At 67.2% G+C, this 114758-nt stretch carries 99 protein-coding genes (1 of these 99 running past the window's edge); 57 read left to right on the top strand and 42 right to left on the bottom strand.

The genetic code is table 11. The annotated features are described in order from the left end of the window. The 10 genes from PIJ50_RS10760 to PIJ50_RS10715 form a co-directional block, all read left to right on the top strand. A protein-coding gene (locus tag PIJ50_RS10760; RefSeq protein ID WP_271975161.1) for a GntR family transcriptional regulator crosses the window boundary here: on the top strand, positions 1–666 show its 3' portion. The gene continues 33 nt to the left of window position 1, outside the view; only the last 666 of its 699 coding nucleotides appear in the window; its start codon lies beyond the left edge, outside the window; the stop codon is at positions 664–666. A 302-nt stretch (positions 667–968) separates the two neighbouring features. Further along, positions 969–1292, top strand: a complete 324-nt coding sequence (locus tag PIJ50_RS10755; protein ID WP_271975159.1) for a DUF4147 domain-containing protein — start codon at positions 969–971, stop codon at positions 1290–1292. After that, entirely contained in the window at positions 1264–2184 is a 921-nt protein-coding gene (locus PIJ50_RS10750) for an ABC transporter ATP-binding protein (protein ID WP_271975157.1), read from the top strand. Before PIJ50_RS10755 ends, PIJ50_RS10750 begins: the two co-directional genes overlap by 29 nt. A 587-nt stretch (positions 2185–2771) precedes the next feature. Next, the gene (locus PIJ50_RS10745; protein WP_271975155.1) at positions 2772–4391 is read left to right on the top strand and encodes an ABC transporter ATP-binding protein; all 1620 of its coding nucleotides are present in this window, start codon (positions 2772–2774) and stop codon (positions 4389–4391) included. A 139-nt stretch (positions 4392–4530) separates the two neighbouring features. Beyond that, entirely contained in the window at positions 4531–5004 is a 474-nt protein-coding gene (locus PIJ50_RS10740; RefSeq protein ID WP_271975154.1) for a MarR family winged helix-turn-helix transcriptional regulator, read from the top strand. A 27-nt stretch (positions 5005–5031) separates the two neighbouring features. Continuing rightward, positions 5032–6363 carry an NAD(P)/FAD-dependent oxidoreductase gene (locus PIJ50_RS10735; protein WP_271975152.1) on the top strand — a complete coding sequence of 444 codons (1332 nt, stop codon included), beginning with the start codon at positions 5032–5034 and terminating at the stop codon, positions 6361–6363. 24 nt (positions 6364–6387) lie between these two features. After that, a complete protein-coding gene (locus PIJ50_RS10730) occupies positions 6388–8043 on the top strand; it encodes a peptide ABC transporter substrate-binding protein (protein ID WP_271975151.1) in 1656 nt (551 codons plus the stop codon). Positions 8044–8067: 24 nt separating this feature from the next. Continuing rightward, positions 8068–9018 carry an ABC transporter permease gene (locus PIJ50_RS10725; RefSeq protein ID WP_271975149.1) on the top strand — a complete coding sequence of 317 codons (951 nt, stop codon included), beginning with the start codon at positions 8068–8070 and terminating at the stop codon, positions 9016–9018. A 12-nt stretch (positions 9019–9030) separates the two neighbouring features. Continuing rightward, positions 9031–9909 (top strand): ABC transporter permease, encoded by an 879-nt coding sequence (locus PIJ50_RS10720; RefSeq protein ID WP_271975148.1) that lies wholly within the window; start codon positions 9031–9033, stop codon positions 9907–9909. Positions 9910–9935: 26 nt separating this feature from the next. Next, positions 9936–11288 carry an NAD(P)/FAD-dependent oxidoreductase gene (locus PIJ50_RS10715; protein ID WP_271975147.1) on the top strand — a complete coding sequence of 451 codons (1353 nt, stop codon included), beginning with the start codon at positions 9936–9938 and terminating at the stop codon, positions 11286–11288. A 616-nt stretch (positions 11289–11904) separates the two neighbouring features. On the opposite strand, the gene PIJ50_RS10710 is transcribed toward PIJ50_RS10715, so the two are convergent. The 6 genes from PIJ50_RS10710 to PIJ50_RS10685 form a co-directional block, all read right to left on the bottom strand. Beyond that, positions 11905–12501, bottom strand: coding sequence for a histidine phosphatase family protein (locus tag PIJ50_RS10710; protein WP_271975146.1), 597 nt, complete (start codon positions 12499–12501; stop codon positions 11905–11907). Then, a complete protein-coding gene (locus PIJ50_RS10705) occupies positions 12498–13520 on the bottom strand; it encodes an ABC transporter ATP-binding protein (protein WP_271975145.1) in 1023 nt (340 codons plus the stop codon). The genes PIJ50_RS10710 and PIJ50_RS10705 overlap by 4 nt, the downstream gene beginning before the upstream one ends. Next, on the bottom strand, positions 13517–15193 hold the full coding sequence (locus PIJ50_RS10700) for an ABC transporter permease (protein ID WP_271975143.1): 1677 nt from the start codon (positions 15191–15193) through the stop codon (positions 13517–13519). The genes PIJ50_RS10705 and PIJ50_RS10700 overlap by 4 nt, the downstream gene beginning before the upstream one ends. Then, positions 15190–16287 (bottom strand): ABC transporter substrate-binding protein, encoded by a 1098-nt coding sequence (locus tag PIJ50_RS10695; RefSeq protein ID WP_271975141.1) that lies wholly within the window; start codon positions 16285–16287, stop codon positions 15190–15192. The genes PIJ50_RS10700 and PIJ50_RS10695 overlap by 4 nt, the downstream gene beginning before the upstream one ends. A 71-nt stretch (positions 16288–16358) precedes the next feature. Then, positions 16359–17210, bottom strand: coding sequence for a MurR/RpiR family transcriptional regulator (locus tag PIJ50_RS10690; protein ID WP_271975140.1), 852 nt, complete (start codon positions 17208–17210; stop codon positions 16359–16361). 1433 nt (positions 17211–18643) lie between these two features. Next, on the bottom strand, positions 18644–19105 hold the full coding sequence (locus PIJ50_RS10685) for a MarR family winged helix-turn-helix transcriptional regulator (RefSeq protein WP_271975139.1): 462 nt from the start codon (positions 19103–19105) through the stop codon (positions 18644–18646). A 55-nt stretch (positions 19106–19160) separates the two neighbouring features. Between PIJ50_RS10685 and PIJ50_RS10680 the strand changes: the two genes are divergently transcribed. After that, a complete protein-coding gene (locus tag PIJ50_RS10680) occupies positions 19161–19580 on the top strand; it encodes a cupin domain-containing protein (protein WP_271975138.1) in 420 nt (139 codons plus the stop codon). Positions 19581–20637: 1057 nt separating this feature from the next. Here PIJ50_RS10680 and PIJ50_RS10675 read toward each other — a convergent pair. Together PIJ50_RS10675 and PIJ50_RS10670 are read right to left on the bottom strand one after the other, a co-directional pair. Next, positions 20638–21405 (bottom strand): DeoR/GlpR family DNA-binding transcription regulator, encoded by a 768-nt coding sequence (locus PIJ50_RS10675; protein ID WP_271975137.1) that lies wholly within the window; start codon positions 21403–21405, stop codon positions 20638–20640. A gap of 90 nt (positions 21406–21495) precedes the next feature. Beyond that, positions 21496–23112: an FAD-dependent oxidoreductase gene (locus PIJ50_RS10670; RefSeq protein WP_271975135.1), complete on the bottom strand. Its 1617-nt coding sequence runs from the start codon at positions 23110–23112 to the stop codon at positions 21496–21498. Between the two features lie 390 nt (positions 23113–23502). Here PIJ50_RS10670 and PIJ50_RS10665 point away from each other — a divergent pair, with 390 nt between their 5' ends. After that, positions 23503–24222 carry an MIP/aquaporin family protein gene (locus tag PIJ50_RS10665; RefSeq protein WP_271975134.1) on the top strand — a complete coding sequence of 240 codons (720 nt, stop codon included), beginning with the start codon at positions 23503–23505 and terminating at the stop codon, positions 24220–24222. Between the two features lie 54 nt (positions 24223–24276). Then, positions 24277–25767: a glycerol kinase GlpK gene (gene glpK, locus PIJ50_RS10660; protein ID WP_271975132.1), complete on the top strand. Its 1491-nt coding sequence runs from the start codon at positions 24277–24279 to the stop codon at positions 25765–25767. 290 nt (positions 25768–26057) lie between these two features. On the opposite strand, the gene PIJ50_RS10655 is transcribed toward glpK, so the two are convergent. The 4 genes from PIJ50_RS10655 to PIJ50_RS10640 are packed head-to-tail and all read right to left on the bottom strand — an operon-like array spanning position 26058 to position 29789. Next, entirely contained in the window at positions 26058–26831 is a 774-nt protein-coding gene (locus PIJ50_RS10655; protein WP_271975130.1) for an ABC transporter permease, read from the bottom strand. Beyond that, complete coding sequence (locus tag PIJ50_RS10650; RefSeq protein ID WP_271975128.1) at positions 26818–27651, bottom strand: ABC transporter ATP-binding protein; 834 nt, start codon at positions 27649–27651, stop codon at positions 26818–26820. Before PIJ50_RS10650 ends, PIJ50_RS10655 begins: the two co-directional genes overlap by 14 nt. Positions 27652–27663: 12 nt before the next feature. After that, positions 27664–28665 (bottom strand): ABC transporter substrate-binding protein, encoded by a 1002-nt coding sequence (locus PIJ50_RS10645; RefSeq protein ID WP_271975126.1) that lies wholly within the window; start codon positions 28663–28665, stop codon positions 27664–27666. Positions 28666–28706: 41 nt separating this feature from the next. After that, positions 28707–29789, bottom strand: a complete 1083-nt coding sequence (locus PIJ50_RS10640; RefSeq protein ID WP_271975124.1) for a 4-oxalomesaconate tautomerase — start codon at positions 29787–29789, stop codon at positions 28707–28709. 111 nt (positions 29790–29900) lie between these two features. Here PIJ50_RS10640 and PIJ50_RS10635 point away from each other — a divergent pair, with 111 nt between their 5' ends. From PIJ50_RS10635 to PIJ50_RS10595, 9 genes are all read left to right on the top strand, one after another. Continuing rightward, complete coding sequence (locus tag PIJ50_RS10635) at positions 29901–30815, top strand: LysR family transcriptional regulator (RefSeq protein ID WP_271975122.1); 915 nt, start codon at positions 29901–29903, stop codon at positions 30813–30815. 454 nt (positions 30816–31269) lie between these two features. After that, entirely contained in the window at positions 31270–32001 is a 732-nt protein-coding gene (locus tag PIJ50_RS10630) for an SDR family NAD(P)-dependent oxidoreductase (protein ID WP_271975121.1), read from the top strand. 223 nt (positions 32002–32224) lie between these two features. Then, a complete protein-coding gene (locus PIJ50_RS10625) occupies positions 32225–33595 on the top strand; it encodes an aspartate aminotransferase family protein (protein WP_271975120.1) in 1371 nt (456 codons plus the stop codon). Continuing rightward, positions 33592–34959 carry an aminotransferase family protein gene (locus tag PIJ50_RS10620; protein ID WP_271975118.1) on the top strand — a complete coding sequence of 456 codons (1368 nt, stop codon included), beginning with the start codon at positions 33592–33594 and terminating at the stop codon, positions 34957–34959. The genes PIJ50_RS10625 and PIJ50_RS10620 overlap by 4 nt, the downstream gene beginning before the upstream one ends. Positions 34960–35152: 193 nt before the next feature. Beyond that, a complete protein-coding gene (locus tag PIJ50_RS10615; protein WP_271975117.1) occupies positions 35153–36688 on the top strand; it encodes an ABC transporter substrate-binding protein in 1536 nt (511 codons plus the stop codon). Beyond that, positions 36688–37641 carry an ABC transporter permease gene (locus tag PIJ50_RS10610; RefSeq protein WP_271975116.1) on the top strand — a complete coding sequence of 318 codons (954 nt, stop codon included), beginning with the start codon at positions 36688–36690 and terminating at the stop codon, positions 37639–37641. Before PIJ50_RS10615 ends, PIJ50_RS10610 begins: the two co-directional genes overlap by 1 nt. Next, positions 37638–39551 (top strand): dipeptide/oligopeptide/nickel ABC transporter permease/ATP-binding protein, encoded by a 1914-nt coding sequence (locus PIJ50_RS10605; protein WP_271975114.1) that lies wholly within the window; start codon positions 37638–37640, stop codon positions 39549–39551. The genes PIJ50_RS10610 and PIJ50_RS10605 overlap by 4 nt, the downstream gene beginning before the upstream one ends. Beyond that, positions 39548–40510: an ABC transporter ATP-binding protein gene (locus PIJ50_RS10600; protein WP_271975112.1), complete on the top strand. Its 963-nt coding sequence runs from the start codon at positions 39548–39550 to the stop codon at positions 40508–40510. The genes PIJ50_RS10605 and PIJ50_RS10600 overlap by 4 nt, the downstream gene beginning before the upstream one ends. 9 nt (positions 40511–40519) lie before the next feature. Next, positions 40520–41329: a creatininase family protein gene (locus PIJ50_RS10595; RefSeq protein ID WP_271975110.1), complete on the top strand. Its 810-nt coding sequence runs from the start codon at positions 40520–40522 to the stop codon at positions 41327–41329. 6 nt (positions 41330–41335) lie between these two features. On the opposite strand, the gene PIJ50_RS10590 is transcribed toward PIJ50_RS10595, so the two are convergent. Then, on the bottom strand, positions 41336–42253 hold the full coding sequence (locus PIJ50_RS10590) for a LysR family transcriptional regulator (protein WP_271975108.1): 918 nt from the start codon (positions 42251–42253) through the stop codon (positions 41336–41338). A 118-nt stretch (positions 42254–42371) separates the two neighbouring features. On the opposite strand from PIJ50_RS10590, the gene PIJ50_RS10585 reads away from it, so the two are divergent. The 11 genes from PIJ50_RS10585 to PIJ50_RS10535 all read left to right on the top strand — a co-directional run bounded on the left by PIJ50_RS10585 (position 42372) and on the right by PIJ50_RS10535 (position 53744). Further along, complete coding sequence (locus tag PIJ50_RS10585; protein ID WP_271975106.1) at positions 42372–43304, top strand: 2-hydroxyacid dehydrogenase; 933 nt, start codon at positions 42372–42374, stop codon at positions 43302–43304. Positions 43305–43343: 39 nt separating this feature from the next. Continuing rightward, positions 43344–44384, top strand: coding sequence for an ABC transporter substrate-binding protein (locus PIJ50_RS10580; protein WP_271975104.1), 1041 nt, complete (start codon positions 43344–43346; stop codon positions 44382–44384). Positions 44385–44390: 6 nt separating this feature from the next. Then, positions 44391–45458, top strand: coding sequence for an ABC transporter ATP-binding protein (locus tag PIJ50_RS10575; RefSeq protein ID WP_271975102.1), 1068 nt, complete (start codon positions 44391–44393; stop codon positions 45456–45458). Continuing rightward, positions 45455–46327 (top strand): ABC transporter permease, encoded by an 873-nt coding sequence (locus tag PIJ50_RS10570; protein WP_271975100.1) that lies wholly within the window; start codon positions 45455–45457, stop codon positions 46325–46327. The genes PIJ50_RS10575 and PIJ50_RS10570 overlap by 4 nt, the downstream gene beginning before the upstream one ends. Next, a complete protein-coding gene (locus tag PIJ50_RS10565; protein WP_271975098.1) occupies positions 46324–47115 on the top strand; it encodes an ABC transporter permease in 792 nt (263 codons plus the stop codon). The genes PIJ50_RS10570 and PIJ50_RS10565 overlap by 4 nt, the downstream gene beginning before the upstream one ends. A gap of 9 nt (positions 47116–47124) precedes the next feature. Continuing rightward, positions 47125–47793 carry an RraA family protein gene (locus tag PIJ50_RS10560; RefSeq protein WP_271975096.1) on the top strand — a complete coding sequence of 223 codons (669 nt, stop codon included), beginning with the start codon at positions 47125–47127 and terminating at the stop codon, positions 47791–47793. A gap of 25 nt (positions 47794–47818) precedes the next feature. After that, positions 47819–49489, top strand: a complete 1671-nt coding sequence (ggt, locus tag PIJ50_RS10555) for a gamma-glutamyltransferase (RefSeq protein ID WP_271975094.1) — start codon at positions 47819–47821, stop codon at positions 49487–49489. Between the two features lie 209 nt (positions 49490–49698). Further along, positions 49699–50739 (top strand): ABC transporter substrate-binding protein, encoded by a 1041-nt coding sequence (locus PIJ50_RS10550; RefSeq protein WP_271975092.1) that lies wholly within the window; start codon positions 49699–49701, stop codon positions 50737–50739. A 12-nt stretch (positions 50740–50751) separates the two neighbouring features. Beyond that, positions 50752–51810 carry an ABC transporter ATP-binding protein gene (locus tag PIJ50_RS10545; RefSeq protein ID WP_271975090.1) on the top strand — a complete coding sequence of 353 codons (1059 nt, stop codon included), beginning with the start codon at positions 50752–50754 and terminating at the stop codon, positions 51808–51810. Next, on the top strand, positions 51807–52964 hold the full coding sequence (locus tag PIJ50_RS10540) for an ABC transporter permease (RefSeq protein ID WP_271975088.1): 1158 nt from the start codon (positions 51807–51809) through the stop codon (positions 52962–52964). Before PIJ50_RS10545 ends, PIJ50_RS10540 begins: the two co-directional genes overlap by 4 nt. Next, on the top strand, positions 52965–53744 hold the full coding sequence (locus tag PIJ50_RS10535) for an ABC transporter permease (protein ID WP_271975087.1): 780 nt from the start codon (positions 52965–52967) through the stop codon (positions 53742–53744). On the opposite strand, the gene PIJ50_RS10530 is transcribed toward PIJ50_RS10535, so the two are convergent. Further along, the gene (locus PIJ50_RS10530) at positions 53698–54462 is read right to left on the bottom strand and encodes a pyridoxamine 5'-phosphate oxidase family protein (protein WP_271975085.1); all 765 of its coding nucleotides are present in this window, start codon (positions 54460–54462) and stop codon (positions 53698–53700) included. The two genes, PIJ50_RS10535 and PIJ50_RS10530, sit on opposite strands and share 47 nt — an antisense overlap. 71 nt (positions 54463–54533) lie before the next feature. On the opposite strand from PIJ50_RS10530, the gene pdxR reads away from it, so the two are divergent. Continuing rightward, positions 54534–55955, top strand: coding sequence for a MocR-like pyridoxine biosynthesis transcription factor PdxR (gene pdxR / locus PIJ50_RS10525; protein WP_271975083.1), 1422 nt, complete (start codon positions 54534–54536; stop codon positions 55953–55955). Positions 55956–56425: 470 nt separating this feature from the next. On the opposite strand, the gene PIJ50_RS10520 is transcribed toward pdxR, so the two are convergent. The 9 genes from PIJ50_RS10520 to PIJ50_RS10480 form a co-directional block, all read right to left on the bottom strand. Continuing rightward, complete coding sequence (locus PIJ50_RS10520) at positions 56426–57025, bottom strand: nitroreductase family protein (protein WP_271975081.1); 600 nt, start codon at positions 57023–57025, stop codon at positions 56426–56428. 51 nt (positions 57026–57076) lie between these two features. After that, complete coding sequence (locus tag PIJ50_RS10515) at positions 57077–57655, bottom strand: YceI family protein (protein WP_271975079.1); 579 nt, start codon at positions 57653–57655, stop codon at positions 57077–57079. A gap of 33 nt (positions 57656–57688) precedes the next feature. Continuing rightward, complete coding sequence (locus tag PIJ50_RS10510; RefSeq protein ID WP_271975077.1) at positions 57689–58843, bottom strand: cytochrome b/b6 domain-containing protein; 1155 nt, start codon at positions 58841–58843, stop codon at positions 57689–57691. 337 nt (positions 58844–59180) lie between these two features. Then, positions 59181–60098, bottom strand: a complete 918-nt coding sequence (locus PIJ50_RS10505) for a VOC family protein (RefSeq protein WP_271975075.1) — start codon at positions 60096–60098, stop codon at positions 59181–59183. 405 nt (positions 60099–60503) lie between these two features. Then, positions 60504–61634 carry a glycerol dehydrogenase gene (locus tag PIJ50_RS10500; protein ID WP_271975073.1) on the bottom strand — a complete coding sequence of 377 codons (1131 nt, stop codon included), beginning with the start codon at positions 61632–61634 and terminating at the stop codon, positions 60504–60506. A 12-nt stretch (positions 61635–61646) separates the two neighbouring features. Further along, on the bottom strand, positions 61647–62426 hold the full coding sequence (locus PIJ50_RS10495; protein ID WP_271975071.1) for an SDR family NAD(P)-dependent oxidoreductase: 780 nt from the start codon (positions 62424–62426) through the stop codon (positions 61647–61649). A gap of 19 nt (positions 62427–62445) precedes the next feature. Then, positions 62446–63978, bottom strand: coding sequence for a GMC family oxidoreductase (locus PIJ50_RS10490; protein WP_271975069.1), 1533 nt, complete (start codon positions 63976–63978; stop codon positions 62446–62448). 53 nt (positions 63979–64031) lie between these two features. Further along, entirely contained in the window at positions 64032–65564 is a 1533-nt protein-coding gene (locus tag PIJ50_RS10485) for a D-arabinonate dehydratase (RefSeq protein ID WP_271975067.1), read from the bottom strand. Next, positions 65564–66238, bottom strand: a complete 675-nt coding sequence (locus PIJ50_RS10480; RefSeq protein WP_271975066.1) for a GntR family transcriptional regulator — start codon at positions 66236–66238, stop codon at positions 65564–65566. Before PIJ50_RS10480 ends, PIJ50_RS10485 begins: the two co-directional genes overlap by 1 nt. A 202-nt stretch (positions 66239–66440) precedes the next feature. Here PIJ50_RS10480 and gbd point away from each other — a divergent pair, with 202 nt between their 5' ends. The 8 genes from gbd to PIJ50_RS10440 all read left to right on the top strand — a co-directional run bounded on the left by gbd (position 66441) and on the right by PIJ50_RS10440 (position 74493). Then, a complete protein-coding gene (gene gbd / locus PIJ50_RS10475) occupies positions 66441–67550 on the top strand; it encodes a 4-hydroxybutyrate dehydrogenase (RefSeq protein ID WP_271975064.1) in 1110 nt (369 codons plus the stop codon). Between the two features lie 78 nt (positions 67551–67628). Beyond that, on the top strand, positions 67629–68672 hold the full coding sequence (locus PIJ50_RS10470; RefSeq protein ID WP_271975063.1) for a sugar ABC transporter substrate-binding protein: 1044 nt from the start codon (positions 67629–67631) through the stop codon (positions 68670–68672). Positions 68673–68737: 65 nt separating this feature from the next. Next, positions 68738–70258 (top strand): sugar ABC transporter ATP-binding protein, encoded by a 1521-nt coding sequence (locus PIJ50_RS10465; RefSeq protein ID WP_271975061.1) that lies wholly within the window; start codon positions 68738–68740, stop codon positions 70256–70258. Next, positions 70255–71229, top strand: a complete 975-nt coding sequence (locus PIJ50_RS10460) for an ABC transporter permease (RefSeq protein ID WP_271975060.1) — start codon at positions 70255–70257, stop codon at positions 71227–71229. Before PIJ50_RS10465 ends, PIJ50_RS10460 begins: the two co-directional genes overlap by 4 nt. Continuing rightward, positions 71226–72209, top strand: a complete 984-nt coding sequence (locus tag PIJ50_RS10455) for an ABC transporter permease (protein WP_271975059.1) — start codon at positions 71226–71228, stop codon at positions 72207–72209. The genes PIJ50_RS10460 and PIJ50_RS10455 overlap by 4 nt, the downstream gene beginning before the upstream one ends. Positions 72210–72220: 11 nt before the next feature. Then, positions 72221–73237 carry an aldo/keto reductase gene (locus PIJ50_RS10450; protein WP_271975058.1) on the top strand — a complete coding sequence of 339 codons (1017 nt, stop codon included), beginning with the start codon at positions 72221–72223 and terminating at the stop codon, positions 73235–73237. Between the two features lies 1 nt (position 73238). Further along, entirely contained in the window at positions 73239–73658 is a 420-nt protein-coding gene (locus PIJ50_RS10445) for an RbsD/FucU family protein (protein WP_271975057.1), read from the top strand. Between the two features lie 4 nt (positions 73659–73662). Continuing rightward, positions 73663–74493 carry an amidohydrolase family protein gene (locus PIJ50_RS10440; RefSeq protein ID WP_271975055.1) on the top strand — a complete coding sequence of 277 codons (831 nt, stop codon included), beginning with the start codon at positions 73663–73665 and terminating at the stop codon, positions 74491–74493. A gap of 262 nt (positions 74494–74755) precedes the next feature. On the opposite strand, the gene PIJ50_RS10435 is transcribed toward PIJ50_RS10440, so the two are convergent. After that, a complete protein-coding gene (locus PIJ50_RS10435) occupies positions 74756–76255 on the bottom strand; it encodes a CoA-acylating methylmalonate-semialdehyde dehydrogenase (RefSeq protein WP_271975053.1) in 1500 nt (499 codons plus the stop codon). Between the two features lie 14 nt (positions 76256–76269). Continuing rightward, entirely contained in the window at positions 76270–77592 is a 1323-nt protein-coding gene (gene aptA / locus PIJ50_RS10430) for an omega-aminotransferase AptA (protein ID WP_271975051.1), read from the bottom strand. 134 nt (positions 77593–77726) lie between these two features. Between aptA and PIJ50_RS10425 the strand changes: the two genes are divergently transcribed. From PIJ50_RS10425 to PIJ50_RS10415, 3 genes are all read left to right on the top strand, one after another. Next, positions 77727–78284 (top strand): cupin domain-containing protein, encoded by a 558-nt coding sequence (locus PIJ50_RS10425; protein ID WP_271975050.1) that lies wholly within the window; start codon positions 77727–77729, stop codon positions 78282–78284. Between the two features lie 87 nt (positions 78285–78371). After that, entirely contained in the window at positions 78372–79265 is an 894-nt protein-coding gene (locus PIJ50_RS10420) for an SDR family oxidoreductase (protein ID WP_271975049.1), read from the top strand. 616 nt (positions 79266–79881) lie between these two features. After that, a complete protein-coding gene (locus PIJ50_RS10415) occupies positions 79882–80817 on the top strand; it encodes an NAD(P)-dependent oxidoreductase (protein ID WP_271975047.1) in 936 nt (311 codons plus the stop codon). 508 nt (positions 80818–81325) lie between these two features. Here PIJ50_RS10415 and PIJ50_RS10410 read toward each other — a convergent pair. From PIJ50_RS10410 to PIJ50_RS10355, 12 genes are all read right to left on the bottom strand, one after another. After that, a complete protein-coding gene (locus PIJ50_RS10410; RefSeq protein ID WP_271975045.1) occupies positions 81326–82414 on the bottom strand; it encodes a nickel/cobalt efflux transporter in 1089 nt (362 codons plus the stop codon). 95 nt (positions 82415–82509) lie between these two features. Next, positions 82510–82779, bottom strand: a complete 270-nt coding sequence (locus PIJ50_RS10405) for a metal-sensing transcriptional repressor (RefSeq protein ID WP_271975043.1) — start codon at positions 82777–82779, stop codon at positions 82510–82512. A 240-nt stretch (positions 82780–83019) separates the two neighbouring features. Then, entirely contained in the window at positions 83020–84093 is a 1074-nt protein-coding gene (locus PIJ50_RS10400) for a bifunctional transcriptional activator/DNA repair enzyme AdaA (protein WP_271975041.1), read from the bottom strand. A gap of 74 nt (positions 84094–84167) precedes the next feature. Further along, positions 84168–84914: a transglycosylase SLT domain-containing protein gene (locus PIJ50_RS10395; protein WP_271975039.1), complete on the bottom strand. Its 747-nt coding sequence runs from the start codon at positions 84912–84914 to the stop codon at positions 84168–84170. Between the two features lie 245 nt (positions 84915–85159). Next, the gene (cobA, locus tag PIJ50_RS10390; protein ID WP_271975038.1) at positions 85160–85945 is read right to left on the bottom strand and encodes a uroporphyrinogen-III C-methyltransferase; all 786 of its coding nucleotides are present in this window, start codon (positions 85943–85945) and stop codon (positions 85160–85162) included. Between the two features lie 10 nt (positions 85946–85955). After that, positions 85956–86795: a formate/nitrite transporter family protein gene (locus PIJ50_RS10385; RefSeq protein ID WP_271975036.1), complete on the bottom strand. Its 840-nt coding sequence runs from the start codon at positions 86793–86795 to the stop codon at positions 85956–85958. A gap of 29 nt (positions 86796–86824) precedes the next feature. Continuing rightward, a complete protein-coding gene (gene cynS, locus PIJ50_RS10380; RefSeq protein ID WP_271975034.1) occupies positions 86825–87289 on the bottom strand; it encodes a cyanase in 465 nt (154 codons plus the stop codon). Positions 87290–87301: 12 nt separating this feature from the next. Next, complete coding sequence (gene nirD, locus PIJ50_RS10375; RefSeq protein ID WP_271975032.1) at positions 87302–87619, bottom strand: nitrite reductase small subunit NirD; 318 nt, start codon at positions 87617–87619, stop codon at positions 87302–87304. Further along, a complete protein-coding gene (gene nirB, locus PIJ50_RS10370) occupies positions 87616–90093 on the bottom strand; it encodes a nitrite reductase large subunit NirB (protein ID WP_271975030.1) in 2478 nt (825 codons plus the stop codon). Before nirB ends, nirD begins: the two co-directional genes overlap by 4 nt. A 253-nt stretch (positions 90094–90346) precedes the next feature. After that, complete coding sequence (locus PIJ50_RS10365) at positions 90347–91522, bottom strand: ABC transporter substrate-binding protein (protein WP_271975028.1); 1176 nt, start codon at positions 91520–91522, stop codon at positions 90347–90349. Further along, the gene (locus PIJ50_RS10360) at positions 91519–92103 is read right to left on the bottom strand and encodes an ANTAR domain-containing response regulator (RefSeq protein WP_271975026.1); all 585 of its coding nucleotides are present in this window, start codon (positions 92101–92103) and stop codon (positions 91519–91521) included. Before PIJ50_RS10360 ends, PIJ50_RS10365 begins: the two co-directional genes overlap by 4 nt. A 341-nt stretch (positions 92104–92444) precedes the next feature. Continuing rightward, positions 92445–93407: a LysR family transcriptional regulator gene (locus tag PIJ50_RS10355; protein WP_271975024.1), complete on the bottom strand. Its 963-nt coding sequence runs from the start codon at positions 93405–93407 to the stop codon at positions 92445–92447. A 108-nt stretch (positions 93408–93515) separates the two neighbouring features. On the opposite strand from PIJ50_RS10355, the gene PIJ50_RS10350 reads away from it, so the two are divergent. The 5 genes from PIJ50_RS10350 to PIJ50_RS10330 all read left to right on the top strand — a co-directional run bounded on the left by PIJ50_RS10350 (position 93516) and on the right by PIJ50_RS10330 (position 99606). After that, entirely contained in the window at positions 93516–94820 is a 1305-nt protein-coding gene (locus tag PIJ50_RS10350; protein ID WP_271975022.1) for an MFS transporter, read from the top strand. After that, on the top strand, positions 94817–95986 hold the full coding sequence (locus tag PIJ50_RS10345; RefSeq protein WP_271975020.1) for a M20 aminoacylase family protein: 1170 nt from the start codon (positions 94817–94819) through the stop codon (positions 95984–95986). The genes PIJ50_RS10350 and PIJ50_RS10345 overlap by 4 nt, the downstream gene beginning before the upstream one ends. A 60-nt stretch (positions 95987–96046) precedes the next feature. Next, the gene (locus tag PIJ50_RS10340) at positions 96047–96937 is read left to right on the top strand and encodes a LysR family transcriptional regulator (RefSeq protein WP_271975018.1); all 891 of its coding nucleotides are present in this window, start codon (positions 96047–96049) and stop codon (positions 96935–96937) included. 78 nt (positions 96938–97015) lie between these two features. Next, positions 97016–98479, top strand: a complete 1464-nt coding sequence (gene aspA / locus PIJ50_RS10335; RefSeq protein ID WP_271975016.1) for an aspartate ammonia-lyase — start codon at positions 97016–97018, stop codon at positions 98477–98479. Between the two features lie 617 nt (positions 98480–99096). Continuing rightward, complete coding sequence (locus PIJ50_RS10330) at positions 99097–99606, top strand: CYTH domain-containing protein (RefSeq protein ID WP_271975014.1); 510 nt, start codon at positions 99097–99099, stop codon at positions 99604–99606. Between the two features lie 6 nt (positions 99607–99612). Here the strand turns inward: PIJ50_RS10330 and PIJ50_RS10325 are convergent, their stop codons facing one another. After that, positions 99613–100206 carry a TetR/AcrR family transcriptional regulator gene (locus PIJ50_RS10325; RefSeq protein WP_271975013.1) on the bottom strand — a complete coding sequence of 198 codons (594 nt, stop codon included), beginning with the start codon at positions 100204–100206 and terminating at the stop codon, positions 99613–99615. Positions 100207–100313: 107 nt separating this feature from the next. On the opposite strand from PIJ50_RS10325, the gene PIJ50_RS10320 reads away from it, so the two are divergent. Further along, on the top strand, positions 100314–100706 hold the full coding sequence (locus tag PIJ50_RS10320; protein WP_271975011.1) for a RidA family protein: 393 nt from the start codon (positions 100314–100316) through the stop codon (positions 100704–100706). Positions 100707–101141: 435 nt separating this feature from the next. On the opposite strand, the gene PIJ50_RS10315 is transcribed toward PIJ50_RS10320, so the two are convergent. Then, positions 101142–102143 (bottom strand): IS30 family transposase, encoded by a 1002-nt coding sequence (locus PIJ50_RS10315; RefSeq protein ID WP_271975010.1) that lies wholly within the window; start codon positions 102141–102143, stop codon positions 101142–101144. Between the two features lie 397 nt (positions 102144–102540). Here PIJ50_RS10315 and PIJ50_RS10310 point away from each other — a divergent pair, with 397 nt between their 5' ends. Together PIJ50_RS10310 and PIJ50_RS10305 are read left to right on the top strand one after the other, a co-directional pair. Continuing rightward, entirely contained in the window at positions 102541–103872 is a 1332-nt protein-coding gene (locus PIJ50_RS10310; RefSeq protein WP_271975008.1) for a hypothetical protein, read from the top strand. A 67-nt stretch (positions 103873–103939) separates the two neighbouring features. Beyond that, positions 103940–106042, top strand: coding sequence for an NEL-type E3 ubiquitin ligase domain-containing protein (locus PIJ50_RS10305; RefSeq protein ID WP_271975006.1), 2103 nt, complete (start codon positions 103940–103942; stop codon positions 106040–106042). Positions 106043–106233: 191 nt separating this feature from the next. Here PIJ50_RS10305 and PIJ50_RS10300 read toward each other — a convergent pair whose 3' ends face one another. Beyond that, positions 106234–106824, bottom strand: a complete 591-nt coding sequence (locus PIJ50_RS10300; protein WP_271975003.1) for a histidine phosphatase family protein — start codon at positions 106822–106824, stop codon at positions 106234–106236. A 386-nt stretch (positions 106825–107210) separates the two neighbouring features. Between PIJ50_RS10300 and PIJ50_RS10295 the strand changes: the two genes are divergently transcribed. The 3 genes from PIJ50_RS10295 to PIJ50_RS10285 all read left to right on the top strand — a co-directional run bounded on the left by PIJ50_RS10295 (position 107211) and on the right by PIJ50_RS10285 (position 111638). Next, positions 107211–108557 carry a family 16 glycosylhydrolase gene (locus PIJ50_RS10295; protein WP_271975001.1) on the top strand — a complete coding sequence of 449 codons (1347 nt, stop codon included), beginning with the start codon at positions 107211–107213 and terminating at the stop codon, positions 108555–108557. Between the two features lie 67 nt (positions 108558–108624). Continuing rightward, on the top strand, positions 108625–110352 hold the full coding sequence (locus PIJ50_RS10290; RefSeq protein ID WP_271974999.1) for a type I secretion system permease/ATPase: 1728 nt from the start codon (positions 108625–108627) through the stop codon (positions 110350–110352). Continuing rightward, complete coding sequence (locus PIJ50_RS10285) at positions 110349–111638, top strand: HlyD family type I secretion periplasmic adaptor subunit (RefSeq protein WP_271974997.1); 1290 nt, start codon at positions 110349–110351, stop codon at positions 111636–111638. The genes PIJ50_RS10290 and PIJ50_RS10285 overlap by 4 nt, the downstream gene beginning before the upstream one ends. On the opposite strand, the gene PIJ50_RS10280 is transcribed toward PIJ50_RS10285, so the two are convergent. Both PIJ50_RS10280 and PIJ50_RS10275 read right to left on the bottom strand, forming a co-directional pair. Continuing rightward, positions 111608–113014 (bottom strand): FAD-binding oxidoreductase, encoded by a 1407-nt coding sequence (locus PIJ50_RS10280; protein ID WP_271974995.1) that lies wholly within the window; start codon positions 113012–113014, stop codon positions 111608–111610. The two genes, PIJ50_RS10285 and PIJ50_RS10280, sit on opposite strands and share 31 nt — an antisense overlap. Positions 113015–113030: 16 nt before the next feature. After that, positions 113031–114353 carry an MFS transporter gene (locus PIJ50_RS10275; protein WP_271974994.1) on the bottom strand — a complete coding sequence of 441 codons (1323 nt, stop codon included), beginning with the start codon at positions 114351–114353 and terminating at the stop codon, positions 113031–113033. Between the two features lie 136 nt (positions 114354–114489). On the opposite strand from PIJ50_RS10275, the gene PIJ50_RS10270 reads away from it, so the two are divergent. Beyond that, entirely contained in the window at positions 114490–114684 is a 195-nt protein-coding gene (locus tag PIJ50_RS10270) for a hypothetical protein (protein ID WP_271974992.1), read from the top strand. The last annotated feature ends 74 nt before the right edge of the window (positions 114685–114758 follow it).

The following is a 114758-nucleotide window of genomic DNA, read 5'->3' as shown; positions in this document are numbered from 1 at the left end:
GTCCACAAGCGGAGTGCCGAAGTTCAGGCGGCCGAGGCGCTGCGCGACGGGATCAAGTCCGGGAGCATACCTCTGGGCGCCCGGCTGACCGAGATCAACGCCGCCGAACAAATGGGCGTATCACGCGCCACGATCCGGACGGCACTTCACCAGTTGGTTCAGGAGGGTCTTGTCGTTCAGGTTCCCTACACCGGCTGGACGGTCATGACGTTGAGCGCCCAGGACGCGTGGGAACTTTACACCTTGCGCGCGAGCCTCGAAGCCCTCGCGGCCCGTCTCGTGGCGGAACGTATCCGGGCGGGCGACACCACAACCGGAACGCTTGTGCTGTCCGCGTTCGAGTCGTTGAAGTCGGCCTGTCTGCGCCGTGTGAAACAAGAGATCGCGATGGCCGATCTCGAGTTGCACAAGGCGATCATCGATCTTGCAGGCCATCGGCGGCTGCAGGATCAGTACTCGAGAATCGAGCACCAGATCATGATCTACATCCGGTCCAGTGACGATCTCGTGGGTAAGCCCGAGGAGATTGTCGTCCAGCACGCCGCCCTTATCGACGCGATCCGGCGAGGCGATGCAGAGGGCGCCGAGAAGGCGGCCGCGACACATAACGAAAGCGAAGGGGCCGTCCTTGTTGAGGCCCTGAAGGCGAAGCAGTCAACTCACTGACCGCGCAGTGACCAGCCAAGGTTCAGGATGATCACGCTTCGGCGGGAGCGGGACGCTGCCCTGAAGGCGCAAAGCATGGCTGCCGTTCCGAGAGCTTTCCTCTCCTGAACTACGGCCGTCCAATACATCATGCCATAGATTGTCAGACAATCGATTGACATATGCATCAACTTTGTCCTAAGACGGTTCCAGCGCTCGACCGCGCCCGCCACTGCTCAGGAAGACAGCCGCACCGCATCTCCCTTTCCGCTCCGGAAAGGGCCGGAGGCGCTGACCCTTCCGGCCAGAATGAGGACTTGTGAGTGAAGAAGATCAGGAACGCCGACGAGATCCTCCAAAGCGGCGACCGCGAGGCGCGCCGCGTCGTGCTGGAGATCACGGACAGGACGCTGCAGCGCCTCGACAGCTATGAACGGATCCGGGGTCTGATGCGGCTGGAAGGCGACATCCTCCACATCGGCACCCGGTCGTGGGATCTGTCGACCAAGCGCAACATCTACCTTTTCGGCGCCGGCAAGGCCTGCAACCACATGGCGATGGCCGTGGATCACGTTCTGGGCGACCGGCTGACCCAGGGCATCGCCATCGTGAAGGTCCATGAGGACGGCGACCGCTTCGGCAGGTAAGCACTATTCGGCCGTGAAGGCGGTGGACGGCGTCAGCTTCCACATCGCCGAAGGGGAAACGCTGTGCCTTGTGGGCGAAAGCGGTTGCGGCAAGTCCACCGTCGGCCGGACCATCATGAAGCTGGTGGAACCCACCGCCGGCCGGATCGAGGCGATGGGCACGGATGTCACCGACCTGTCCCCCGCCCGGATGCGCCCCCACCGCCAGCGGATGCAGATGGTGTTCCAGGACCCGTATTCCTCGCTCAACCCGCGCATGACGGCGGCGCGCATCGTGGCCGAACCCTTGGAGATTCACGGCATGTCGGCCCCCGCGCGCGAGGCGCGGCTGGCGGAGCTGTTCGACATGGTCGGCCTGCCGCGATCGGCGACGGGGAAATATGCGCATGAATTTTCAGGCGGGCAGCGGCAGCATCTGGCCATCGCCCGTGCGCTGGCCCCCGACCCGCGCCTGCTGATCTGCGACGAGGCGGTGTCTGCGCTGGACGTCTCCATCCAGGCGCAGATCCTGAACCTGCTGATCGACCTGCAGCGCGATCTGGGGCTGGCCTACCTGTTCATCACGCACGACCTGTCGGTGGTAGACTACATGGCCGACCGCGTGGCCGTGATGTATCTGGGCCGCATCGTGGAGATCGGGCCGAGGGAGGCGATCTTTACCCGCCCTCAACATCCCTACACCCAAGCGCTCGTATCCGCCGCGCCCCTGCCAGACCCGGACGCCGACCGGTCCACCCGCATCATGCTGAAAGGAGAGGTGCCAAGCCCCATCAGCCCGCCCGCCGGCTGTCATTTCCGGACGCGATGCCCCAAGGCTATGGCCGTTTGCTCTGAGGTCTACCCGGTGTGGAAGGAGAGTGGGCAGAGTAGAGCGGCGTGTCATCTGGTCTGAATCGATCCTGCCCATGACAGAGCGGGTTCTGATGGTCAAAGCGCGCTGAGGCCGACCGGATGCGGGCGTAGATGATGCATCGGTAGGCCCCGCTCAACCGCAATCAACCTTGACCCTGTCCCTCAGGGGCAAAAACGCCCCTCGTCATCGGCAGGACCGGGCAGTGGCGGCTCGGCGCGAACGGCCCGGATGTTCTTTCACCTCCGCGGCTCGATGATGAGGCACGGGCTTCTTGAGGATCAGAACCTTGTCACCCGGCATGTCGAACTTGGGAGGAATGGAAACGGCCTGACCCTTGTTGTGCCGGACCAACGTGGGATCACAGGCTCGCGGTCGAGGAGGCGGGCAAGGGTCTGGCCCAAGAGGCGGGTGCGAGCACGCGCAAGCCTTTCGAAAGGCAGTTGGCCTCGGCCTGTGACGCAATGCCGTCATCCGTTCAACGCTTTCCTTGAAGCCTTCGGCGGCCGCGCTGCTCAAAGAAGAAGCAGGGGACCCGTTCGGCGCGGGTGCCGCCCTCAAAGCCATTGGCGGCGGACCCGTCGCACCCGACCCTGTTCCGAACATGAGGAGAAGATGAGGAGCGTGTGATGCCGAACCCACCCCCGCCCGAGGTCGTCCTGTCGATGAAGGGGCTGTCCATCGTCCTGCCCGGCCTGCGGGACCGGCCACATGCGGTGCGGGACGTGTCCCTTGACCTGCGCATGGGCGAAATCCTGTGCATCATCGGCGAGTCCGGATCGGGCAAATCGGTCACGGCCAGCGCCATCATGGGTCTGCTGCCCGACGCGATGCGGGTGGAAGGCGGGCAGGTCCTGTTCCGCGGCACCGATCTTCTGACCCTGCCCGAGGCGCGGATGCGCACGCTGCGCGGCAAGTCCGTGTCGATCATCTTTCAGGATCCGCTGTCCGCGCTGAACCCGCTGATGACCATCGGCGCCCAGATCCGCGAAGTGCTGGACGCCCACCACATCGGCACGATCGAAGGCCGCGCCGCGCGGGTGGTGGAGATGCTGACCGAGGTGGGCCTTCCCGATCCGCCCGCGATCCAGCACCAGTATCCCTTCCGCCTGTCGGGGGGGCAACGGCAGCGGGTGATGATCGCCATGGCGCTGGCGCTGGACCCCGACATCCTGATCGCGGACGAACCGACCACCGCGCTTGACGTCACCACGCAGGCGCAGATCCTGTCCCTGATCCGCGCCATCCAGCGTCGCAAGGGGATGAGCGTGCTGTTCATCACCCATGATTTCGGCGTCGTGGCCGACATCGCGGACCGGGTGGTGGTCATGGAAAAAGGGCTGGTGGTGGAGCAGGGGGACGCGGCGCAGGTTCTGCGTGCCCCCGCCCACGCCTATACGCGAAAGCTGATCGCCGCGGTTCCGGGATTGCGCGACGCGGACCGGCCGCGCGACACGGAAAAGCCGGTGGTGCTGGAGGTGCGCAACCTGTGCAAGACCTACCGCACCCGGTCGGGCTTCCTCAGCCGTGTGCGCGAGGTGCGGGCGGTGGATGACATCAGCTTCACCCTGCGCAAGGGGGAAACGCTGGGCATCGTGGGCGAAAGCGGGTCGGGCAAATCGTCGATGGGAAAGGTGCTGATGAAGCTGATCCCGGCCGATGGCGGGGAAATCCGGTTTCAGGGCGAGAACACCGTCGCGCTGACCGAGGATGCGTTCCGCCCGCTGCGGCCGCGCATCCAGATGATCTTTCAGGATCCCTACGCCTCGCTCAACCCCCGGTTCACGGTGGGGCAGGCGCTGACGGTGGGGCCAGTCGCGCATGCGCGGCTGACGCGGACCGCGGCGCGGCGCAAGGCGCAGGAGGTGCTGGGGATGGTCGGGCTCGACGCGTCGGCGTTCGATCGGTATCCGCACGAATTTTCCGGCGGACAGCGGCAGCGGGTCGGGATCGCCCGCGCGCTGATGTTCGACCCGGAGGTGATCGTCGCGGATGAGGCGGTGTCCGCCTTGGACGTGTCGATCCAAGCGCAGGTGCTGGACCTTCTGAACGACATCCAGCGCCGCACCCGGCTGGCGATGGTGTTCATCACCCATGACCTGCGTGTGGCCAGCCAGATCTGCGACGACGTGCTGGTGATGCATCGGGGCCGGATGGTGGAATACGGCCCGCCGTCGCAGATCTTCCGCGCGCCGCGCCACGCCTACACCCGCAGCCTGGTGGACGCGATCCCCGGCCGCGCCGCCTGAACGCGCATCGGGGGCGCGGGAGTGCAACTTTTGCGGGCATTGGTTGCAAAAGACAACCTTTTTGTCCTGTCACAGAAGTTTCACCTTCGCCCCCGACCCCATCCCCCGCATCCTTGGACGCAGGACGGCGGAGGGACGAATGACCCAGGAACGCGATCATCCGGACAATGTCGACGGGCTGCTGGAAGGCACGCTCAGCTGGTACATCCGCTCGCTCGACTCGCTCGTATCGCGCGATCTGGACCGGAGGATGGCGCGGCTTCCGGTGGCGCGCGGCAAGGGCAAGATCACCGCTTTGCTGCTGGTCGACGATCATCCGGGCATCCGCCCCTCGGCCATTGCCACCGTGCTGATGCGCGACCGGCCCACCACCGGCCGCATCGTGGAACGGCTGGTGGAGGCGGGGCTGATCCGGCGGCAGGTGGCGGGCGACGACCAGCGCGCCCAGTCCCTGACCGTGACGGAGCAGGGCCGCACCGTTGCCGCCCAGGTGCGCGCCATCATCCGCGAGCAGGAACGCGACTTCTTCGCCCATATCCCCGCCGATGAACGGCGGCAGTTTCACCGCATCCTCAAGCAATCCTACCACGTCCTGCGGGCGGGGCTGACCTGATGCCATCTTTCACGGAGTTCTTCTGACATGCCCGGCCCCTTCGTCACCCCCGTTCATGGCGATCACGATCTTCCGACCCACGTCGACGTCGTCGTCATCGGCGGCGGGATCATCGGCTGTTCGGCCGCGCTGGAACTGGCCGATCGCGGCCTGCGCGTGGCCTTGTGCGAAAAGGGCGGCATCGGGCATGAACAAAGCAGCCGCAACTGGGGCTGGGTGCGCCTGTCCCGCCGCGACCCGCGCGAAATCCCCCTGATGATCGAGGCGCTGCGCATCTGGCCGACGCTGGCCGAACGTACAGGCCGCGATCTTGGATACACCCGCGCCGGGATTGCCTTCGCCTGCGCCGACGGGGCGAGCTATGCCCAGCACGAACGCTGGCTGGAAAACCTGCGCGACCACCAGATCGACGCGCACATGATCTCGGCCCAGACGTTCGCCGACATGAACCCGGGCGGCCGGATGCAGGTGAAGGGCGCGCTGTTCAGCCGGATCGACGGGCGGGCAGAGCCCCAGAAGGCCGCCCCCGCCATCGCCGAGGGGGCGCGGGACCGCGGCGTCCACATCCTGACCGAATGCGCCGTGCGGGGGATCGAGACGGCGGCGGGCGCCGTCAGCGGCGTCGTGACGGAACGCGGCCCCATCGCCTGTTCGCAGGTGGTGCTGGCGGGCGGGGCTTGGGCGGGCCTGTTTGCGCGCAATACGGGGCTGACCCTGCCACAACTGAAGGTCGTGAACTCTGTCCTTCGCACGAAATCGCTGGAAGGCGGGCCCGAGCATGCGATCTGGTCCGAGGGCTTTTCCATCCGCAAGCGGCAGGACGGCGGCTACACCGTCGCCGACGGGTTCCGCAACGTGGTGGAGATCGTGCCCGACAGCTTCCGCTTCCTGCGTCCGTTTCTGCCCGCCCTGCGCACGCAGCGCAAATCGCTGAAGCTGCGCCTGTCGGGGCGCTTCTACGACGAAGCGCGGATTCCGAACCGCTGGAAGCTGGATGAGGCGAGCCCCTTCGAATACTGCCGCGTGCTGGACCCCAAGCCTTCCTTCGCCATGCAGGATGAAGCGCTGGCCAACCTGCGCCGCGCCTTCCCCGTGTTCGAGAAGGCTGAAATCGCCCAGCGTTGGGCCGGCGCCATCGACGTGACCCCCGACGCCGTACCCGTCATCTCCAAGGTGGAGCGCATTCCGGGCTTCCACATCGCGGCGGGCTTTTCCGGCCACGGTTTCGGCATCGGGCCGGGGGCGGGGCGGCTGGTGGCCGATCTTGTCACAAACGCCACGCCCGTCGTCGATCCGACTCCCTTCCGCCTGTCGCGCTTTTCCGACGGATCGCGCGTGGAGATCATGAGCGGCTACTGACACCAACCAAGAGGGAGACTGACCATGACCGAGCACCATGACCGCCCCCTGAACCCCGCCCGCCGGCGGACTCTGATGCTTCTGGGCGCTGCCGGCGGCGCCATGATGGCGCCGTCCGTCCTGGGTCGCAGCGCGGCGTTCGCCCAAGGCGCGCCTTCCGGGCAGATCATCCTCGGCTTTTCCCAGGAGCCGACGGTCTTCAACCCGCTGATGCCGCATATCGAGGTGGATGACGGCATCTACTACGCGATCTTCGATCCCCTGTTCGATTTCGATCCGGACGGTCAACTGTTCCCCATCCTCGTGACGGAGGTGCCGACGGTCGCGAATGGCGGCATCTCGGAGGATGGGCTGACCTGGCGCATCCGGCTGAAAGAAGGGGTGACCTGGCATGATGGCACGCCCTTCACCGCCGCCGACGTGAAGTTCACCTTCGAGCTGCCGGTGAATCCCGACTTCCGGTCGTTCCGCACCACCGGATACGCGCTGATGCGCGACATCACCGTTGTTTCCCCCACCGAACTGACCTGGACGATGACGAAGCCCTTCGCGCCGCTGGCCGGGGTGCTGGCCTCCACCTTCATCGTGCCGGCCCATCCCTTCGAGGGGCAGGATCCCAATGCGGCGCCCTTCAACAACGCGCCCATCGGCACCGGACCCTTCAAGTGGGGGGAGCGGATGGCCGGCGACCACATCCTGCTGACGGCCAATGCCAACTATCACGGCGAAGGACCGCATCTGGAGCGGCTGATCATCCGCTACATCCCCGACCTGAACGTGATGTACACCCAGTTCAAGGCCGGCGACATCGACGTGATCGGCCTGCAATACATCACCCCCGACCACCTGACCGAGGCCGAGGGCTTGCCCGGCGTCGCGACCGAGGTCGCGGGCACGGGATCGTTCGAATCCTTCGCGCTGAACATGCAGCGCCCCCAGTTCAAGGACCTTGCGGTGCGGCAGGCGCTTTACGCGGCGCTCGACAAGACGTCCATCATCGACGCGCTGTATTACGGGGTGCCCACACCGACGGAAACCTACATGCCGCAGCAATCGGCCTTCTTCAACCCGGACCTGCCCCCGCACGCGTTCAGCATCGAAAAGGCGAACCAGCTTCTGGACGACGCGGGCTGGGCGCGCGGGGCGGGCGGCATCCGGGAAAAGGACGGCGTGCGGCTGGCCTTCACCAACTCCACCACCGCCGGAAACCACCTGCGCGAACAGGCGCAGCAGTTCATCCAGCAGACCTTTGCCGAGATCGGGGTCGAGATGACGATCTCCAACCTGCCGCCGGCGGTGATGTGGGGCGATTACTGGATGAACAGCGAATTCGACACGGTCGTGGTGGGCATGAACCAGTTGTCGGGCGCCGATCCCGACACCACGAACTATCACCGCTCAAGCGCGTCGCCCGCGCTTGGCGGGGCGGGACAGAACACGCTGGCCTATCAGAACCCGCGCGTGGACGAATTGCTGGACGCAGGTGCCGCCAGCTTCGACCCCGACCAGCGGCGCGAAATCTATCGTGAGCTGCAGGCCGTGATCCGCGACGACCTGCCCTTCCTGCCCATGTTCCAATACGCCGTGGTGAAGGGCTGGAAAGAGGAGGTGACCGGCCCCGCACCCAATGTGAACAACCGCATCGACAGCTGGAACGTGCGCGACTGGCGCCGGGGCTAAGGCGCATCAAGGAAAGGCCGACACATGCTGCGCTATCTCCTTTCCCGACTGGGGCAGAGCGCGATCCTGCTGCTGATCGTGTCCTGCGTCGGGTTCTGTGTCCTCAGCCTTGCGCCCGGGGGGCCACTGTCGCAATTCGCCCTCAGCCCCGGCATGACGCAGGAACAGCTGACCCGCATCGCGGACCAGATGGGCCTGAACCGCCCGCTGCCCGTGCAATACATGGACTGGCTGTCGCATCTGCTGCGCGGCGACTGGGGCGTGTCCTATCGCGACGGCCAGCCGGTGCTGGCCATCATCCAGCGCCACCTGTTCGCCACGTTGCTGCTGATGGGAACGTCCACGGCCATCGCGATCGTGCTGGGATCGGCCATCGGCATCGCCAGCGCCGTGCGGCGTGGCGGGATCTTCGACCACACCATGACGGTGATGTCGATGGTGGCCCTGTCCATTCCGACCTTCTGGTTCGGGCTGGTCGCAATCTACGTCTTCTCGCTCAACCTCGGCTGGTTGCCGTCGGGGGGGATGTATGCGGTCGGCAACGGGTCGCTGGCCGATTATCTTCATCACCTGATCATGCCCGCGCTGGTGCTGGCCCTTGTCGATGTCGCGATCTGGAGCCGGTACATGCGCACATCGACCCTGAACGTCGTGCACCAGGATTTCGTGCGCACCGCCCGGGCCAAGGGGCTGACGCGCCGCCGGGTGCTGATGAAGCACATCCTCGGGAATTCTCTGGTTCCCATGATCACGCTGGCGGGGCTGCAACTGCCCGTCATCCTGGGCGGCGCGCTGGTCACGGAAACGGTGTTCACCTGGCCCGGCATGGGGCGGCTCTTCCTCGATAGCCTTGGCTATTCCGACTATCCGGTGGTGATGGGGCTTCTCATGGCCTCGGCGCTCCTGGTGGTGGTGGGCAGCCTTGCCGCCGACCTGATCGTGGCGCTGATCGACCCGCGCATCCGGCTGAACTGAAGGAGACCGGCAATGACCCTTTCGGCAACCGTTCCCGCCCGACGCCGCCGCACCGCCCCGCGCGCGTTGCGGCGGTTCTTCGGGCACAAGCTGGCGCTTCTGGGGCTGGGGATCGTCCTGTTCCTGACGATCGCCTGCGTCGTGGGCCCCTATCTTCTGCCTTACGACGAACTTTACATCGACCTGCGCGCGCGGTTCGCCCCGCCAGGCACGGGGGCGCACATCCTGGGCACGGATCCCCTGGGCCGGGATATCGCCGCCCGCCTGTTCCAGGCGGGGCAGGTGTCCATGGCCATCGGCTTTGCGGTCATGATCATCGCCACGGCTCTCGGCTCCGTCATCGGGGTGCTGTCGGGCTATTATGGCGGCTATGTGGCGGCCATCCTGATGCGGATCGTGGACGCCTTTCTGTCCTTCCCCTCGGTGTTCCTGCTTCTGGCGCTGGCGGCCTTCCTGAAGCCTGGCCCCGCGATGATCGCCCTGATCATCGCCGCCACCAGCTGGATGGAGGTCGCCCGCATCGTGGAGGCCGAGGTGAAGTCCCTCAAGAACCGCGATTTCGTGCAGGCGGCGCAGATGCTGGGCCTGTCCGGCCGCTGGATCATGTTCCGCGAATTGCTGCCCAACGCGATCGGGCCGATCATCGTGGCCGCCACCCTGATCGTGGCCCGCGCCATCCTGCTGGAGGCGTATATCAGCTTCCTTGGCTATGGCATCCAGCCGCCGGTGCCCAGCTGGGGCAACATGCTGAACGGGGCGCAGCAATATCTGGGGCAGGCGCCCTGGCTGGCCATCGTTCCGGGGATCGCGATCACCCTGGCCGTGACGGGCTTCAACTTCATCGGCGACGGGCTGCGCGACGCGTTCGACAGCCGCAGCGGCGGACGCTGAACCGCCCCTTATCCAAGGAGTTCCTCATGCCCGGACCCACACCCGACATCGTGCAAAGCGACCCTGTTCTTCCCGCCGCGGTGGATGTCGTTGTCATCGGCGCCGGAATCGCCGGCCTGTCCGCCGCGCTGGAGCTGGCCGAACGGGGACTGCGCGTGGCGGTCTGCGAAAAAGGCCTTGTCGGGGCCGAACAGTCCAGCCGCAACTGGGGCTGGGTGCGCACCACCCACCGCGACCCGCGCGAGATGCCGCTGATGGTGGAATCCGTGCGCCTGTGGAAGGATCTGGATTGCCGCACGGGCGGGCAGACCGGCTACCGGCAATGCGGCGTGACCTTCATGGCCGCCACCCCGGACCGGCTGGCGGCCGAGGAGGCGTGGCTCGACCTGCTGCACGACTACCAGATCCCGGCGCGGATCGTGGGGCCTGACGAGGTTGCACCGGGATATCGCGGCATGGCGCTGAACGTCGCGGGCGGGGTCTTCAACCCCGAGGATGGTCGGGCCGAGCCGCAGAAGGCCAATGCGGCCATCGCCCGTGCGATCCAGACGCTTGGCGGCACCGTGCACCAGAACTGCGCCATCCGCACGGTGGAACGGCAGGCGGGGCGCGTCGCCGCCGTGATCACGGAGCACGGGCGCATCGCCTGTTCGCAGGTGCTGGTGGCGGGAGGGATCTGGTCGCGACTGTTTCTGGGGAACCTCGGCATCCAGTTGCCGCAGCTGCGCACCCGCAACAGCGTGCTGCGCACCTCTCCGGTCGAAGGGGGGCCGGAGGGGTCGATCCGCACGCCGGACTTCACCCTGCGCCGCCGGGCGGACGGGGGCTACACCATCGCCTCCGGTCAGGTGGGGCGGTTCGTGTTTACGCCGGACAGCGTCCGCCTGCTGCGGGCCTTCCTGCCAGCAATCCGCAACGAATGGCGCGGCCTCAGCCCCGATCTGGGTGCGGGATTTCTGGACGGTCTGCGGACGCGCCGCCGCTGGACGGCGGACGAGGTGACGCCGTTCGAAAGGTGCCGCATCATGGACCCGGCCCCGGACCGAAAGGCGGTGGAGGCTACGTTCCGCAAGGTGCAAGACGCCTGGCCCGATCTGCGCGCCGCCCGGATCGAGCAGGCCTGGGCCGGCATCATCGACGTGACGCCGGACGTGATCCCCGTGATCTCTGACACGGAAAGCGTGAAGAATGGGATCCCGGGCCTCTTCGTCTCCACCGGTTTTTCGGGCCATGGTTTCGGTCTGGGTCCCGGGGCGGGGCGGCTGGCGGCGGACCTGATGACGGGACGTGCGCCTGTGGTGGATCCCACGCCGTTCAGGCTGGGGCGTTTCACCGACGGCACGCGGATCACCCCGATCCCCGGTCTGACGCGGCGGTGAAAAGAAATCCGTCCAGCAGAAGACAACGCGCGGAGGTGAGTTTTGATCCGATCAAGATCCCGCACCATCCGTTGCCATCAGCGCGGCACGGGTGGAGTTCGAGCAACGCGGCAGCCGTTTGATATTCTGTGGCCCGCTTTTGTCTGGAACGTTGGGGACGCGGTTTCAGCCTGTCAACGCAACTTGGGCCGCCTACGACCCTCGGGCGATCGTGTGCGAAGGCGACATTGGGCCACCTTCAACCAAGATACTGATCAAGAGGACATGGTTGTTCGGAAAGGCTTGCTGCAGTGTGTCGCGTCCTCATCCAGGACCGGTCACATCCAAACCTTGAGCGGCAGCTGCCGCCACCGGGGCAGCCCCGCGACTGTTGGCTTGGCTTGGCTTCTTCTGGCACGGTCGAAGTCTGAGCAAGGAGAGCCAGCTACCCGCATACTCCTGAAGGTGACGCAAAGCGGGCCCGGGGTTCTGCCGTGACAGCGACAGGGGCAGTCCCCTTCCGTGCCCCCCCTGCAGCCTGAGTGGATACCGCGTCCGCAGGGCGGCGGACATAGCCGAGAACCCAAAGCCCATCGTCGCTTCAGGTGGCTGCAGCACGAAAGCCGGCCCCTTTCCCCTAATCCGGCGCGTCGAGGTCGGGGGCTGCCGCGACGTTGAACGCCTCCAGCCGCGCGTGGCCTTGCGGATAGGCAAGGATCGTCACGCTGGCGGGCCCGACGGGGATGATCCGTGACGGCGACAGATCCAGCGCCGCGTCCAGCAACGCGCGGATCACGCCGCCATGGCAGACGAGGAGCGCGGTCTTGTCGGCCTGCTCCAGCACGATGTGCAGCGCGGTCTGGACGCGGGCGCGGAAGTCCGCCCAAAGATCCCCGCCCTCGGGTGCAAAGGATCCCGCGCGCCAGTCGATGTAATGCTGCGGTGTTTCCTGCTGCACCGAGGCGATCGTCCGCCCCTCCCAGACCCCGAGCCTTTGCTCGCGCAAAAGCGGTTCGCACCGTGCATCCGGGAAACCCAGAAGCGCCGCCGTTTCCCGCGCCCGCATCAGGTCGGAGGTCGCGACGACATCCGGTTTCATGCCGCGGATCATCCCCGCTAAGGCCCGGGCCTGATCGCGCCCGCGGTCGTTCAGGGGGATATCGGTCTGCCCTTGCAGGCGGCGGTCGGCGTTCCATTCGGTCTGGCCGTGGCGGACAAGGAGTATGCGTTTCAACGGATCGGGTTTCCTTCAATGTCGAAGATCGCGCCGGGCGCGTCCGGCAGGGCGAAGTGCAGGTCGCGGGTCAGCGGGGTTCCTGCGGGGGCGACGCAGGTGATGCGGTGACCGCCGACGGCGCCCGTCACCAGAAGCTGGCCGGCCATGGGGATCGCCTCCATCAGTTCGGCAGAGAGGCTTCGGGGGCCGGTGGCAAGGGTCAGATCCTCGGCGCGCACCATGGCGTGACCCGTCGCGCCGCGCAGCGCGGCGTCGGGCAGACGGGCAAGCCAAGCGCCATCGCGGATCGGGATCAGGTTCGCGGGCGGCGTGCCCACAAAGCGCGCGACGAAGGCTGTCGCGGGTTTCGCCAGCAGGTCCAGCGGCGACGCGAACTGCTCCACCCGGCCGCGGTTCATCACGGCGACATGGGTGGCAAGGGTCATCGCCTCTATCTGGTCGTGGGTGACATAAACCGCCGTGGCCCCCGTCGTCTTGTGCAGACGAGACAGTTCGTGCCGCATCTCCACCCGCAGGGTCGCGTCGAGGTTCGAGAGCGGCTCGTCGAACAGCAGGAACTTCGGGCGCGGGGCGATCATCCGCGCCAGGGCCACGCGTTGCTGCTGGCCACCCGAGATCTCTCCGGGATAGCGGTGGGCAAGGTCGGCGATGCCCATCATCTTCAGCGCCTCGGCCACGCGGCCCGCGCGGTTCGGGGTTCCGGCGACCTTCAGCGGCCAGTCCACGTTTCCCGCCACCGTCATGTGCGGCCACAGGGCATAGGACTGGAACACCAGCCCCGCATCGCGTTTGTCGGGTGGCGTGATGCGCGCCCCGTCCGCCACCACGGTGTCGCCGAAGCGGATGGTGCCGGAGGTCGGCGTCTCCAGCCCCGCCAGCATCCGCAGCATCGTGCTCTTGCCGCAGCCGGAGGGGCCGAGCAGCACCAGAAACCCGCCTTCCGGCACCGACAGCGTCACGTCGTCGACGGCGGGCGGGCCGTTGAAGGTCTTGGTCAGCTTGGTCAGAGAGATCATCGGGTCCTCCGGGCGATCAGCGTGGCCGCGACGGACAGCACGAGGATCAGGATCGTGACGGCGTTGGCGAACTGGTGGAACCCATCCGAGGCGTAGCGATAGGACAGCACCGACAGCACGGGCGTCGAGGGAGTGTAGAGCAGAACGACGATGGCAAGATCGCCGATGACGCTGACAAAGGTTAGAAGGCCGCCCGCGATCATGCCGCGCCGCGCCAGCGGCAGGGTGATCGCGCCAAGGCGGCGGAAGAACCCCGCGCCGGTCATCCGCGCCGCCTCCTCCACATCGCCGGAGATCTGCGCGACGGTGGCCCGCCCCGTCTGCACCGCAAAGGGCAGGGTGGCCGCCGTCAGGGCAAGGCCCAGCAGCAGGGGCGTTCCGTAAAGCGCCGGGAACGGCCCTATGGGCGCGCCGTAAAGTGCGATATAGGCCGCCCCGAAGGCGATCCCCGGCAGCAGCATCGGCAGGAAGCCGAGCTGCGCTGTGAGTTCCGTCAGCACCGGGATCCGCCGGCCGTTCAGCGCGACGGCGGCCAGCAGGCCGATCACGGTGGCCGTCAGCGCCACGCAGGCGCCAAGGCCAAGGGTCATCCACAGCGCGGTCATCAGCTGCGGGTTGCGGAACACGCCCGCCTGGCCACGCGCAAAAGCCGGGTCCGCCGCGCCCACCCAGAAATGCAGCGTCCAGTCCGAAAACAGGGCCGAGGACATCGGCGCGAAGCTGGCGGAAACCAGCAGCACGATCGGCAGCACCGTCGTCACGAAGCAGATCGCCAGCGCCAGCGCACACAGCGGGATGCGCGCGGCCCCCAAGGCCTGCGGCTTGTTGCGCGTGCCTTTGCCGGTGATCGTGGCGAAACTGCGCCGCCCCGACAGGATGCGGTTGCCCGCGCCCAGAAACAGGGCCGAGACGAGGATCAGCAGAAAGGCGAGGATGTAGCCCCGCTCGGTCTGGCCGATCTCGATCATGCCGAAGAGGCGGGTCGACAGGGTCTGCATCCGCACCGGCAGGCCCAGCAGCGCGGGGGCGGCGAAGTTCGATACCGCGCCCGCAAAGGCCAGCGAGCCGCCCGCCAGCATCGCGGGCATCACCACGGGCAGGATGATCCCGAACAGGATACGGCGGCGCGAGGCTCCGCTCATCTGCGCGGCTTCCACCAGATCGCCGTTCACCGAGGACAGGGAGGCCGAGATCACCGTGAAGGCCAAGGCATAATAATGCGCGATCAGCACGAGGGTCGTCGGGACCAGCCCCCAGGCCAGCCAGTCCGGCACGCCCAGCCCCAGCCCCTCCAGCAGCCCCGTGCTGCCCCCGGCGCGGGAGTTGCGGAAGAGCGTCCCCCAAGCCAGCGCGGTGGCAAAGCTGGGGATCATGAAGGGCAGGGTGGCCATGAACCCGATGGAGCGGCGGAACGGCACGTCCGTCATCGTGACCAGCCAGGCAAGGAACCCACCGATCAGCACGCAGCCGAAGGCGACGCCCGTTCCCAGCAGCAGCGTCGTGCCGAGCGGTTTCCAGAACAGGTTGCGCGACAGGCGGCTGTTCAGAACCTCGGCCCAGGCGGGGCTGCCGAAGGTGTCGATGGCGATGGTCGCCAAGGGCGCGGCCACCAGCACGATGAGGATCGAAAGAACGGCGCAGGTCAGCCCCGCGCCGGGAATGGATCTCATCATTGCAGGGTCAGGATCAGATCGGCGACCTCGGCCCGGATTTCGGCCGTCTTGGCCGCGTCGATGGTCCAGCCGTTGAACTCCGCCAGCGGAATCGCGTCGGGATGCGGTGCGATGTCGGTGCGTGTCGCCCAATCCCCGGCGACATAGAAGGGCGCGAAGGCCGGACCACCGGTGTCGCTGTCGTCACCCATCATGAAATCCATGGCCAGACGTGCGGCGGCCGGATGGGCGGAGTTCGGGTTCACGGCCAGCAGCGCGGGGAAGACGATGCCGTTGGCGGGGGCGACCTCGTTGGCGACCTGCAGCGCCCAGCCCTCATCCTCGTTGTCGCGGCGGTCGGAATAACTGGTGAAGCCGATGGGCGCCGCCTCCTGCCCCTTGGCGCCGATGGCCGCGTTCACGTCGTCGGTCGAGCCGACAAGGACCAGATCGTTGGCGAACAGATCCTCGATGAAGCGTTGGCCCGCTTGCGTGCTCTCGGGCAGCGGCTCGCCGAACTCGGTGGCATAGGCGGCGGCCATCTCATCGTCGCGCAGCATGATCTCCGTCATCAGGTCCAGATAGTCGCCGCGCTGCAGGGGATCCACCATGATGACCTTGCCCGCCCATTCGGGGCGCGTCAGGTCCCACAGGCTGTCGACAGGCGCGCCCTCGGGATAGGACTCCTCGTTGTACATCAGGACCTTGGTGGACAGGCGCTGCGCCAGAAGCGGCTGTTTCAGCGCCTCCGGCACAAGCTCCGCCACGCGCGGCGGGACGTAGGGCGCGATATGGCCCGCGGCCAGCAGATCGCCCAGCACCACCGGCGCGTCCGAGATGTAGACGACGTCGGCGCCGGCGATGCCGGCCTCCGCCTCGGACCGGATCCGCGCGATCTGCTCGGTCGAGGACATGTCGAAGGTCACCATGTCGATGTCGGGATAGGCCGCTTCAAACGCGGCCTCCACCCGGGCGATGCGGCTGGTGAAGGCGTAGACGGTGACGCTTCCCTCCGCCTCGGCCAAGGGGCGCAGGCTGGAAGCGTCCAGTGTGTCCAGGTCCTGCGCAAAGGCCGGTGTGGCAAGCAGGGCGATAAGGGGCAGGGCGGCGCGCATGGGGAATCCCTCTGGATGACGATCTTGCGGTCCTTGTAAGTCCATCATGCAAAGATATTGTGACATGCAAGCTAGCTTGCAGAACTGAAGTCGTCGATCAGCCGTCCCAACCTGTCCAGCGGATCAAGCGCCGCGTCACCCCGGCGTGCGCCGATCGCAAGGATCAGTGCGTTGCACAGCACCATCGGCACGGTCAGGGTCTGGAAGCCGTCTGCGGCGCCCGTGCGTGGTGCGGCCAGCAGCATCTGAGGCGCCGGTTGCAGGGCGGGGCCGATGGTGTCGGACACTGCCAGCGTCACGGCGCCCACCTCCTGCGCCAAGCGCATCAGGGGGGCGTAGCCGCGCGGGCGGCGGCGGAAGGCGAACAGGATCAGCGCATCGCCCTGCCCGATCGTCAGCGCCTGCTCGGCCAGATCGCGGGGGCTTCCGGACAGCAGATGCGTTTCCACCCCCATTCGGCGCAGGCGGCGGTCCATCATCGCCGCAAGAACCGAGGCGTTGCCTTCGGCGAACATAAAGATGCGGCGGGCGTCCAGATGTGCGGCGGCGCTCTCGATCGCGTTGTCGTCGATATGATCGGCGATCTGCGACAGGGCCAGCGTCTCGTCCGCGATCAGGCGCGAAAGGAAACTGCCTGCACTGTCCTCGATGGTCACCGAAAGCCGGCCCGCAGGTTCCGAGCGATGAAGGTAATCGCGCCGCAGCGCATCGCGGAACAGGGCATAGCTGTCAAAGCCCAGCTTGCGCGCAAGGCGCGAGGTCGTCGCCTCATGCGCGCCAACGCGGGCGGCGAATTCGGCCGCCGTTTCCAGTGCCACATCGCGCGGCTGGCGCAGCAGTTCCGACACCAGCCGCTGCTCGGTCTGGGTGAGCGCGGCCGAACTGGCCTGGATCCGTGCAATGATGCCCTGCATCTCCTTCATCCCACGCTCCTTCTGCTGTGTCCTCGCTATATCTTCGCCACGTCACAGCTTGCAATGCGATCATGCTGGTTGTCTGCGATGTCGCACGCCCTCGTTCAGGAGTTCCAAGTTGCCGTTCGGCAAGAGGCGTGGACGCATTATGAGAACAAGGATGATCCGATCCCGACCGGTGGGGACAGAGCCGCCACGCCTCCGGCTTGCAAGGTGGCCGGACAATTCGTTGCCTTGGCCGGAGGCGATCAGTTCCTGTTTGCGCCGGTGAGGTGATAGATCATAGACTTGGTGAAAACCCGGAGCCAAAGACGGCGATTTCCCGTCATTTGGACATTTGCAAGTCTTGGCGTGTCGCTCAGGGTTCTGTGACTACGACGTCGGACTGTTTCGCTTCTTCGGTGATCAGCATCGTAGCGCTGCAGTCGCGGCAAAGCCCAAGGAGCATCGAGTCCCCGGATCCGCCTGCGGCCGGGTGATCGACCACGACGAAGTCGGATTTGGACAGCGCTGCGCGGGCGGGGCCGAGCGCCGGTTGCTCCTGAAGGGATGGGGCGCATCCGCCGTCGAGGATCCCCGTCTTTGCGCTGCTATGTTGCTCCAGCAAGGACTCAAGCCGCAGCTTCGGGCTACCGGCGCATGTACTTCGGGTCCGGCGGGGGGATTCGATGGGCCGCGCGCGCCGCAGGCTGCCGGTCAGGACCAGAGGGTTCGGGGAGATGTGGGCAGTGCGCGGCAGGCTGTAGGCTGAATCCCCGTAAAGGACGTTCCCTTCCAACTGGCGATACTGTCCGGCCAGCACACGTGCCGAGGCGCTTTTCCTCGATCCCGGCGGGCCGGAGATGATCGCGAACGCCCCTGCCGGTATGTCAACGGTGATGGCGTTGCCCCGCCACCCGACTTTGGACTTGCACCGGCACGGCCCGGCTGCGCGGCTGGATGGACCGCAGGGCGCTTTGGCTGGAGAAGAGACGGACAGGCCGTACGGGTTATGGACCACGCGCACCACCGGCCCCAGATGCCGATCAACTCGCGCAGGGGCAGCGCTATGATCGAAAGGATCACACGTGCCGCCGCCTAGGCCGCGCCCCCCAAGGTCGCGATTCCGGGCGTGACTGTCCTAGTCACCCGATCCAGGCCAGCGCTTCGGACGCGAAACTTCTCGGCAACGCGATTGCGCACGACAGACGAGGTGTGGGTGGCGGAAGCCGAGGCATGCGGCACAACATCGGACCTCCGCCAAGCCCTCCGCACTGACAACACGACCACTCGTTAACAGCGGCAACATACCCTTTTTGCGGAAAACGTAAAGTAGCTTTACAATCTTTAGGCGATGTCCCGGTCACCTGAATGCTGTGGCAAGACATGCGGATCACCGTCCGCCGGCCCCGGCGGGACAGGTGACGGGGATGTCATCAATCCAGATCGACGCGTCTTCGGCCTCAGGGCGAAAGATGATCGGATGCCATCTCCCGGAGGACGTCCACGAAGACAGCGAACCGTTCTTCGCCAACCCGATGCGACCATTCCCGTTCCAGCCCTTTCAGGCATGCAAACATCGTCTCCGCGATCTGGTGGCCTTTCGGGGTAAGGTAGATCAGGCGACGGGTTTCCCCCTCCGGCGCCCACCGGATGAGGTAATCCGCCTCCTCCAGCTGCGCGAGGAGGTAGTTGAGCGCTTGGCGCGTGATGCGCTTCTCCCGCGCCAGATCCGAAGGCCGGATGCCGTTTGGCAGCGGATAGGCGAAGATCGCGAAATGCTGTTCCTGAAAGGCGGCAAAGCCCGCCTCGTGGATCGACCGCAGCATCCGCGCCCGCACATCCTGCGAAGCCATGCGCATGAGGGCGGCAAAGGACGGGGGAATGAAGGGCGCATCCTCCGCCGGGAGTGCAATCGTTGACATGGCCGTGCAAGCCCCCTTACCTGTGTGCGACCAGGTTCACACAAGAGGGCGAGGCATGGAAGCGATCGCGGACGACATCGTGAAGATCGGCGATCTGGAGCTTCACTTCCGGCTGGAGGAACCGGGCGCCACCGTATTCGAGTTCGTGGTGCCCGCCCAAGCCCGCGTGCCCGCCCCCCATTATCATGCGGAGGCGGACGAGCTGATCTATGGGCTGTCGGGCCGCCTGACCGTCACGATGGCCGGACAAAAGACGGAAATCGGCCCGGGCGAGGCCATCTTCATCCCGCGCGGCACCGTGCATCACCACGAAAACCATCACGCGGAAACTGCGCGGGTTCTCACCTCGATCACGCCGGGCACGATCAGGCGCGCGTATTTCGAGGAACTTGCAGAGGTGGTTAACGCGCACGGCCGGCCCGACGCCGAGAAGGTGAAAGCCATCATGGCCCGCCATGGCCTGATCGGCGCCTGACGGCGCGGAGGCTGGGCGTTGGTTCAAGCACGTCTTGAAGGCCTGCTTCGCCTCGCTTGCGCGAAATCCTGACCGGCCGCCACAGGACAGTCCGCCGAGCAAGAGGGGGCGGTTCGGCGGACTGGATGCCGCCGCGCTTCTGAAGGCTCAGGTGGAAGCGGGACAAGCCCCTTCAGGCACGGTTGCGAGGTGCCCGACAGCAGATTTATCGTCCCCGATGAAGAAGCCAAACGACCGGCGCAAGCGAAGGGCGGCCCTGCAAGCCTCGTCGGCGCGGATCAACGTCATTCCGCCCCCTTCGATCGGACTGCCGCGTCGGAACATAAGGCGTGTGCCTGTGTCTGAAAGCGCCGCTGCTCAGAGGACCGGGGTTGCTTCCGCATGGCCTCCAAGGTCTTGGCAGCCTTCCCGCCATGATGCGACGCTGCATCTTCCGCAGATAATGGATGACCTCTGGTCACCATGGATCGCCAGCCCTCTCCGGGAAGCTGTCCAACGACATGTTCGTCCTCTAAGGAGGGGGTGCAGACATATTTCGACCGCACCTCTGCTTCGTCACTTTCCGCCGGTCGGCAGCGTGGGAACGCTGAGGGGGCGAATGCTCCCGCCTATCCCCGGTGGGGTTCGGTGGTGATGGAAGGTCCGTCGCAAAGGAAGGTTTGCGGCGGCATATGAATGAACGCAGTCTCGCACCGATACGGGACATTGATCCTCGTAAGGCGGGAGGCATGGATCAGGACAGGCGCGCCGGCCGTCCGCGCGACGAAGCGGCTGGCCCTACGATCCCCTTGATCCGGCCTTCGCAGTCACCCTGACGGATCAGATCTTCGCTGAACGCGCGTGAGTAGCCTCAGGATGCGGCAAGCCTGCGGTTCACCAAAATTCGGCCCGGTGCGGATCGCTTTGTTCTCCCGCGCCGGCCCGGCAGATCTGGCAAAGCGGTCCGGCGGTGGCGGCGGAACGGCGGACATCGGCAAGGTCGACCCCGCTTGGGCCCCCGGCCCTGTCCAGCCCATCCCCAGCCTCTTGCGGCTGCCCTTGGTCCCGTTGTCGCCATTCACGGCACCGCCACATGCACTGAGACGTTCGCCTTCTCCAGAAGCTCTTCGTAAGGCTTGGGCGGCACCTTGTCGATGAAAAGCCCGTCGATGTCGTCGAGGTGTCCGAGTTTCACCATCGCGCGGCGGCCGAACTTCGTGTGGTCGGTCGCAAGGAAGGTGGTGCGGGAATTGGCGATGATGGCCTGCGCCACCTGCACCTCGCGATAGTCGAAATCCAGAAGCGTGCCATCCTCGTCGATGCCGGAGATTCCGATGATCCCGAAATCCACCTTAAACTGGTTGATGAAGCCCAACGTCGCCTCGCCCACCACGGCCAGATCGCGCACGCGCACCTGACCGCCCGCGATGGTGATCTCGAAATCCTCACGCTCGGCCAGAAGAGTCACGACGTTGATGTTGTTGGTCACCACCCGCAGGTCCTTTCGGGACAGAAGCGCGCGCGCGATGGCCTCGGCAGTGGTGCCGATGTTCAGGAACAACGAGGCGCCGTCCGGGATGTGGGCCGCCACCAGCTCACCGATCCGCGCCTTTTCGGCGGCCATTTCCCCTTGCCGCAGCGCGTGGTCGCGGTTGCGGGTGTTGGTCATCAGGCTTGCCCCGCCATGATAGCGGTGCAGAATCCCCATGTCGCACAACAGCTTGATATCGCGGCGAATGGTCTGCGGTGTCACGTCCAGCCGCAGGGCCATGTCCTCGATCCCGATGAAGCCTTCGAAGCGGGCGATCTCGGTGATCTGGTTCTGGCGTTGGGAAAGCGTTGGCATGGCGACCTTCGGCTGAAACGTGGCTTTGTCGATTGGAAGCCAGAGCACCGATCTGTCAAGGGCCCCCGCCTTCGCAGGCGGGGGCGTTCGTTACAGCGCGACCTGCGTCCTCTCGGCCGCGTGGCCGATCTCGGCGGCCTTGCGGGCCGCGTCCCAGCCGGCGGGGCCTTCCATCAGGTCCGCCACCCGGCCGATCGCCCCATGGGCGGCCTGGCTGTCCACATGGGTCAGCGTCATGCGCCGGCAGAGCACATCCGCCACGCGCTGCGCAGCCTCGTGGCGGATGGCATAGATCACCTCCGCCTCGATGTAAGGAAGCCCTTCGGCCAGACGGGCCGACAGACCCATGTCGCGGGCGATACTGGCCACCACCGGGGCGCGGTCGCCGTAGGAGCGGTTCAGGTGGTGCGCCACGTCCTGCGGCAGGCCGAAATCGCGCGCCAGATCCGCGGCGCCTTCGGGCCGGTAGCCATCGGCGCCCAGCAGCTTCATGTCATGGGTCCGGCAGGGCTTCACGCCGGCAAAGCCGCCGGTGGCCACGACACGGTCCACCGCCTCCTCCGCCATCAGGCGATAGGTGGTCCACTTGCCGCCCGAGATGGTGACGAGGCCCGACCCATCCTCGATGATGACGTGGTCGCGGGCCAGTTCCGCCGTGTCCTTGGCGTCGGGGTTGAAGACCAGCGGTCGGATGCCCGACCACGCCGCCTTCACATCCGCGCGGCCCACGTCCACGTCGAAATACCGCTTCACGTAGTCCAGAAGATACAGGATGTCCGCCTCGGCCACCGTTGGGTGATCGACCACCTCGCATGAGGTGTCGGTGGTGCCGACCAGCGCATGCCCCTGCCAGGGCAGGATGAAGACGACGCGCCCGTCATCGGTCTGCGGGATCAGAAGCCCTTGGTTTGGCGGCACGAATGATCCGTCCAGCAGGATGTGGACGCCCGAACTGCCCTTCAGGATCGGTTTCGCGTCGGCGTGGTCCATCCGCCGGATCGCGTCCGCGAAGGGACCCGTCGCGTTGATCACCTTTGTCGCGTGAATGTCGAATCGGTTATCGGACAGCACGTCATGGACATGCGCGCCCACCAGACGGCCCTGCGCGTCATGGATCAGGCCGGTCACGGCCACGTGGTTGGCGACCACCGCGCCTTCGCGTTCGGCGGTCATGGCCAGCGTCACGGCCATGCGGTTGTCCACGAACTGCCCGTCATAATATTGCACGCAGGCCTTCAGCCCCTTGGACTTCAGCATCGGGAACCGTGCCTTGGCCTTCTTCGCGCTGAGGATGTTGGAGTGGCCGATGTTCATCTTGCCCGACAGCATGTCGTAAAGCTTCAGCCCGGCATACAGATACGGCACCTGCCACCAGTTGTAGACGGGGGTGATCATGGCCAGCGGATGCGACAGGTGCGGGGCGTTCTTCAGCAGCGCGCCCCGTTCGTGCAGTGCGTGGCGCACCAGATCGTACTGCCCCTTGTCGAGCTTCTTCACCGCCGCCTCGAGGTAGCGCACGCCGCCATGGACAAGCTTGGTGGACCGGCTCGACGTGCCCTCGGCGAAGTCGTAACGTTCCACCAGCGCGACCTTCAGCCCGCGCGAGGCCGCGTCAACCGCGATGCCGCAGCCCGTCGCCCCGCCACCGATGACCAGAAGATCGAAGGTTTCTCCGGTCCGGAGCCTGGCGAGTGTCTCAGTGCGCATTCGAAACCTCGTACCATTGTGCAGGATGTCGCGGGAAGTTCTGTCCTGAAGCAGATATGCCGATGCTCGGATTTTTTCAAGTGAATATGCCCGGGGCCTCCCCAAGATCGGCGATCCTTTGAAAGCTTCCGTCGGGCGGTCGAATGATCCATGTTTCCTGCTGCACTTCCAAGGGTAACGGATGAAGGGCGGCCGTGTCGCGCCGCTGTCCTTCGCGTCCCGGCGGTCCGGTGTGCTCCCAATCCGGCCCGACTCCGGCGTACACATGTTCGGTTCCGAACATTTTCTTCTTGCCGGAATGCCGGTTCGAATTTACCCCTGTTCGTCAGGAGGCGGGCGGAGGCGGAGGATGGCGCCGTTCGGCCTTGCGTAACGGTACTCGGGGGGGGCATGAATTTTTTTCTGAGTGAACTTGTCGGCACGGCGATCCTGACGCTGTTCGGCTGCGGTGTCGTGGCCAACGTCCTGCTCGTGAAATCCAAGGGGTTTAATGGCGGCTGGGTCGTCATCACCCTGGGCTGGGGCTTTGCGGTGACCTTCGGGATCTATGCCGTGGGGCAATATTCCGGGGCGCACCTGAACCCCGCGCTGACCCTTGCCTTCGCCGCCGTGGGCGCGTTCGACTGGCACCTCGTGCCCGTCTATATCGCGGGCCAGATCATCGGCGGGATCATCGGCGGCATCCTGACCTATCTCGTCTATCTGCCGCACTGGGCCGCGACCGAGGATGCCGACGCCAAGCTGGGCGTCTTCGGCACCCAGCCCGCCATCCGCCACACGCCGTCGAACTTCCTGTCCGAATTCCTCGGCACCGCCGTGCTGACCTTCGGCCTCATGGCGATCGGCGCGAACCAGTTCGTGGACGGGATCAACCCGCTGATCGTCGGCTTCTTCATCACGGCCATCGGGCTGTCGCTGGGCGGGCCCACGGGATACGCGATCAACCCGGCCCGCGATCTTGGCCCCCGCATCGCGCACGCGCTGATGCCGATCAAGGGCAAGCGCGACACGGACTGGGGTTACGCCTGGGTGCCGATCGTCGCGCCGATCTTCGGCGCGCTTGCGGGCGCCTTCCTGTATAAAGCACTCGTCACGCCGGTTGCCGGCTGATCTTCAAGGGCACGCGATCGCCGCACCAGCGCGCGTGCGGAGAAGGAACATGACATGACCAAACAATACATTCTCGCCATTGACCAGGGCACCACCAGTTCGCGGGCGATCCTGTTCGACAAGGACGGCCGGATCGTCCAGACCACCCAGAAGGAGTTCACCCAGATCTTCCCGAAGCCGGGCTGGGTCGAACACAACGCGATGGAGATCTGGTCCTCGGTCCAGTCGGTGGTGGCCGAACTCCTTTCCAACGTCGCCGTGCCGGCGGACGAGATCGCCTGCATCGGCATCACGAACCAGCGCGAAACAACCGTGGTCTGGGACAAGCGCACCGGCCGGCCCGTCTACAACGCCATTGTCTGGCAGTCGCGTCAGACGCTGGGTGTCTGCAAGGACCTGAAGGCGAAGGGGCTGGACGATACCTTCCGCGACAAGACCGGCCTGCTGATCGACGCCTACTTCTCGGGCACCAAGGTCAAGTGGATCCTGGACAACGTCCCGGGCGCGCGCGAGAAGGCCGATGCGGGCGATCTCCTCTTCGGGACGATCGACAGCTGGCTCGTGTGGAAGCTGACGGGCGGCGAGGTGCATGTCACCGACTACACCAACGCCTCGCGCACGCTGATGTACAACATCTACGACCTGAAATGGGATGAGGAGCTTCTGGAGCATCTGACCGTCCCCGCATCCATGCTGCCCGAGGTGCGCCCGTCGTCCGAGGTCTATGGCACGACGCATGCCGACGCATTCCAAGGCATCCAGCTGCCGATCGCCGGCATGGCGGGCGACCAGCAGGCGGCGCAGTTCGGCCAGCTCTGCTTCGAAAAGGGCATGGCGAAGAACACCTACGGCACCGGCTGCTTCATGCTGATGACCACGGGGGAGCCGGTGCGCTCGAAGAACGGCCTGCTGACCACCATCGCCTGGGGGATCGACGGCCGGGTCGAATATGCGCTGGAAGGGTCCATCTTCGTGGCCGGCTCCGCGATCCAGTGGCTGCGCGACGGGCTGCGGATGTTCCGGCAGGCGCACCAGTCCGAAGCCTATGCCAGCAAGGTGGAGGACAGCGACGGCGTCTACGTCGTTCCGGCCTTCGTGGGCCTTGGCGCGCCCTACTGGGATTCCGAGGTGCAGGGCGCGGTCTTCGGCCTGTCGCGCGGCACCACGAAGGAACACTTCATCCGCGCAACGCTGGAATCGCTCTGCTACCAGACCAAGGACGTGCTGTCGGCGATGGAGGCGGATTCCGGCATCGAACTAGCGAAGCTGCGCGTCGATGGCGGCGCGGTGGCCAACGACCTCCTCTTGCAGATGCAGGCTGACATCCTCGGCAAGGAGGTGGAGCGCCCCACCGTGATCGAGACCACGGCCTTGGGCGCGGCCTATCTCGCCGGCCTCGCCGTGGGCTTCTGGTCCTCCAAGGAGGAGCTGGTCGAGAAGGCGGCCGTCGACAAGGTGTTCGAGCCGAAGATGGACGCGGAAAAATCGGCCAAGCTTTATGAGGGATGGCAGAAGGCGGTGAAGGCCACCATGGCCTTCAAGTAAGGCCGGGGGATCGGCCACGCGCGGCCGGCAGCCGGCATGCGGCCGCCCCAAATTTATACGATTTGGGGCGCTGTGTGGATCACGCCGTGACCTGGCTCGGCGGCCAGCCGCTCCGTCGTCTTGGCGGCCGAGGCGGCGAGGGTGCCACGTCGGCGTGGCCTTGTGCGCATCGCACCCGAGGCTGCGAATGAGATCGTCATCCGATCCACGCGTGCGGTGTGAGGGCCCGGCCAGCCATCTTCCGCGTAAAACGAATGCCGCCCACCGGCGGCATTCGGCACCGTCGCAGGTTACGCGGGCTTCTCTGCCGCGTTTGGCCGCCACTTGATCAGCTTGTTTTCGACCACGTCCAGCACCGAGTCCATGATCAGCACGAAGATGGCCAGGATTATGATCCCGGCGAACACGCCGACCGCATCGAAGTTGCCCTCGGCCTGCGCGATCAGGTAGCCGAGACCGGCCGAGGAGCCGAGATATTCCCCGATGATCGCCCCCACCACGGCAAAACCGACCGAGGTGCGCAGCGAGGACAGGATCCAGCTGGCCGCCGCCGGGAAGTAGACATGGCGCAGCAGTTCCGACCGCCGGGCGCCCAGCACGCGGGCATTGGCCAGCACGACGGGGTTGACCTCGCGCACGCCCTGCATCGCGTTGAAGAAGGTCACGAAGAACACCAGCGTGACGGCCAGCGCCACCTTCGACCACAGGCCCAGGCCCAGCCACAGCACGAAGATCGGGGCCAGCACCACGCGCGGGATGGCGTTCAGCGCCTTGATGAACGGGTCCATGATGCGGGCGGCGTTTCGGCTCAGCCCCAGCCAGACGCCGGCGGCGACGCCGAAGGCCGTGCCGATGACATAGCCCAGAACCGTTTCCGACAGGGTGATGCCGACATGGCGGTAGAAGGAGGTGTCGGTCACCCATCGGATGATCTGGCCGCCGATCTCGAAGGGCGGGGGGAAGAAGAACCGGTCGATGAGGCCGGAGCTGACGCCCATCTGCCAGCCGCCGATGATGACGACCAGGATCACAAGCTGAACGAGACGAACACTATTTGCGTGCATAGCTTTTCTCCACCTCGCCGCGCAGCGACGCCCAGATGTTCTTGTAGAGTTCGAGGAAGCGCGGATCGAGCTTGATCTCCGCCACGTCGCGCGGACGTTCCAGATCGACGGGGAAGCTGTCGATCACCCGGCTGCGGGGACCGGAAGCCAAAACCACCACGCGGTCGCCCAACGCGATGGCCTCTTCCAGGTCATGGGTGATCATGACCACGGCGCGACGGTCTTCCTGCCATAGGCGCAGCAGCTCGTTCTGCATCAGGTGACGCGTGTGGATGTCCAGCGCCGAGAACGGCTCGTCCATCAGGATCACCTTCGGCCCGGTGATCAGCGCCTGCGCCATCTGCACCCGCTTGCGCTGGCCGCCCGACAACTGGTGGGGATAGCGGTCCTCGAACCCCTTCAGGCCCACCTTGGCCAGCCAATCCATGGAAAGGGCGCGGCGCTCGGCCTTGCCCATGCCGCGGAACATCAGGCCCAGTTCCACATTCTCGATCGACGTCTTCCAGGGAAGAAGGGCGTCCTGCTGGAACAGGTATCCGATGTCGCCGCCGACATTCGCCACCTGCTTTCCGTCGATGGAGACGGTTCCCTTAGCGGGTTTCAGAAGGCCCGCGATCGCGTTCAGGATCGTGCTCTTGCCGCAGCCGGTGGGTCCGACGATGGCAAGGAACTCCCCGTCGGCGACGGTCAGGTTGACTTCATCCACCGCCACGAATTCGCCGAACGCCATGCGGACGTCCTGAAGCGCCACCATCGGCTTTGCGGAGGATTGCGGGGAAGGGTGGTAATGATCCACCGGTTTCAATGCGGCCACGGCCATGTCCTCCCCTCCTCAGTTCGTCGCGTCGGCGGGAACGGCTTCGACGAAGGCGTTCGTGTAGGTCCGGGACAGGTCGATGTCCGCGCGGCCCACCGACTCGTTGAACGTCTTCAATACCTTCAGCGGTGTCTCGATGTCGGTTGTGTTGAACACGCCATCGGCCGAGAAGATGGCCATCGCATTTTTGACCGCCAGCGTGTAGGTGTCCGCGTCGCCCGAGATGTATTCGGGCGGAAGCGTCGCCACGATCTCCTCGGGGGTGTGCTCGCTCATCCATTTCAGGGCGCGCACGGTGGCGTTCGTGACCTTCTGGATCGTTTCGGGGTTCTCGTCGATGAAGTCCTGCGTGGCATACAGGACCGAGGTCGGGTAGATCCCACCATAGACGTCCGTGGCCCCTTCGTCGCTGCGCGCGTCGATCAGGATCTTGCCCACGCCCTTGGCCTCGATGAAGGTGGCGGCGGGGTCGTAGTTCACCAGAAGGTCGATCTTGCCCTGTTCCAGCGCGGCCACGGCGGCCGAACCCGACCCTACCCCGATGATGGAGATGTCGTCCGCCGTCATGCCGTGCTGCTGCAGGTAGTAGCGGATGAAGAAGTCCGAAGACGATCCCGGCGCGGTGATCCCGACCTTGGCGCCCTGGATGCTTTCGGGATTGGCCGGATCGAAGGTGGTGTCATTGCCGCCCGCCAGAACCAAGCCGGAGTTTCGGGCCAGTTCCACGAAGCCCACCACGTGCTTGTTCTGGGCCTGCATCTGGATCGTGTGGTCATAGAAGCCCACGGCGATGTCCGTCGATCCGGCCACCAGCGCCTGCAGGGTCTTGGACCCGCCGGACGCGAAGTTGTCCACCGTCACGTCCAGGCCCTCGTCCTCATAGAAGCCGAGGCCCTGCGCCACCGGGAACGGCAGGTTGTTCAGGTTGTAGGACCCGACGCTCATCCGGACGTCCTGCGCCAGCGCCGGTGCGGCCAGCGCGGTGGATGCGGCCAAAGCCATCAAAAGGTGTTTCATGTGATAGTCCTCCCTGGATGGCACCCCTCCCGGTGCCGGTTTCACGCCGCGATCTTTGCAGCCTTTGGCGGCTTGGCGTAGACCAAACCCTCGAACAGTCGTCGTGCGGTTCGCAGAACCCCGGCGATCGTCTTGCCGTCGCGTTCGTCCAGCTTGATGTCCAGACCGCCGCCGGGATGTTCGATACGCAGGACGGCGGGAATGGCGCGCGGGCCGATCAGCGCGGCCGCCACCGTTCCGGGCGAAATGGCGGCCGTGGCGATGCCCACCGCCCCGGTCGTGGCCAGGGACGGATGGCATTCGCGCGGCATGAAATACCGCACGTTCAGATCCCCACCCTTGCGCGCGTGCGATATGAGAACGGGCTTCGGCGTCACCTGCTGGCTGACATCGTCCATCCCCATCAGAAGGCCTGCCTTCAGGCGGATCGTCTCGATCCGCTGCAAGAGGGCGGCGTCCGCGTTCAGGCTGGCGGCGGATTCGTAACCCGTTATGCCCAGGGCCTCGGCATGCATCAGGACCATCGGCATGGCGCAGTCGATGCAGGTCACCTCCACCCCGTCGATATGGTCCAGAGGCGCGCCGGTCGGGAACAGCTTGCCCGTGCGCGCGCCCGCCGCGTCCAGAAAAGTCAGCGCGATGGGCGCGGCCTGGCCCGGAACGCCGTCGATCGACGCGTCCCCCAGATAGCAGACCTTGCCGCCGGGGGTGTCCAGTTCCGCCTCGATGATTTTGCCGGTGTTGACGTTGTGGATGCGCACCAGCGTCGTTTCCTCCCCGGCCCTTACGAGCCCCGCTTCCAGCGCGAAGGGGGCGACAGCCGCCAGCATGTTGCCGCAATTGGGAGAGGTGTCGACGATCTGCTGGTCGATCCTGACCTGCGCGAACAGGTAATCCACATCCGCGTTGGGCACGGTGGGCGGGCTGATGATCGCGACCTTGCTGGTCACCGGATTGCCGCCCCCGATCCCGTCGATCTGCAACGGGTGTCCCGATCCCATCACCGACAGCAGGATCTGGTCGCGCAGGGCCGTGTCATTCGGAAGGTCGCTGGCCAGAAAGAACGGACCCTTCGATGTGCCGCCCCGCATGAGGACACAGGGGATCGACTGAAGATCGTTCATATTGCACACCCTTTCAGACTGATGCATCTATGCGATCAAAATGATCTTCTCTTGTGTATGGTGGGAGGATGCTGATTTGTTAAATGCCAATATCGGAAAGATTATTGCGTCGTGAACATCAATTGCGAGATGCTGGACCTGCGCGCCTTCCTGAGCGTCGTGGATCTTCAGGGCTTTCACCGGGCGGCCGAAGCGCTCAACCTGTCGCAATCGGCGCTGAGCCGGCGGATCCAGAAGCTGGAGGCCGCCGTCGGCATGCCGCTTCTGGAACGCACCACCCGCAACGTGGCGCTGACCGCCATCGGGAGCGAGCTGATCCCTCTGATCCGACGCATGCTGGAGGAGTTCGACTCCTCGCTTTTCGCCGTGCGCGAGTTGGGGCGCCAAAGCGGGGCGCTTGTCACCATCGCCTGCATCCCCACGGCCGCGTTCTATTTCCTGCCCAAGGTGATCAAGGAATTTGCCAAGGTCTACCCGAACATCCGCTTCCGCATCCTTGACCTGACGGCGGTGGACGGCCTGCAGGCCGTCGCGCGCGGAGAGGTGGAGTTCGGGATCAACATCATGCACGGCTCGGACCCGGCGCTGGAGTTTTCGCATCTGGCCGATGACCCCTTCGTGCTGGCCACCCTGAAGGACCATCCCCTGGCCCGGAGGAAGAAGGTGGAGTGGGGGGATCTGAGCGATTACCCCCTGATCACCGTCCACCGCTCCAGCGGGAACCGGACCCTGCTGGACACGGCGCTGGCCCAGCACAACGTCAGCCTGCACTGGACGTATGAGGTGACGCACCTGTCGACCTCTCTGGGACTGGTGGAGCAGGGGTTGGGCATCTCGGTCCTCCCGCGCCTTGCGACGCCGTCGGGGGACCATCCGTTTCTTGTGACCCGTCCCTTGGGCACGCCCGAGATTTCCCGCCCCATCGGCGTCATCCGCCGCCGGAACACGCGGCTGTCCCCCGCCGCCGGTCGGTTTCTTGAGATGTTGCTGGGCACATGGGCCGATGGAGGAGAGCCGGGGGCGTGAAGGCTTGGCGCGGTTCCTGCACAGGCCCTTGCCGTTGACCAAAGGGCAGCGTCGCCGGTGCGAGGCATGAGGTAGCATGGCGCACGACGGCCCCCCGCTGTTCCTGAACAGGTCGTCGTGCACGGACCAAGAGGTGGCGTCGCAGGTGCGACGCACGAGTGGCGCGTAAAGGATCAGACGCCGCTCTTGAACAGGGCAGCGTTCGCGGACCACGCGACACCGTTGCCGGTGCGGGGCATGAGGTGGGATGGCGTGCAACGGTGCGGAGGCCGGGTCATCCTGCAAACCGCTGCGCGTGGGGCAACACGCTGCCACCATAGGCTTCGGGACCAAGATGCTCTCCCTTCAAAATTGCTGATGGCGGCCATCGAAAAGATTTGGTTGCGGGCGGACCCCTGGCCCGTATCCTGCCACGGACCCGACGGAACGCCGCGGGACCTACGGGAGACTCCCCATGACCAAATACTGCCTTCTGACCGGTGCAAGCCGCGGGATCGGCCACGCCACCGTGAAGGTTCTGCAGCGCGAAGGGTGGCGCGTGCTGACGGTGTCGCGCCAGCCGTTCTCGGACGAATGCCGCTGGCCGGGGGCCCGGGAAAGCCACATTCAGGCGGATCTGGCGGACCTGTCGGCGATCCCCGCGCTGGCCGCGGATGTGCGCTCGCGCCTGCAGGATGGAGAGCTGGCGGCGCTGGTCAACAACGCCGGCATCTCGCCCAAGGTGCGGGATGGGGAGCGGATGGGCGTTGCTGACACCGACCCGGCCACCTGGATGCAGGTGCTGAACGTGAACCTCGTCTCCACCGCCCTTCTGGTGCGCGAACTGCTGCCGGAGCTGACAAAGGCGAAGGCGTCGATCGTGAACGTCACCTCGATTGCGGGCTCGCGGGTGCATCCGTTCGCGGGCGTCGCCTATGCGGCCTCGAAGGCCGGCCTTGCGGCGCTGACGCGCGAACTGGCGCATGAGTTCGGCCCCCTCGGCATCCGGTCGAACGCGATCTCTCCGGGAGAAATCGCGACATCGATCCTGTCGCCGGGCACCGACGGCCTTGTGCAGCGGGAGGTGCCGCTGCAACGGCTGGGCACCACGGACGAGGTGGCGAAGACCATCCATTTCCTGTGCACCGACGCCTCCAGCTACATCAACGGGGCGGAGATCCATATCAACGGCGGCCAGCACGTCTGACCTTGCGGCCGTCAAAGGGTGTCGCCGACGCGACCGGTTTTCCGAACCGCTGAATTTCCCGGCAATCCTCGGCCGGCGCAGGCGAACGGTTGCTTCGCCCGCCCCGGTGGGCGCCGCGATCCGAATGCCCGTGGCCGCCATCTTGCCAAGCCTGCGCAACATATGCGTGTCTTTCCCATGACGGCCGGCGAACCGGTCGCACATCAACCAACAGGACCCTTCGATGACCCTCCTTCCCAACTCGCTTCAAGGGCGCGACATCCGCTATCTCCTCCACCCCGTGACCAACGCGCGCGCGCATGAAAAGACCGGCCCGCTGGTCATCGCCCGCGGCGAGGGCATCTACGTTTACGACGACGCGGGCAAGGACTACATCGAAGGGCTGGCGGGGCTGTGGAGCGTGGGCCTCGGGTTTTCGGAAAAACGGCTGGTGGACGCGGCGAAGAAGCAGCTGGACGTGCTGCCCTACATGCACCTGTTCGCCAGCAAGGGGCAGGAGCCGTCGATCCTTCTGGCCGAAAAACTGGTGCAGATGACGCCCGAAGGGCTGGACCGCGTGCACTTCACGAACTCCGGTTCTGAGGCCAACGACACCGTCATCAAGATGGTCTGGTTCTACAACAACGCCATCGGCCGGCCCGAGAAGAAGAAGTTCATCGGCCGCATCAAGGGCTATCACGGGATCACCATCGGCGCGGGGTCGCTGACGGGCATTCCGGCCAACCACAAGGGGTTCGATCTGCCGCTGGACTTCGTCCGCCACGTATCCACCCCCCACTTCTGGCGCTTCGGGCAGGAGGGGGAGACGGAGGAGCAGTTTTCCGACCGTCTGGCCACCGAGCTGGAGGAGACGATCCTGGCCGAGGGCCCCGAAACCGTCGCGGCCTTCATCGGAGAGCCGCTGATGGGCGCTGGCGGCGTGATCGTCCCGCCAAAGGGGTATTGGGAGAAGATCCAGGCCGTTTGCCGCAAATACGACATCCTGATCGTCGCGGACGAGGTCATCAACGGCTTCGGGCGCACGGGCAGGATGTTCGCCTGCGAGACCTATGGCATCCGGCCGGACGTGCTGGTGCTGTCGAAGCAGATCACGTCCTCCTACCAGCCGCTGGCGGCGATCGTGTTCTCGGACAAGATCTATCAGGGCATTGCCGACGGGTCGGCGACGCTGGGCACCTTCGGGCACGGCTACACCACCTCGGGCCATCCGGTCGCGACGGCGGTGGGGCTGGAGAACCTGAAGATCATCGAGGAGCGCGACCTCGTGTCGAACGCCGTCGCGATGGGTGAGATCCTGCGCGCGGGGCTGAGCAAATATGCCGACCACCCGCTGGTGGGCGAAGTGCGCGGCGAAGGCCTGATCGCGGCGGTGGAGTTCGTGTCCGACAAGGTGACCAAGGCCGGGTTCGACACGCCCGGCAAGGCGGCGCAGGCCGTCGCCATGGCCTGCCAGAACAACGGGTTGATCGTGCGTGGCATCGGCGAGGCCGTCTGCTTCTGCCCGCCCATGATCATCACCGAGGCCGGGGTGCACGAACTGCTCCGCCGCTTCGACCTGGCCATGGCGCAGGCGTTCGAGGAGCAGGTCGCATGAACGTCGCCAACGACCTGAGCCATGTCATCGCCGCCGACAAGGCGCATGTCTGGCACCACCTGACCCAGCACAAACCCTTCGAGACCGCTGATCCCCGCATCATCGTCGAAGGGAAGGGGATGAACGTCTGGGACACCACCGGCCGGAAGTTCCTTGATGCGGTGTCGGGCGGGGTGTGGACCGTCAACGTGGGCTATGGCCGGACCAGCATCGCCGACGCGGTACGGGACCAGCTGGTGAAGATGAACTACTTCGCCGGGGCCGCGGGGTCGGTTCCCGCCGCGATGTTTGCGGAAAAGCTGCTGACGAAGATGCCAGGGATGAGCCGGGTCTACTACTCCAACTCCGGCTCGGAAGCGAACGAGAAGGTGTTCAAGATGGTGCGCCAGATCTCGGCGCAGCGCCGGGGCGGCCTCAAGTCGAAGATCCTGTTCCGCGAGCGGGATTACCACGGCACCACCATTGGCACGCTGGCGGCCAGCGGCCAGCCCGAACGGGCGGCAATGTATGGCCCGCTGCCCGAAGGCTTCGTGCAGGTGCCGCATTGCCTTGAATACCGCAAGCAGTGGGACGTGGCCGACTACGGCCGCCGCGCCGCCGACGCGATCGAGGAGGTGATCCTGCGCGAGGGCCCCGACACGATCGGCCTGCTGTGCCTGGAGCCGGTGACCGCCGGCGGCGGCGTGATCGTTCCGCCCGAAGGCTACTGGGCGCGGGTGCAGGAGATCTGCACGCGATACGACATCCTTCTGCACATCGACGAGGTCGTCTGCGGAGTCGGGCGCACCGGCGAATGGTTCGGCTATCAGAACTTCGGGATCCGGCCCGATTTCGTGACGATGGCCAAGGGCGTGGCCTCGGGCTATGCCGCTATTTCCTGCACCGTCACGACCGAGGCGGTGTTCGACATGTTCAAGGACGCCAACGATCCCATGGCGCATTTTCGCGACATCTCCACCTTCGGGGGCTGCACGGCGGGCCCGGCGGCGGCGCTGGAGAACATGCGCATCATCGAGGATGAGGATCTTCTGGAAAACACCCGCCGGATGGGCGCGCGGCTGCAGTCGAACCTTCTGGCGCTGCAGGACAGGCACGCCGTGATCGGCGACGTGCGGGGCATCGGCCTGTTCCAGGGGGCCGAGCTGGTAAAGGACCGCACGACGAAGGAGCCTGTGGACGAACGGCTTGTCGTTCGCGTGGTGGCCGAATGCGCGGCCGAAGGCGTCATCATCGGCATGACCAACCGGTCGCTGCCGGGGCTGAACAACACCCTGACGCTCAGCCCCGCGCTGATCGCCACGGCGGCCGAGATCGACCAGATCACCGCCGCCATCGACATGGCCCTGACCTGCGTCTTCGGCTGACAAGGCCGCTACGGCGTTCCTGCCCCTGCACGATGTGCAGGGGTTTTTCGGCGTTGACGCACAAGGGTTCGGCACAAACAAATCTATGGCCCATAGAAGTTTTTTCGATTGGACCGGGGGGACATCTGACGGTTCCATGACAGCAAGACGGGCCAAAGCCCGCACCCCTCCCAACAGACCACCCGAGGTATTCATGACCCACACCGAATTCTCGCGTCGCGCCGTGCTCGTGGGCCTTGGCGCCGGGCTGGGCGCGCTGGCGCTGCCCCGCGGCCTGCGCGCCCAGGCGACCGGCGGCACCTTGCGCTTCGGCCTGTCGACCTTTCCGCCCAGCCTGAACCCGTTCGACAACACCGGCGGTGCGGCCAACACCGTGAAGCTGGCGATCTTCCGCGGGCTGATGGGCTATGACGGGCAGGGCAATCTGATCCCCGAAGTGGCCGAAAGCGCCGAGTGGGAGGGCGAGACGGCCATCGTCTTCAAGCTGCGCCCGAACGCCAAATTCCACAACGGCGATCCGGTCATGGCGGCGGATGTGATCCACTCCCTGACCGAGATCACGAAGGAAGGCTCCTCGGCCTTCCTGAAGGCCGATCTTGCGATGATCGAGGGCATGGAGGCGCTGGATGACAAGACGGTGCGCATCACCCTGTCCACGCCAAGCGCGGTGTTCCTGACCCTGATGGCCAGCTACTGCGCGCCCATCATCTCGGCCAGGTCCACGCCTGAGGCGGTGATCGGTTGCGGCCCGTTCCAATTGGTGTCGCAGGAAAAGGGCGTGTTTGTGGAGGTGGCGAAGTTCGACGGCTTCTACGGCGCCGACCAGCCCGGCGTCAACGGCATCCGCTTCGTCTCCTACGCCGACGACAACCTGCGCTATTCCGCGCTGGAGGCAGGGGATGTCGACGTGATCGAATACCTGCCTTGGACGCAGTTCGAAACGGTGGAGGCGTCGGACGATCTGAACATCTCCACCACCTCGGGGCCGTTCATGTTCCTGCTGTTCAACGTCGCCAAGGAGGGTCCGCTTCAGGATCCGCGCGTGCGCCAGGCCATCGGCTACGCGATCGAGCGTCAGGACGTGGTGGACGCGGCCTTCGCCGGCCGGGGCGCGCCGCTTTACGGGCTGCCGAACCCGCAGGGATCGACCATCCCGCTGTCGGACCCCAACGCCGAATACCGCTACGACATGGAAAAGGCGCAGGCCCTGCTGGCCGAGGCCGGATATCCCGACGGGTTCGAGTGCCGCCTGCTGGCCACGGCCACCTACGGGATGCATCAGGACACAGCCTCGGTCGTGCAGGCCTATCTTGCGATGATCGGCATCAACGTGACGCTGGACCTGCCGGACTGGGGCAGCCGGGTGACCATGGGCACGAACGGGCAATACGACATCGCCGTGCACGGCGCCTCCGGCACGTTCAACGATCCCGATGCGCTGTTCTCCATGCTGTCCTCGGCCAACCCATCCTATCTGCAATCCTACGGCTTCAAGAGCGATCGGATCGACGGCCTGCTGACACAGGGCCGGGTCGAGACGGATCCCGAAAAGCGCAAGGCGATCTACCAGCAGCTTTATACCGCCTATTACGAGGAGGCGCCGCAGATCCCGCTGAACTGGCGGACGCAGGCCTTCGGGATGTCGGCGAACGTTTCGGGCTTCCAGACTCTTCCGGGCTTCCTGAACGGATCCAGCGGGTTCGTGCTGGACGAAGCGAAGCTGGGCTGATGGGGGGCTTTCTTCTGCGCCGCGTCGCGGGGGCGGCCGTGATGCTGTTCGTCGTGGGCAGCATCGTCTTCTCGCTTCTGGCGGTGGTGCCGGGTGATCCGGCGGAACTTCTGCTGTCAACCGGCGGCGGCAGCGCCACGCCCGAGGCGATCGCGAACCTACGCGCCACGATGGGCCTCGACCAGCCGGTGATGCAGCAATACGCTGCGTTCCTGCTCAACAGCGTCCGGTTCGACTTCGGCACCTCCATCATCGACGGATCGTCCATCGCGGACAACATCGCCCTGCGTCTGCCCCGCACCCTGGAGATCATCGCGGCGGGCGCCCTTCTTGCGCTGCTGGTGGCGATCCCGGCTGGAACGGCTGCGGGCTTGCGGGCCGGGGGGCGCTTCGACATCACGGCTTCGGCGGTGAACGCGCTCCTGACCTCGGTGCCCGGTTTCGTGGTGGGGACGCTGTTCATCTATCTCTTCGCGCAGGTGCTGGGCTGGCTTCCGGCGGGCGGCTACGTCGCCTTTGCGCAGGATCCGGTGCAGCATCTGCGGATGCTGATCCTGCCGGCGGTGACGGTGGGGCTGCACCTGGCCACCATCATCTTCCGCATGACCCGCGCCAGCGTGCTGGAGATGCGGGGCCACGACTGGGTCCGCACCGCCACCGCGAAGGGCCTGTCCCGCCGTCTCGTGATCCGCCGCCACGTGCTGAAGAACGCGCTCGGCCCCGTGATCACCGTGGTGGGGATGCAGCTGGGCATCCTGCTGGGTTCGACGGTGCTGGTGGAGTTCGTGTACAACTGGCCCGGCCTTTCCGGCCTTCTGGTGACGGCGGTCGAACAGCGCGACTATCCCACTGTGCGGGCCGTCATCCTTGTCGTCGCGGCCATCTTCATCGCGATCAACCTCGTGATCGATGTCCTCTATTCCCTTCTGGACCCGAGGATCCGTCTGCAATGACCGCCATCCCCGCAAGCCGCTTCCGCGCGCCCGCCATTCCCCGCCGCATGATCCTGCCGGGCGTCCTTCTGGCCGCGCTGATCGTCATCCCCTTCGCCGCCCCCCTCATCACCGAGGCGAACCCGATCCAGATCTCGGTCCGCGAACGCCTTGCCCCGCCCAGTTGGGAGCATTGGCTGGGGCAGGACGAGTTCGGCCGCGACCGGCTGGCGCGCGTGCTGCATGGCGGTCAGGTGTCGCTGATGGTGGCCTTTCTGTCCACCACGCTCGCCTGCCTTGTCGGAACCCTGTTCGGGCTGATCGGCGCCTATTTCCGCGGGCCGTTCCAGTTCCTGACCACGCGGCTGTCGGACGTGGTGCTGTGCTTCCCGCCGATCCTGCTGGCGCTGCTGGTGGTCACGCTGTTCGGGCCCGGAACGGTGACGCTGGTCGCAGTGCTGTCGATCCTGTATTTCCCCGCCTTCTCCCGCATCGCGTTCTCCGAGGCGCTGCGCGTCTCCGCCCTCGACTTCGTGGAGGCGAGCCGCGCGCTTGGGACCCCGTCGCGGCGCATCGTGTTCGGGACGATCCTGCCCAACATCGCGGGCCCCGTCTCGGTCCAGTATTCACTGACGGCGGCGGCGGCGATCACCATCGAAAGCGGGCTCTCGTTCCTCGGCCTCGGCGTCGTGCCGCCCGCGCCCAGCTGGGGGCAGATGATCCGGGGCGCGCGGCAGTTCATGAACCAGGACCCGCTGGGCATCCTCATCCCCTGCGTGGCGCTGACGCTGACGATCTATGCCATCAACTTCTTCTGCGACCGGCTGCGCGACACGCTGGACCCGAAGGGCAACGGCGGCGGCAAGGACACCACCTCGCAGCCCACCAGCGATGGCCAGGGTGGGGGGGCGGCGGGTGACGTGGTGGCCGAGGTGAGGAACCTTCGCCTGGACATCCCGCGCCCCGGCCAGCCCGTTCCCGTGATCGAGGATGTGAGCCTGACCCTGCGCGCCAACCAGTGCACCGCCCTTGTGGGGGAATCCGGATCGGGCAAGTCGCTGTCCGCGCTGGCGCTGATGGGGCTTCTGCCCGGCGCGATCCGCCAGTCGGCCGGTACCCTGACCCTGCGCCGCAAGTCGGGGGAAATGGTGGACATGGGCCGGTTGACCCCGAAGCAGCTGGAGGATGTGCGCGGCAACGACGTCGCCATGATCTTCCAGGAGCCGATGACCAGCCTCAACCCCGTGCACAAGGTGGGCGCGCAGATGGTGGAGGCGATCCTCGCCCACCGGCCCATGCCAAAGGCCGAGGCGCGCGCCCAGGCGATCCGGCTGCTGACCCTTGTCGGCATCAACGAGGCGGAGCGGCGCTTCAACGGCTATCCGCACGAGATGTCGGGCGGGATGCGCCAGCGCGTGATGATCGCGATGGCCCTGACCTGCGAGCCGCGCCTGCTGATCGCCGACGAGCCGACGACCGCGCTGGACGTGACCATCCAGGCCGAGATCATCGAGCTGCTGCAAAAGCTGCGCACCGATTATGCCGACGGCCTCAGCCTTCTTTTCATCAGCCACAATCTTGGCGTGGTGGCCGAGATCGCGGACCGCGTGGCCGTGATGTATTCGGGCCAGGTGGTGGAGGAGGGGCCCGCAAAGCAGATCCTGACCGACCCGCATCATCCCTACACCCGCGCGCTGCTGGAGAGCATGCCGTCCTCGCACGAGGAGGCGCATTCGACGCGCGGCGACCGGCTGCAGGCGGTGGAGGGCACGCCACCCTTGCCCGGCCGCCGCCCCTCGGGCTGCACCTTCCGTGATCGCTGCCCGATCGCGCTGGCAAGCTGCGCCCTGGACCGCCCGCCTTTGTTTGGGGGATCCGATCGCCATGTGCGCTGCTTCCGCGCACCCGAAGCCACGCAGGAGGCCGCATGACCGCCATTCTTGAGGTCCGTGACCTCAACAAGCACTATCCCGTGGGGCGCAAGGGCCTGTTCGGCAAGCGGATGATGCAGGTGCTGCGCGACGTGTCGCTGACCGTCCACCCGGGCGAGGTTCTTGGGCTGGTCGGCGAAAGCGGATCGGGCAAGAGCACGATCGGCAAGGCGGTGCTGCGCCTGATCGACAGCGACAGCGCGGCGATGACGTTCGGGGGGCACGACCTGACGGCCCTTGGGCCCGAGGATCTGCGTCGCCTGCGCAAGGACATGCAGATCATCTTCCAAGACCCTTATGCCAGCCTCGACCCGCGCAAGACCATCCGCGCGGTCCTGTCCGAGGCGCTGGACACGCACAGGCTGCACACGGGTGCCGCGCGCGAGGGCCGCCTGACCGAGCTTCTGGACATGGTGGGCCTGAACCCGGCCTTCCTGGACCGCCGCCCGCACGAATTCTCGGGCGGGCAGCGCCAGCGCATCGGCATCGCCCGCGCGCTGGCCGTGGAGCCGAAGTTCATCGTCTGCGACGAGGCGGTGTCGGCGCTGGATGTGTCGATCCAGGCGCAGGTGCTGAATCTGCTGGCGGATCTGCGGGTCAGCCACGGCATCTCGCTCCTGTTCATAAGCCACGACCTGTCGGTGGTGCGCTTCATCTCGGACCGGGTCATGGTGCTCTATCTGGGCCGCGTGATGGAGGTGGGGCCGGCCGATGCCGTGCACTTCCACCCGCAGCACCCCTACACCGCCGCCCTTGTATCCGCCGAGCCGAGCCTGAAGCACGCCCCCCACCGCATCCGGCTGGAGGGGGAGATCCCTTCGCCGCTGTCCCCGCCCTCGGGCTGCGTGTTCCGCTCGCGCTGCCCATACGCGCTGCCGGCCTGTGCCGATAGCGTGCCCCCCCTGCGGCCCGCAGGCGACAACCGCCTCAAGGCCTGCATCCGCGACGACATACTGTAAGAGGACGTGATGACCGACAAACTGAAGATGGCCGAACTGACGAGCGAGGAAGCCCGCCAGCACCTGAACGGCGACGCCGTGATCCTGCTGCCGATGGGGTCCCTGGAAGATCAGGGCACGCATGCGCCGATGGGCGACTATCTTGGCGCCGAATGCGTGGCGCTGGACATCGCCCGCGCCGCGCGGGCCGAAGGCGTGCCGACCTTTGTGGCGCCCCCGGTGCCCTTTGGCGGTTCGGACTATTTCGGATCGTCGCATGGCGGGATCGCGATCAGCCAGCCGACGCTGACCGCGCTGCTCGATGACATGCTGGGCAGCCTCGCGCGCCACGGGCTGACGAAGATCCTGATCATCAACGGCCATGGCGGCAACGTCCTTGCCATCAACGAGGTGACGCAGGCGTGGCGCCGGAAGAACGGCATGTTCGTGGCCTCCATGTATCTGTGGCAGATCAGCTACGAATTGCTGAAGGAGATCCTGGGGCCGGAGGCGGCCGCGAAATCCTCGGGGCACGGGGGCGATCCGCTGACGTCCATCGGGTTGCACTATTACCCCGACATCCTGCGCATGGACCTGAAGCAGGCCCCGCCCAAGGGTCGCCGCGCGATGGGCATGGACGTCGCCGGAATGGCCGCCGTGAAATACGACGGCGCGCGCATCACCGTCCCGATGGAGGCGATCGAGGCTGCGCCGCACGGCGTCTGGGGCGGCGACCCGGCCTTCAGCTCGGCCGAGACGGGGAAGGCGCTGTCGGACCGACTGGTGAAGATCGGCGCGGGCTTCATCCGCGACCACGTGTCGACGGGCTTTGCGGGCTGATCGCCTTCAGGTGTCCAGAAAGCTGACATAGCGGGGATGGGCCGCGGCCCATTCCGCCGCGGCCTGCCGCGCCAGCGCGAAGATCTGCTGCGTCTGCTGCTTGCGGGCGCGGTTCAGGTGGACGCAGCGCGTGTCCAGCGGGGCCAGCTGCACGGTCGTGGCGATCTCCACCACCATGCCGGTGGCGATCTCCCGCTCCATCGCCGCCAGCGGGATGGCGGCAACGCCGAAGCCGTCCCGCACCATGTCGCAGATCGTGCCCAGCGAGTTTCCGGTGTGCCGCGCGTTCGGCCGGCGGCGCGTCTCGTCCACCATCTCGGCCACCGGGCGGAACAGGGGCGAGGTGTGGGGATAGAGAATCAGCGGCAGCGCCCGGATCTCGTCCGGGGTCAGGGGGCGGCGACCCTCGCCCACCACGTCCGGCCGCGCCACCCAGCCGACCTTGTAGAGCACTGAAAAGCTGTCCGCGACCTGCGGCAGACCGGCCTCCCCCGTGACGAAGGCCATGTCGAGCGCGCCGGACCGCACCTGCTGGCGCAGCTCCACGTTGGAGGCGGAATGGAAATCCACAAGGCCGATGCCATTGTCCGAAAGGACCTTCCGGCGCAGCGTGTTGCCCCAGGTGCGCGTCACCATGCCTACGGTGCCGATGGTATAACGCCTTTTTTGCCCGATCTTCAGGCGGGATGTCAAAGCCTCCGACAGATTGAGGAAATTCTCGGCATATTCGGCAACCTCGTGCCCCTGATCGGTCAGGGTGAAGACGGAGGCCTCCCGATCCAAGAGCCGCACGCCCAGACTGTCCTCCAGCCCCGATATGCGTGCCGATACAGCGGGTTGCGTCAGACCGATGTGATCCGCGACGCGCTGGTAGCTTCGCAGGCGGGTCAGCCAGTAGAAGGCTTCAAGCTGTTTCAGGTTCATGGCGTCCTCCGGGGTCCGCGGCGTGGCCCGTCATAAATTTCTTCTATGACCACCGCCAGAATTTTTGCTTTGCGATGCGGCAAGGATGACGGTCACATGATCCGGACAGCAAGAGGCCATGATGAACGTCGCAATCTATCTCCCCTCCGAAACCAAGACTCAGGACTGGATCCGCATGATGGGCGAGTTGATGCCCGACTGGAACTTCCATCCCCTGACCGCCGTGCCCGACCCGGAGGCGATCCGCTACGCCGTCGTCTGGCGCCCCACCACCGGCTGCCTGCGGCCCTTTCCGAACCTGAAGGCCATCGTGTCGATCGGCGCCGGGATCGACCACGTTCTGGCGGACGAGGATCTGCCCGACCTGCCCATCATCCGCACCGTCGGGACGGACCTGACGCAGCGCATGAAGGAATACGTGGCGCTGCACGTCCTGCGCCACCACCGCAACATGCCGGCGCTTCAGGCCTCGCAGGCCCGCAGCGAATGGGCGCCGGTCGTGGTGCCGCCGGCGACGCGGCGCCGCGTGGGCGTCATGGGCCTTGGCAATCTGGGGGCGGAGGCGGCGAAATGCCTGTCAGCGATCGGCTTTGACGTCGTGGGCTGGGCGCGGTCCCCCAAGACGATCGACGGCGTGACCACCTTCTCGGGCGCCGCTGGCTTCGGCGACTTCCTCGACGGGACGGAGATCCTCGTGAACCTGCTGCCGCTGACGGACGAAACGCGCGGCATCCTGAACAACGACACGTTCAACCGGCTGAAACGCGGCGCCTCGATCATCAACGCGGCCCGCGGCCCGCATCTGGTGGATGACGATCTTCTGGGCGCGCTCGCCTCCGGCCAGATCGCGGCGGCCACGCTAGACGTGTTCCATGTGGAGCCGCTGCCTTCGGACCATCCGTTCTGGCAGCATCCCCAGATCACCGTCACGCCGCATGTCGCCTCGCTCATCGACGCGCCGACGGGCAGCCGCATCATCTCGCGCAACCTGCGCGCCTTTGAAAAAGACGGCACCGTCGCCGATCTGGCCGACGCCCGCCGCGGTTACTGAACGCCCCGTCAGAGGGCACCAACAGGGGAAACGACCACCATGAAGACGATGCTTTCCGCCTTCGCCCTCACGGCCCTTCTGGGCACGACGGCCATGGCGCAGGAGTTGTCGGGCGAGATCACGCTCGGCTCCTACACCGGGGTGTTCCAGGACGAATACACCAAGGCCGTGATCGCGCCGTTCGAGGCGGCGCATCCGGGCGTCAAGGTCAACTACTACTCCGACCGCGGTTCGGCCGGTCTTCTGGGGGCGCTGCGGGCGCAGGCGGGCGATCCGCAGATGGACGTGGTGATCTTCGACGCTTCCGCCGGCCTGATCGCCAACAAGGAAGGTCTGTTCGCGCCCCTGTCGGCGGACATCGTGCCGAACATGGCGGATCTGGTGCCGCAGGCGACCGTGCAGGAAAGGTTTGGCCCCGCCGTGACCTTCGACAACGAGATCATCAGCTACAACACCGAAACGGTGGAGGGCACGCCCACGTCGCTGGCCGAGTTGTGGGATCCAAAGTACGCCGGGCGCCTCGCGGTCTCGGCGATGCCCAACATCCAGGGCACCGGGCTGATGGTCATGACCTCCGCCATGCTGGGCGAGGATTACACCAAGTCCGTCGATAGGGCGATCGAGAAGCTGGCGGAACTTGCGCCGGCGGTCCAGACCTTCGATCCGAAGCCCGACGGTTATACGCTGGTGCTGAACGGAACGGTGGATTTCGCGACCGGCTGGAACGCCCGCGCGCAGTATTACGCCGTGCAATCGGACGGCAAGCTGGGGGTGATGACGCCGAAGGAAGGCACGATCCTGCAGATCAACACGATCAACCTGGTGGAAGGGTCGCAGAACCCCGATCTGGCCAAGGCCTTCATCGATTACGCCCTGTCGCCCGAGGCGCAGGCCCAATTCACCGAAACCATGTACTACTCCCCCACCAACGCGAAGGCAGCGCCCAGTGCCGAGGCGCAGGCGCGCACCGTGTTCGGCCAGCTTGACGCGACGCTGCCGCTGGATTGGGCCTGGGTCGCGACGCAGAACGACCGCTGGAACGCGATGTGGAAGCGCCGCATCATCTCGGCCGGCAACTGAGGTCCCATGACGTTGCACACCGACATGACGGCGGATCCTCACATCCGCATCGACGCGCTGACCTTCGACTATGGCGGCGCCCGACCCGCCGTGGACCGCCTGTCGTTTGACATCCGAAAGGGAGAGTTCATCGGCGTCCTCGGACCTTCCGGCTGCGGGAAGTCCACCACGCTGCGGATGTTCGCGGGCCTTCTGGCGCCCACGGCGGGCAGCATCACCATCGGAGGGCGCGACATCTCGCACGCGCCGCCATGGGAGCGCAACCTCGGCCTCGTGTTCCAGTCCTATGCCCTGTTCCCGCACATGACCGTGGCCGAAAACGTGGCCTTCGGGCTGAAGCTGCGCAAGATCGGCAAGGAGGAGACCCGCGCCCGCGTGGCCGAAGCCCTGCGCGCCGTGCGGCTGGACGCCTTCGCCGCCCGCCGCCCCGCGGAACTGTCCGGCGGGCAGCAGCAGCGCGTGGCCATCGCCCGCGCCATCGTGATCGAGCCGGAGATCCTGCTGCTGGACGAGCCCTTGTCGAACCTCGACGCGCGCCTGCGCGACGAGATGCGGTTCGAGCTGCGCGACATCCAGACCCGCACCGGCATCACCACGCTGTTCGTGACCCACGACCAGCAGGAGGCGCTGACCATGTGCGACCGCATCGTCGTGATGAACGGTGGCATGCTGGAACAGATCGGCACCCCGGCCGAGATCTACGACCGCCCCGCCTCGCCCTTCGTGGCGAATTTCATCGGGCGCGCCAACACGCTGAAGGCGCGTGTTGCTGGCGGCCGGGTGACGGTGGACGGCCAGCCCGTGCCAGCGTCCGAAGCGACCGGGGCCAATGGCGAGGCGCTGGCCGTGGTGCGTCCGCATTGCGTGCGCCTGCTGGCGGACGGCCCGCTGAAGGCCCGCGTCCTGCGCCGCGTCTTCGTCGGCTCCATGATCGAGACAGAACTGGAACTGGAGGGCGGGCAGCGCCTGATCGCCGACATCCGTCCCGGCGATCCCGACGACGCGCTGGCCCATGTCGGCAACATCGTGGCGCTGGACTGGCGTGGAGCGGACCTGCGGGTGTTCGGAGCATGAGCGCGTTCGTCACCCCCGGAACCGGATCGCGCCTCACCCCTTGGATCCTGCTGGCCCCCGTGCTTGCGGTGCTGGCGGTGACCTTTATCGCGCCGATCCTCTGGCTGTTCCGCATGTCGCTGAACATCTCGGACTATGGCGCCATCGTGAAGGCCGTCAGCCCCGCGACCTATCTCGCGATCCTGAGCGACGGCTACTACCTCGACCTTCTGGGGCGCACGCTGAAGCTGTCGATCACCTGCTCGGTGCTGGCGCTGCTGCTGGCCTATCCGGTGGCGCTGTATCTGCGAAACGTCAGCCCCCGCTGGCGCACGATCCTGACGGTGCTGGCGGCCTCGCCCCTGCTGGTGTCGGCGGTCGTGCGGTCCTTCGGCTGGATGGTCATGCTGGGGCAGGGGGGGCTCGTGAACTCCATCCTGCTGACCCTCGGCCTTGTGTCGGAACCGATGCAGCTGGTCAACAACTACACCGGCGTGGTGATCGGCCTGACCGAGGCGATCATGCCCTTCATGTTCCTGACCATCACCGCAGGCCTCGGCCGGCTGGACCCGCGGCTGGACGAGGCCGCGATGTCGCTGGGCGCGAAGCCCCACGAGGTGTTCCTGAAGGTGACGCTGCCCCTGTCGGTGCCCGCCCTGATCGCGGCGCTGACGATCGGCTTCGTGCTCTGCATCTCCTCCTACATCACGCCCTCGCTTCTGGGCGGGGGGCGGGTGTTCCTGCTGGCGACCGAGGTCTACGATCTGGCGCTGATGACGCTGGACTGGCCGACCGCGGCGGCGCTGGCCTTCCTGATGCTGGCGCTGTTCGTGGGGGCGATGCTCGTCATGGGCCTGTGCCTCCGCCTTGTCACGAAGGTGCGCGCATGACCCGGTTCCTGTCCCTCCTCGTCCGCGCCTGGGTGTTCGCTGTCTTCGCGGCGATCTTCCTGCCGCTGTGCCTGATCTTCGTGATCTCGTTCAGCGGCGACGCCTATCTGTCTTTCCCGCCCACATCGTGGAGCACGCGCTGGTATGCCGAGGTGCTGTCCAATGGTGGCTTCATGCAGGGTCTGCGCAACAGCGCCATCATCGCGGTGATCGTGGCGTTCCTCAGCCTCGCGCTTGGCCTTCCGGCGGCCTATGCGCTGGTGCGGATGGAGTTCCCGGGCCGCCGCACGATCCAGACGCTGATCCTGATGCCGCTGGTGCTGCCCTCCATGATGCTGGGCCTGGGCATCCTGATGGTGTTCACGCCGGCGGGGCTGGTCGCGACCTTCCCGGGGCTGGTTCTGGCGCATCTGGTGATGACGCTCCCCTTCTCGGTCCGCATCCTTCAGACCAGCCTTGCGAACCTTGGCACGGATGTGGAGCAGGCGGCGATGACGCTGGGCGCGACCCCGGTGCAGACCTTCGCGCAGATCACCCTGCCGCGTCTTGTGCCGGGGATCGTCGCCTCCTCGGCCATCGCCGCGATCATGTCCTTTGACGAGATCGTGCTCTCGCTGTTCCTCGTTGGCCCCCGCCTGACCACGCTGCCCGTCGCGATCTACCGCTATGTGGAGGATCGGACGGACCCGATGGTCGCCGTGCTGGCGGTGCTGCTGATCGTCGTGTCCCTTGCCATGGTGCTGCTGATCGAGCGCACCGTCGGATTCACCAAAGCCTTCGGAAAGTAAGGAAAGACCATGAGCTACAAGATCCACCCGATGCCCGCGCAGATCCCTCAGGCCGATCTGGACCTGCTGGCGCAATGCGAGACGGCGACCGTCGGCCATTGGCGGCAGTTCGGCTTCCTGCACCGTCAGATCCAGCCGCTGATCCCCGGCCGCCGCATCGTCGGCACCGCCGTGACGATCGCCATCCCGGGCGCGGATTCCACCCTGCTGCACCACCTGCTCAGCTTGATCCGCCCCGGCGACTTCGTCTTCGTGGACCGCCTGCACGACGACCGCTACGCCTGCTGGGGCGGCGGCGTGACCGTGGGGGCCAAGGCCGCCGGCGCCGTGGGCGCGGTGGTGGACGGCCCCTGCACGGATCTGGAGGAGATCATCGCCTCCGACTTCCCGATGTGGTGCAAGGGCATCTCCCCCATCACGACGCGCAGCTACGACATCGGCGGCGCGATCAACATCCCCGTGTCCTGCGGCAACACGGTGGTGATGCCGGGCGACGCGGTGCTGGCCGACGAATCCGGCGTCCTCGTGATCCCGCGGGACGAGGTGGCGGCCGAGGCGCAGAAGGCCATCGACATCCAAATCCGCGGCAAGGCGCGCGAGGCGCAGGTGCGCGACGGTCAGGCGAAGCTGGGCGACCTGTCGGGCGCCACCGCCAAGGTTCTGGCGAAACTCGCCTGACCATTTTCCATCCGGGATGACGCCCATGACATTGCCCTTCACCTGCGACAAGACCCCCGCCAGCGGATCGGGGGGAATGGTCGTGACGAACCACCCGATGGGATCCGCCGCCGGGGTCGAGATGCTGGCCGCCGGCGGAAACGCGGTCGATGCGGCCGTGGCGGCGCTGCTGACCCTGACCGTGGTGGAACCGATGATGGTCGGGATCGCCGGGGGCGGTCTGTCGCATGTCCGCATGGCGGACGGGACAAACGTGGTGTTCGACGCCCTGTCGCTGGCCGGTGCCGCGATGCGTCCTGACATCTATGCCCCCGTGTCGGATGAACCGGCGCGTTACATGGACGCCGAGGGGCGGCGGAACATGGTCGGCGCCTCGGCCGTGGCGGTGCCGGGCAACCTGAAGGGCTGGTGCGACATGCACGCGCTCTTCGGCGCGCTGCCCTTTGCCGATCTGGTGGAACCCGCCATCCGCGCCGCCGCCCGCGGGTTCACCGTCACGCATTATCTCGCCGGCGCGATCAACGAGTTCCGGGGCGACCTGCTGGCCGACCCCTCGATGGCCGCCCTCGTGGCGCCGGGCGGGCGCGTGCTGCAACCGGGCGACCGGATGGTCATGCCCGACTATGCCGAAAGCCTGCGCCTGATCCAGCGCGAGGGCGCGGCCGCCCTGCATGGCGGGGCCCTTGGGCAGGCGCTGGTGGACCGCATGGCGACCGGTGGCGCGGATGCCGGTTACCTGACGCTGGACGATCTTCGCGCCTACCGGGTGGAGGAGCGGACGCCCCTTGTCGGCACTTATCGCGGGTACGAGGTGATCGGCCCTCCGCCGCCCGCCTCCTCGGGCGTGCACATCCCGCAGATGCTGAACCTGCTGGAACGGTTCGATGTGGCGGGCATGGGCTTTGGCAGCGTCGAAAGCCTGCACCTGATGGCCGAGGTGATCCGCATCGCCTTTATCGACCGCCGGGCCTTTTCAGGCGATCCCGCCTTTGTCGATGTTCCGGTGGAACGGTTGATGTCCAAGGCCCATGCGGCGGAATGCCTGCCGATGATCGGGCAGCCCGCCACCCTTGCGCCCTTCGGCCGCGAAAGCGCGGACACGACGCACATCACGATCGCGGACAAGGACGGCAACATCGTCACCGCCACGCATACGATCAACGGGCTGTTCGGGGCGCGCTTCGTCGTGCCGGGCACCGGGATCATCCCCAACAACTACATGTCCAACTTCGACCCGCGTCCGGGCAAGGCGTTGTCGGTGGTTCCGGGCAAGCGGGTGCCCACGTCGATGGCGCCCATGATCGTGACGAAGGGTGGCGCGCCGGTCTGGGCGCTCGGGATGCCGGGCGGGCTCAGGATCTTCCCGACGATCCTGCAGGGCATCGTCAACCTGATCGATCACGGGATGACCGTGCAGCAGGCGGTCGAAGCGCCGCGCATCTGGACGCAGGGGCAGGAGGTGGAGATCGAACCCGCCTTTGCCCCGCAGCGCGCCGGGCTGGAGGCGCTTGGCCACAAGGTGAAGGTCATGCCCCATATCGGGGGCGGGATGAACGCCATCGCCTTCGGCCCCACTATGACGGGCGCCGCCTGCTGGCGGGCAGACGGCACGGTCATGGCGCTTGGCGGCGGCCTTGCCAAGCCGGGCGTCCGGTTCTGGCCCGACCGCGCGCCAGACCCGAAGCCCGCAACCTGAACCTGCACAGAAAGCGTGCCGAAGCGCCCAAGGATCCATCCTTCGGGCGCTTTGTCATGCGCAGGGCCCATATGCCGCGGGTTGGGGGCGAAACCCCGCTTTACAGGGGCCGCGCGGCCATTCCAGCCTGACGGAAAGGCGCGTCCGGGATCGCCGCAGATCCCGGGAAGTGCCCCAAAAACAAACACATCTGACAGGAGAGAACCGACATGACATTCCGTGGTCTTGCCCTTGGTGCGGTGGTTCTGGCGCTTGGCCTTGGCCCGGCGGCGGCGCGCGATCTGACCGTGGTCGGCTGGGGCGGGGCCGGTCAGGCGGCGCAGGCCGACATCCTGTTCGCGCCGTTCACCGCACAGACGGGCCTGGCGCTTCAGCAGGAAAGCTGGGGCGGCGGATACGGGATCATCAAGGCCAAGGTGGACACGGGCGACATCAACTGGGACGTGGTGCAGGTGGAGGCGGACGAGCTGGAACTCGGTTGCGCCGACGGCATCTACGAACCCTTGGATTGGGACGCGATCGGCACCCGCGACCAGTTCGCTGAAGGCGGCGCGTCCGATTGCGGCTCGGGGACGCTGACCTGGGCCTTCGCGCTCAGCTGGGACGCCGACAAGCTGGAGGGCACGCCCACCAGCTGGGCCGACCTGTGGGACACGGAACGTTTTCCCGGCAAGCGGGGCCTGCGCAAGGGGGCCAAGGGCTCGCTCGAAATCGCGCTGATGGCCGACGGCGTTCCGGCCGCTGAGGTATACGAGGTTCTGGCCACGCCCGAAGGCGTCGACCGCGCCTTCGCCAAGCTGGACGAGATCAAGTCCGACGTCGTCTGGTGGGAGTCGGGCGCCCAGGTGCTGCAGCTTCTGGGCGCGGGGGAGGTGGTGATGACGGCCGCCTATGACGGGCGCCTGAAGATGGCCGCGCGGGATGAGAAGCGGGACTTCCGGCTGACCTTCAACCAAGCGCTTTATGCCACCGACAGCTGGGTGATCCTGAAAGGCACCCCCATGAAGGAGGAGGCGATGCAGCTCGTCTCCTACATGAGCCAGCCCGAAAACCTGTCGAAGATGCCCGCCGTGCTGCCCTACGGCGTCCCGAACACCGAGGCGATGGCAATGCTGACGCCCGCCGCCGCCTCCGAACTGCTGACCGCGCCCGAGAACTTCGGTTCCGCCCTCGCCATCGACACGTGGTTCTGGGTGGACAACATTGAGGCGCTGTCCGCCCGCTTCAACGCCTGGCTGGCGCAATCCTGACCGGGGGCCGGAATGACGCCCGCACCCTTCATCCGTTGCGACGGCATCGCCAAGTCGTTCGGAACCACCCGCGTGATCGACAACCTGGCGTTGGACATCTTCAAGGGGGAATTCGTCAGCCTGCTCGGCCCCTCCGGCTCCGGCAAGACGACGCTGCTGACCATGATCGCGGGGTTTGAACGGCCGACCGAGGGCGGGATCTGGCTGGACGGCTACCGCATCGACGATCTGGCCCCGCACAAGCGCAACATGGGCATGGTCTTCCAGAACTACGCGTTGTTTCCGCACATGACTGTGGCCCAGAACGTCGGCTTTCCCCTGCGGATGCGGCGGATGGGTCGGGCCGACGCGCAGGCCCGCGTCGCGCGTGCGCTGGAGATGGTGGAGCTGGGCGCGATGGCCGACCGCCGCCCCTCGCAACTTTCCGGCGGGCAGCAGCAGCGGGTGGCGCTGGCCCGCGCGCTGGTGTTCGAACCCCGCGTGGTGCTGATGGACGAACCGCTGGGCGCGCTGGACAAGCGGTTGCGCGAACAGATGCAGCTGGACATCCGCGACCTGCACCGCCGCCTGGGCCTGACCATCGTCTTCGTGACGCATGACCAGTCCGAGGCGCTGACCATGTCCGACCGCATCGCCGTCTTCAACAAGGGCCGGATCGAACAGATCGACACCCCCGCCGCCGTCTACGACCGCCCGGCCACCCGCTTCGTGGCCGAGTTCGTGGGCGAGACGAACATGCTTTCGGGCCGCGTGGCGGACACGGGGCCGGATGGCACGGCGGTGGATCTGGCGGGCGGCCTGCGCATCCGCGTCCGCCAGCCGCTGGAGCCGGGGCGCGCCGTGTCCGTCTGCCTGCGGCCCGAACGCCTGCATCTGGGCGGCGCGGGCGTGAACGTGATGGACTGCCGGGTGACCGACCGCGTCTACATGGGCGACCATCTGCGCGTGGCACTGGACGGGGCGGCCGGGCCCATCATCGCCCGCCTGCCGCGCAGCGCCGACACGATCCGGGAAGGGGAGGCGGTCACCGCCTCGTTCGCGCCCGAAGATTGCTGGGTGCTGGCCGCATGATCGCACGACACCTGCCGGACCTGAAGGCGGCGGCCCTTGTTCTGCCGCTGGTTGCCTTTCTGGCCGTGTTCTTCCTGTGGCCGCTGGCCAGCATCTTCACGACGGCCGTCTCCGACACCGAGGTGTCCCGCGCCTTTCCCGAACTGGGCCGCGCGATCGACGGTTGGGACGGGCAGGCCCCGACCCCCGCCATGCAGCAGGCGCTGGTGGCCGACATCCGCACGACGCCGCAGGCCACGATGGGCGACGCGGTGCGGCGGCTGAACAGCCAGACCTCAGGCTTCCGGTCGCTGTTCGGGCGCACCCAGCAGGCCGTTGCGCGCGGCACCGGGCCGGTCGATCTGGTGGCGCTGGACGGTCGCTGGGCTGATCCCCTCTACTGGAACACGATCCGTTCAGCCCTTCCGCCCTACACCCCCCGGTTCCTTCTGTCCGCACTGGACCTTCAGCAGGGGGCCGAAGGGATTGAGGTCGCGGGCCAGTCCGTCCACGTGCAGATCTTCCTGCGCACCCTTGGCATCTCGGCGCTGGTGACGGGGCTTTGCGCGCTGATCGGGGTGCCCTTCGCCATGCTGATGCTGGCCACCACGGGATGGGTGCGCAACGTGCTGATGGCCTCGGTGCTCCTGCCCATGTGGACCTCGGTCCTCGTGCGGTGCACGGCCTGGCTCATCATCCTGCAGAACGACGGCGTCCTCAGCCGGATCCTGCAGACGCTGGGCGGCTTGCGCGAGGCGGTGCCCCTTCTGTTCACCCGCAGCGGTGTCATCATCGCGATGACGCATGTGATGCTGCCCTTCATGATCCTGTCCATCTACAGCGTGCTGATCGCCATGCCCAAGAACCTGATGCCCGCCGCGGCCTCCATGGGCGCCAATCCGATTGCCGCCTTCCGCACCGTGCTTCTGCCGCTGGCCTTGCCGGGCATCGTGTCGGGGGGCTTGCTGGTTTTCATGACCTCGCTCGGCTTCTACATCCTGCCCGCGCTGCTGGGGGGCGGGAACGACCAGCTCATCAGTTCATTCGTGGCGGAATACGCGATCCGGCAGGCGAACTGGCCGCTGGCCAGCGCCCTCGGCCTGATCCTGCTGATCGTGACGGTGGTGATCTTCGCGCTGTATCAGCGTCTGTCCACCCGGATGGCGGGGGCGTAGATGGGCGCGATCAAGACCGTCTGGGGCATCCTGTGCGTCCTGTTCCTGATGGGGCCGCTGATCGTCGTGCTGCCCATCGCCTTCAACGCGGGCGGCTTCGTGTCCTTCCCGATCCAGGGGTGGTCCCTGCGCTGGTTCGCCGTCCTGTTCGGCGATCCGGGATGGCGGCTGTCGATCTGGAACAGCCTGATCGTGGGCCTTGCCTCCTCGGCGCTGGCGACGATGCTGGGGACGCTGGCGGCCCTAGGGCTGCGGGGGCGGGTCGGGGTGCCGGTGGTGCTGGCGCGGATGGTGTTCCTGCTGCCCATGGCGACGCCCGCCGTGGTTCTGGGCGTGGGGATGCAGCTGATCTATGCCCGGCTGGGCTTGGGCAGCACCTATGCCGGGCTGATCATCGGCCATGCCGTTCTGTCGATCCCGTTCACCCTGCTGTCGGTCACGGCGGCGCTGGCCAGCGTGGACCGGGGGGTGGAACGCGCCGCCGCCAGCCTTGGCGCGCCGCCGCCCACCGTCTTGTGGCTGGTGACGTTGCCCATGGCCCTGCCGGGGATCGTGACGGGCTTTGTCTTCGCCTTCGCCAATTCGCTGGACGAGGTGGTGCTGACCATCTTTCTGGCCGGGCCGAACCAGCGGACGCTGGCCCGCCAGATGTTCCTGCAATTGCGCGACAACCTGTCGCCCGCCATCGCCGCCGCGGCCTTCACCTTCATCATCGCCACGATCTGCATTGGCATCACGGGGCTGTGGTTGCAGCACCGGCGCAAGCGGATGATGGCCTGACGAGCCCGTCGCTGGCACCCCGCACCTCGGCCAAGGCGTCTTCCAGCGGGCGGCCTTCGTGATACCCGGCCAACAGGGCGGGGCGTTCCGCGCCGGGTTGCAGGCGGGGGCAGGGCTCCGGCTGTCCCAGAACGGTGCGGACGGGAATGCGTTCGGCATAGATGGGCAGGGCGTAATCCTCCTCCTCGTCCACCACGCCCCGCGCTCGGATCTTGGCGGAGGCCCGTTCGATGTCCATCGCGATGACGCCCGTGGCCTTGATCTCCTGCGCCGTGCTTTGGCGCAGGCCGGCGGTTCGGCCCGGGAACAGCCGATCCACCGCGTCCACCAGCGCCTCGGCCTTCTCCTCCGGGTCCGTCAGAAGACGGGCCTGACCAAACGCCATGACCGAACGGTAGTCGGCCGAATGGTTGAAGCCGCAGCGGGCCAGAACAAGGCTGTCCAGATGCGTCACGGTCAGGCAGGCCGGATGACCCCCGGCCTGATGGCGCAGCATGCGGCTGGCACTGCTGCCGTGCCAGTAAAGCGTGCTGCCCTTCCGCCAGAACAAGGTCGGCGTGCAATAGGGTTGGCCATCGATGACATAGGCCACGTGGCACAGGGCGGCCGCGTCCAGAAGGCGGTGCACCGTCTCGTGGTCGTAAAAGCCGCGGTCGTACCGGCGCTTCAAACGGTTCGTCGCGTCGACGGGATAGGCGGGAGGGGGCTGGTCGGACATGGCGGCTTTCCTTGATGGCGGGTCTGGAAGACGTGATAAGACGCGTGAATGGTTGCCAGAAGGTCCACATCATGCCCAAAGTTCCGACCAATTCCCCGCCCGTGGATTTCCCATTGGAGATGGACGGCCACACCGGATCGCAATCCTCCAGGCTTTATCTTGCGCTGCGCGACAGTATCCTGTCGGGGCGCGTTCCGGCCGGCGCGCGTCTTCCGGCCAGCCGGGCGCTGGCGGGGCAGCTGGGCCTGCCCCGCAACGTGGTGGTGGTGGCCTATGAACGGCTTCTGGCCGACGAACTGGCGCAGGCGCGGACCGGGGCCGGCACCTTCGTCGCCGCGGACGTTCCCGTGGGCGTGGTGCCGGCGCGAACGATCGATCCACCGCCTGCCCCCGTGCCGGCCGAGGTGTTCGCCCTTGGCCGCACGCATGCGGAGCCGCAGCTTCGCGACGACCTTCGCCGTGCCGTGAACCGCCGCCTGCGCGCCTTCGATGACGCGCATCTACGCTATGGCGATCCGCGCGGGGGCCGGCCCCTGCGGGAACAGATCGCGGTTCATCTGGCGATGCATCGCGGCATCCCCTGCGACGCCGATCACATCGTCCTGGTCAGCGGCACCCAGCAGGGGTTGCGGCTGGCGCTGGACACGGTGGTGGCGCCCGGCCACAGCGTGTGGATGGAGGATCCGGGCTATCCCGCCGCGCGCCGCGCGATCGAGGCGGCTGGCGCCCGCGTGGTGCCGGTGCCCGTTGACGCCGCCGGGCTGGACGTGGCCGAAGGCCACAGGCGGGCTGCCACGGCACAGGCCGTCTATGTCACCCCGTCGCACCAGTTCCCCACGGGCGTGGCGATGTCCATGGCCCGGCGGGCGCAGCTGCTGGCTTGGGCCCGGCAGGCCGATGCCTGGATCCTGGAGGACGACTATGACGGAGAGTTCCGCTATACGGGGCCACCGCTGACCGCGCTGGCCGGGCTGGATCCGGCGCGCCGCGTGATCTATTTCGGCACGTTCTCCAAGACGCTGTTTCCGGGTCTGCGCCTTGGATATGTGGTGTTGCCGCCGGACCTGCTGGGCCCGTTCCTTGCGGCGCGACAGGCGCTGGACCGTTTTCCGCCTACCCTTCTGGAAGGCGCGGTTGCTGACATGATGGCGCGGGGCGAGGTGTCGGCCCATATCCGCCGCGTCCGCTCGCGCTATCGCATGGCGCGCGACGTGCTGGCCGATACGCTGGAACAGACCGCGGGGGGACGGCTTCAGGTGGCCGTGCCTGAACAGGGCCTGCATCTTGTCGCACGGCTGACCGATCCGGACCTGCACGACGCGGCCGGCCGGCTTCGCACACAGGCACGGATCAGTGGCCTCCTGCTGTCGGAAACCCGGATGTCTCCAAGCGCCGAAGAGGGTTTCGTCCTCGGATTCTCCGGGCACTCCCTTGATGACATAAGGGCCGGCGCCATCCGGCTGGGTCAGGCGGTGAAGACGGGAGGCGGCTGAGCGGGGCCGCTCGCGGACTGGCACCGCCTGCGCCTTCGCTGTCACAGAGCTGTTTAACCGTTGGAGGATGGAAAGATCGGCAACGCTTGGCCGGACGAGGTGCGGGCTTCGCGGCCACATCGTCAGGTGTTCGCGGGGCTGACGACCCCGAACGGCGCGTCGAGGCGCCATGGCCGAGGCGCTTTCCCGACAGGTCCCGCCATGACGTCGATGAAGATCATGCAGTCCGCTCGCCGCCGAAGGCGCTGATCCAAGTTTGGCGACCCCTGTGTTCTCTGTATGGGGTCACGGAAGTCAGATGCTCCCGGCTGCGCGAGATGGGAGGGAATGGCAGCCACCTGTCGCGTCGCACCGTGATGTGGGTAAGGGAAGGCCATCGTCTCGCGTCGGAACGCGCCCGCATGAGGAACGATGGCCGTGTCCAAAGCAGGGTTCCGCCCGCAGCCAAGGGGTGCGGGCGGGCATGGGGATCAGCCGAAGGTGCGGAAGCGTTCGGCATCGTCCATGAAGGGCTTGTCGCCGAAGGGCCGCTCGTTCGAGCCAAACGGCATCTGGGCGCGCAGCTTCCAGCTTTCGGGCAGGTTCCAGTGCGCGGCGACCTGTTGGTCGATCAGCGGGTTGTAGTGCTGCAGGCTAGCGCCGATTCCCGAATCGGCCAGCGCCGACCAGACGGCCAGCTGGGCCATGCCGCCCGACTGTTCCGACCAGATCGGGAAGTTGTCGGCGTAAAGGGCGAAGTCCTGCTGCAGCTTCGCGACCACGGTCTGATCCTCGAAGAACAGCACGGTGCCGAAGCCGGCGGCGAAGCTGTCGATCTTCGCCTCGGTCGGGGCGAAGTTCTCGGCCGGGACGATGGCACGCAGGGTGTCCTTGGTCATCGACCACAGGGCCGTATGCTCGTCTCCGAACAGGATCACGGCGCGCGAGCTTTGGGAGTTGAACGAGGTCGGCGCCAGCTTGACCGCCTTGCGGATCACGGCGTCGATCTCGTCCTGCGACAGCGACACGTTCCGGCCAAGCGCGTATTGCGAACGGCGCTTGCTCAGCCCGTCGAGTGTGGGATTGGTCATGGGGTGGCTCCTGGATGGGGCCGGGGGCGCAGGGGCGCCCCCGGTGCGGGATCAGTCGGCCTTGCGCGCTTCGACGGACAGGTGAACGACCACCTCGTCCGACACGGCGGGGGCAAACATGCCGACGTTGAAGTCGGTGCGCTTCAGCGTGGTGGTCGCGTCAAAGCCCAGCCAGGCCTTGTTTTCCATCGGGTGGGTGCCCTGCTGGTTCAGCACGGTGTCCAGCACGACCTCCTTGGTCACGCCGTTCAGCGTCAGGTCGCCCGTGATCAGGGCCGTGTTCTCGCCCGTCACCTCGATGGAGGTGGAGGTGAAGGTCACGGCCGGATCCTTGCCTTCGCCGCCGAAGAAGTCGCCCGACAGGAAGTGCTTGTCGCGCGCATCGTCGCCCGTCATCAGCGAGGTCACGGGGAAGGTGGCCTTCACGGACGACGCGGCGGGATCCTCGGCGTCGAACTCGATCGTGCCTTCGATGCCGCTGAACATGCCCGTCGTTTCCGAGAAGCCGAGGTGCTTGTAGGAGAAGACGACCTGGCTGTGGCCGGTGTCGAAGGTGTAGGCCTTGGGCGCGGCCAGGGCGGCGCCGGCAACAAGGGCGAGAGCGGTGGCGAGGGCGGTGGTCTTGAACATTGGATACTCCTGCATGTTCGGGTGGAAAAGGTGTCAGCGTTGCGCGGTCAGCGCGACGTTGATGGTGACGGGGAAGCCCACGGTGGTTTCGTCCGGATACCCGTCGCCGACGGCCCAGGTGCGGCGGTCCAGCGTGGTCGATCCGGCCATCGTCGCCACGCCGTCCGCGATGTCCAGCGTGAAGGGCAGGTCGAACGGCATTTCCGCCCCCTTCATCGTCAGGGTGCCGGAGGCGAGATAGCCGGTGTCGGCCGGGGCGATCCGGGCCTTGAAGACGGCGGTGGGATGGGTCCCCACGTCGAAGAAGGCCGGGCCCTTGGCCTGATCGGTCACGGTGCCGATCGTCAGGCTGTCCATGTTGATGGTGACGGTCACGTCGCCGGTGCCCGTCGCCTCGTCAAACGCGATGGCGGCGGTCCAGTCGGCGAAGGAACCCTGCACGGGCGTCCCCATCTGCGCGACCGAGAAGGTGACCGAACCCTCCTTCACGTGCCAGTCCGAGGCGACCTGCGCCAGCGCGGGGGCGGCTTCGGCGGCGGTCGGGCGCGTGACATAGGCGTATCCCGCCCCGACCGCGAAGATCACGGCGGCGGCCAGCGCCGGAAGGACATGGTGCCGTGTCAAGCCGGCCCCCGCCGCGCGCCCGAAGACCATCCGCCCCAGAACGCCGTCCTTGTCGATCAGGCCGTGCTTCAACGCGCCTGCGATGTGCAGGGCTACGGTGCCGATCAGCAGCCAGGCGAAGGTCCGGTGCACATTGGCCAGAACCTCGGCCAGATGACCGGATTTCGGGACAAAGGGCAGGTCCTGCCCGAAGGGCCACAGGATCGGCGCGAAGCCTTCCGTCGCCGCATGTTCGGCCCAGCCGGCCAAGGGAACGGCGATCATCAGGACGTAAAGCAGCCAGTGCGCCGTTTCGGCTATGAACGTCTCCGCCCGCCGTTCGGGGTGCACGGCGGCCGGGCGGGGCTGTGACAGGGCCCACAGGATGCGCAGGCTGGCCACGATCACCGCCGCGATCCCGATGGTCTTGTGAAGCGAGAAGAGCTGCACCTTCCGGTCCATCGCCTCGACCGACAGCCGGTTGGCCACCAGCCCCAGCACGACGTTGCACAGGATCAGAAGGGCCGTCAGCCAGTGAAAGGTGCGGGCGACGCTTCCGTAGCGGGTCGCGCTGTTGCGTGTCATGAAGTCTCCGGTCGTGCGGTGGGCTTTGGGTGGGGTCATCGGGGAAGGCGGTCCGCAGGGCCAGACGTTCGTCCGGCCGGATTTCGTGCTCGCCGGGATGAAGGTGCAGATCGACCCGCACGCCCTGCGCCGTATAGGGCTCGGCAGGCGCGGTCGTCATCGGCAGGGGGTAGATCGGATCGCGGCGCCCGCGCTGCCGAACCTCTTCCCGCGGCGCGATCAGCCCGGCCCTTGGCCGCAGACCGGCCGCAAGGGCAGGGAACTGGTGTTCGCCGCCGCCCGTCCCGTGAAAGGCGAAGATCTGGAGCGATCCTTGGGTGGCAAGCGCCGGCATGGGTCAGTCCACGATCGGCGGCAGGTTGCGTTCCAGCGCCGGACGCAGGTGTTCATGCTGGACCGGCAGCTTCAGCCCTTCGCCCAGATGGGCGGAGGCCTCGTCCCGGGCAAACCCCGGCTCGTCCGTCGCCACCTCGAACAGCACGCCGCCGGGGGTGCGGAAGTAGATCGCCCAGAAATAGTCGCGGTCGATCGGGGGCGTGACCTGATATCCGGTGTCGGCGATGGCCTTGCGGACACGGTCCTGCGCCGCGCGGTCCGGCACCGAGAACGCGATGTGGTGGACCGAGCCGCCGCCTGGGCGCGCCCCTTCGGCGCCCGGAAGCACCTCGATGTCCAGAATGTCGGCGCCGTTGCCGTTGGGCAGGCGGTAGCGGGTCAGGGCGCCGTCCGTTCCCTCCACCTCATACCCCATGAAGCGGAGGAGTTCGCCCGTCGCCCCGCCGTCGCGCAGGCGCAGCGTGGCGCCGTGGAAGCCACGCAGGGCGTGATCGCCCGGCACCACGCCCGTCCACGGGGCGCGGCCGTCGTCCGCCTCCACCAACGCAAGCTGGTCGCCGTCCGGCCCGTGGAAGCGCAGCCGGTCCTGTCCGAAGGACGACGCCATCACCGGCGACAGGGCGGCCAGCCGTTCGGTCCAGAAGCCGAGGCTGCCGGGCGGCACGGCGAAGGCGGTTTCCCCCACCTCGCCTGTGCCTCGGCGGCCCTTCGCAATGTGCGGGAAGGGGAAATAGGTCATCACGCTTCCGGCCGAGCCCGCTTGGTCCCCGTAATACAGGTGATAGACATCGGGCGCGTCGAAGTTCACGGTCTTCTTCACCCGGCGCAGGCCAAGAGCTCCCGTGAAGAAGTCGTTGTTCACCTGCGGATCACCCGCAAGCGCCGTGACGTGGTGCAGGCCGTGGATCGGAAGGGTCATGCGGCATCTCCTGTTGAGAACAGGGATACCGCCCGCCGGGCTTTTCGATAAGCCCACTTCCGTGCACATTGACTGTTGCGGGAAACACAACAGTGCCGCTCAGACCCGTATGGAAGAGGGGCCGGAATAGGTCCGCAGGCGCAGCTTAGGCATGCAGGCGTCAATGCGATGCAGACGGGGCAGGCTGAAGGTCGCGGCTTGTTCTGCACCCATCGCTAGCCCGACAGGTTGTGCGTATGTCGAGGTTTTGGCCAAGGTCGGCAATGCGCCCCCTGATCGCGACATCGGTGAGTTCCAATGTTTCGGGGGGCATTCCGCAGGATCAGGTCCTACCGCGTCAGCGCAGGAACACGGCCCGTCCTGTCGTGGCGGGCGGATCGGTGGCAAGCCCGATCCGCCTCATGGTCAGTGGGATTGGCCGCCCGCCAACCCGCTTCCTTCGCCAAAGAGGGACGCCGACAGGCGGTCCGCGGTCCGGATGGCGTGCGCGATCCCCCGTGCGGACAGCGAACGGTGGACCGAATGGATGACGTTGGTGGGGGCCATTGCATCCTCCCCTACGCGCAGAAGGTCGGCGTCGGACACGTCCGCCAGCCCCAGATCGGCCAGACGCACTGGCAGGCCGATGTCGTGGCAGAAGCGGGCGGCCTCGGCGAACTCCTCCTGTGGGCGGTTTTCCAGCGCCAGAAGGCACAGGACGCCAAAGGCCACCTTCTCGCCGTGGAAGAAGTGGTGCGTCGGCTCCAGGATCGTCAGGGCGTCGTGAACGCCATGCGCGCCCGACACGCCGCAATTTTCGAACCCGAGGCCGGACAAAAGGGTGTTCGCCTCGATCACGTTCTCCACCGCTTCCGTCAGGCAGCCGGCCCTCGCGGCCAGAAACGCCGCGCGCCCGTCGCGCATCAGCACCTCGTGGCAGTTGCGGGCGATGGCGGCCCCGGCGGCCGTCACGGCATAGCCGTCGGCGATGTAGTTGTTCGACCGGCTTTCGAAGTTGGACCGCGCCTCGTACCAGGTGGACAGCGCGTCGCCCATGCCGGCGGCCAGAAAGCGGACGGGCGCGCGCAGGATCACCTCGCTGTCGACCAGCACCATGTCGGGGTTGCGATAGCAGCGTTCCACCCGGTCATAGACGCCATCGGCCGAATAGATCACCCCGATGGAACTTGTGGGACTGTCGGTGGAGGCGATGGTGGGCACGGTGATGATCCGCGCGCCCGCATCGCGCGCCGCGATCTTTCCGGTGTCCAGCGTCTTGCCGCCGCCCACGCCGATCACCGTGTCGCAGCCCTGGGCCAGCGCCGCGCAGCGGGCGACCTCGGCCTCGGTGGATTCGCCGCCGAAGACGGTCACCACCGCCTCCACCCCGTGATCGGCCAGCGAGGCGCGCAGCGTGGCGCCGTAGGTCCGCTCCACGAAGGCGTCCATCAGCAGCAGGGCCTTCGGCCCAAGCCCGGCCGCGTACCGGCCGACATCGGCCAGGATCCCCGGCCCCTGAACATAGCGCAGGGGCCCGCCGTATCCGCGTTGTGTCATGTCGTTCTTCCTTCAGCGCAGCGTCAGGCCGCCGTCGATGGTGATGATTTCGCCCGTGGTGAAGCTGGCCGCGTCCGAGGCGAGGTAGACGGTCGCGCCCACCAGCTCCTCCGTGCCGCCGATGCGGTTCTGCACCGCGCCCGCCGCCCAGTGGTTCGCCACCACATCGGGATGTTCGCGCAGAACCTCGTCCGTCAGTTCGGTGCGGATGTAGCCGGGGGCGATGGCGTTGACGCGGATGTTGTGCTCCGCCCATTCGGTGGCCAGTGCCTTCGTCAGCATGTGCACGCCCGCCTTCGACACGTTGTAGGCGGCGTGGCGGAAGGGCCAGTTCACGATCCGCCCCGACATCGACCCGACCGAGATGATGGACCCGGACCGCTGCGCGATCATCTGGCGCCCCGCCGCGCGCGACATCAGGAAGACCCCGTCCAGATTCACGGCCATGGTGCGGCGCCAGTCGTCCAGTGGCGTGTTTTCGGCCGCACCCGGCAGGACGATCCCCGCGTTGTTGATCAGGATGTCGACGCGGCCGAAGGCGGCCACCGTCTCGGCCACCAGCCGGTCGGCGTCGGCCTCCACCGACACGTCGGCGCGGATGGCAAGGGCGCGCCCGCCCGCGTCCTCGATCGCGCGGACCACCTGCGCCGCGCGGTCGGCGGCGGAGTGGTAGTTCACGACCACGGTGGCGCCGCGGGCGGCCAGCCCCTTGGCCAGCGTTTCGCCGATCCCGCGCGAGGCGCCGGTGACGATGGCCACGCGGCCGGTCAGGTCGAAGATGTCTTTCGTCATGTGCAGGATGTCCCGGATGTCAGGCGGCGGCGCGCAGGGTGTTGCCAAGCAGATGCTCGGCCACCCGGACGGCCTGCGCCACGATGGTCAGCGAAGGGTTGAAGCCGGTGGAGGAGGGCAGGAACGAGGCGTCGACCACGTAAAGGTTGTCCACGTCCCAGACCTTGCAGAACGGATCCAGCACCGAGGTCGCGGGATCGCGCCCGAAGACGGCGGTGCCGCACTGGTGCATCGACACCGTGATGTCCATCCGCTGCGTGATGATCAGCGGATAGCCGATCGACCGCATGACCCGGCCCCACTGGCGCACCAGTTCGTTGTGAGCCTTTTCGTTGTTGGGGGTGTACTGGATGCGGACGGTGCCGTCGGGGTCCAGCAGGACGCGGTTGTTCCGGTCGGGCAGATCCTCGGACATGATCCACCAGTCGACGGAGCGTTTAGCGAACAGGCTCATCATCCATTCGGGGATGATCTTCATGTTCGCCGTCAGCATCCCGCCCTGCAGCTTGCCCAGCCCTTGGACGTTGCCCAGAGGATAGGGGCGGTGACTGTTGGCCAGGTAGTAGTCGTTTATCGCCATCGACTTCTGGAACGTCACGTTGTTCTTGCGGAACGGGTGGATGGCCATCATCGCTGTGTTGTTGTGGGCCATGTAGTTGCGGCCCAGAAGGTCCGACCCGTTGTTGCCGATCCCGCCCTTGTGCCGGTCGTTGGCCGACCGCAACAGCAGCACCGCCGAATTGATCGCCCCGGCCGAGGAGATGAAGAGATCGCCGCCGATGGTGCGGATCTGGCCGCCCTGTTCCACCTCGATCCCCGTGATGCGCTTTCCGGGGCCGTCGGTCAGCAGGCGCAGCACCTTGGTGTCCAGCACCAGATGCACGCGGTTGGTGGCGATGGCGGGGCGGATCAGCCGCACCTCGGCGTCATTCTTGGCGCCCAGCTTGCAGGCGAACCCGTCGCAGGTGGCGCAGCGGATGCAGGCGCCGCCCGGCTGGCGGTCGATCGCGATGGGCAGGGGGAACGGGCGCAGGCCCTTGCCGCGCAGCTTTTCGGCGATGGCCTCCATCTCGGGCTCGTGCCCGATGGTGGGATAGGGGAAGGGGCCGGACCGCGGCGGCTCGATCGGGTCGGCGCCGGCGGTGCCGTGGGTGCCCATCAGGCGTTCGGCCTCGTCGTAATAGGGCGCGAACTCGTCATAGCTCCACGGCCAGGCGGGGGCGATCCCGTCCTCATGCTCCAGCACCTCGAAATCCTCCTTGCGGAACCGGACGGTCGCCGCGCCGAAGAACTTCGAGTTGCCGCCCACGTAGTAGAAGGTGGAGGGATGGAACGGTTTGCCGTCCTTGTCGCGCCAGGTTTCCCTGGCGGTGTACTTGCGGTCGTGGAAGACGGCCTTGACGGACCAGTTGTCGGCCTCGCGCGGGAGGTAGTTCCCGCGTTCGATCATCAGGACGCGCGCGCCCCCCGCCGCCAGCCGGTTCGCCATCGCGCCCCCGCCGACCCCGGCCCCCACGATCACCACGTCATAATGGTCGTCAATCGCATTCATGGTGTTTTCCTCCCTTTGCGGCGGGGGGCCTCCTCTGCCCGCCCACCCGGCCGTCACATGATCGCACCGACCTGCCACGGCACGAATTCGTTGTCGCCGTAGCCCAGCTCCTCGCTGCGCGTCGGCTGCCCCGAGGCGGTGTCCAGCATCAGCCGGAACAGCCGCTCCCCCAAGGCCTCGATGGTTTCCGCCCCGGTCACGACGGTGCCGCAATCCATGTCCATGTCCTCGGCCATGTGGCGGAACATCTCGGAGTTGCTGGCCAGCTTCAGGGACGGCGCCGGCTTGAAGCCCGATACCGACCCGCGCCCGGTGGTGAAGGCGATCAGGTTGGCACCCCCCGCCACCTGTCCCGTCACGGCCACGGGGTCGTAGCCGGGGGTGTCCATGAAGACGAGCCCGTGCTCCGTCACCTTCTCGGCGTATTCGTAGACGGCGTTCAGGCGCGACATGCCGCCCTTGGCCACGGCGCCCAGCGACTTTTCCAGGATCGTCGTCAGCCCGCCGGCCTTGTTGCCATGCGACGGGTTGTTGTCCATCTCGGCGTTGTTGCGGGTGGTGTAGTCGCGCCACCACTCGATCCGCTCCAGCAGCTTGCGGGCCACGGCGGGCGTGGCGGCGCGGCGGGTCAGAAGGTGTTCGGCGCCATAGATCTCGGGCGTCTCGCTCAGGATCACGGTGCCGCCATGGCGCACCAGCAGGTCCGCGGCATGGCCCAGACCCGGATTGGCCGAGATGCCGGAATACCCGTCCGATCCCCCGCATTCCAGCGCCAGCGTCAGGCCGGAGACGGGAAGCGGCTCGCGCCGTGCGGCACCCACCAGCACCATCATCTCCTCCACCGCGCGGATGCCGGCCTCCACCGTGCGGCGGGTGCCGCCCACCGTCTGGATCGTCATGGACCGCAGGCGATCGGATTCGGCCAACCCTTCGCGCTGCAGAAGGGCCGGGATCTGGTTCGTCTCGCACCCAAGGCCGATCATCAGCACGCCGCCCACGTTCGGATGCGTGGCATAGCCCGAAATGGTGCGGGCGAGGTAGTCGTAGCCCTCGGCCTTGGTGTTGAAGGCGCAGCCGCCGCCATGGGTCAGCGCGATGACGCCGTCCACGCCGGGAAAGGGCGGGCGCGTCGCGAAATGCTGAGCCACCGCCTTCGACACCGTGGCCGAACAGTTCACCGAGGAGATGATGGCGATGTAATTTCGCGTCCCGAAGCGCCCGTCGGGCCGGCGATACCCTAGGAAGGTTGCGCGCTGATCCTCGGCCACCATCACCGGGGGCACGGCGTCGGCGCAGACAGCATAGTCGCGCGTGAATTCCCCCACCGTCAGGTTCTGGGTGTGCACATGGTCCCCCGCTGCGATGTCGGCGGTCGCGAAACCGATGGTCTGGCCGTATTTCGTGACCGGCTGGCCGCGCGGGATGTCCGCCAGCGCCATCTTGTGCCCGCGCGGAATGCGGGCGCGGGGCGGCGGGCCGTCGATGGCGCCGGGGGTCGCGGGGTCGATCGCCTCGCGCGCTACGGCCACGTTGTCGGCCGGGTTCAGCCGGATCAGGGGGGAAACGTAGTTGGAGATGTCTGGCATCACGTGTCCTCGGACAGGAACATGCCCGTCCTTTCATGGTGAAGCTTCGCCATCACGTCGAACGAGGATTCGAGGTGGATGCGCATCGCAAGCTCGGCCTGGTCGGCCTTGCCGGCGGCGACGGCGGCGGCGATGGCGGCGTGCTGTTCGGTGACCATCGCAAGATGGCCGGGGACGGGGGCCGACAACTGGCGCATCCGGTCCAGATGCACCTTGGCCAGCGTGATGAAGCGCCAGATGCGCGGCATCCGGCTGAGCCGGGCAATGGCCGCGTGAAAGGCGTCGTCCTCGTCCAGGTAGTCGTGCAGATGGCCGGTCTGCACCAGCGCCCGCATCCTCGACACGATCGGGTTCAGCTCCGCGCCAGCATCCTCGGCCACTGTAGCGGCACGGCGCACGCTTTCGATTTCCAGCGCGCGGCGAATCACGAAGCCTTCCTCCGCAACCTCGAACGAGATGTGGCTCACATAAGTGCCCGAGTGGGAGATGACATGGACCAGCCCTTCGTCCGCCAGCCGCTGCACGGCCTCGCGCACAGGGGTGCGGGACATGGAAAGTTCGGCGCAAAGGTTCTTTTCCACCACCGGCGCACCGGGGGCCAGATCCAGCATGATGATGGACCGGCGCAGCAACTCATATACTTGCTCTGCCTTTTGCGGTGCGCGATTCTGCATGTCACGGCTCCTCCTTTCTCTTAAATAGGCACTGTATAGGAGTTTCTGCAATTGATTTTTGCAGGTGCTTGACAGACTCATATATCGGTGTGCAGTGTGACTCATATATCGGTTGGTGGTGGCAGAGGAGGCTGCCGCTGATCGAAAGGGAAAAAGGGTCGTAAGGGAGCGCACGCTTCCGCGGCTTTCGGAGGGCGTTGTCTTGAGCACGATAAACTACCTGACGCGGATCGAATTCGGCGAAGGCGAGATCGCCCGCCTGCCGGAGTTCCTGACGGGCCTGGGCGTCACGCGTCCGCTGATCGCCACGGATCGCGGCCTTGTTGCCACTGGTCTCGTGGACCGGGTGACGGCGCAGCTGCCGCAGTCGGCCGTCTTCATGGACACCCCTGCCAACCCGACCGAAGAGGCAGCCATCGCCGCCCATGCGATGTATGTGGCCGAAGGTTGCGACGGAGTCGTGGGCCTTGGCGGCGGATCCTCGCTGGATCTGGCCAAGGCGGTGCGGCTGCTGACGGGGCACGAGGGCCCGCTGGAACAATACACCGCCGTGGCCGGTGGCGTCGGGCGCATTCACGGCAACATCTGCCCGATGATCGCGGTGCCCACCACCTCCGGCACGGGGTCCGAGGTGGGGCGCGCCGCCGTCATCATCACCACCGACGGGCGCAAGCTGGGCATCATCTCGGGCCACATGCTGCCGACGATCGCGCTGTGCGACCCCGAGTTGACCTATGGCCTGCCGCGCGGGCTGACGGCGGCCACGGGGATGGACGCCATCTCGCATTGCCTTGAAACCTTCATGGCGCCGGCCTTCAACCCGCCGGCCGAGGCGATTGCCCTGCACGGGCTGGATTGCGGGCTGCGCGCGCTGGACGCGGCGATGGCCGACGGGCGGGACGTGGCCGCGCGGCGCGACATGATGACCTGCGCGCTGGAAGGGGCGATGGCGTTCCAGAAGGGCTTGGGCGCCGTTCACGCGCTGACCCATCCCTTGGGCGCGATCCGCGAGCTGAACCTGCACCACGGCACGCTGAACGCCGTCCTGATGCCGGCTGTCCTGCGCTTCAACCGCCCGGCCATCGGCGCAAAATGGGACGTTCTGGCGGCCCGCATGGGGGGGGAGCCGGACGCCGTGATCGCGGCCATGAACACCCGCATCGGCATACCCGCCGGACTGCGCGCCATGGGCGTGACGGACGCGATGATGGAACAGGTGTCGCACGCGGCGCTGAAGGATCACTGCCACGCCACGAACCCGCGCCTGGCCACGCAGGCCGAATACCTTGAGATTCTGAAGCAATCGGCCTGACAGGCCGCGCCGGGGAAGAGGAGCCCCGGCGGTTCAGGGAGCATGGGCCGGAGGGGCCCGACACATGGGGAGGAACGAATGACAATGGAATCCGAAGCGCCGAAACTGGTGAGCCATCACCGCGGCATCCAGTTGACGCGCCGCGGCCTTCTTTCGGCCGGCGCGGCCGCCACCGTGGCCGCCACGCTGCTGCGGCCCGACTATTCCTGGGCGCAAAACACGGACAAGACCTTCTGCGCCTCGCTGGGCTGGACGGTCTGGGAATCCGGCCGCCACATCGTCAACGGCTACAAGGACGCCGTGGAACGGCTGGGCGGCACGCTGACCATTGCCGACGCCAACTACGACGTGAAGAAGCAGGCCGACCAGATCCTCGCCTTCGTGGAGGCCAAGCCCACCGCGATCTTCATTACCCCCGCCGACAGCGCCGCCATCTCTCCGGCCGTGCAGCAGGCCGTGGCCTCGGGTATCCCGATCTTCATCGGCGACAGCTACGTGCCGGGCACGACCGTCACCTCCACCGCCATGTCGAACAACTTCGGCCTGGGCGCCTATCCGGCCGAGTTCATCGCAAAGTCCCTGAACGGCAAGGGCAAGGTCGCGCTCGTGTCGCTGCCGTCGAACGAAAGCTGGGACCAGCGGACGCTGGGCGCGAAATCCGTCTTCGCCCGCTTCCCCGACATCGAGATCGTGTCGGAGATCGCTTTCGCCCTTGGCGGATCGACAACGCCGCGGCAGGTCGTGGACCAGATTCTGACCGCCAACTCCGAACTGGACGCGATCTGGACCGCTTGGGACGGGGCGGCGTCGGAAGGCACGCTGGCTATCCGCGCGGCGGGGCGCGACACGATCATCACCGGGATCGACGGGGGGCAGCAGTCCTTCGAATACATCAAGGCCGGATCGCCCTTCAAGATCACCATGGCGCAGAGCTTCTACGAGATGGCGTACATGAACGCCTTCTACGCGCAGGAGGTGGCCGCCGGCCGTCCGGCCCCGCGCTTCGTCATCACCCCGGCCTATGCCGTGACGAAGGACGTGCTCGACCCGCTGAACACCATCCCGGACAACTATGACGTCCCGGGCGAGGCGACGAAGCTCGGCTGGAACCGCGTGCTCTGACGCGCCCGGCGGCGGGGCCTTCTCGCCGCCGGTTCATCTGCATCACGGGATAAAGGGGCTGGGGGATGGCTGAAGGCACCCGCACGGTCCTCGACATGCGCGGCATCGAGAAGCGCTTCGGGGACGTCAAGGCACTGGACAATGTCGGCTTCAACCTGATCGCGGGAGAGATCCACGCGCTTCTGGGGGTGAACGGGGCCGGGAAATCGACGCTGATCAAGATCCTGTCGGGCGTCTACACCAAGGACGAGGGACGGATCGAGATCGGGGGCGAGGCGTTCGACCTCGGCTCCCCCCGCGCGGCGATCGAGGCGGGCATCGCCGTGGTGCAGCAGCATCCCGAACTGGTGGGCGATCTGTCGGGGGCCGAAAACATCTACCTCGGCCATGAAGGGACCCGCCCAGGCCTGTTCGCGCGCATCGACCGCAGCGATCTTGCGGCCCGCGCCGAAGCGCTTCTGGCGCGCTTCCCCATCGACGTGGACCTGTCGCGCCGCGTGGCCGACATGCCCGCCGTGGACCGCGAGATCGTAGCCATACTGCACGCCCTGCGGCTGGAAAACGCCCGCATCCTGATCCTGGATGAACCCACCTCCACCCTGACGGAACGGGAAAAGGCGTCGCTGTTTGCCATGATGCGGATGCTGAAGGCCGCGGGCATCGCCATCATCTACATTACCCACCGGCTGGAGGAGGTCTACGAGATCGCCGACCGCTTCACCGTGTTCCGGGGCGGGCGCAACGTCGCCTGCCATACGGTGGCCGAGGCGCAGGCCACGGGCCTCTCCATCCCCAACCTGATGCTGGGCACGGGTGGCGGCCTCGCCTTCCCGCCCCGCGCCACCACCCCGGCGGGGGCGCCGGTTCTGGCCGTGGACGGCCTGTCCTGCGACGGCATGTTCCGCGACGTGTCCTTTACCGCCTGCAAGGGAGAGATCCTGGGCATCTTCGGGCTGGTCGGATCGGGCGTGGACGAGCTGTCGAAGGCCCTGTTCGGCGTGTTCCGCCCCGACCGTGGGCAGATCAGGTTGCACGGAAAGCCTGTCACCCTGCGGTCGCCCGCGCAGGCGCTGCGGTCGGGGATCTTCCTCGTGCCCGGCGACCGGCGGACCGAGGGCCTGACCCTGGACGAGAATGTGATCTTCAACACCACCGTCGCCAACCTCGGGCGCGCCTCCTTCGGCGGCCTCCTGCGCTTTGGCGCGAACCGCCGCCACACCCGCGCGCTGGCCGAAAAGGTGGATCTGCAGCCGATGCGACTGGACCGCACGCTGCGCGGCTTTTCGGGCGGCAACCAGCAGAAGGTGGTCATCGCCAAGGGCCTTTACCGCCAGGCGCAAGCCTACATCTTCGTGGAACCCACGGTGGGCGTCGACATCGGCGCGCGCACCAAGATCTACGCCCTGATGCGCGAGATCGCGCGCGACGCGGCGGTGATCGTCATCTCCTCGGACTGCGACGAGGTTCATGGCGTCGCCGACCGGACGCTCGCGCTCTACAAGGGGGCGCCGGTCGGATCGGCGTCCCGTGACACCTCCCGCGACCATCTGCTGCACGCGGGCATCATGGGGGGGATCGCGGCATGATCTCTCGTCCGCTGGCACTTCGGCTTCTGGCCTTCGCGGCGCTCGTGGCGCTGATCGGGCTGGCCTTCTGGTCGCAATCGGCGGCCTTCGCCTCCACCGGCAACCTGCGGTCGCTGATGCGGCACATGTCGGTGCAGGGTCTGGCGGCGCTTGGGCTGACCTTCGTCATCGTCGTGCGCCATTTCGACCTGAGCTTTCCCGGCGTCGCCTCCATGGGCGCCATGACGCTGGGCTGGCTGATCGCGGCGGGGATGCCGCTGCCCGTGGCCATTGGCGGCGGGCTGGCCGTCGGCCTCGCCTTCGGGCTGGTCAACGGGTTCGCCGTGGCGCGGCTGGGGCTGCCCGACATCGTGACGACCATCGGCACGGGCGGGCTCGCCATCGGCTTCTCCTACTTCTACTCGAACGGCACCTCCATTTCGCAGAACTTCTTCATGTCGGGGATTCTGGATCTGAACGACCGCAAGATCGCGGGGCTGGACATGCCCTTCGCGATCCTGATGGGGGCGGCGCTGGTGGGGGCGATCCTGCTCCACGCCTCGCGCTTGGGGGCGGGCTTCTACGCCACGGGCCAGAATACCGTCTCCGCCCGCTTTTCCGGCGTACCGACCCGGCGCCTGATCGTGGTGGCCTTCGCGCTGTCGGGGATCATGGCCTGCCTTGCGATCACGCTTCTGGTCGCGTCGTCGGGGGCGGCGAATGTCACGGCGGGCAACCAGCTGCTGATGCCCGCCTTCGCCGCCGTCTATCTGGGGGCCGCGCTGTTCGGGCGGCCGTCGATCGGGGCCACGCTGGCCGGAACGCTCCTGATGTCGATGATGCTGAACGGCTTCACGCTTCTGGCGATCCCCTACTACTATTCCGACGCCATCGTCAGCACGGTGCTGATCACGGCCATCGCCATCTTCGATCCCCGCGTGTCGGCGCTGCTGCGCCGGGGCGCGCCCCGCCGGAAGGGGGAACCCGTATGACCGACCTGACAACCGCCACGCCCCGCCTCCGCGCGGGCCGCAACAGCCGGGAGGCGCTGATGCGCTTTGCCTTCTTCCTTCTGGTCCTGGCCGTGTTCGTGATCTTCGCGATCCTGCGGCCGACCTTCGTCACGCCGGGCAACATCCACGGGATGTTGATGTCGGCTTCCATCGGCGGGCTGATGTTCCTTGGCCTGACCTGGCTGATCGCGGCGGGAGAGATCGACGTCAGCTTCATGTCCGTCGCCGCCCTGTCCAACATGGTGGTGGCGGGGCTGGTCCTGAACGGCGCGGGCTGGGGGCTGGCCGCCCTGGGCGGGCTGGGGGCCGGGATCGTCTTCGGCCTGCTGAACGCGACGCTGGTGGCCGTGCTGCGCCTGCCCGCGCTGGTGATCACCATCGCCACGGGCGCGCTCGCCGCGTCCATCGCGGCGGCGATCGGGCTCGGCACCTCCATCGCGCTGACGGGGACGGGCTTTGTCGGCCAGCTCCTGGACCTGCGGATCGGGGTGCTGCCGCTGATCGCGGTCATCGTCGGCGCGCTGTACGCCGCCAGCTGGTTCGTGCAGGAGCGCCTGACCTTCGGCCACTACATCTATGCCATGGAACAGAACCGCGCCGCGGTGGTGGAGGCGGGGGTGCCCGTCAACCGCATGCTGTTCCTGCTGTTCGTGCTCTCAGGCACCGTCTCCTCCCTTGCCGGGGTGCTTCTGGCGGCGAACCTGTCCTCGGGGCAGCCCTATCTGGGCGCGTCCTACTTCCTGGACGGGCTGACGGCGGTGCTGCTGGGCGGGATGGCGCTGAAGCTGGGCAAGCCGAACGTGATCGGCACCCTGACGGCCACGATCTTCCTGATCGGCCTTCTGAACGGCGCGGCCCTTCTGGGCTGGACCGACAGCGAACGCCAGATCGTCCGCGGCAGCCTGCTGCTGATCGGCGTCGGCCTTGTTGTCTTCGCCCGCACCCGCCGCAAAGCATGAAAGGACTGCCCATGAAAGCGACCACCCGCCGCCCCGTCGGCACCACGGGGCTGGAGGTGACGGCCCTCGGCGTCGGCTCGGCCCCCCTGGGCGGGCTTTACGCCGACGTCCCCGCCGCGCAGGCGCTGGAGATGCTGGACACGGCCTGGGATCTTGGCATCCGCTACTTCGACACGGCGCCGATGTATGGCCTGACCCGCGCCGAACACCTTGTCGGCCAGACGCTGAGGGAGCGGGACGGCTTCACCCTGTCCACCAAGGTTGGCCGCCGGATGACCACCGAACGCGCCGGCCGCACGCTTCCGCCCGAACCGCCGAAGAACCCGCTGGACCCCGGCTGGTGGAACGGGCTGCCGTTCCGCGAGGTCTTCGACTACAGCTATGACGGCGTGATGCGCAGCTATGACGACAGCCAGCAGCGGCTGGGGATGAAGCGGATCGACCTGCTTTATGTCCACGACATCGGCCGCGTCACCCATGCCGACCTGCACGACCACCACTGGGGCGCACTGACGAAGGGCGGCGGCTTCCGCGCGTTGCAGGAGCTGAAGGCCGCGGGCGACATCGGCGGCTTTGGTCTGGGCGTGAACGAATGGGAAGCCATCCGCGACGCGCTGGAGGAGACGGATCTGGACTGCTGCATGCTGGCCGGGCGCTATTCGCTTCTGGACCGGGACGCGGCGGACATTTTCCTGCCGCTGGCCGAGCGTCGGGGCGTGGCGCTGGTGGTGGCGGGCGTCTACAACTCGGGCATCCTAGCGGCCCCGAAGGGCGGGCGGCGGAAGTTCAATTATGCCGACGCCGATTCCGCCATTGTGGCCAAGGTGGAAGCGCTGCGCGCCGTCTGCGACGGATACGACGTGCCTCTGGCCGCCGCCGCGATCCGCTTCCCCATGCGCTACCCCGCCGTCACCGCCGTGGTGATCGGCGCCAAGACCGCCACGCAACTGCGCCAGAACGTCGAATGGTTCGACACCGATCTGCCCGACGCGATCTGGGCCGATCTGGATGAAGCCTTGGGAGAATGAGATGCTGAAGAACGTGAACCCCCTTCTGACCGGCGACCTGCTGGCGATCCTTTCGGACATGGGCCACGGGGACGAACTGGTGATCACCGACGCCAACTTCCCCGCCGCCGCCGTGGCGCAGCGCCTGATCCGCCTGCCGGTCAGCGCCACCGATACGCTGGACGCCGTCCTGTCCGTCCTGCCGCTGGACGATTTCGTGGACGCGCCCGCCGCTGCCATGGACGCCCCCGACGGCCGGCCCCCGATCTACGACGCGTTCGAGGCCGCGATGGCCACTTCCGAAGGGCGGCCGGTGGGCATGGACCTGATCGACCGCTTCGAGTTCTACGATCGGGCGCAGGAGGCCTATGCCGTGATCGCCACGGGCGAACGGCGGCTTTACGCGAACATCATCCTCAAGAAGGGCGTCCTGCGGACGTAAGGCCATGCTTGACGCACATCAGCATTTCTGGACCGTCGCGCGGGGGGATTACGGGTGGATGTCCCCCGATCTGGTCGCGCTGTACCGCGACTTCGGGCCGGAGGATCTTCGGCCCCTGCTGAACGCCGCCGGTGTGACCCGCACCGTCCTGATCCAAGCCGCGGAAACCGAGGCGGAGACCGACTTCCTGCTGGACCTCGCGCGAACCACGGACTTCGTGGCGGGCGTGGTCGGCTGGATCGACATGTTCGACGACTGTTTCGCCGCCCGGCTGGACCATTACGCGGCGCAGCCGAAATGGGTGGGCCTGCGCCCGATGCTGCAGGAGCATGACCCTGCCCGCATCGGCCATCCGCAGTTCCGCACCAGCCTAGCCGAGGTGGCGCGCCGGGGCATTCCCTTCGACATCCTCACCTTCCCGCACCACCTTCCGGCGATGATCGAGGCCCTGCGCGCCGCGCCGGGGCTGCACGCGATCGTGGACCACATCTCCAAGCCCGACATGACGGCGCCGCTGGAGGACGCGTGGGTGCGCGACATCCGCGCGCTGGCGGCGGTGCCCGGGATGCACTGCAAGATCTCCGGCCTCGTGACGGAGGCGGGGGAGGAGTGGAGCGCGGACCGCATCCGGCCCTTCTTCGACATCGTGGCTGACGCGTTCGGACCGGAGCGGCTGGTGTTCGGGTCGGACTGGCCGGTCTGCACCCTTGCCGCGACTTATCCAAAGGTGCTGCAACTGGCCCGCGACCTGCTGGCCTACCGCTTCGGAGCCGAGGCGATGGCCGCAATCATGGAAGCGAACGGCGCGCGGTTCTACCGGCTGGGGCGCCGCTGATCCGGTTGGCTGCGGGCCCTGCCTGCTGGCGACGCTGTCCGGCGGGCCGCAAGGATCCGGGCGGGTAAATTGCAAGCCCGTGCGCAAGGGGGCGCCGCACAGCCCTGCGTGATCCGCACGCCCGCATCGGTGACAATGCCGTCAGGACGGAAACGGACCGGCAGAACCCCTTATGCGTCCCCGGGACAAGGCCGCGGCGCGCCCGCTGCCGAAGAGCGCGGTTCAGCAGCAGCGAAAGATCCGGCGGCGCAAGGCGAAAGGATCACGTCGCCACAGGCATCGTGAACTCGGCACCCTCCACGATGCTTTCGGGCCAGCGCTGCATGATCGACTTCTGCTTGGTGTAGAAGCGCACGCCTTCCTCGCCATAAACATGCATGTCGCCAAACAGGCTGCGCTTCCAGCCGCCGAAGCCGTGCCAGGCCATGGGCACGGGGATCGGGACGTTGATGCCGACCATGCCCACCTGCACCCGCCGCCCGAACTCCCGCGCCACATGGCCGTCGCGGGTGAAAAGCGAGACGCCGTTGCCGAATTCGTGGTCGTTGATCAGCGTCAGCCCCTCGGCGAAGGTGTCGACGCGCAGGCAGGACAGGACCGGGCCGAAGATCTCGTCGCGGTAGATCTTCATGTCGGGGGTCACGCGGTCGAAGAGGGTGGCGCCCAGCCAGAAGCCGCCCTCGTGTCCGGGGACGGAGAAGTCGCGCCCGTCGACGACCAGTTCGGCTCCCTCGGCCACGCCGGCGTCGATATAGCCGCGGATGCGGTCGCGGGCGGCAGCGGTGACGATGGGGCCCATCTCCGCCGACAGATCCTCGCCATTGGTGATCTTCAGCGTCTCGGCGCGCGCCTTCAGGATCGGGATCAGTTTGTCACCCGCATCCCCCACCATGATCGCGACCGAAATCGCCATGCAGCGTTCGCCCGCCGAGCCGTAGCCTGCTCCGATCAGCGCATCCGCCGCCTTTTCCATGTCGGCGTCGGGCATGATCATCATGTGGTTCTTGGCCCCGCCAAGCGCCTGCACCCGCTTGCCGTGCCGCGCGCCGGTTTCGTAAATATAGTTGGCGATGGGCGTGGACCCGACGAAGGAGATCGCCTTCACGTCCGGATGCTCCAGCAACGCGTCCACCGCCACCTTGTCGCCCTGCACGACGTTGAAGACGCCGTCGGGGAAGCCCGCCTGCTTCATCAGGTCGGCATAGATCAGCGAGGCCGAGGGATCCGTTGGCGAAGGTTTCAGGACAAAGGTGTTGCCCGCCGCAATGGCCACGGGGAACATCCACATCGGCACCATGACGGGGAAGTTGAAGGGCGTGATGCCCGCCACCACGCCCAGGGGCTGGCGCAGCGTCCAGTTGTCCATGCCCGTGGAGACCTGGTCGGTGTAGTCGCCCTTCAGAAGCTGGGGCATGCCGCAGGCGAACTCGATGATGTCGATGCCGCGTTCGACTTCGCCCTGCGCGTCGGTGAAGACCTTGCCGTGTTCGGCGGTGATCGCGCGGGCCAGATTGTCCTTGTGCTGGCGGACAAGGGCGAGGAACGCGTTCATCAGCCGCGCCCGGCGGATCGGGGGCGTGTCGGCCCAGGCGGGAAAGGCGGTGCGGGCCGCGGCGACGGCTTGATCCACCGTTGCGGCGGTGGCCAGCGCCACGCGGCCCGTGACCGCGCCCGTGGCGGGGTTCGTCACGTCCTGCGTGCGGCCGTCCCCGGGAACGACGCGCCCGCCGATGTAGTGGCCGATGGGGGTGATAGGGGTCATGGGAAGTCTCCGGATCAGGGAAGCGTGCGCAGGATGTCGGCCAGCGTGCCGAACAGCATGTCGATCTCGCCCTCCGAGATGATGAGCGGAGGGGAGAGGGCGATGATGTCGCCGGTAACGCGGATCATGAGGCCGCGGTCCCATGCGGTCTTCATTGCCTCCGTCCCGCGGGCGCCGGCGGCACCGGGGCGGGGTTCCAGCTCGATCCCCGCGACAAGGCCGAGGTTGCGCAGGTCCTTCACGTGGGGCAGCCCGCGCAGACCGTGCACCGCTTCCTCCCACTTGGCGGCAAGGCCATCGGCGCGGGCGAACAGATCCTCCTCGGCATAGGTGTCGAGGGAGGCGAGGGCCGCCGCCACCGCCACGGGATGGGCGGAATAGGTGTAGCCGTGGAAGATCTCGATCGGGCTGTCGGCGTTGTCCATGGCCGAGGCGTGGATGCGGTCGCTGACGATCACCGCGCCCATCGGGATGGTGCCGTTGGTCAGGCCCTTGGCGGTCGTGATGATGTCGGGCGTAACCCCGAAATATTCCGCGGCCGAGGCGCGGCCCAAACGGCCATAGGCGGTGATCACCTCGTCGAAGATCAAAAGGATCCCGTAGCGGTCGCAAATCTCGCGCAGGCGCTTCAGGTAGCCGATGGGCGGCAGCAGCACGCCGGTCGATCCTGCCATCGGCTCCACGATCACGGCGGCGATGGTGGAGGGATCGTGCAGTTCGGCGATGCGGATCAGGTCGTCGGCCAGTTCGGCCCCGTGTTCGGGGCAGCCCTTGCTGAAAGCGTTGCGCGACAGGTCATGGGTGTGGCGCATGTGGTCGACGCCGGTCAGCATGGAGCCGAAATGCATCCGGTTCTTCACGATCCCGCCGACCGAGATGCCGCCGAAGCCTGTTCCGTGATACCCGCGTTCGCGCCCGATCAGGCGGGTGCGGGCGGCGTCCCCGCGCATCCGGTGGTAGTGCAGCGCGATCTTCAGCGCCGTGTCCACCGACTCCGATCCCGAATTGGTGAAGAACACGTGGTCCAGCCCATCCGGGAACAGGCGGGCAAGGCGGGAGGCCAGTTCGAACGCCTGCGGGGTGCCGAAGTTGAAATGCGGGGCATAATCCAGCGTCGCCACCTGCTTCTGCACCGCCTCCACCACGCGGCGGGCATTGTGGCCGGCGTTCACGCACCAAAGGCCCGCCGCGGCATCGAGGATCTGCCGACCGTCCTGGCTGGTGTAGTACATCCCATCGCCCGCCGTGATCAGGCGAGGGTTCGCCATAAAGTCGCGGTTCGGGGTGAACGGCATCCAGAAGCTGGACGGATCGTTGGGAAGGGTCGCGTCTTTCATCTGCAACTCCGGAGGGGACGGATCATCTGGGCACACGTCCGACTCCCCGACAAGACTGATTTGTGACAGCAGAAATCGCGCTGTTTTTCCAGCGAAATCCTGTAGGGTGATTTCGATGAAAAGCGGGGAAGCGCATGGCCGAGGTGGAAGCGATGGTCGCGATGCGGCTGCGCGTGGTGCGGCGGTCGAAGGGTCTGTCGCAGCGCGAGCTGGCGCGCAGGACCGGGGTGGGCAGCGGCACCATCTCGCAGATCGAATCGATGGCGATGCAGCCGTCGGTGTCGGTGCTGAAGAAGATCCTGGATGGGATCCCGATGGATCTGGCCAGCTTCTTCAGCTTCGAACTGGCGCCCGAAAGCGCCCGCGTCTTCCGGCGGGGCGATCACGTGAACATCGGCGCGCCGGGGATCAAGTACCTGCTGATCGCCGCGCAGCGCCCGAACCGCGCCCTGCAGATGCTGCACGAATTCTACGAGCCCGGCCGCGACTCCGGCCGCCACGCCCTGTCGCATGAAGGCGAGGAGTGCGGCGTCATCATCGCGGGCCGGCTGGAGGTGACGGTGGGGGACGAGGTGCACGACCTTGGCCCCGGCGACGCCTATTACTTCACCAGCACCACGCCGCACCGGTTCCGCAACACCGGCGAGATTATGTGCGAGGTGGTGAGCGCCTGCACGCCCCCGACGTTCTGACGGGCCCGTTCAATCATGTGTGACCCGTCCTGCCGGAACGTCCGGCAGCAGCGGCCGTTGGGTCCTTGAAACAAGCAGGAGCCACCCATGACCGACCGCCTTCGCCTTCAGGACCCGCGCACCCAGTATCCCCAGCCGCCCTTCCCGGAACAGCCACAATCCTCCCCCGGCTCCGTCTCGGCCATGGACCCGGTGCCGGACCACGGCGAGGAGAGCTATCGCGGGTCGGGCCGGCTGGCGGGGCGCCGTGCGCTGATCACCGGCGGCGATTCCGGCATCGGCCGCGCCGTGGCCATCGCTTATGCCCGCGAAGGGGCGGACGTTGCCATTTCCTATCTTGAGGCGGAAAGCGCCGATGCCGAGGAGGTCGCCACCCTGATCCGCGCCGAGGGCCGCACCGCCGTGTTGCTGCCGGGCGACATCACGAATGAAGCGTGGTGCCAGCAGATGGTGGAAAAGGCGGTGTCCGATCTCGGCGGCCTCGACATCCTGGTGATCAACGCCGGCCGCCAGCAGTTCCGGACCGAGATCGGCAAGCTCTCCACTGGGGACTTCGACCGGACGATGAAGACGAACCTTTATGCGATGCACTGGATCGCGCAGGCGGCGGTGCCCCACCTGCCGGCGGGCGCGGCGGTGGTGACGACCGCTTCCGTTCAGGCCTACGATCCGTCCGCCATGCTTCTGGATTATGCGACCACGAAGGCCGGCATCGTGGCCTACACGCAAGCATTGGCAAAGCAGCTGATGGAAAAGGGCATCCGCGCCAATGCTGTCGCGCCCGGCCCGTTCTGGACGCCGCTGCAACCTTCCGGCGGGCAGCCGCAGGACGCGGTGAAATCCTTCGGCTCCCAGACCCCGTTTGGGCGTCCGGGCCAGCCGGTGGAAATCGCGCCGATCTACGTGCTGCTGGCCAGCCGGGAAGGCAGCTACATCACGGGCGAGGTGTATGGCGCCACGGGCGGTTCCGGCGTCGCCTGATACCGGCGCGGGCGAAGGAGCCGATCTCTTCGCCCGTCCGCAAGTCGCGCCGGGCGTGGTCATGTTGGCAAAGCCGGGCGGGGGAGTCCGCGCCTGCGTGGCCCTCTGGCGGTCCCGGTATGTTCGGCATCGCCGCTCCAGCACCTGTGTCAGGATTCGGGCAGGTTATCACTGACCCTGCCTGCCTGGTCATGACGGGGTTCGGCTTGCGGGCGCCCGCATGCGGTCCATGCGCTGACCCGTGCTCGACTGCAGCGCAGATTTTCCGACAGCGCGACGGATTTTGGAACCTCGATCTACAGACTGTCCTGCGACCTGCCTCTACTTCCGGTATGAAGCAAGCCATCGCGCCGTGAAAGCGCCGGCGCAGTTCTGCCGCCTGCCAACCCGTTCGTCATTCTCCGCGCAGGCCTTGTTCGGGTGGGGCGGCTTTTCGCGAAGGATCGACCTCCTGCCCGACCGGCGGGAGGCTGCCGGGGATGGTTCTTTGACCGCCGCCGGTCGACATCCTGCTCGGCGCCCAGCACAACAACATGCGAATGCCCTGCAGCGTTCTTGCGCACAGTCTGCCGTATCTGCCACGATGGCCCATCGATCCTAAACGAATGTCCTGCCGATGAAATGTCTGATCGTCCAACCCATCCATGCCCGTGGTCTGGACCTGCTGCGCGCCCACGGGATCGAACCCGTGATCTGCCCTTCCTCTGACATGGAGACAGTGGCCGCCCTTGCCGGCCCCTGTGACGCCGTGATCACGCGCAACGCGGGCTTTTCGGCGGCGGCCATCGCGGCAGCGCCGGGGCTGCGCGTGATCTCGGTCCACGGGACGGGGCACAATGCGGTGGACAAGGCGGCGGCGGGCGCACGGGGCATTCCGGTGTGCAACGTGCCGGGCGCGAACGCGCGGTCGGTCGCGGAACTCGCGCTTGGCCTTGCGCTGGCGGTGGCACGGGGCATCGCGGCCGGGGATGCGGCGGAACGGGCCGGTCGCGCCGCCTTTCGTGAAAGCGCGACCTTCACCGAGCTTCAGGGCCGCACCGCGCTGATCGTCGGCTGGGGCGCCATCGGGCGCGAACTGGGGCGGATGCTGGACCGCGCCTTCGACATGCGCGTCCTTGTCCATTCGCCGCGCGCGACCGACATCGCCTCCGTCGGGTTGGAGGAGGGGTTGGCCGAGGCCGATCTCGTCTCGCTCCACACCCCCATGCGGGCGGAAACGCGGCACATGATGAACGCCAAACGCTTCGCGCTGATGAAGCCGGGCGCGATCCTGATCAACACCGCGCGTGAAGGGTTGGTGGACGAGGCGGCTCTGGCCGCCGCCCTGACTACGGGCACGCTGGCCGGGGCGGGGCTGGACGTCTATGAACACGGCGCGCCCGAAGGGCCGCTGCGCGATCTGCCCGTGGTCTTCACCCCCCACATGGGCGCCACGACCGAGGCCGCGCTGATCCGCGTGGCTGACCGCGCCGCCACCCACGTGATCGAGGCGCTGGCCGGCCACCGCCCCGCCACGACCGTCAATGCGGACCTGCTTTCCTTCCCTGCCTGAAGCAGCGTGACGCCGTCGGGTCGGAGAGTCCATAAGGTGATGCAGCCTTCACGTACGACCGGGGCGCCCGCCCCTCTGCCCCGGTGAGCCGCCAAGACAAAGCTCGCCCGTTGGTCCGGGAAGGACCTTCCAGCAAGGCGTCGACAGGTTTCCCCGTGCCGCACCTGCTGGCGCCATGGCTGGGTGACGCGTGAGATGACCGGAGCGTGGGTTGGGCCCGTCGCACCGGGCCCGGCGCGCAGTCGCTCCCGATCGCGTCACTGCCGATCTCTGCCTGCACACCAAGGGCTGACGCCGCAACGTTCTTCATCCTTGGAAGCGATCCCTGACCTTGAGGCCAGCTTGTGGGACGTTGGTCAGGTCCGCCTGAACCGGGTTGCGCGCGGGTGGTGGTTGGGCCGCGCGGACCGCCGGATCGTGCTGGCCGCGCGAGAGGCCCCGCGCAAATCACTTCCGCCGGACGCGCTGCGGCGAAGCCTTGGCGTCCGTGGGACGGCCGCCGGACAGCTCAGCCGAGGATGCCCGCCACGCCGTGCCAGCCGACATAGAGCCCCACCAGAATGATGACGATGCCCGACAGATAGGGCGCGCGCCCCGCAATCTTGGCCAGCCACGGGAAACGCCCACGCGCCTTGCGCGACCCGAGAGACGCGACGACGCCCACCGTCACCAGTGTCAGCGCGAGGCCGAGCGAGAAGCACAGCACCATCACCGCGCCCAGCGAAAACTCCCTCAGTTGCAGACAGATCAGCAGGATCGTGATCGCGGCGGGGCAGGGCAGAAGGCCGCCGGTGATCCCGAACATCGCGATCTGCCCGTTCGTGACGGGGCGGCCGTCAAAGCGGCGGCGAATGTCGTCGGCATGGGCGCGGGCATGGGCGTCCATGGGTTCGTCGGTGTCCAGCTGAAGCCCCGCGACTTCAGGAAAGGACAGGTCGTAGCCATGGCCGTGATCGCCGTGCGACAGGGTTAGGCGGGCCGTGAAGGTGTGCGGCTCGGGGATCGGATCCACCGATTCCAGAGTGCCGTCACGGTCCGTCATTCGGAACGTCTGATGGGTGCCGTCCGGGCGCACCGTGTCCACCGTGACGTCCCGCGCCGCCCAAGGGTGGCCGCTGATCGTGCGCAGGCGCCAGTGCGGCGGCTGGCCTTCCTCGAAGATCGAGAGTTCGACCTTGCCGTGGCCGGTGTCCACGATGCGGCTTTCATCATGATGATGGTCATGGTGATGTCCATGCACGGCCTCCGGCCGGCGGTCCCGCCGTGTCCGCGCGATCATCCACAGCGCCAGCCCGATAATGATGACCCCCGACAGAAGCTGGAAATACGGCTCCACCGCCTCGGCGTCCATGCCCTGATAAAGCCACATTCCCGCCAGCGCGATCGCCCAGACCACCACGGTGTGCGAGATTGTGGCGCAGACGCCCAGCAGGACCGCCTGCTTCACGGTGCCCCGGATCGCCACGATGAAGGCGGCCATCATGGTCTTGGAATGGCCCGGCTCCAGCCCGTGCAGCGCGCCCAGAAGGATCGCGCTCGGGATGAAGAACCAGGCGCGGGCGGCGCCTTGGGCCATGAGGTCGTCGAAGGGGGTCATCTGCCGGTCCACCATGCGAATCGGGGATGGAAGCATCCCCCGTGGGGGGATACATCATCCGGCGGGCCGGCTGCAATCCCCCCGGGGGGGATGGGTCACAGCAGCTTGGCCAGCGCCTTGATCTCTTCCAGATCGTGCGGTCCGGCCCCGTCCTCGGCCGTGCCAAGGCAATGGTCCATGTGGTTGTGGATCAGCGTGCGTTTGGCGGCGATGATGCCCCGCTCCACCGCCAGAAGCTGCGTGGCAGTGTCAAGACAGGGGCGGTCCTGCTCCAGCATGGCGATCACGTGCTGAAGGTGCCCCGCGGCGCGCTTCAGCCGCTTGATGATGTCGGGATGCGAGGAGGGGTGATGTGCATGGCTCATGACCCGATCCTATCCCGGGGCAGGGGATGGGGACAATCCTGATGACGGGCCTGATGAACGGGCCGGAGGACGTGGATTCCATGACATGGGACGCCGGGCGCGGCGTGCTCTTGAAGGGAAGCGAGGAGAAGATCGGCCTCATGGCGATGTTCTGCCGGGGCCGGGGCCACCTTGGTGCGGGTCTTTGGCTTGGACGTGGATTGCGGCCCGACCCTGAGGGATCTGTGCCATAGAGACAAACTACGGCGTCACGGGGCCCCGCACCGCCTTCAACTGCCGCTCGATCTCGATCAGGCGCTGCTTGCGCCAGAGGCCGCCGCCATAGCCGGTCAGGGAGCCGTCCGCGCCGATGACACGGTGGCAGGGGATCATCAGCGCGATCTGATTGGCACCGTTGGCGCGGGCGACCGCGCGCACGGCGGCAGGCCGACCCACTTGCCGAGCAATCTCGGAATAGCTGCGCGTCTCGCCAGCCGGGATCTCGCGCAGCGCGTCCCAGACCTGCTGGGTGAAGGCGCTGCCGGCCAAGGCGAGCGGCGTCTGGAAGCGGTCCGAGCGGGCGGCGAAGTAGTCGGCCAGCTCCGCCGCGGCCTGATCCGAGGGTGGCAGGGCGCCGATCCCGATCCCCTCCTTCGACGCCGCCTGCAATCGGGCCAGTTCGGCGGGCAGGCCCTTGCGGTCCACGAACTCCAGCAGGTGCAGGTGGCTGCGGCTGCTGACCGCGATCATGTCACCCGGCGGGGTGGGAATCCACGTCGCCCGCAGCCGCCGGTCCGTCCGAAGGTCCGCGGGCGCGCAGCCGAGAAGCCGGGCAAAAGCGGCGCGGAAGGCGCTGGCGGACTCGAAGCTCGCCTCATGCTGGGCCGTGATGACCTTGCCGCCGGTGGCCAGCGTCTCGAACCCTTCGCGCAGGCGGCGCTGGCGGGCCATCTCCAGAAAGGTCATGCCGAACTGCCGCTTGAAGCTGCGGCGCACGGTGGACAGGTCGTAGCCGAGTTGTTCGACATGTCCTTCGGACCAGCGCAGGTCGGGCCGTTCGTCCAGCGCATGAAGCAAGGCGGCGATGGTCGGATCGGCCAGCGCTGCGGCCTGCAGCGGGTGGCATCGCTTGCAGGCGCGGTAGCCTGCTTCGAGGCATTCGCCGATGGTGGCGAAGAAGGTGCAGTTCTCCGCCTTCGGCTTTCGCGCCGGGCAGGTCAGCCGGCAGAACACGCCGGTGGAGGCAACGCACACGAAGGCCTGTCCGTCGAAGCGGGCGTCGCGGGCCAGCAAGGCCGCATAGAGGGTCGGGTGGTCAGGGAGATCGAACAGCATGAGGAGGTTCTACCCGTCCCCTGTGCCTCATGTCGCCGGATTTCGGGCGTCTATTCCGGTTTCACCCGCAGGTCTCAGTACATCTCGTTCCCGCCGGGATATCCGTCGGGAAGAACCTGCCCGCGCGAGATCAGGTCCTCGAAATAGGTCACCTTCTCCACGTAGTTCTTGGTCCCAAGGCCGGTGGTGGAGATGGAGGCGTCGGACGGGTCCACCGAGCCCGGGCCGGAATTGTAGGCCCGAAGCGCCAGATCCCAGTCCCCGAACTGCTGGTGCTGCTGCGACAGATAGAGCGCCCCGGCCATGATGTTGTCCTGCACGCCCATCACGTCGCCGCCCAGAAGGTCGGGGAACTGCTCCTTCAGCGCGGCATAGGTTTCGGAGTTCACCTGCATCAGGCCCGAATCCTGCATCCCGTTCTCGCCGTTCACGGTGCCGGCGCTGGCGATGCCCTTGGATTCGTCCCAGATCACGGCGGCGATCAGTTCGGGCGGAACGCCCGTGGCGTCCGAGGCGGTCCGTATCTCGTCGGTGTATTGCGCCAGGGGGCCGGTCAGCTGGAAGTCGCCCTTGGCCGGCGGGCCATCCGTTCGGGCGACAGGATCGGGCGTCTGTTCGGCCTGCACGGCGAGTGAGTTTTCGGCGGGCGGAGGCACGGCATCGACCGTGCCTTCCGAACCCATCGCCTGAAGGTTCAGCTTCGCGATCTCGATCTCGGCCGCGAAATGGTCCTTCAGCGCGTCGTCGCTTGCCGCGTCCATGCGCGCCTGCCGATCCACCATGAAGGACTGCCAGCCCGCGCCCGCTTCACCCACATTCATCGCCGCCTCCACGCGTTCCTGCGCCGGGCTGCACGCCGGCGGACATCATTCGTTTACCCTTACCGCGCCTTTGTGACGGAGAGACGACCTGGCGAGGGAGCGGCGGGGGCACTTCGCGGTAAGGGGCAGAGCCAAAAGTCCGGCGGGAACCGGCAGTGGCAGTTCGAGGGCGGAGCAGGCCTTGAGGGGACCGCATGCTGTTCGGTGGCACGGCCCAACGCTCAGGTTTCCTCCGCGACGACGCATCAGCCCACCGCGGTGACCTCTGGCCGGTCCACCACCCGCGCCCCCTTCGCGAGCGCCTTCTTTGGCACGCGGATGAAGACCACGGCGCAGTCGCGGATCCCGGCAAGGGCGGCGTCCGCGGCCATCTCTGCCACGGTGGTGTGAAGATGCGTCTCGCCCCGTTTTTCCACCTGCGCGCAGATGGTGACGGACGTGTCGAGGGGCAGGCCCGCCCGCCGCAGCTCCGCCCCCGCCACCGGCAGGCGGCGCATCGCCATGTAAAGGACGATGGTGGTTCCCGGCTGCACAAGGCCGGACAGGCCCGACCATTCCTCCTCGGCGCCGCAGGTGCCGGTGGCGAGGACGAGGCGGTCGGTCACCCCGCGTTCCGTCAGGGGGTGGCACAGGCGGGCGGCCGCCGCGCTGGCCGCGGTGATGCCGGGCACCACCTCCACCTCCAGCCCGACGGCGCGGGCGGCGGCGATCTCCTCCGCCGCGCGCCCGAAGACCGAAGGGTCACCCGATTTCAGCCGGACCACGTTTTGCCCCGACAGGGCGGCGCGCACGATCTCGGCGTTGATGCGGGACTGGGGCCAGGCGTGGTGGCCGACCTCCTTTCCCACGAACACGCGTTCGGCCCGGTCGCCGGCCATGGCCAGCACATCCGCGTCGACCAGCCGGTCGAAGAAGATCACGTCCGCCGCCTGCAGCCGCGCCACCGCCCGCAGGGTCAGAAGGTCGGCCGATCCGGGTCCTGCCCCGACCAGCGTGATGCGGCCCTTGGGAAAGGCGGTGGTGTGGATCATGATCCCCTCCCTATTCCGCGGGAACGGCGACGGGGGCGTCGTCCGTGTCCACCGCCGGGCTGGTGCGGTAATGGGTGGCGTAGATCATCGCGCCCACAAAGGTCAGCCCGCCCACGAGGTTGCCGATCACGGTCGGAATCTCGTTCCAGATCAGGTAGTCCATGACCGTGAACTGGCCGCCCAGCAGAAGGCCCGACGGGAACAGGAACATGTTCACGATGGAATGTTCGAACCCCATGTAGAAGAACACCAGGATCGGCATCCACATCGCCATGATCTTGCCCGAGACGGAGGTGGACATCATCGCCGCCACGACGCCCGTGGACACCATCCAGTTGCACATGACCGCGCGGATGAAGAGCGTCAGCATCCCGCCCGCCCCGTGCGCGGCATAGCCCAGCGTCCGCCCTTCGCCGATATGGCCGATCTGCTGGCCCACGGCGTTGGGTTCCGTCGAAAAGCCGAAGGTCACGATGATGGCCATGAAGATCGCCACGGTGAACGCGCCCGCGAAGTTGCCCGCGAAGACGAGGCCCCAGTTCCGCCACAGCCCCTTCATCGTCACGCCGCGCCGCTTGTCCAGCAGCGCCAGCGGCACCAGCGTGAAGACTCCGGTCAGAAGATCGAAGCCCAGAAGATAAAGCATGCAGAACCCGACGGGGAACAGCAGCGCCCCGATCAGGGGCTGGCCGGTGTTGACCGTGACGGTGACGGCGAAGGCCGCCGCCAGCGCCAGGATCGCCCCGGCCATGTAGGCGCGGATCAGCGTGTCCTTGGTGGACATCAGGGCCTTTGCGGCGCCCGCGTCGATCATCTTGCGGGCGAAGTCGGCGGGATTGACATAGGACATGTGTGCAGACCTTCCTGTTGTTGTTCTTCTTACCAGTGGGAATAGCCGAGGTATTTTCCCGACATCGTCAGCTTCACCCGGTCCCCCTTGGGGTGGGGCTCGCGCTCCAGATGCATGGAAAAGTCGATGGCGGACATGATGCCGTTGCCGAACTCCTCGTTGATGAGGGCCTTCAGCGTCGGGCCGTAGACGCCCATCATCTCGTAGAAGCGGTAAAGGCAGGGGTCGGTCGGCACCGTCTGGTCCCAGACCTTCACCGGGCTGTCGGCCAGCAGGTCCACCGCATTGTCCGGCAGGGCCAGAAGCGTAGCGAAGGCACGGGCTTTGTCCGGGGGAAAGGCGTTCATGCCCGTCGCCGCGGAATGGGTCCAGACCGGCGACATGCCGATCCGCTCCGCGATCTCGGACCAGGTCAGCCCCGCGCGCTTCTTGGCGCGCAGGATCATCATGGTCAGGTCGTCGCGGGTGATTTCGTCGATCGTCATCTTGTTCATGGCAGGGTTCCTTCAGGCGGCGGAGCGGGACAGGAGGGTGGAGTCGATCAGCACGCGTCCGCCTTCGACCCGGGCGGCGTAGGTCGGCACCTCCCCTTCGCCCAGACCGGTGGACAGGTCGAAGACGCGGTTGTGCAGCGGGCAGGTGACGTGGGTGCCGTGGACGATGCCTTCGGACAAGGGGCCGCCCTTGTGCGGGCAGCGGTCCTGCAGGGCGAAGACCTGATCCGTGGCCGTGCGGAACACGGCGACGCAGCCAAGGCGCGTCTTCACCACCCGCGCCCCTTCGCGGGGGATGTTGGACAGGGGGCCGATGTCGATCATGTTCATTCCGCAGCCTCCAGCGACAGGTCGGCCATCGGGCCCCATTTCGTGCGTTCCTCGGGGCGGGCGTGTTCGGCCCAAGGGTCGCGGCGGTAGACGGACTGGCTGACCTCGAACCGTGCCACAAGCGCGCGGCGGTTCGGCAGGTCGTCCACCACCTGCGCAATGACCCAAGACAGGCCCACCTTCGGCACCCATTTGTAGGGTCGGTCCAGATAGCGGGCATGCTCGCGATAGAGCTGGATGAAGGCGGTCGTGATCTCCACGGCCTCGTCCTCGGTCGGAACGGCGGCGATCAGTTCGGTCGCCTTCACCTCCATCCCCGCGGCACCGGCCACGCTGACCTGATAGCCGCTTTCCACACAGACGATGCCCACGTCCTTGCACGTCGCCTCGGCGCAGTTGCGGGGGCAGCCGGACACGCCCAGCTTCACCTTGTGCGGCGTCCACGTGCCCCAGAGGAGCTTTTCGAGCCGTATGCCCAACCCCGTCGAATCCTGCGTGCCGAAGCGGCAGAATTCGGTCCCCACGCAGGTCTTCACGGTGCGCAGGCCCTTGGAATAGGCGTGGCCCGACACCATCCCGGCTGCGTTCAGGTCGGCCCACATGCGGGGCAGATCCTCTTTCCGGACGCCCAGAAGGTCGATGCGCTGGCCGCCCGTCACCTTGACCATCGGCACGTCATATTTCTCGGCCGCGTCGGCGATGGCGCGCAGTTCGGCGGGCGTGGTCACGCCGCCCCACATGCGCGGCACGACGGAATAGGTGCCGTCCTTCTGGATGTTGGCGTGGTTGCGTTCGTTCACGAAGCGGCTTTGCCGGTCGTCGCGATACTCCAGCGGCCAGTCCGCCAGCAGGTAGAAGTTCAGCGCCGGCCGGCACGAGGCGCAGCCGCCCGCCGTCGTCCACCCCAGTTCCTGCATCACGGCGGGGATGGATTTCAGCGCCATGGACTTGATCAGGCGGCGCACATCCTCGTGGCTGTGATCGGTGCACTTGCACATGCCCGCCGGCGCGGGCGCTGCGAAGTCGTCCCCCAGCGTCAGCTTCATCACCTGTTCCACCAGTCCTGTGCAGGTCCCGCAGGACGCGCTGGCCTTGGTGCAGGTGCGGACGGCCTCCAGCGTGCAGGCGCCGCCCCGGACCGCGCCCGCGATGGCGCCCTTGCTCACGCCGTTGCAGCCGCAGATCTCCGCGGCGTCGGGAAGCGCGGCAACGGCGGCCAGTGGATCGGCCTTGCCCGCCCCCGGGCCGAAGATCAGCGTGTCGCGCGTGGCGCGGATGTCCGTGCCGTCCTTCATCAGCCCGGCGAACCAGCTGCCGTCGGCGGTGTCGCCATACATCACCGCACCCAGGATGCGGTCGTCCTTCAGCACCAGCCGCTTGTAGATGCCACGCCCGGGATCGCGGAAGACGATGTCCTCGCGGTCCGGCGCGTCGGCGAAATCGCCGGCGCTGAACAGGTCGCAACCCGTGACCTTCAGCTTCGTCGCCGTCTGCACCGGGGCGAAGGCCGCTTCCTGCCCCAGAAGGGTCGCGGCCAGCACTTGCGCCTGGTCATAAAGCGGCGCCACAAGCCCGAACAGCTGGCCGTCATGTTCCACGCATTCGCCAAGCGCGAAGATGTGCGGGTCCGAGGTGCGGAGCGTGCTGTCCACCATGACACCCCGCGCCACCTCCAGCCCTGCATCGGTGGCGAGGCGGGTTTCGGGGCGGATGCCCACGGCCATGCAGACAAGGTCGGCGGGGTAGACGGTTCCGTCCTCCAGCAGCACGGCCTCGGCCCGGTCGGTGCCAAGGATGGCCTTGGTCGCGCCCTTGCAGTGGACGGTGATGCCCCGGCGTTCCAGATCGCGCTGCAGCAGGTAGCCCGCCGCCGGGTCAAGCTGGCGTTCCATCAGGTGGCCCATCAGGTGGACCACGGTGACGCGGGCGCCCCGCGCGGCCATGCCCGCCGCCGCCTCCAGCCCAAGAAGGCCGCCGCCGATCACCACGGCGTCCTTGCCGGCCACACCGGTGGCGATCATCGCCTCCGTATCCTCCAGATCGCGGTAGGTGACGACGCCGGGCAAATCACGCCCCTGCACCGGGAGGATGAAGGGCGCGGAGCCGGTGGCGATCACCAGCGCGTCATAGGGCGTGTCGCCCCGCGCCGTGCGGACGGTGCGGCGGTCGCGGTCGATCGCGGTCACCGCCTCGCCAAAGCGGCAGGTCACGCCGCGGGCGGCATACCAGGCGTCGTCATGGGTGACGATCTCGGCGTAGGTCTTTTCACCGGACAGCACCGGGGACAGCATCAGGCGGTTGTAGTTGCCGCGCGGTTCGGCGTTGAACAAAGTGATGTCGAAGCGGCCGGGCGCCGCCTCCAGCAGGTGTTCAAGCATGCGGCCCGAGGCCATGCCCGCGCCGATGACGACAAGTTTCGGGCGTGCGGGGGCGGTGGCCGGGGCAAGGCCCGGCGGGAATGGGGATGCGGACATGGATACTCCGAGAACGGAAACGGACAGGCGGCGATCGGAAGGCGGCGGCCTAAGCCGGCTTTCCATGAGACACCGCTTCCTCGCGGTATGGCCGCATCCTTGCGGTCCGGCAGCGCACGACGTTGTGCGCTGCGACAAGGTCAGGATGCGCGTGCCGCGTGTGCCCGTTCAAGCCCCCCTCGACGTGGCGATGCCCGAGACGTGCATCTGCGGCGCAAGGATGCAGGCCCCGCGCCGGTTGCACAAAATCAGGTCAGGTTGAGGATGGGGGATCGAAGATGCGCCCGTCGAAGAAGGCGTCGGCGCGCAGAATCACCTGTCCCCGTTCCGCCGTCACAGGACGCGACGCGGGCAGCGCCCCTTCCGTGCGAATATCTGCGTCCGGCAGCGCCGCCCCGGCCGGGCGCAGATGTTCGCGGTGAAGGTCGGTGCGGAAGCAGTCCATCGCCGCCTGCATCGCAGGCGCGGCCGGAAGCCCGTGATCCCGGATCATCCGCGCGGCGAACAGCGCGGCAAGGCTTTTCCACGGAAAGGTCGCGCCGTTGCGGTGGAAGGCGATGAAATCCGGGTCCTCCCGCACCTCTCCGGCGGCCGAGATCATCAGGCGTCCGCGCAATCCGCGTTCGGCCAGTTCCGGCGGCAGGTTGAGGTATTCGGGACGCGACAGGATGTCGGCGGCGGTGCCCCGGTTCTCCGGTTCGTCCAGCCAGCGGCCGGCGCGCCAGATCGCCCGCATCAGGCGGCCGGTCAGGTCGGGACGGGCCTCGGTGAAGTCGCGCCGCAGCACGAGGCCCTTTTCCGGAGGCGCGGCCCAGATCGCCCGCCCCGGCAGCAAAAGCGTCGCCACGCCACGTTCCACAGCGAAGGAACACCACGGCTCCCCCACGCAGAAGGCGTCCACATCCCCCGCCGCGATGGCGTCCGCCATCATCGGGGGCGGCACGGTGACGACGCGGATTTCGGGCACGGCGAAGCCACAGCCTTCCAGCCAGTGGAACATCAGCTCCGCCTGCGTGGAAAAGCGGAAGGGCACGCCCACCCGCAGCGGACCCCGCACCACCCGCCGCAGCGCCGCGCCGGCCGCCCGGGCGTCGGCGAAGTCAAAGGGATGGCCGTCCACCCGCATCCGGCCGGCGATGGTCTGGCTGATGGCCACCGCCTGCCCACCCTGCGACAGGACCATCACCAGATCCATCGCCGGAAGGTCCGGTCCAAGGCCCACCGCCTGCGCCACGGGCAGGGGCACCAGCATGTGCGCGGCGTCGATCATGCCCGCGCCCAGAAGGTCGCGGCTTTGCGCCCAGGCCCCGATGCGCGAAAGATCCAGGTCCAGCCCCTCCTCGGCCGCGAAGCCCATTTCGCGCGCGATGAGGACTGGGGCCGCGTCGGTCAGCGGCACGTATCCCAGACGAATGCGGTCGAGGGTCATATCAGAAGGCCTGCCGCCATGACGATCTGCTGCGCGATGTCGCCGATCCGCTTGCCCTGATCCATCGCGGTCTTGCGCAGCAGGGCATAGGCGGCCTCCTCCTCGATCCCGCGGGCGCGCATCAGGATCGCCTTGGCGCGGTCGATGACCTTGCGCTCCTCCAGCGCGGCGCGGGTCGCCAGCAGCTCGGTCCGCATCCGCTGGAACATGCGGAACCGGGCGATGGCCGCGTCCAGCACCGGCTTCACCCGGTCGGCGCGCAGCCCGTCCACGACATAGGCGGACACGCCCGCCTCGATCGCGGCGCGGGTCAGCTCTTCGTCGGAATGAGTGACGAACATCGCGACCGGGCGGTCCAGCGGTCCGGACGCCAGCGCCAGTTCCTCCAGCACGTCGCGGGAGGGGTTGGCGAGGTCGATCAGCACGATGTCCGCCCGGTGCGCGGCGATGCGGGCCGGCAGGTCCCGCGCCTCGGTGATGACATGGATGTCGTGATCGCCAAGCTCGCGCAGCCCCTCCACGATGGGGGCCGCGCGATGTTCGTCCGGATCAACAAGAACGATGGAAAGCCGCTTCTGCATGCGGGCATCACGGCATGTCTGGCCGCCGGGTGCAAGAGCGAAGGGGCAGGGGGCAAAAGGCGGGCACCGTTCAACGCATTTTCTGCGCAAAAACAATGCAATCGAGGTGAAAGTGACCGCAACGGATCATGAAGGGCCTCCCTGCCTTTTCCAAAAGGCAGGCGCCGCGACCAAGCGAGGGGCAGCGGATCATCGTAGATCGTAGAGGCCATCCGACGTCTGGCCGAAGGTCCGCCACCGGGCCCGGCCTCCACGTCCAGCAGCATCGTCCGCGAGTGAGGGTTGTCTTCGAGCGGCAACGGGCCCGACTGGTGAAGATTGCGGCGCTTTCGCAGGGGGTGTCACGGTCGACCCGCCGGCCCACGCCATGACAGCGGTGACGTCGCCGACTGTTCCGCCAGTTCCGTCCGGAGCAGTCGCAGCAGGGGCTGGGCTTCACCCTGATCGCCCCAGACGAGGCCGAGAGGCTCGCTTTGCGGCTGGAACGTCATGTCGAGCATCGCGGCCTGTCCCCCGTCCTGCCACCCGCGGGCGGCGGTTTGCGGGACCAGCGCCAGAAGCGGCATGCTGTGCAGCAGGGCAAGGATGGAGGGGAGGGACGTCGTCTCGAACACGCAGCGCACGCGCCCGGTCAGCTGCTGCGACACGAGCGCGTCGAAATGGCTGCGCAGGGGCGTTTCGGGAAGCGGCAGCACCCATGGATGCATCAGAAGGTCCGGCCAGCGCGGGTTTTCCATCGACAGGATCGGATGATCGGGCGAAGCGACGACGCTGGAGGCCGCGCTGTGCAGAAGCGGCAGCTGGTGCAGTCCCGCGCACAAGCCGGGCACGATGCGCCCGAAGACAAGGTCCAGCCGCCCGGCCCGCAGATCCTGCATCAGGCCATCGAGGTGGCCTTCCCGCAGCTGGATCCGCACGTCCGGCTGGTTCAGGCCCACCCGCGCGGCGGCGCGGATGAACAGCTCGTGCGCCGTGACGGCCTGAAGCCCAACGCGCAGGATGCGGTCGCCGCCTTGTGTCAGCAGGTCCAGCTCCTCGCCCAGGTTGTTGATCTGGACCGAAATCTTGCGGGCCGCGTCGATGAATCGCTCGCCCGCCACCGTCGGAACCAGCGCGCGCCCCTGCCGCTGGAAGATCTTGATGGCCAGCGTCTCCTCCACCTCGGCCACCGTCTTGGAGATCGCGGCCTGCGACACCAGAAGCCGCGACGCCGCCGCCGTGATGCCCCCGCAATCGACGATGGCCAGCACCGCGCGCAGGTGGCGCAGCTTCACCCGGTTGTTCCAGTCGTGTCTGTTCGGCATCAATCCCAACCCACAGGTTATGTGGGGCCGGCTTAATTTCATTATGGCGGTTGCGGAACCCGGTTTATGACCCCTTCCCATAATAAAATAAGCACGGAGGGAGTTCACGTGTCACTTTCAGCATCCACCCCGGATCAGATTCCGGCCGGTGAAAAGAAGATCTCGCGCAAGGCGCTGGTGGCCGCGGTCACGGGCAATTTCCTCGAATTCTTCGATTTCACGGTTTATGCGCTGTTCGCCGTGATGATCGGCCGCGTGTTCTTTCCCGTCGCCTCCGCCTCGGGGCAGCTGATGCTGACGCTCGCGACCTTTGGCGTGGGCTTCCTGATGCGCCCCCTGGGCGGGATCATCATCGGCGCCTATGCCGACCGCAAGGGCCGCAAGGCCGCGCTGACCCTGACCATGGCGCTGATGGCCGTCGGGACTGGCATCCTCGGCCTGACCCCTTCTTACGACCAGATCGGGCTGCTGGCCCCGGCGCTGGTGGTGCTGGCGCGCCTTCTGCAGGGCTTCTCGGCCGGCGGAGAGATGGGCGCCGCGACGACCTATCTGGTCGAGGCCGCGCCGGCAGGACGCCGCGGGCTGTTCGGCGCGTGGCAATATGCGAGCCAGGGCCTTGCGACCTTTGTCGCCTGCGTCATGGGCTACACCCTCGCCTCCGCCCTGTCGCCCGAGGCGATGAACAGCTGGGGCTGGCGCGTGCCGTTCCTGTTCGGGATGCTGATCGGCCCCCTCGGCTTCTACATCCGCCGCCACATGGAGGAGACGACGGACGCGCATGAGCGTCACGAAACCTCGGGCGCGGTGCTGGAATCGCTGCTGCGCGACCACTGGAAGCTGATCCTGCTGGGCATCCTGTCGATCATGGGGGGCACCATCTCCAACTACATCGTCGGCAAGTACATGACGACCTATGCCATGCACACGCTGGGCCTGCCGGCGCAGACGGCAATGCTGATCGGCGCGGTCAGCGGGGCCGTGGTGTTCGGCGCGGCGCTGCTGGGCGGCTGGCTGTCCGATCGTTACGGCCGCCGGCTGATCATGGTCGTGCCGCGCATCGTCTTCGTGCTGCTGACGGTGCCGGGCTTCTACGTGATCACCACCACATCGCAGGCCGGAACGATCTTCGCGATCATCGCCGTCCTTGCGCTGTTCCAGGCGATGAGCGGGGCCGTCGGCATCATCGCGCTGCCCGAATGCTTCCCGCGCGCGGTCCGCACCTCGGGCCTGTCGATCACCTATGCGCTTGGCGTGACGATCTTCGGCGGCACGGCGCAGCTGGTCGTGACGTGGCTGCTGGACGTGACGGGCGACCCGATGGCGCTGGCCTGGTACCTGATCGCGACGAACGCGGTCACCATCGTGGCCCTGTGGAAGCTGCGCCCGCCAGCGGCGAAAGGGAACCTGCAATGACATCGCGTTCCGACATCCTGAAGGTCGTCGACACCTACATGGACGAGCTGGTGGCCATCCGCCACGACATCCACGCCCATCCCGAACTCGGGTTCGAGGAGGTGCGGACCGCCGCCCTTGTGGCCGAAAAGCTGCGCGGCTGGGGGATCGAGGTCCATGAGGGCGTCGGCAGGACCGGCGTCGTGGGCACCCTGCGGGGCAACCTGCCGGGCAACCGGTCGATCGGGCTGCGCGCGGATCTGGACGCGCTGCCCCTGACGGAAAAGACGGGGCTGCCCTACGCCTCCACCATCCCCGGCAAGATGCACGCCTGCGGGCATGACGGGCACACCACGATGCTGCTGGGGGCGGCGCGTTACCTGTCCGAACATCGCGATTTCGCGGGCACTGTGCATTTCATCTTCCAGCCGGCCGAGGAAGGCTTGGGCGGCGGGCGCGAGATGCTGGCGGACGGCCTGTTCGAGCGGTTCCCGGTGGACGCCGTCTATGGCATGCACAACGAGGCGGGGCGTCCCGTGGGCGATTTCGCCACCGCGCCCGGCCCCTACATGGCGGCGGGCGACACCTGGCAGGTGACCTTTGTCGGCACCGGGGGTCATGGGGGCGCGGCCCCGCATCTGGCGACCGATCCCACCGTGCCGGCCGCGCATTTCGTGCTGGGCGTGCAGTCGATCATCGGGCGCAACATCGCGGCGGTCGATTCCGCGGTGATCAGCGTGGGCCATCTTGCGGCGGGCGCGCCCGGCGCGCCGAACATCATCCCCGACACCGTCTTCGTGAAGGGCACCGCCCGCAGCTACCGCCCCGAGATCCGCGATCTGGTGGAGCGTCGTCTGGCCGAACTGGCCCATGCCCATGCGGCCGCCTATGGCTGCACGGCAGAGCCCGTCTACATCCGCCGCTATCCCCCGCTGATCAACGATCCGGCGGCGACCGATCGCGCTGTGGCCGCTGCCGCACAGGTGGTGGGCGAAGGGCGGGTCGACGGCAACGGCCCCCGCCACACCGGGTCCGAAGACTTCTCGTTCATGCTGGAAGCCCGCCCCGGCGCGATGATCATGATCGGCATCGGCGAGGATGCGCCTTTCGTCCACACGCCGCATTACGACTTCAACGACCGGATCATCCCGACGGGGGTGGCCTACTGGGTCTCGCTCGTGATCTGACGGCTGGACCCTTGCCCCGCGGCGGCGCATGAAGGCGCGGGGCAGCGAAAGGATCCGGCGGTGGAGCTGAAATGGCTCGAAGACTTCCTCAGCCTGGCGGAGATGCGCAGCTTCTCCCGCTCGGCCGAGGCGCGCAACGTGACGCAATCGGCCTTCAGCCGCCGCATCCGGTCGCTGGAGGTGTGGCTGGGTGCCGACTTGATCGACCGCGGCACCTATCCCGTCACGCTGACGCCGGACGGCCGCGCCTTTCGCGAAACCGCCGAGGAGATCGTGCGTCTGGCGCATCAGGGGCGCGCCAACCTGGGCGGGCGCAAGGCGGGTCTGCCGCCCACCATCGGCATAGCGGCGCTGCACACCCTGTCCATGACGTTCCTGCCGCGCTGGCTGAACGAGTTGCGCGGCACGCTTGGCGACGTGGCCAGCCGGGTTCTGCCCGACAACTACGCCATCTGCCTGCAGGCGCTGGTGGAAGGCGGTTACGACTTCATGCTGACCTTTCACCATCCCAGCGTGCCCGTGCCGCTGGACCCCGCGCGCTTTCCCTTCCTGAAGGTAGGTGAGGATCGTCTGGCCGCCGTCGCCAGCGCCGCCCGGATCGAGGGCTGGCGCGCGGCGGGGGAGCGGCTGCCGATGCTGCAATATTCCAAGGGCTCGTTCCTTGGCCTCCTCGCCTCGGTCGCGCAAAGCCAGCCGGGGGCGCCCGACACCTTTATCGCCCATATCAACGAGAATTCGATGGCCGAGGCGATGAAGTTCATGGCGCTGGAAGGCCATGGTATCGCCTGGCTGCCCCGCAGCCTGGCCGCGGACGAGATCGCGTCGGGCCGGCTGGTGGTCGTGGCCCCGGAACTGCCAATGGAGATCCGCCTGTATCGCGACCGCGAACGCGCGCGGGTGCTGCCCGAAAAGGTCTGGCAGGCCGCGCGAAACTATGCGGCATCCGACTGACCCTGCCGAAAACGGCATTGGCGTCTGCACGACGGGGCGCATATCGGCAGGGGAACAGGCAACCAAAGGATCGCCCCGATGTCCTCCTCCGACGCAGCCCCCGATGCCGCGATCGAACCCCTCCGCACCCGGATCGAACATGATCTGATCGGCGACCGGGACGTCCCCGAGGCCGTGTATTACGGCGTCCACACCCTGCGGGCGGTGGAAAACTTCCCCATCTCGGGCCAGCGCCTTCTGGACACGCCGGACCTGATCGTGGCCATCGCCGCCATCAAAGAAGCGGCGGCCGAGGCGAACATGGATCTGGGCCTTCTGGACACCGACCGGGGCGCCGCCATCGTCGCCGCCTGCCGCGAGATCCGGGCGGGCGCCTTCCGCGACCAGTTCGTGGTGGACCTGATCCAGGGCGGGGCCGGCACCTCCACCAACATGAACGCGAACGAGGTGATCGCCAACCGCGCGCTGGAGTTGATGGGCCATCCGCGCGGCGACTACCGCTTCCTGCACCCGAACGAGCATGTGAACCTGGGCCAGTCCACCAATGACGTCTATCCGACCGCGCTGAAGCTGGCCGCGTGGGTCGGCATCGCGCGGCTGGCAACGGCCATGGGCAGCCTGCGCACGGCTTTTGCCGAGAAGGCGACGGAATTTGCGGACGTGCTGAAGATGGGCCGCACCCAGCTTCAGGACGCCGTTCCCATGACGCTGGGGCAGGAATTCGGCACCTACGCCCTGATGCTGTCCGAGGATGAGGCCCGCCTGAGCGAAGCCGTGCAGCTGATCCGCGAGATCAACCTTGGCGCCACCGCCATCGGCACGGGCATCACCGCCCATCCCGATTACGCCGCAAAGGTGCGCGAAAAGCTGTCGGCCATCGTGGGCGTGGAACTCGTCACCTCGCCCGACCTGATCGAGGCGACGCAGGATTGCGGTGCCTTCGTGCAGGTGTCGGGCGTGCTGAAGCGGGTGGCGGTGAAGCTGTCCAAGACCTGCAACGACCTGCGGCTTTTGTCCTCGGGTCCCCGCGCGGGCTTCAACGAGATCAACCTACCCGCGCGGCAGGCCGGATCGTCGATCATGCCCGGCAAGGTGAACCCCGTCATCCCCGAGGTGGTGAATCAGGTCGCGTTCGAGGTGATCGGCAACGACGTCACCATCACCATGGCGGCCGAGGCCGGACAGCTTCAGTTGAACGCGTTCGAGCCGATCATCTTCTACAGCCTCGCCCGGTCCATCGCGCACTTGACCGCCGCCTGCCGCACGCTTGAAGTGAACTGCGTCCGCGGCATCACCGCCAACCGCGACCGCCTGCGCGAGATGGTGGAGCAGTCCATCGGCATCGTCACCGCGCTGAACCCCTATATCGGCTATCGCAACGCGACCGAGATCGCGCTGGAAGCCCATCAGACCGGGCGCGGCGTGTATGAACTCGTGCTAGAAAAGGGCCTGATGGAAAAGGACCAGCTGGACGAGGTGCTGCGCCCCGAAAACCTGACCCGCCCGCAGCCGCTGGTGGCGAAAGGAGTGACGAAGGTCTGATCCTCTGGCCATTCAGGGGCAGGGCGGTCGCACGCGGGCCGGGCGCTTTCCTTGTAACGGCAGAGCGCCCGCTTTTCCGCGTGCGTCGCAGCCACGTCACCCAAAGACGCCCGCGCGCGAACCTTTCTGCGAAGCCCACGTCCCGGCAGAACAGGCTCGGCCTAAAAGCCGAAGTTCGCCGTGTCACGGGCACGGGCTGCACGTCCGCTCCGGGGAGATACGGTTGAAAACGCGATCGGTTGGTTTTGAGGCATGCTGGTACTTTTTCAAACTCGCCTCGCCTTAGAACGGCGCGGATTGCAGGAGGATGTTCCACGCGAACGGGTGCTTGAAACACCTCGCCGAGATTCCAACCTGATCTGAAGTCGGCCAACGCTCATGATCCGGTGAGGAGGCGTGGGCCTTGCATTTCGGCCATGGCACGGGCAACCATCCTGCTGGGGCATGAAGGCGCCGGAGCGCATGAGGTATGTCTGGGAGCGCTTTTCGGCTGTCAGAAGCCGATGAAAGCGACCGCGTCAGGCCGTCGCAGGCCCCACCCGCGGCCCGGCGGCCACCCACGGGGAACCCCGCCGACCGCCGGCCCGTTGATCCGCCGTTCAACGGGTAAGAGTTTCATGCAGGTTGAGATTGAAAGGAAGTTCCTGATCCGGAACGCCGGGTGGCGGGACGGCGTCCGGCACTCCCGCCACATCACCGACTACCTCATCGCGCAGTTCGAGGGCGGGAAGGCCCGCATGCGGCTGTGCGACGACACGGCCATGCTCACCTTCAAGGGCAACAGGCGCGGCACCCGTCGCTGCGAGTATCACATCCCGCTGGCGGAGCCGGACGCGCGGGCAATGGTCCGCGACCTCGTGACCACCCCGCCGATTGAAAAGCGCCGGCACGACGTGGTCGTGGCGGGCCTTGTCTGGCAGGTGGACGAATATGTGGGCCCCCTCCATGGCTTCGTGACAACGGATGCGGAGCTTCCGCACGAGGATCACGCGCTGGTCCTGCCGGATTGGGTGGGGCGCGAGATCACCGGCGACCAGCGGTTCGGAGCTTCGGCCGTGGCCGCCGCCGCCCATCAAGGCCCGCAGGCGGTTCGGGCGCTGATGCGGGCCGCGGCGGTTCCGGCCTGACGGGTCTCAGCCCTCGCGCCTCAGCAGGCCCGAGGTCAGGGCGCGGAAGGTTTCGACCGCCTTTGGCAGGGTCTGGGCCGGATCGTCGCTGGCCGCCACCCACAGGGCGGCGTTCAGCGCGGCGCCGCTGATCAGCCGCGCCGCGGCCTCGGCGTCCAGCGGCTTCAGAGTGCCGTCGGCGATCAACGCCTCCACCGTCTGCCGGGTCGCGGCAAGGCAGGCGTTCTGGCTGGGCCAACGCGAGGGGTCGCCCAGCACCGCAGGGCCGTCCAGCAGGACGATCCGCTGCACCTCCGGCTCCAGCGCCATCTCGATATAGACGGTGCCTTCGGTCAGCAGGGCTTGCCAGGCGTCAGGCTCCGCATCCGCTGCGGTGCGGGCCCGGGCGGCCATCTCCTCGTCGATCTGCGCGACGACGGCGGCCAGCAGCCCCTTCTTGTCGCCGAAGTTATGATACAACGCCCCGCGCGTCAGCCCCACGCCGGCCGTGAGATCGTCCATGGAGGCGGCCGCATATCCCCTTTCGGCAAAGGCCGCGCGCGCGGCCGCGATCAGCTTGGCACGGTTCGCCTGCATGGTGTCCGCCCGGGTGGTGGCCATTCTTCCTGCTCCTTTTGGTCATATACGTATCGTATGTGTATTGACGTGCAATACGTATGTTGGTCTACATACGCATCGTATCTCAATCACTTCTGAAAGGACAGGCCATGTCGCAACGTGACGCCATCGTTCATCCCACCCGCCACGCGCTTTACGACCTTCACGGCTATTCCCCGGCGGTGCGCTCGGGTGACCTGCTCTTCGTGTCCGGCCAGGTAGGCAGCCGCGACGACGGCTCGCCCGAGCCTGTCTTTGCCGATCAGGTGCGCCGGGCCTTTGCCAACCTAAAATCGGTGCTGCACGCGGCGGGCTGCACCTTTGACGACATCATCGACGTCACGACCTTCCACACCGACCCCGAGGCGCAGCTTTCGACCATCATGGAGGTGAAGGCCGAGGCGTTCCCGGGCCGCCCTTATCCCACCTGGACGGCCGTCGGGGTCACTTGGCTCGCTGGCTTCGATCTGGAGATCAAGGTGATCGCGCGCATCCCGGGATAGTGACGCTGGGGCCGTCCTTTCCCAGCCGATCAAGATTGATCTTCGGCCTCTCGCTCAAAACCTGCTTCTTCGTGCTGGTCCGCACGTCCGAGCATGATCGGCAGCGGGTCGCTGTTCTTCAACTACGCCAACCAAGCCGGTTTCTGACTGGTGAAGGAATTCCTTCGGCAGGACGATGGGCGAGGCGACGGCCACGATCTCCGTCATCCAGTCCGTCGTTTCGGTGACCGGCCTCGTAGTGGTGCTGATGAACCTGCTGCTACCGCTGGTGTGATCCGTCGCGGCGGGTGCGGAGATCTGGTGGAGGATCGCGACGACAGCGCCGCGCCAGATCTCCAAGCTGTCCGTTGCTGTCGGCAGCGCCGGAGGCAGCCATGCACCGGCCGGGTGCGCGCCACATGAAGTGCGACTTCTGCCCTGATGAGGGTAGGGCGGTCACGTTCTGCCCTCCAGCATCTTCTGCCGGAAGACCTCGGCAGGCGTTCTCCACCCGAGGCATTTGCGTCGCGTGGCGTTGAGTCGGTCGCAGAGAGCACGGAGATCCGGCTCGGTGATCTGGCGGATGTCGATGTCGCGTGGCAGCCAGCGGCGGGTTCGGCGGTTTGCGTTCTCGACCGTGCCTTTTTGCCAGGGTGCGGAAGGGTCGCAGAACCAGCTGGCGGTTCCGATTTCGGCCTGCAGGTGCGGCCAGGAAACGAATTGGGTGCCGCGGTCGAAGGTGATGGACCTGCGGGCAGAGTATGGCAGGTCGCGGAGCAAGGTTGCGATCTTCGCCATGACCGAGGTGCTGCGCTTGCTGTCGTTCTTCAGCAGGACCGCGAAGCGGGTTGTGCGCTCCACCAGCGAGGTCAGATTTTGCTGGCCAAACGCCTGCCGGAACAGGATCAGATCGCCTTCCCAGTGCCCGAACTCTTGTTGCTGCGCTACGGCTTCGGGTCGGAATAGGATGCTGACGTCGCGGTGGAACTTGGAGATACGGGGCCTGCGACCCTGCCGAGGGTGGCGGGATTTGCGGTGGGTCGGAAGATACCACCAGAGTTCCGGCTTCATGCCCTCGCGGCCGTAGATGTAACGATAGATCGTCTCCTGGCACGCGCGGGGCCGGGCGTTCTCAAGGCGCAGGCGGCCCGCGATCTGTTCCGGTGTCCAGCCGGAGGTGATGTGGTCTACGATCCGCTGGCAAAGCTGCGGATGGCGGATCAGCTTGCGCTGCCGAGCGCGGCGTTTGGCAGTCCTAGTTTGCGCCGCCAGCGCGAAGTAGCCACGAACCTTGGGCATATCGGCATCGTGGAAGTGATTGCGCCGGATCTCGCGGAAGATCGTCGAGCGGTGGCGCTGCAGAACCCGCGCCATCTCGGTTACAGGGACGTTTGTGTTCCTCCAGCGCTCGATCTTCTTGCGCTCATCCAGACTAAGCTGAGAGTATATGGCACACATCCGGTGATCTCCTGTTGAGCAAGTCATTGCATTCAAACAAAAGTCGCAGTTGCAAATAGCGCTCTCCCGACGCTGAACGAATTACGATAACTTGGATTATGTGATTTTGCTTGCCGGATCAATTTAGAAAGGTCAAGGGCGCAAGAGGACACGTCTCAGTCGCGGGACCAGCACCTTGCAGACTTCTAATCGTTCAATTCTACCATGGCTCCCCAAGGTCGGAAGTGGACGCCCGCCGCACGAACGCGCCATCCGCGCTTCGCATGCCTTCATCCAAAATGGGCATGGCGTCCTTCCGGCTCGGTCCGGCCTATAACATCCGCAGTTTCGATCCCCGGTGACGGCCTGCAAGGTCGCGCCGGGATCGCGGATCAACAGCGGAAGGCGACGGCAGATCATGGCGACCCAGTGGACCAGCAAGGACGAAGCGCCGAAGGCCCGGAAGGAACTCTCGTTCCTGATGAACCGCAAGGAGGACGGTGCCGCCTTTGCCGCGGGAACGCTGGCGGATCTGTCCGTCATCCGCATGAAGCCGACAAAGGCCGCCGCGCGGGCCGAGGTGACACGCACCGGCGCAAAGCCCGTGGTGGCCGGGTTTTCCACCATCAGCGAGGAAGGGCCGGTCGTCCTTTTCATGAACAAGGGGGCCTTCGCGCGGGCAAAGCGCCTGTTCACGGCGTGGCTGAAGCTGTGCGGGCGGTCGAAGCGCGTCATCCTCGGCGGTCATCTGGAGGAGGAGGCCGAACCCGAAGGCCCGCTCGTCCTTGATCCCGTCCTTGCTGCGGAGTTCGAGGAGGACGCGGCCGAAGCGCCCGCGGCAGAGGAAGCGCCTGCCGATGACGCCCCTTCGGAGGGATCGACGGAGGCGACGACGCAGGCCGCGGTCCTGACGGACATCGCCCGCTCCGTCCTGTCGCGGATCCGGCGCGCCAACAGCTTTGATGCCGACGCGTTCGAGGCTGCCACCCGCGACCGTCTCGCCGCGCTGACCGAACGCAGCGATCCCGACACGATGAAGAACGCCGCCGCGCGCCTGTTGCTGGAGGTGGGGCAGACCGCCCTCCTTGGCCCCTCGAACCGGGACGTCCTGACGGACCGGCCCGCCGATCAGCCCGTGACCACCGCCGAAGTGGTGGACCATTTCCGCGATCTGGGAACGGAGGTTCTGAAACGGGCGGGCCGCACCGCAGTCGTCTCGCGCGCGAAGATCGAGGAGCGCGTCGCCAGCCTGTTCGGCGGGGCCACCCATGCCGATGAACGCCTGGCACTGGTGGACCGCTTGTCGCGCACGCTGCTGCCGGTCCTGTCCGATCCCGACCGGATCGCGCAGTATTTCGTGGACAGTGCCCCGCACCCGGTCCAAGCCGTTTGGACCACCTGCCTGGCCGAAGCACGGACTGATTTCGACGACCTCAAATCCACCGTGAACGGGCATCTGGCGCGTCTGGACAGCCCGCTGCGGATCGAGGATCTGGGCCACGGCTGGTCCCGCGTGGACGCCCTTCTGGCGCAGGTGGCAGCGTCCGACCTCGCGCGGCATCTGGACCGGATCGGGGCGGAGGGGCTGACCCCGGACACGCGCCGCGATGCGCTGGCCAGCCTCGCCTCGTGCCGCGCGGCGCTTCAGGAACACACCATCACGGACGCTGTGCCCTTCGGCAAGGGCGCCTACGTGACCCCCGTGCTGGAACGCGGGCTTGCGAAGATCGAGGCGACGCTGGCCGCCTGAGGCAAGGCGGCATTCTGCATCATCAGGCGCCCCCGGACCGGACGGCGGCCTGCAAAAGGACGAAGACATGGATCAGAACCAGGCACATTCCAACCGCGCGGCCCTGCGCCTGAACGGCCAGCAGATCCGCTGGATCGCGGAACTGACGGGCGAAAGCCCCGCCGTCGATCCCGCCACGCACAGCATCGACGCGATCATCGCGCCCCCCACCGCCGACATCCCATGGGAACAGGCGCTGGACGACTGGGCGGCCGAGGCGCACGACCCCGACGAGGATCGCGCCACCGCCGTCGCCCGCATCCGGGCGTGGTCGCAGGACGCGGCGGGGTCCGAGACGCCGCTGGACCTGTCCGCGCTTGATCTGACCAGCCTGCCCACCGCCCTGCCCGCCGGCGTGCTGATCCTCGACCTGTCATCGAACGCCTTCACGACCCTTCCCGATACGCTGCCCGACACGGTGCAGGAGCTGAAGCTGAACAGCTGCGGCCTGACCGCCCTGCCAGACCGCTTGCCGCAGGGCCTGCAACGGCTGGAAGTGTCGCACAACGAGCTGACGCGGTTGCCGGACAGCCTGCCCCCCGGCCTGAAGGCCCTGCGCGCCCACGGCAACGAGTTGGCGACCCTGCCCGACACCCTGCCCGAGGGTCTGGAGACGATCGGCGTGACCGGCAACAAGCTGACCGCTCTGCCCGGCACCCTGCCCTCCGGCCTGCGGTCGCTGGACGCGCGCAAGAACGAGTTGACGGCGCTGCCGGACACGCTGCCCGAAGGCCTCGTGGATCTGAAGGTGGCCAAGAACGCGATCAGCGAACTGCCCGCCACCCTGCCCTCGACGCTCACCAACCTCGACGCGTCGGGGAACTGGCTGGACGCCTTGCCGGAAACGCTGCCCGCCGGGCTCACGGACCTCAACGTCCGGGAAAACGTCATCGAGCAGCTTCCCGGGCGCCTGCCCCCCGCGCTGAAAGAGCTGAACGCGGCCCAGAACGCCCTGACGGCCCTGCCCGACCGGGTGCCGGACGGCGTCACCTACCTTGATGTGTCCGACAACAACCTGGCGGAAGTGCCGGACAGCCTGATCGAGAACTTCGCCAGCCCCGGCGTTATCCACCTGAACGGCAACCCCATCGGGCTTCTGGCCAGCGCGGCCATCCTGGAGGCGCGCGACGCCAATCCCGGCCTTTGGGTCATCCTGGACGAGGAACGCGACGCGGTGGTGCCCGAGGGCTGGCTGGCCGAGGAGGAAGGCTCCGAAGCCTCCTACGACTCGGACGAGGAGGCCGAGCCCGAGGCCCTGACCCAAAGCGTGGGCGCCTGGCTGAACGACGATGCGCTGGCCCGGCAGTGGACGGGCTTTGCCGAGGAAACCGGCGCCAAGGCCTTCGGCGACTTCCTCGACCGCCTGTCCGGGGTAGAGACGTTCCAGAGCCCTGCCATGCGCGCGGCCGTGGCCAGCAACATCCGCGAGGCCACGCAGCGCGAAAACCTGCGCCAGAAGTTCTTCCTCGTGTCCTTCAGCGCGACCACGCGCTGCGATGACCGTGTCACCTATATCTGGAACGACATGCAGATCGCCCGCGTCGCCGCCGATGTGGAGGACGGGCTATACGACGACCGGCTGGACGCCCTCCTGGACAAGGGCCGCCAGATGTACCGGACGGAAAAGCTGGCCGACATCGCCCGCGCCAAGGCCGACGCCTTGGGGTATGGCGAGGACAACGAGCACATCCAGGTCCACCTCGCCTATCAGGTCAAGCTGCGCGAGGCGCTGGATCTGGACCTCATCGCGCCCGACATGAAATACTTCGACGCGACCGACGTGGAGGAGGACGACCTGGCCCTTGCGCTGCGCAAGGTGCGAGGGGACGAGGCGCGGAAGTTCCCCGCCTATTTCGCCGGCAAGTGGGAGCCGTGGGCGCTGGTGATGCAGCGCCTTGCCCCCGAAGATTACGACGCGATGCAGGAGGAGCTGGAGGAGGAAACCGGCGCCCCCCTTGCCGCCCGCGTGAAGGCGGAGCTGGAGGAGCTGGGCCTGACCGGCGACCACGCCGCCGACCTGCAGAAGACCCTGTTCTATTCCAGACAGATGGAGCGGGAGAAACGCGCGGCCCTGACCCGGAAGATCCTGGAGGCGCGGGGCCTGTCCCTTGAAACCGCTCAGGCCAGCTGATCCTTTGGGACAGTCCGGAAAGGCGGTGACGGGCAAAGGCGGACGCGGCGCGACAAATCCGCCAGATCCCGCTCCGCAGAACCGCAACGCGTTCTTCGGTTTCACCCCTGCGGGCCTGCATTCATCGGCTGGCCTCCTCGAGTTTCCCCTTCCACCGGGTGCCACTTATGGCGCTGGCATTGGCGGGCGGGTCAGCCCGTCAACGCCTCCATCGGTTGCCAGCCCCGGGGCGGCGTGCGGGTCTGCAAGTCGAATTCGAACCAGCAGCCCCCGCCTCCAGGCCCCTGATCGTGACGACGGTCGATGGCAAGGCCTGACAGCGCGCAGAACAGCAGCGTGCCCACCCCGCCATGCCCCACAAACAGCACATCCCCGTCCTGCGGGCCCGCCAGACAGCCCTCGACCTCGGCTAGAATGCGGCGCTGCGCGGCCTCGGCCGTTTCCCAGCCGCGCACGCTTCGGGCGGGTTCGGCAAAAAAGGCGTCGGCCACCGCCTCGAACTCCGCCGGCGGCAGGAAGCCCGTGGCGCTGCGGTCGTTCTCATGCATGGCGGGGCGCACCTCCAGCCCGACGCCCAAGGCGCGCGCCAGCGGCTGCGCCGTTTCGATGGCCTTCGTCTCGTCGCTGCTGATGATCCGGCGCGTGGCCGACAGCGCCCCCGGCCGCCCCGCCAGCGCCGCCACGCGCGCCGCGCCAACGGCGTTCAGCGACCAGCGGCGGACCTCCTTTTGCGGATCGATCAGAACTTGCGGATGGGTCAGATAGCAGACCGTCGCGGACATGGGACCCTCGTGAAAGCTGGCGTTGCGGGCGCCACCTTCGGGGCGAACCCGCCGCCGGTCAACACCCCCGGAACGCGAGCCGCCCTTCGTCGTGGCTCCGGCCGCGGTTGCAGAAGTCGCTGGCGGCTCTGGCCACCCCCGCCGTAGTTGCTCCACGCCGCTGGGGCCGCACGCGAAACAGGCGCAGGAGCGTAAAGAGGCGGCCCGCGCTGGAACGGGAACGTCGGTCGATCCGGCGGATCGCCGAGGGTGCGCCCCCGACATCCTTGACAAACGTCACAACCTCAGGTAGAAGACGTCATCCCAAATCTGCACGATCGAAACGGACCGCCCTCGACGGGGCTGACCGTCGCATTGGTTTCGATGGTTCGCACAAGGTGTCCGCCATGCCACTCCCCCCGTCGCCCACCACCCTTGCTTTCAGGGATGACACCTACGTCCTGACCTTCTCCGAGGAGTTCTCGGCGAGCGACGCCCTCTACTGGCAAGGTTTCGGAAGCGGTGGCACATGGGCCACCTCCTTTTCCCCGCATCTGGCCGACACCCGCAGCATCGCCCGGAACAAGGAGCTGCAATATTACGTCGATCCCGACATGACCGCCCTGCCGAACCCGTTCACCCTGAACGACGGCGCGCTGACCGTGCGCGCCACGCCCCTGACGGCGGCCCAGCAGGGGGCGACGGGCGGCCTCCCCTACGGCTCCGGCCTGCTGAGCACCCAGATGACCTTCGGCCTGACCACCGGCTATGTGGAGATCCGCGCCGACATCCCGGACGAACAGGGCTTGTGGAGCGCGTTCTGGCTGCTGCCCACCGACGGCGACTGGTCGGCCGAGGTGGACGTGTTCGAGTTCCTGGGCCATTCGTCCGACATCCTGCACACGGATGTTTGGTCGGCGGGTGTGCCCGACGCGCAGGCGGTGGAGGCCACCGGCGCGGGCACCGGCTTTCACACCTATGGCCTGCTGTGGGAAGCGGACGGCCTGTCGTGGTTCTTTGACGGCAATCTGGTGCGTCAGGAGGCCACCGCGCCGACCGAGGAGATGTTTCTGGTCCTCAACCTCGCCGTCGGGGGCTGGGCGGGCGATCCGGACGCTGGCACCGATTTCTCGGACGGGCTGGCCGTGGACTACATCCGCGTCTATGAGCGCGAGGCAAGCGCCACTCGCAACCCGGCGCTGACCGAAGCTTCCCATCCTGCCGACCGCATCGGCGGCACGGATGCCAGCGAGGTTCTGGATGGCTCGCGTTGGGCCGACGTAATCGTGGCGGGGCGCGGTGACGACACCGTCTATGGCGACAATGGCAACGACATCCTGTCGGGCCAGGGCGGGCAGGACGAGATCTTCGGCCATGCCGGCAACGATCAGTTGTTCGGCGGCGACAGCAAGGACAAGCTGATCGGCGGTGCCGGCGCGGATATCCTGAAGGGCGGCCCCGGGATTGATCATCTGTGGGGCGGCGCCTACAAGGCCGACGCATGCCCCGACATCTTCGTCTTCACCCCCGGCTGCGGGACGGACTATGTCCGCGATTTCGAACCGGGCATCGACCGCCTGTCCTTCAAGGGGCTGTCGGTGACGGCCGACAGTCTGTCTGCCGGATTGCGGGACGATGGCTGGGCGCTCTACCTCGGCCTCGGCCCCAGCGGCGGGGCGGCCACGGACGGCGTCTACCTCGTCGGCCTCCACGCTTCCGACCTGCGGCCCGAAGATTTCGGCCTTTTCGCCTGATCCTTGTGGTCTTGCGGTCCCCGCGCTCCATAAAGTTTTAATGACACCCCTCGATGGAGGTTTCGGAATGGCGGAAACGGCACGGCGTCCCCAGGGCCCGGGTGAATTGCGCGGCGCGGTGGCGGGCTCGGGGACGCTTTGGCTGTCGGTGCTGTTCTTTTCGCTCCTGGCGAACCTCCTGATGCTGTCCGGGCCGCTTTACATGCTGCAGGTCTATGACCGGGTGCTGCCGTCGCGGTCGGTCGCGACGCTGGTGGCGCTGTCAATCCTGCTTCTGGTGATGTTCACGGGCTTTGGCCTGCTCGACCACGCGCGGGCCCGGCTGGGCGCGCGCATCGGCGCGTCGTTCCAGAACCGGCTGGAACGGCGGGTGCTGCAGGCGGGGATGGACCTGTCGCGCGTCGCCCCGAAGGACCCGCGGGCCGAGGCTGCGGCCAGCGATCTGGCCAGCGTGCAGCGGTTCCTCGCCTCCCCCGTGCTGCTGGCCTTGTGTGACGTGCCTTGGGTGCCGGTCTTCACGGCGCTGATCTTCGTGTTCCACCCGCTGCTGGGCTGGGTCGCGGTGGGGGGCAGCGTCACGCTGATCGTCATCACCCTGCTGAACCAGCGGCTGGGGCGCGGCCCGTCCGCCCGGGCCAGCATGATGGGCCTGAAGGCCGAACACATGGTCACCCACCTGCGGGCCGAGGCGGACACCATCCGCAGCCTTGGCATGCAGGGCGCGCTGTACGACCGCTGGACGGGCCAGCGGGCCGAGGCGCAGCGGCACGCCCTTGCCGCCTCCGACGTGTCGGGCGGGTTTTCGGTGATGACGAAGACACTGCGCCTGTTGCTGCAATCGGTGATGCTGGGCGTGGGCGCGTGGCTGGTGCTGAAGAACGAACTGGGCGCGGGGGCGATGATCGCCAGTTCCATCCTGATGGGCCGTGCGCTGGCCCCCGTGGAATCCGCCATCGGCCAATGGGCGCTGGTGGGGCGGGCGCGCGAAGGCTGGGTCCGCCTGTCCTCGCTGTTGTCCGAGGTGCCGCCGCCCGCGCCCCGCACTGCCCTGCCCCGCCCCCCGGCGCGCATCGACGTGAAGGGGCTGGCGCTGGTCGCCCCCGGCGAATCCCGCCCCGTCCTGCGCGACGTCGCGTTCGAGGCGCGGCCGGGGCAGGCCATCGGCATCATCGGGCCGTCCGGTTCGGGCAAGACCTCGCTCGCCCGCGCGCTGACCGGCCTGTGGCCCCCGGCGGGCGGAGAGGTCCGGCTGGGCGGCGCCACGCTGGACCAGTACGATCCCGACGTTCTGGGCGCGCTGATCGGCTATCTGCCGCAGCGCGTGACCCTGTTCGACGGGACGCTGGCCGAAAACATCGCCCGGCTGACCCCGAACCCCGATCCCGCGAAGATCGTGGAGGCGGCGCGCAAGGCGGGCGCGCATGACATGATCCTGGGCCTGCCGCAGGGCTATGATACGGCCGTATCCTCGCTGGGCGGGCGCCTGTCGGGCGGGCAGGTGCAGCGGATCGGTCTGGCCCGCGCGCTGTTCGGCCAGCCGGTCTTTCTGGTGCTGGACGAGCCGAACTCCAACCTCGACCTTGACGGGACGTCGGCGCTGAACGCGGCGATCCGTGGCGTGAAGGCCGAAGGCGGCGTCGTGTTCATCATGGCGCACCGGCCTGCCGCCATTCAGGAATGCGACATGCTGCTGGTCATGGAACAAGGCCGCCGCCGCGCCTTCGGGCCGCGCGACGCGGTGCTGCGCCAGATGGTCCAGAACCACACGCAGATCGTCCGAAAGGAAGCGACATGATCCCCGGCACCCGCACCGCGATAATCACCGGCTTTGCCACGGCCGCCGTCCTCATCGGCGGCTTCGGCACCTGGGCCGTCTTCGCGCGGCTGGACGGCGCGGTGATCGCTCCCGGCTTCGTGCAGGTTCAGGAAAACCGGCAGGTCGTCCAGCATCCCGATGGCGGCGTGGTGGAGGAGATCTTCGTCAAGGACGGCGACTTCGTGGAGGCCGGTGCCCTTCTGGTCCGTCTGGACGAGTTCGAGATCCACTCCGAACTTGTGATCGTGGAAAACCAGCTGTTCGAACTGATGGCCCGCCGCGGCCGGCTGGAGGCGGAGCGGGACGACCGCCCCGACGTGGCCTTCCCCCCTGAACTGCTGACCGAAGCCGCCACGCGGGCCGAGATCCCGCCCCTGATGACCGGGCAGGTGTCCCTGTTCGAGGCGCGGCGCGAAACCCTGAACCAGGAGATCGGCCAGATCGACGAACGGCAGGCGCAGGTGGCCAGTCAGGTCGACGGCATCGATGTGCAGCTGAAGGCGCTGGAAACCCAGCGAGGCCTGATCGCGCGCGAGTTGGACCTTCAGCAGCAGCTTCTGGAGCAAGGCCTGACGCAGTTGAGCAAGGTCCTCGCCCTTCAGCGCGAGGAAGCGCGGCTGGAAGGCGAGGTGGGCGACCTGACGGCGCAGCGGGCACAGGCCGAAAGCCGCCGCGCCGAATACGCGCTGGAGGTGCTGCGCCTGACCAAGACCCGGCGCGAGGACGCCATCACCGAGCTGCGCGACTCCGGCCCGCAGGAACTGGAGCTGGTGGAGCGGCGGCGCGCTCTGGTCCAGCGGCTGTCGCGTCTGGACATCCGCGCGCCGGTGGCGGGCGTGGTGCTGGATCTGGCCATCACCGCCCGCCGCGCCGTCCTGAAACCGGCCGAGCCGCTGTTGTATCTGGTGCCGCAGGACCGGCCGCTGCGCGTCGTGGCGCAGGTGGCGAATGCGGATGTGGACAACGTCCGCACGGGCCAGGACGTGCAGTTGGTGTTTTCCGCCTTTCCCGCCCGCACCACGCCGCAGCTTCCGGGCCATGTGCTGACCGTGTCGGCCGACGCGCTGCAGGACCAGCAGACCGGCCAGCACTTCTACCGGGTGGAGATCGCGCCCGATTTCGACCGCGCCAGCGGGATGGACACGCTGCCGCTGGTGCCCGGCATGCCGGTGGAAACGTTCATCCGCACGGGCGAACGCTCCCCCCTGTCCTACCTGCTGCAGCCGCTGACGGTCTACTTTTCGAAGGCGTTGAGGGAAACCTGAAGCATCGCGCCGGGGTTCATCCCGCCCTCGGGGTCCAGAGCGGCCTTGATGAGGCGCATGGCCGCCAGCGTGCCCGGATCCTTCCGGGCGGCCAGCATCACCGCTTTGCTGCGCCCGATCCCGTGTTCCGCGCTGATCGATCCCGCCTGCGCCGCCACGAGGTCATACACGGTGTCGTCCAGCCCCGCCGCATCGCCCGGCAGGATCGACAGATGCAGGTTCCCGTCGCCCAGATGCCCCACCATGTGCAGGCGGACACCCTCCGGCAGCCCGTCTTCCAACGCCGACACGAAGCCCGGCAGCGCCGCCAGCGGGACGGAGATGTCGTATTGCCGCCACCGCCCCTCGGCCATCAGCGACTCCAGCACGTGTTCGCGCATCGACAGAAGCGTGTCGCGCTGCGCGATGGACTGCGCTAGAGAGGCGTCGAGGATCAGCCCCTCCTCGAACAACGCGGCCAGCGCCTCCTCGACCCGGGCGTTCAGGCGTGGCGCGCCCTCCTCGCCCGGTTCGGCGTCATAGGCGGCGGTGCTGGCCACCTCCACCAGGATGCCGCAAGGCGGAACCGGGTCGAGCGGGCAGCGCAGATGCGGGAAGTGGCGGGTGACAAGGCGGGTGGTGGCCTCGGGCATGTATTCGAACATCTCCACCCCGCCGCCGGTGGCGTCCTGCAGGCGGTTCAGCACGATCAGCGCTGCTTCCAGCCCCGGGACGGACAGGAAGGCCGTTGCCCGCACCTTGGGCAGCGCGAACAGCCGCAGGGTCGCCGCGGTGATGATGCCCAGCGTGCCTTCCGCCCCGATCAGAAGGTGGCGCAGGTCGTATCCGGTGTTGTCCTTGCGCAGCCCCGCGCCGGTGTCGATCACCGTGCCATCGGGCAGCACCGCCTCCAGCGACAGGCACAGCTCGCGCGCGTTGCCGTAGCGCAGCACGTTCACCCCGCCCGCGTTGGTGGACAGGCACCCCCCGATCCGGGCGGATCCCTTGGCCCCGAAGGACAGCGGGAACAGGAGGCCCTCCGGCTCCAACCGCTCCTGCAGGGACTGAAGCACCATCCCCGCCTCGACGGTGACGGAGCGGCCGGGCCGGTCCAGACGGCGCAGCGCCGTCATCCGGGCCAGCGACAGGACGATCCAGCCCGCACCCTCACCCGGCACGGAGCCGCCGGCCACGCTGGTGTTGCCGCCCTGCGGGACGATCCGCAGCCCGGCCTGCGCACAGGCGCGGACCACGGCCTGCACCTGCGCCGTGCTGCGCGGCAGGGCGACGGCCAGCGCGGTGCCCGCATATTGCCCCGTCCAGTCGCTCAGGAACGGGGCCATGTCGGCCGGATCGGTCAGCAGATCGGCGGCGGCGGTCAGGGCATCAGGGATCATGCGGCAGTCCTTTCCGTCACAGGGCGGGGGACGGGCGCAGGCCGATCTCCCCCTCCACCCGCCGGCCGTTAAGGGCGAGGTAGACGCCCACCGCGACCAGAAGCGCCGCGATGAACAGCAGGTAATAGGCATGCGCCATCGGGCTGTAGGCCAGAAGCGAGGTCACCGCCACCGGCGTCAGCCCGCCCGTCACCGCATAGGCGATGTTGTAGGCGAACGAGAGGCCCGAGAAGCGCACCGGCGCCGGGAAGGCCCGCACCATCACGTAAGGCAACGCCCCCACGACGCCCGTGGTGATCCCCATCAGGGCGTAAAGCCCGAACAGCACCGGCGTCGACACACCCGCCCAGGTGTAGAAGGCGAAGGTCGACAGGCCGAAGGCGACACCCCCCGCGATGAAGACGCGCGCGCTGCCGAACCGGTCCACCAGTGCGCCGAAGGACATGGCGCTGAAGATCAGGAACAGCGTGCCGAAGCTGGTGGCCAGAAGCGCCTCCAGCGGGGCATAGCCGTATTGGCGCTGCAGAAAGGTGGGCGTCATCAGCGTCGTCACGACGATGGCCGCCGACAGGACCCAGGTCAGCAGGCCGGCGACGACCATGCCGTGCAGGTGGTGGCGCAGCGCCGTCTTCAGCGGCAGGCTTGCATGCAGAAGCCCGCTGTCCTTCATGGCGGTGAAGACGGGCGTCTCGCTCAGCCAGCGGCGAAGATAGACGCCCAGCAGCCCGAACACACCGCCCAGAAGGAAGGGGATGCGCCAGGCATAGGCCGTGATCTGGTCCGGCGTGAACACCCAGTTGATCCCGGCCGAGATCAGCGAGCCCAGCATGATCCCCAGCGTGAAGCCCGAACACAGGAACCCGCAGGCCAGACCCACGCGCCCCGCCGGCACGTGTTCGGACACGAAGGTCCAGGCGCCCGGAACCTCGCCGCCGATCGCGGCGCCCTGGATCATGCGGAACACCACCAGCAGGATCGGCGCCAGGATCCCCAGCGTCGCATAGGTGGGCATCAGCGCCATCCCGAGGGTGGAGATCGACATCAGGAACACCGACAGCGCAAAGACCCGCTTGCGGCCCACCCGGTCGCCGAAATGCGCGATCACGATGCCGCCCAAGGGCCGGACAAGGTAGCCCGCGGCGAAGATCCCGAAGGTCTGCACCAGCACCAGCCATTCGGGCATGTCCGGCGGAAAGAACAGCTTGCCGATCACCGTCGCGAAGAAGACGAAGATGATGAAGTCATAATATTCCAGCGCCCCGCCGATGGCCGAAAGCGCAAGCGTGCGCCCGTCCTCGCGGCTGAGGGGCCGCGTCCCGTTCGATGGTGCCGGTGTCATGAACATCTCCTTCCCTGATGCTGTGAACGTCCCATACACGTTTTCGGGCCGGTTGCGAGGGGGGCGGGCGCGTTTTCGGCCTTTCCCTCCGGCCCCCGCCCCGACACCATGCCCCCAAAGGCAAGGGAAAGGCGACATGAAGGACCACCTTCGGCTGGCGCTGGTGCAGATGCGGTCGACCAACCGTCACGCGGGAAACATCGCCGTGGCCGAGGCGCGCGCCGCCGAGGCCGCCGATCAGGGGGCGGAGTTCCTTGCCTTGCCCGAGGCCGCCGGCCTGCTGAACCGCGACGTGGCCGACGCCCGGCGGCAGATCACAACCGAGGCGTGAATAGCCCCATGTTTCGTGGACGCCTTCTTCGCTAACTTTGAGGCAAGGAGGCCATGATGGGCACGGGCAATTTC

Source organism: Falsirhodobacter sp. 20TX0035 (assembly GCF_028307215.1).
GTDB lineage: Bacteria > Pseudomonadota > Alphaproteobacteria > Rhodobacterales > Rhodobacteraceae > Falsirhodobacter.
This window is presented reverse-complemented; position numbering and strand designations above follow the sequence as displayed.

Coding starts and splice junctions, on each gene's coding strand:
- PIJ50_RS10750 (WP_271975157.1), top strand. CDS start 1,264: ATGAGGACGGCGACCGCTTCGGCAGGTAAGCACTATTCGGCCGTGAAG.
- PIJ50_RS10745 (WP_271975155.1), top strand. CDS start 2,772: ATGCCGAACCCACCCCCGCCCGAGGTCGTCCTGTCGATGAAGGGGCTG.
- PIJ50_RS10740 (WP_271975154.1), top strand. CDS start 4,531: ATGACCCAGGAACGCGATCATCCGGACAATGTCGACGGGCTGCTGGAA.
- PIJ50_RS10735 (WP_271975152.1), top strand. CDS start 5,032: ATGCCCGGCCCCTTCGTCACCCCCGTTCATGGCGATCACGATCTTCCG.
- PIJ50_RS10730 (WP_271975151.1), top strand. CDS start 6,388: ATGACCGAGCACCATGACCGCCCCCTGAACCCCGCCCGCCGGCGGACT.
- PIJ50_RS10725 (WP_271975149.1), top strand. CDS start 8,068: ATGCTGCGCTATCTCCTTTCCCGACTGGGGCAGAGCGCGATCCTGCTG.
- PIJ50_RS10720 (WP_271975148.1), top strand. CDS start 9,031: ATGACCCTTTCGGCAACCGTTCCCGCCCGACGCCGCCGCACCGCCCCG.
- PIJ50_RS10715 (WP_271975147.1), top strand. CDS start 9,936: ATGCCCGGACCCACACCCGACATCGTGCAAAGCGACCCTGTTCTTCCC.
- PIJ50_RS10705 (WP_271975145.1), bottom strand. CDS start 13,520: ATGATCTCTCTGACCAAGCTGACCAAGACCTTCAACGGCCCGCCCGCC.
- PIJ50_RS10700 (WP_271975143.1), bottom strand. CDS start 15,193: ATGATGAGATCCATTCCCGGCGCGGGGCTGACCTGCGCCGTTCTTTCG.
- PIJ50_RS10695 (WP_271975141.1), bottom strand. CDS start 16,287: ATGCGCGCCGCCCTGCCCCTTATCGCCCTGCTTGCCACACCGGCCTTT.
- PIJ50_RS10690 (WP_271975140.1), bottom strand. CDS start 17,210: ATGAAGGAGATGCAGGGCATCATTGCACGGATCCAGGCCAGTTCGGCC.
- PIJ50_RS10685 (WP_271975139.1), bottom strand. CDS start 19,105: ATGTCAACGATTGCACTCCCGGCGGAGGATGCGCCCTTCATTCCCCCG.
- PIJ50_RS10680 (WP_271975138.1), top strand. CDS start 19,161: ATGGAAGCGATCGCGGACGACATCGTGAAGATCGGCGATCTGGAGCTT.
- PIJ50_RS10675 (WP_271975137.1), bottom strand. CDS start 21,405: ATGCCAACGCTTTCCCAACGCCAGAACCAGATCACCGAGATCGCCCGC.
- PIJ50_RS10670 (WP_271975135.1), bottom strand. CDS start 23,112: ATGCGCACTGAGACACTCGCCAGGCTCCGGACCGGAGAAACCTTCGAT.
- PIJ50_RS10665 (WP_271975134.1), top strand. CDS start 23,503: ATGAATTTTTTTCTGAGTGAACTTGTCGGCACGGCGATCCTGACGCTG.
- glpK (WP_271975132.1), top strand. CDS start 24,277: ATGACCAAACAATACATTCTCGCCATTGACCAGGGCACCACCAGTTCG.
- PIJ50_RS10655 (WP_271975130.1), bottom strand. CDS start 26,831: ATGCACGCAAATAGTGTTCGTCTCGTTCAGCTTGTGATCCTGGTCGTC.
- PIJ50_RS10650 (WP_271975128.1), bottom strand. CDS start 27,651: ATGGCCGTGGCCGCATTGAAACCGGTGGATCATTACCACCCTTCCCCG.
- PIJ50_RS10645 (WP_271975126.1), bottom strand. CDS start 28,665: ATGAAACACCTTTTGATGGCTTTGGCCGCATCCACCGCGCTGGCCGCA.
- PIJ50_RS10640 (WP_271975124.1), bottom strand. CDS start 29,789: ATGAACGATCTTCAGTCGATCCCCTGTGTCCTCATGCGGGGCGGCACA.
- PIJ50_RS10630 (WP_271975121.1), top strand. CDS start 31,270: ATGACCAAATACTGCCTTCTGACCGGTGCAAGCCGCGGGATCGGCCAC.
- PIJ50_RS10625 (WP_271975120.1), top strand. CDS start 32,225: ATGACCCTCCTTCCCAACTCGCTTCAAGGGCGCGACATCCGCTATCTC.
- PIJ50_RS10620 (WP_271975118.1), top strand. CDS start 33,592: ATGAACGTCGCCAACGACCTGAGCCATGTCATCGCCGCCGACAAGGCG.
- PIJ50_RS10615 (WP_271975117.1), top strand. CDS start 35,153: ATGACCCACACCGAATTCTCGCGTCGCGCCGTGCTCGTGGGCCTTGGC.
- PIJ50_RS10610 (WP_271975116.1), top strand. CDS start 36,688: ATGGGGGGCTTTCTTCTGCGCCGCGTCGCGGGGGCGGCCGTGATGCTG.
- PIJ50_RS10605 (WP_271975114.1), top strand. CDS start 37,638: ATGACCGCCATCCCCGCAAGCCGCTTCCGCGCGCCCGCCATTCCCCGC.
- PIJ50_RS10600 (WP_271975112.1), top strand. CDS start 39,548: ATGACCGCCATTCTTGAGGTCCGTGACCTCAACAAGCACTATCCCGTG.
- PIJ50_RS10595 (WP_271975110.1), top strand. CDS start 40,520: ATGACCGACAAACTGAAGATGGCCGAACTGACGAGCGAGGAAGCCCGC.
- PIJ50_RS10590 (WP_271975108.1), bottom strand. CDS start 42,253: ATGAACCTGAAACAGCTTGAAGCCTTCTACTGGCTGACCCGCCTGCGA.
- PIJ50_RS10585 (WP_271975106.1), top strand. CDS start 42,372: ATGATGAACGTCGCAATCTATCTCCCCTCCGAAACCAAGACTCAGGAC.
- PIJ50_RS10580 (WP_271975104.1), top strand. CDS start 43,344: ATGAAGACGATGCTTTCCGCCTTCGCCCTCACGGCCCTTCTGGGCACG.
- PIJ50_RS10575 (WP_271975102.1), top strand. CDS start 44,391: ATGACGTTGCACACCGACATGACGGCGGATCCTCACATCCGCATCGAC.
- PIJ50_RS10570 (WP_271975100.1), top strand. CDS start 45,455: ATGAGCGCGTTCGTCACCCCCGGAACCGGATCGCGCCTCACCCCTTGG.
- PIJ50_RS10565 (WP_271975098.1), top strand. CDS start 46,324: ATGACCCGGTTCCTGTCCCTCCTCGTCCGCGCCTGGGTGTTCGCTGTC.
- PIJ50_RS10560 (WP_271975096.1), top strand. CDS start 47,125: ATGAGCTACAAGATCCACCCGATGCCCGCGCAGATCCCTCAGGCCGAT.
- ggt (WP_271975094.1), top strand. CDS start 47,819: ATGACATTGCCCTTCACCTGCGACAAGACCCCCGCCAGCGGATCGGGG.
- PIJ50_RS10550 (WP_271975092.1), top strand. CDS start 49,699: ATGACATTCCGTGGTCTTGCCCTTGGTGCGGTGGTTCTGGCGCTTGGC.
- PIJ50_RS10545 (WP_271975090.1), top strand. CDS start 50,752: ATGACGCCCGCACCCTTCATCCGTTGCGACGGCATCGCCAAGTCGTTC.
- PIJ50_RS10540 (WP_271975088.1), top strand. CDS start 51,807: ATGATCGCACGACACCTGCCGGACCTGAAGGCGGCGGCCCTTGTTCTG.
- PIJ50_RS10535 (WP_271975087.1), top strand. CDS start 52,965: ATGGGCGCGATCAAGACCGTCTGGGGCATCCTGTGCGTCCTGTTCCTG.
- PIJ50_RS10530 (WP_271975085.1), bottom strand. CDS start 54,462: ATGTCCGACCAGCCCCCTCCCGCCTATCCCGTCGACGCGACGAACCGT.
- pdxR (WP_271975083.1), top strand. CDS start 54,534: ATGCCCAAAGTTCCGACCAATTCCCCGCCCGTGGATTTCCCATTGGAG.
- PIJ50_RS10520 (WP_271975081.1), bottom strand. CDS start 57,025: ATGACCAATCCCACACTCGACGGGCTGAGCAAGCGCCGTTCGCAATAC.
- PIJ50_RS10515 (WP_271975079.1), bottom strand. CDS start 57,655: ATGTTCAAGACCACCGCCCTCGCCACCGCTCTCGCCCTTGTTGCCGGC.
- PIJ50_RS10510 (WP_271975077.1), bottom strand. CDS start 58,843: ATGACACGCAACAGCGCGACCCGCTACGGAAGCGTCGCCCGCACCTTT.
- PIJ50_RS10505 (WP_271975075.1), bottom strand. CDS start 60,098: ATGACCCTTCCGATCCACGGCCTGCACCACGTCACGGCGCTTGCGGGT.
- PIJ50_RS10500 (WP_271975073.1), bottom strand. CDS start 61,634: ATGACACAACGCGGATACGGCGGGCCCCTGCGCTATGTTCAGGGGCCG.
- PIJ50_RS10495 (WP_271975071.1), bottom strand. CDS start 62,426: ATGACGAAAGACATCTTCGACCTGACCGGCCGCGTGGCCATCGTCACC.
- PIJ50_RS10490 (WP_271975069.1), bottom strand. CDS start 63,978: ATGAATGCGATTGACGACCATTATGACGTGGTGATCGTGGGGGCCGGG.
- PIJ50_RS10485 (WP_271975067.1), bottom strand. CDS start 65,564: ATGCCAGACATCTCCAACTACGTTTCCCCCCTGATCCGGCTGAACCCG.
- PIJ50_RS10480 (WP_271975066.1), bottom strand. CDS start 66,238: ATGCAGAATCGCGCACCGCAAAAGGCAGAGCAAGTATATGAGTTGCTG.
- PIJ50_RS10470 (WP_271975063.1), top strand. CDS start 67,629: ATGACAATGGAATCCGAAGCGCCGAAACTGGTGAGCCATCACCGCGGC.
- PIJ50_RS10465 (WP_271975061.1), top strand. CDS start 68,738: ATGGCTGAAGGCACCCGCACGGTCCTCGACATGCGCGGCATCGAGAAG.
- PIJ50_RS10460 (WP_271975060.1), top strand. CDS start 70,255: ATGATCTCTCGTCCGCTGGCACTTCGGCTTCTGGCCTTCGCGGCGCTC.
- PIJ50_RS10455 (WP_271975059.1), top strand. CDS start 71,226: ATGACCGACCTGACAACCGCCACGCCCCGCCTCCGCGCGGGCCGCAAC.
- PIJ50_RS10450 (WP_271975058.1), top strand. CDS start 72,221: ATGAAAGCGACCACCCGCCGCCCCGTCGGCACCACGGGGCTGGAGGTG.
- PIJ50_RS10445 (WP_271975057.1), top strand. CDS start 73,239: ATGCTGAAGAACGTGAACCCCCTTCTGACCGGCGACCTGCTGGCGATC.
- PIJ50_RS10440 (WP_271975055.1), top strand. CDS start 73,663: ATGCTTGACGCACATCAGCATTTCTGGACCGTCGCGCGGGGGGATTAC.
- PIJ50_RS10435 (WP_271975053.1), bottom strand. CDS start 76,255: ATGACCCCTATCACCCCCATCGGCCACTACATCGGCGGGCGCGTCGTT.
- aptA (WP_271975051.1), bottom strand. CDS start 77,592: ATGAAAGACGCGACCCTTCCCAACGATCCGTCCAGCTTCTGGATGCCG.
- PIJ50_RS10425 (WP_271975050.1), top strand. CDS start 77,727: ATGGCCGAGGTGGAAGCGATGGTCGCGATGCGGCTGCGCGTGGTGCGG.
- PIJ50_RS10420 (WP_271975049.1), top strand. CDS start 78,372: ATGACCGACCGCCTTCGCCTTCAGGACCCGCGCACCCAGTATCCCCAG.
- PIJ50_RS10415 (WP_271975047.1), top strand. CDS start 79,882: ATGAAATGTCTGATCGTCCAACCCATCCATGCCCGTGGTCTGGACCTG.
- PIJ50_RS10410 (WP_271975045.1), bottom strand. CDS start 82,414: ATGACCCCCTTCGACGACCTCATGGCCCAAGGCGCCGCCCGCGCCTGG.
- PIJ50_RS10405 (WP_271975043.1), bottom strand. CDS start 82,779: ATGAGCCATGCACATCACCCCTCCTCGCATCCCGACATCATCAAGCGG.
- PIJ50_RS10400 (WP_271975041.1), bottom strand. CDS start 84,093: ATGCTGTTCGATCTCCCTGACCACCCGACCCTCTATGCGGCCTTGCTG.
- PIJ50_RS10395 (WP_271975039.1), bottom strand. CDS start 84,914: ATGAATGTGGGTGAAGCGGGCGCGGGCTGGCAGTCCTTCATGGTGGAT.
- cobA (WP_271975038.1), bottom strand. CDS start 85,945: ATGATCCACACCACCGCCTTTCCCAAGGGCCGCATCACGCTGGTCGGG.
- PIJ50_RS10385 (WP_271975036.1), bottom strand. CDS start 86,795: ATGTCCTATGTCAATCCCGCCGACTTCGCCCGCAAGATGATCGACGCG.
- cynS (WP_271975034.1), bottom strand. CDS start 87,289: ATGAACAAGATGACGATCGACGAAATCACCCGCGACGACCTGACCATG.
- nirD (WP_271975032.1), bottom strand. CDS start 87,619: ATGAACATGATCGACATCGGCCCCCTGTCCAACATCCCCCGCGAAGGG.
- nirB (WP_271975030.1), bottom strand. CDS start 90,093: ATGTCCGCATCCCCATTCCCGCCGGGCCTTGCCCCGGCCACCGCCCCC.
- PIJ50_RS10365 (WP_271975028.1), bottom strand. CDS start 91,522: ATGACCCTCGACCGCATTCGTCTGGGATACGTGCCGCTGACCGACGCG.
- PIJ50_RS10360 (WP_271975026.1), bottom strand. CDS start 92,103: ATGCAGAAGCGGCTTTCCATCGTTCTTGTTGATCCGGACGAACATCGC.
- PIJ50_RS10355 (WP_271975024.1), bottom strand. CDS start 93,407: ATGCCGAACAGACACGACTGGAACAACCGGGTGAAGCTGCGCCACCTG.
- PIJ50_RS10345 (WP_271975020.1), top strand. CDS start 94,817: ATGACATCGCGTTCCGACATCCTGAAGGTCGTCGACACCTACATGGAC.
- aspA (WP_271975016.1), top strand. CDS start 97,016: ATGTCCTCCTCCGACGCAGCCCCCGATGCCGCGATCGAACCCCTCCGC.
- PIJ50_RS10330 (WP_271975014.1), top strand. CDS start 99,097: ATGCAGGTTGAGATTGAAAGGAAGTTCCTGATCCGGAACGCCGGGTGG.
- PIJ50_RS10325 (WP_271975013.1), bottom strand. CDS start 100,206: ATGGCCACCACCCGGGCGGACACCATGCAGGCGAACCGTGCCAAGCTG.
- PIJ50_RS10320 (WP_271975011.1), top strand. CDS start 100,314: ATGTCGCAACGTGACGCCATCGTTCATCCCACCCGCCACGCGCTTTAC.
- PIJ50_RS10315 (WP_271975010.1), bottom strand. CDS start 102,143: ATGTGTGCCATATACTCTCAGCTTAGTCTGGATGAGCGCAAGAAGATC.
- PIJ50_RS10310 (WP_271975008.1), top strand. CDS start 102,541: ATGGCGACCCAGTGGACCAGCAAGGACGAAGCGCCGAAGGCCCGGAAG.
- PIJ50_RS10305 (WP_271975006.1), top strand. CDS start 103,940: ATGGATCAGAACCAGGCACATTCCAACCGCGCGGCCCTGCGCCTGAAC.
- PIJ50_RS10300 (WP_271975003.1), bottom strand. CDS start 106,824: ATGTCCGCGACGGTCTGCTATCTGACCCATCCGCAAGTTCTGATCGAT.
- PIJ50_RS10295 (WP_271975001.1), top strand. CDS start 107,211: ATGCCACTCCCCCCGTCGCCCACCACCCTTGCTTTCAGGGATGACACC.
- PIJ50_RS10290 (WP_271974999.1), top strand. CDS start 108,625: ATGGCGGAAACGGCACGGCGTCCCCAGGGCCCGGGTGAATTGCGCGGC.
- PIJ50_RS10285 (WP_271974997.1), top strand. CDS start 110,349: ATGATCCCCGGCACCCGCACCGCGATAATCACCGGCTTTGCCACGGCC.
- PIJ50_RS10280 (WP_271974995.1), bottom strand. CDS start 113,014: ATGATCCCTGATGCCCTGACCGCCGCCGCCGATCTGCTGACCGATCCG.
- PIJ50_RS10275 (WP_271974994.1), bottom strand. CDS start 114,353: ATGACACCGGCACCATCGAACGGGACGCGGCCCCTCAGCCGCGAGGAC.
- PIJ50_RS10270 (WP_271974992.1), top strand. CDS start 114,490: ATGAAGGACCACCTTCGGCTGGCGCTGGTGCAGATGCGGTCGACCAAC.